88 protein-coding genes are annotated in these 97,264 nt (G+C 73.4%); 59 read left to right on the top strand and 29 right to left on the bottom strand.

What is annotated here, in order from left to right; genetic code table 11:
- Positions 1–80: 80 nt before the first annotated feature.
- Positions 81–950, bottom strand: coding sequence for an OmpA family protein (locus tag ACFV9Q_RS11310; RefSeq protein ID WP_377234497.1), 870 nt, complete (start codon positions 948–950; stop codon positions 81–83).
- The gene (locus tag ACFV9Q_RS11305) at positions 947–2,770 is read right to left on the bottom strand and encodes a helix-hairpin-helix domain-containing protein (RefSeq protein ID WP_377234496.1); all 1,824 of its coding nucleotides are present in this window, start codon (positions 2,768–2,770) and stop codon (positions 947–949) included. The genes ACFV9Q_RS11310 and ACFV9Q_RS11305 overlap by 4 nt, the downstream gene beginning before the upstream one ends.
- A 246-nt stretch (positions 2,771–3,016) precedes the next feature.
- Between ACFV9Q_RS11305 and ACFV9Q_RS11300 the strand changes: the two genes are divergently transcribed.
- On the top strand, positions 3,017–3,367 hold the full coding sequence (locus ACFV9Q_RS11300; protein WP_285108565.1) for a histidine triad nucleotide-binding protein: 351 nt from the start codon (positions 3,017–3,019) through the stop codon (positions 3,365–3,367).
- Here ACFV9Q_RS11300 and ACFV9Q_RS11295 read toward each other — a convergent pair whose 3' ends face one another.
- From ACFV9Q_RS11295 to ACFV9Q_RS11285, 3 genes are read right to left on the bottom strand one after another with little or no spacing between them, the layout of a single operon-like run.
- Complete coding sequence (locus ACFV9Q_RS11295) at positions 3,368–4,189, bottom strand: FAD:protein FMN transferase (protein ID WP_377234495.1); 822 nt, start codon at positions 4,187–4,189, stop codon at positions 3,368–3,370. It abuts the gene before it with no gap.
- Between the two features lie 13 nt (positions 4,190–4,202).
- Positions 4,203–4,670: an FMN-binding protein gene (locus ACFV9Q_RS11290; protein ID WP_377234494.1), complete on the bottom strand. Its 468-nt coding sequence runs from the start codon at positions 4,668–4,670 to the stop codon at positions 4,203–4,205.
- A gap of 32 nt (positions 4,671–4,702) precedes the next feature.
- A complete protein-coding gene (locus ACFV9Q_RS11285; RefSeq protein WP_377234493.1) occupies positions 4,703–6,133 on the bottom strand; it encodes a ferric reductase-like transmembrane domain-containing protein in 1,431 nt (476 codons plus the stop codon).
- A 134-nt stretch (positions 6,134–6,267) separates the two neighbouring features.
- Between ACFV9Q_RS11285 and ACFV9Q_RS11280 the strand changes: the two genes are divergently transcribed.
- The 9 genes from ACFV9Q_RS11280 (at position 6,268) to ACFV9Q_RS11240 (ending at position 15,786) form a co-directional block, all read left to right on the top strand.
- Positions 6,268–6,948, top strand: a complete 681-nt coding sequence (locus ACFV9Q_RS11280; RefSeq protein ID WP_377234492.1) for a response regulator transcription factor — start codon at positions 6,268–6,270, stop codon at positions 6,946–6,948.
- A complete protein-coding gene (locus ACFV9Q_RS11275) occupies positions 6,945–7,916 on the top strand; it encodes a sensor histidine kinase (protein ID WP_377234491.1) in 972 nt (323 codons plus the stop codon). The genes ACFV9Q_RS11280 and ACFV9Q_RS11275 overlap by 4 nt, the downstream gene beginning before the upstream one ends.
- 154 nt (positions 7,917–8,070) lie before the next feature.
- Positions 8,071–9,123 carry a PhoH family protein gene (locus ACFV9Q_RS11270; protein WP_377234490.1) on the top strand — a complete coding sequence of 351 codons (1,053 nt, stop codon included), beginning with the start codon at positions 8,071–8,073 and terminating at the stop codon, positions 9,121–9,123.
- On the top strand, positions 9,120–9,572 hold the full coding sequence (ybeY, locus tag ACFV9Q_RS11265; protein ID WP_285108568.1) for an rRNA maturation RNase YbeY: 453 nt from the start codon (positions 9,120–9,122) through the stop codon (positions 9,570–9,572). The genes ACFV9Q_RS11270 and ybeY overlap by 4 nt, the downstream gene beginning before the upstream one ends.
- Before the next feature lie 5 nt (positions 9,573–9,577).
- Positions 9,578–10,960, top strand: a complete 1,383-nt coding sequence (locus ACFV9Q_RS11260) for a hemolysin family protein (protein ID WP_377230550.1) — start codon at positions 9,578–9,580, stop codon at positions 10,958–10,960.
- Entirely contained in the window at positions 10,957–11,925 is a 969-nt protein-coding gene (gene era / locus ACFV9Q_RS11255) for a GTPase Era (protein ID WP_377230549.1), read from the top strand. Before ACFV9Q_RS11260 ends, era begins: the two co-directional genes overlap by 4 nt.
- Positions 11,926–12,116: 191 nt before the next feature.
- Positions 12,117–13,394 (top strand): cytochrome P450, encoded by a 1,278-nt coding sequence (locus tag ACFV9Q_RS11250; RefSeq protein ID WP_377234489.1) that lies wholly within the window; start codon positions 12,117–12,119, stop codon positions 13,392–13,394.
- A gap of 107 nt (positions 13,395–13,501) precedes the next feature.
- A complete protein-coding gene (locus tag ACFV9Q_RS11245) occupies positions 13,502–15,028 on the top strand; it encodes a class I adenylate-forming enzyme family protein (protein ID WP_377234488.1) in 1,527 nt (508 codons plus the stop codon).
- Positions 15,025–15,786, top strand: a complete 762-nt coding sequence (locus ACFV9Q_RS11240) for a crotonase/enoyl-CoA hydratase family protein (RefSeq protein WP_377234487.1) — start codon at positions 15,025–15,027, stop codon at positions 15,784–15,786. The genes ACFV9Q_RS11245 and ACFV9Q_RS11240 overlap by 4 nt, the downstream gene beginning before the upstream one ends.
- Positions 15,787–16,090: 304 nt before the next feature.
- Here the strand turns inward: ACFV9Q_RS11240 and ACFV9Q_RS11235 are convergent, their stop codons facing one another.
- Positions 16,091–17,314, bottom strand: a complete 1,224-nt coding sequence (locus ACFV9Q_RS11235) for an FAD-dependent oxidoreductase (RefSeq protein WP_377234486.1) — start codon at positions 17,312–17,314, stop codon at positions 16,091–16,093.
- Between the two features lie 85 nt (positions 17,315–17,399).
- Between ACFV9Q_RS11235 and ACFV9Q_RS11230 the strand changes: the two genes are divergently transcribed.
- Positions 17,400–18,005 (top strand): PadR family transcriptional regulator, encoded by a 606-nt coding sequence (locus ACFV9Q_RS11230; RefSeq protein WP_377234485.1) that lies wholly within the window; start codon positions 17,400–17,402, stop codon positions 18,003–18,005.
- 77 nt (positions 18,006–18,082) lie between these two features.
- Positions 18,083–19,735 (top strand): alpha/beta hydrolase family protein, encoded by a 1,653-nt coding sequence (locus ACFV9Q_RS11225; RefSeq protein ID WP_377234484.1) that lies wholly within the window; start codon positions 18,083–18,085, stop codon positions 19,733–19,735.
- 71 nt (positions 19,736–19,806) lie between these two features.
- Here ACFV9Q_RS11225 and ACFV9Q_RS11220 read toward each other — a convergent pair whose 3' ends face one another.
- Positions 19,807–20,574, bottom strand: coding sequence for a 4'-phosphopantetheinyl transferase family protein (locus tag ACFV9Q_RS11220; protein ID WP_377234483.1), 768 nt, complete (start codon positions 20,572–20,574; stop codon positions 19,807–19,809).
- A gap of 220 nt (positions 20,575–20,794) precedes the next feature.
- Here ACFV9Q_RS11220 and ACFV9Q_RS11215 point away from each other — a divergent pair, with 220 nt between their 5' ends.
- Both ACFV9Q_RS11215 and leuA read left to right on the top strand, forming a co-directional pair.
- Entirely contained in the window at positions 20,795–22,951 is a 2,157-nt protein-coding gene (locus tag ACFV9Q_RS11215) for a hypothetical protein (RefSeq protein WP_377234482.1), read from the top strand.
- A 255-nt stretch (positions 22,952–23,206) separates the two neighbouring features.
- Entirely contained in the window at positions 23,207–25,036 is a 1,830-nt protein-coding gene (gene leuA / locus ACFV9Q_RS11210) for a 2-isopropylmalate synthase (RefSeq protein ID WP_377234481.1), read from the top strand.
- A 79-nt stretch (positions 25,037–25,115) separates the two neighbouring features.
- Here the strand turns inward: leuA and ACFV9Q_RS11205 are convergent, their stop codons facing one another.
- Entirely contained in the window at positions 25,116–26,876 is a 1,761-nt protein-coding gene (locus ACFV9Q_RS11205) for a protein kinase (RefSeq protein WP_377234480.1), read from the bottom strand.
- A gap of 79 nt (positions 26,877–26,955) precedes the next feature.
- Here ACFV9Q_RS11205 and ACFV9Q_RS11200 point away from each other — a divergent pair, with 79 nt between their 5' ends.
- Both ACFV9Q_RS11200 and ACFV9Q_RS11195 read left to right on the top strand, forming a co-directional pair.
- Complete coding sequence (locus tag ACFV9Q_RS11200; protein WP_377234479.1) at positions 26,956–27,864, top strand: hypothetical protein; 909 nt, start codon at positions 26,956–26,958, stop codon at positions 27,862–27,864.
- 143 nt (positions 27,865–28,007) lie between these two features.
- On the top strand, positions 28,008–28,796 hold the full coding sequence (locus ACFV9Q_RS11195) for a DUF3626 domain-containing protein (RefSeq protein WP_377234478.1): 789 nt from the start codon (positions 28,008–28,010) through the stop codon (positions 28,794–28,796).
- On the opposite strand, the gene ACFV9Q_RS11190 is transcribed toward ACFV9Q_RS11195, so the two are convergent.
- Both ACFV9Q_RS11190 and ACFV9Q_RS11185 read right to left on the bottom strand, forming a co-directional pair.
- Complete coding sequence (locus ACFV9Q_RS11190; protein ID WP_377234477.1) at positions 28,750–29,427, bottom strand: GNAT family N-acetyltransferase; 678 nt, start codon at positions 29,425–29,427, stop codon at positions 28,750–28,752. The genes ACFV9Q_RS11195 and ACFV9Q_RS11190 overlap by 47 nt on opposite strands.
- Positions 29,424–30,419, bottom strand: coding sequence for a DMT family transporter (locus ACFV9Q_RS11185; protein WP_377234476.1), 996 nt, complete (start codon positions 30,417–30,419; stop codon positions 29,424–29,426). The genes ACFV9Q_RS11190 and ACFV9Q_RS11185 overlap by 4 nt, the downstream gene beginning before the upstream one ends.
- A 68-nt stretch (positions 30,420–30,487) precedes the next feature.
- Here ACFV9Q_RS11185 and ACFV9Q_RS11180 point away from each other — a divergent pair, with 68 nt between their 5' ends.
- Positions 30,488–31,060: a TetR/AcrR family transcriptional regulator gene (locus tag ACFV9Q_RS11180; protein WP_377234475.1), complete on the top strand. Its 573-nt coding sequence runs from the start codon at positions 30,488–30,490 to the stop codon at positions 31,058–31,060.
- A gap of 83 nt (positions 31,061–31,143) precedes the next feature.
- Positions 31,144–32,292, top strand: coding sequence for an acetamidase/formamidase family protein (locus ACFV9Q_RS11175; RefSeq protein WP_377234474.1), 1,149 nt, complete (start codon positions 31,144–31,146; stop codon positions 32,290–32,292).
- A gap of 133 nt (positions 32,293–32,425) precedes the next feature.
- Here the strand turns inward: ACFV9Q_RS11175 and ACFV9Q_RS11170 are convergent, their stop codons facing one another.
- Positions 32,426–33,292, bottom strand: coding sequence for a GNAT family N-acetyltransferase (locus ACFV9Q_RS11170; RefSeq protein WP_377234473.1), 867 nt, complete (start codon positions 33,290–33,292; stop codon positions 32,426–32,428).
- Positions 33,293–33,542: 250 nt separating this feature from the next.
- Here ACFV9Q_RS11170 and ACFV9Q_RS11165 point away from each other — a divergent pair, with 250 nt between their 5' ends.
- The 3 genes from ACFV9Q_RS11165 to ACFV9Q_RS11155 all read left to right on the top strand — a co-directional run bounded on the left by ACFV9Q_RS11165 (position 33,543) and on the right by ACFV9Q_RS11155 (position 35,755).
- Positions 33,543–35,138 (top strand): peptidase inhibitor family I36 protein, encoded by a 1,596-nt coding sequence (locus ACFV9Q_RS11165; RefSeq protein ID WP_377234472.1) that lies wholly within the window; start codon positions 33,543–33,545, stop codon positions 35,136–35,138.
- A 191-nt stretch (positions 35,139–35,329) separates the two neighbouring features.
- Positions 35,330–35,464: a hypothetical protein gene (locus ACFV9Q_RS11160; RefSeq protein WP_377234471.1), complete on the top strand. Its 135-nt coding sequence runs from the start codon at positions 35,330–35,332 to the stop codon at positions 35,462–35,464.
- A gap of 6 nt (positions 35,465–35,470) precedes the next feature.
- The gene (locus ACFV9Q_RS11155; RefSeq protein WP_377234470.1) at positions 35,471–35,755 is read left to right on the top strand and encodes a hypothetical protein; all 285 of its coding nucleotides are present in this window, start codon (positions 35,471–35,473) and stop codon (positions 35,753–35,755) included.
- Here the strand turns inward: ACFV9Q_RS11155 and ACFV9Q_RS11150 are convergent.
- Entirely contained in the window at positions 35,748–36,740 is a 993-nt protein-coding gene (locus tag ACFV9Q_RS11150; RefSeq protein ID WP_377234469.1) for a LuxR C-terminal-related transcriptional regulator, read from the bottom strand. The two genes, ACFV9Q_RS11155 and ACFV9Q_RS11150, sit on opposite strands and share 8 nt — an antisense overlap.
- A gap of 309 nt (positions 36,741–37,049) precedes the next feature.
- On the opposite strand from ACFV9Q_RS11150, the gene ACFV9Q_RS11145 reads away from it, so the two are divergent.
- The 10 genes from ACFV9Q_RS11145 to ACFV9Q_RS11100 all read left to right on the top strand — a co-directional run bounded on the left by ACFV9Q_RS11145 (position 37,050) and on the right by ACFV9Q_RS11100 (position 48,689).
- On the top strand, positions 37,050–38,192 hold the full coding sequence (locus ACFV9Q_RS11145) for an amidase family protein (protein ID WP_377234468.1): 1,143 nt from the start codon (positions 37,050–37,052) through the stop codon (positions 38,190–38,192).
- Positions 38,193–38,362: 170 nt separating this feature from the next.
- Positions 38,363–38,905 (top strand): 2-oxo-4-hydroxy-4-carboxy-5-ureidoimidazoline decarboxylase, encoded by a 543-nt coding sequence (gene uraD, locus ACFV9Q_RS11140; protein ID WP_377234467.1) that lies wholly within the window; start codon positions 38,363–38,365, stop codon positions 38,903–38,905.
- Entirely contained in the window at positions 38,902–39,195 is a 294-nt protein-coding gene (locus ACFV9Q_RS11135; protein ID WP_377234466.1) for a hydroxyisourate hydrolase, read from the top strand. The genes uraD and ACFV9Q_RS11135 overlap by 4 nt, the downstream gene beginning before the upstream one ends.
- Entirely contained in the window at positions 39,196–40,137 is a 942-nt protein-coding gene (pucL, locus tag ACFV9Q_RS11130) for a factor-independent urate hydroxylase (protein WP_377234465.1), read from the top strand.
- The gene (allB, locus tag ACFV9Q_RS11125; RefSeq protein WP_377234464.1) at positions 40,134–41,549 is read left to right on the top strand and encodes an allantoinase AllB; all 1,416 of its coding nucleotides are present in this window, start codon (positions 40,134–40,136) and stop codon (positions 41,547–41,549) included. The genes pucL and allB overlap by 4 nt, the downstream gene beginning before the upstream one ends.
- Positions 41,546–42,859, top strand: a complete 1,314-nt coding sequence (locus ACFV9Q_RS11120) for a pyridoxal-phosphate-dependent aminotransferase family protein (RefSeq protein ID WP_377234463.1) — start codon at positions 41,546–41,548, stop codon at positions 42,857–42,859. Before allB ends, ACFV9Q_RS11120 begins: the two co-directional genes overlap by 4 nt.
- A complete protein-coding gene (locus tag ACFV9Q_RS11115; protein ID WP_377234462.1) occupies positions 42,856–44,115 on the top strand; it encodes an allantoate amidohydrolase in 1,260 nt (419 codons plus the stop codon). Before ACFV9Q_RS11120 ends, ACFV9Q_RS11115 begins: the two co-directional genes overlap by 4 nt.
- Entirely contained in the window at positions 44,112–44,948 is an 837-nt protein-coding gene (locus ACFV9Q_RS11110) for a MurR/RpiR family transcriptional regulator (protein WP_377234461.1), read from the top strand. Before ACFV9Q_RS11115 ends, ACFV9Q_RS11110 begins: the two co-directional genes overlap by 4 nt.
- A complete protein-coding gene (locus ACFV9Q_RS11105; protein ID WP_377234460.1) occupies positions 44,929–45,852 on the top strand; it encodes an FAD binding domain-containing protein in 924 nt (307 codons plus the stop codon). Before ACFV9Q_RS11110 ends, ACFV9Q_RS11105 begins: the two co-directional genes overlap by 20 nt.
- Entirely contained in the window at positions 45,849–48,689 is a 2,841-nt protein-coding gene (locus ACFV9Q_RS11100; protein ID WP_377234459.1) for a molybdopterin-dependent oxidoreductase, read from the top strand. Before ACFV9Q_RS11105 ends, ACFV9Q_RS11100 begins: the two co-directional genes overlap by 4 nt.
- Here the strand turns inward: ACFV9Q_RS11100 and ACFV9Q_RS11095 are convergent.
- Positions 48,652–49,731, bottom strand: a complete 1,080-nt coding sequence (locus tag ACFV9Q_RS11095) for a DUF2332 domain-containing protein (RefSeq protein ID WP_377234458.1) — start codon at positions 49,729–49,731, stop codon at positions 48,652–48,654. The genes ACFV9Q_RS11100 and ACFV9Q_RS11095 overlap by 38 nt on opposite strands.
- A gap of 192 nt (positions 49,732–49,923) precedes the next feature.
- On the opposite strand from ACFV9Q_RS11095, the gene ACFV9Q_RS11090 reads away from it, so the two are divergent.
- From ACFV9Q_RS11090 to ACFV9Q_RS11055, 8 genes are all read left to right on the top strand, one after another.
- A complete protein-coding gene (locus tag ACFV9Q_RS11090; protein ID WP_377234457.1) occupies positions 49,924–50,442 on the top strand; it encodes a nucleoside deaminase in 519 nt (172 codons plus the stop codon).
- 147 nt (positions 50,443–50,589) lie between these two features.
- Positions 50,590–51,636 (top strand): ABC transporter substrate-binding protein, encoded by a 1,047-nt coding sequence (locus tag ACFV9Q_RS11085; protein WP_377234456.1) that lies wholly within the window; start codon positions 50,590–50,592, stop codon positions 51,634–51,636.
- Positions 51,637–51,638: 2 nt separating this feature from the next.
- On the top strand, positions 51,639–52,469 hold the full coding sequence (locus tag ACFV9Q_RS11080) for an ABC transporter ATP-binding protein (protein ID WP_377234455.1): 831 nt from the start codon (positions 51,639–51,641) through the stop codon (positions 52,467–52,469).
- Entirely contained in the window at positions 52,462–53,244 is a 783-nt protein-coding gene (locus ACFV9Q_RS11075; protein WP_377234454.1) for an ABC transporter permease, read from the top strand. Before ACFV9Q_RS11080 ends, ACFV9Q_RS11075 begins: the two co-directional genes overlap by 8 nt.
- Positions 53,241–54,062: an ABC transporter permease gene (locus ACFV9Q_RS11070; RefSeq protein ID WP_377234453.1), complete on the top strand. Its 822-nt coding sequence runs from the start codon at positions 53,241–53,243 to the stop codon at positions 54,060–54,062. Before ACFV9Q_RS11075 ends, ACFV9Q_RS11070 begins: the two co-directional genes overlap by 4 nt.
- Positions 54,063–54,065: 3 nt before the next feature.
- Complete coding sequence (locus ACFV9Q_RS11065; RefSeq protein WP_377234452.1) at positions 54,066–54,650, top strand: NTP transferase domain-containing protein; 585 nt, start codon at positions 54,066–54,068, stop codon at positions 54,648–54,650.
- A gap of 98 nt (positions 54,651–54,748) precedes the next feature.
- Positions 54,749–56,056 carry a cytochrome ubiquinol oxidase subunit I gene (locus ACFV9Q_RS11060; protein WP_377234451.1) on the top strand — a complete coding sequence of 436 codons (1,308 nt, stop codon included), beginning with the start codon at positions 54,749–54,751 and terminating at the stop codon, positions 56,054–56,056.
- Complete coding sequence (locus ACFV9Q_RS11055) at positions 56,053–56,808, top strand: cytochrome d ubiquinol oxidase subunit II (RefSeq protein WP_377234450.1); 756 nt, start codon at positions 56,053–56,055, stop codon at positions 56,806–56,808. The genes ACFV9Q_RS11060 and ACFV9Q_RS11055 overlap by 4 nt, the downstream gene beginning before the upstream one ends.
- A 5-nt stretch (positions 56,809–56,813) precedes the next feature.
- Here the strand turns inward: ACFV9Q_RS11055 and ACFV9Q_RS11050 are convergent, their stop codons facing one another.
- Entirely contained in the window at positions 56,814–58,280 is a 1,467-nt protein-coding gene (locus ACFV9Q_RS11050; RefSeq protein ID WP_377234449.1) for a multicopper oxidase family protein, read from the bottom strand.
- An 89-nt stretch (positions 58,281–58,369) separates the two neighbouring features.
- Here ACFV9Q_RS11050 and ACFV9Q_RS11045 point away from each other — a divergent pair, with 89 nt between their 5' ends.
- Genes ACFV9Q_RS11045 through ACFV9Q_RS11030 form a run of 4 tightly spaced genes read left to right on the top strand, consistent with a single transcriptional unit; the run spans position 58,370 to position 61,084 of the window.
- Positions 58,370–58,828, top strand: coding sequence for a MarR family winged helix-turn-helix transcriptional regulator (locus tag ACFV9Q_RS11045; protein WP_377234448.1), 459 nt, complete (start codon positions 58,370–58,372; stop codon positions 58,826–58,828).
- Between the two features lie 31 nt (positions 58,829–58,859).
- A complete protein-coding gene (locus tag ACFV9Q_RS11040; protein ID WP_377231573.1) occupies positions 58,860–59,489 on the top strand; it encodes a hypothetical protein in 630 nt (209 codons plus the stop codon).
- Positions 59,490–59,540: 51 nt separating this feature from the next.
- Positions 59,541–60,287 carry a DNA repair protein RecO gene (gene recO / locus ACFV9Q_RS11035; protein WP_377231572.1) on the top strand — a complete coding sequence of 249 codons (747 nt, stop codon included), beginning with the start codon at positions 59,541–59,543 and terminating at the stop codon, positions 60,285–60,287.
- Positions 60,287–61,084, top strand: coding sequence for an isoprenyl transferase (locus ACFV9Q_RS11030; RefSeq protein WP_377234447.1), 798 nt, complete (start codon positions 60,287–60,289; stop codon positions 61,082–61,084). Before recO ends, ACFV9Q_RS11030 begins: the two co-directional genes overlap by 1 nt.
- 76 nt (positions 61,085–61,160) lie before the next feature.
- Here ACFV9Q_RS11030 and ACFV9Q_RS11025 read toward each other — a convergent pair whose 3' ends face one another.
- The 5 genes from ACFV9Q_RS11025 to ACFV9Q_RS11005 form a co-directional block, all read right to left on the bottom strand.
- A complete protein-coding gene (locus ACFV9Q_RS11025) occupies positions 61,161–62,210 on the bottom strand; it encodes an iron-siderophore ABC transporter substrate-binding protein (RefSeq protein ID WP_377230733.1) in 1,050 nt (349 codons plus the stop codon).
- A gap of 156 nt (positions 62,211–62,366) precedes the next feature.
- The gene (locus tag ACFV9Q_RS11020) at positions 62,367–63,158 is read right to left on the bottom strand and encodes an ABC transporter ATP-binding protein (protein WP_377234446.1); all 792 of its coding nucleotides are present in this window, start codon (positions 63,156–63,158) and stop codon (positions 62,367–62,369) included.
- Positions 63,155–64,219: a FecCD family ABC transporter permease gene (locus tag ACFV9Q_RS11015; protein WP_377234445.1), complete on the bottom strand. Its 1,065-nt coding sequence runs from the start codon at positions 64,217–64,219 to the stop codon at positions 63,155–63,157. The genes ACFV9Q_RS11020 and ACFV9Q_RS11015 overlap by 4 nt, the downstream gene beginning before the upstream one ends.
- A complete protein-coding gene (locus ACFV9Q_RS11010) occupies positions 64,219–65,265 on the bottom strand; it encodes a FecCD family ABC transporter permease (protein ID WP_377234444.1) in 1,047 nt (348 codons plus the stop codon). Before ACFV9Q_RS11010 ends, ACFV9Q_RS11015 begins: the two co-directional genes overlap by 1 nt.
- Before the next feature lie 102 nt (positions 65,266–65,367).
- Positions 65,368–65,910, bottom strand: coding sequence for a hypothetical protein (locus tag ACFV9Q_RS11005; RefSeq protein WP_377230729.1), 543 nt, complete (start codon positions 65,908–65,910; stop codon positions 65,368–65,370).
- A gap of 328 nt (positions 65,911–66,238) precedes the next feature.
- Between ACFV9Q_RS11005 and ACFV9Q_RS11000 the strand changes: the two genes are divergently transcribed.
- Positions 66,239–66,961, top strand: a complete 723-nt coding sequence (locus ACFV9Q_RS11000) for a helix-turn-helix domain-containing protein (protein WP_377234443.1) — start codon at positions 66,239–66,241, stop codon at positions 66,959–66,961.
- A gap of 50 nt (positions 66,962–67,011) precedes the next feature.
- On the opposite strand, the gene ACFV9Q_RS10995 is transcribed toward ACFV9Q_RS11000, so the two are convergent.
- Entirely contained in the window at positions 67,012–68,418 is a 1,407-nt protein-coding gene (locus ACFV9Q_RS10995) for a glycine--tRNA ligase (RefSeq protein WP_377230727.1), read from the bottom strand.
- 146 nt (positions 68,419–68,564) lie between these two features.
- On the opposite strand from ACFV9Q_RS10995, the gene ACFV9Q_RS10990 reads away from it, so the two are divergent.
- From ACFV9Q_RS10990 to ACFV9Q_RS10960, 7 genes are all read left to right on the top strand, one after another.
- Positions 68,565–69,533: a metal ABC transporter substrate-binding protein gene (locus tag ACFV9Q_RS10990; RefSeq protein WP_377234442.1), complete on the top strand. Its 969-nt coding sequence runs from the start codon at positions 68,565–68,567 to the stop codon at positions 69,531–69,533.
- Complete coding sequence (locus ACFV9Q_RS10985) at positions 69,530–70,357, top strand: metal ABC transporter ATP-binding protein (RefSeq protein ID WP_377234441.1); 828 nt, start codon at positions 69,530–69,532, stop codon at positions 70,355–70,357. Before ACFV9Q_RS10990 ends, ACFV9Q_RS10985 begins: the two co-directional genes overlap by 4 nt.
- 2 nt (positions 70,358–70,359) lie before the next feature.
- Positions 70,360–71,289: a metal ABC transporter permease gene (locus tag ACFV9Q_RS10980; RefSeq protein ID WP_377230734.1), complete on the top strand. Its 930-nt coding sequence runs from the start codon at positions 70,360–70,362 to the stop codon at positions 71,287–71,289.
- Entirely contained in the window at positions 71,289–71,684 is a 396-nt protein-coding gene (locus ACFV9Q_RS10975) for a Fur family transcriptional regulator (protein ID WP_377230724.1), read from the top strand. The genes ACFV9Q_RS10980 and ACFV9Q_RS10975 overlap by 1 nt, the downstream gene beginning before the upstream one ends.
- Before the next feature lie 114 nt (positions 71,685–71,798).
- On the top strand, positions 71,799–73,007 hold the full coding sequence (locus tag ACFV9Q_RS10970) for an NAD(P)/FAD-dependent oxidoreductase (protein WP_377234440.1): 1,209 nt from the start codon (positions 71,799–71,801) through the stop codon (positions 73,005–73,007).
- Between the two features lie 16 nt (positions 73,008–73,023).
- Positions 73,024–74,433 (top strand): 2-oxoadipate dioxygenase/decarboxylase family protein, encoded by a 1,410-nt coding sequence (locus ACFV9Q_RS10965; protein WP_377234439.1) that lies wholly within the window; start codon positions 73,024–73,026, stop codon positions 74,431–74,433.
- Positions 74,430–75,983: an aldehyde dehydrogenase family protein gene (locus ACFV9Q_RS10960; RefSeq protein ID WP_377234438.1), complete on the top strand. Its 1,554-nt coding sequence runs from the start codon at positions 74,430–74,432 to the stop codon at positions 75,981–75,983. The genes ACFV9Q_RS10965 and ACFV9Q_RS10960 overlap by 4 nt, the downstream gene beginning before the upstream one ends.
- A gap of 89 nt (positions 75,984–76,072) precedes the next feature.
- Here the strand turns inward: ACFV9Q_RS10960 and ACFV9Q_RS10955 are convergent, their stop codons facing one another.
- The gene (locus ACFV9Q_RS10955) at positions 76,073–77,314 is read right to left on the bottom strand and encodes a helix-turn-helix domain-containing protein (RefSeq protein ID WP_377234437.1); all 1,242 of its coding nucleotides are present in this window, start codon (positions 77,312–77,314) and stop codon (positions 76,073–76,075) included.
- Between the two features lie 229 nt (positions 77,315–77,543).
- Between ACFV9Q_RS10955 and ACFV9Q_RS10950 the strand changes: the two genes are divergently transcribed.
- Positions 77,544–78,818 carry a hypothetical protein gene (locus tag ACFV9Q_RS10950; RefSeq protein ID WP_377234436.1) on the top strand — a complete coding sequence of 425 codons (1,275 nt, stop codon included), beginning with the start codon at positions 77,544–77,546 and terminating at the stop codon, positions 78,816–78,818.
- 11 nt (positions 78,819–78,829) lie between these two features.
- On the opposite strand, the gene ACFV9Q_RS10945 is transcribed toward ACFV9Q_RS10950, so the two are convergent.
- A complete protein-coding gene (locus ACFV9Q_RS10945; protein WP_377234435.1) occupies positions 78,830–80,641 on the bottom strand; it encodes a serine/threonine-protein kinase in 1,812 nt (603 codons plus the stop codon).
- A gap of 82 nt (positions 80,642–80,723) precedes the next feature.
- Positions 80,724–81,974, bottom strand: coding sequence for a tRNA dihydrouridine synthase DusB (dusB, locus tag ACFV9Q_RS10940; RefSeq protein ID WP_377234434.1), 1,251 nt, complete (start codon positions 81,972–81,974; stop codon positions 80,724–80,726).
- A 211-nt stretch (positions 81,975–82,185) separates the two neighbouring features.
- On the opposite strand from dusB, the gene ACFV9Q_RS10935 reads away from it, so the two are divergent.
- Both ACFV9Q_RS10935 and ACFV9Q_RS10930 read left to right on the top strand, forming a co-directional pair.
- Positions 82,186–83,628, top strand: a complete 1,443-nt coding sequence (locus tag ACFV9Q_RS10935) for a basic amino acid/polyamine antiporter (RefSeq protein ID WP_377234433.1) — start codon at positions 82,186–82,188, stop codon at positions 83,626–83,628.
- Between the two features lie 10 nt (positions 83,629–83,638).
- Positions 83,639–84,901, top strand: a complete 1,263-nt coding sequence (locus ACFV9Q_RS10930; protein WP_377234432.1) for an arginine deiminase — start codon at positions 83,639–83,641, stop codon at positions 84,899–84,901.
- 16 nt (positions 84,902–84,917) lie between these two features.
- On the opposite strand, the gene ACFV9Q_RS10925 is transcribed toward ACFV9Q_RS10930, so the two are convergent.
- Complete coding sequence (locus ACFV9Q_RS10925; RefSeq protein WP_377234431.1) at positions 84,918–86,690, bottom strand: glycoside hydrolase family 13 protein; 1,773 nt, start codon at positions 86,688–86,690, stop codon at positions 84,918–84,920.
- Positions 86,691–86,824: 134 nt separating this feature from the next.
- Positions 86,825–87,874 carry a LacI family DNA-binding transcriptional regulator gene (locus ACFV9Q_RS10920; RefSeq protein ID WP_377234430.1) on the bottom strand — a complete coding sequence of 350 codons (1,050 nt, stop codon included), beginning with the start codon at positions 87,872–87,874 and terminating at the stop codon, positions 86,825–86,827.
- 160 nt (positions 87,875–88,034) lie between these two features.
- Here ACFV9Q_RS10920 and ACFV9Q_RS10915 point away from each other — a divergent pair, with 160 nt between their 5' ends.
- The 3 genes from ACFV9Q_RS10915 to ACFV9Q_RS10905 are packed head-to-tail and all read left to right on the top strand — an operon-like array spanning position 88,035 to position 91,710.
- The gene (locus ACFV9Q_RS10915; RefSeq protein ID WP_377234429.1) at positions 88,035–89,258 is read left to right on the top strand and encodes an extracellular solute-binding protein; all 1,224 of its coding nucleotides are present in this window, start codon (positions 88,035–88,037) and stop codon (positions 89,256–89,258) included.
- Complete coding sequence (locus ACFV9Q_RS10910; RefSeq protein ID WP_377234428.1) at positions 89,258–90,826, top strand: ABC transporter permease subunit; 1,569 nt, start codon at positions 89,258–89,260, stop codon at positions 90,824–90,826. The genes ACFV9Q_RS10915 and ACFV9Q_RS10910 overlap by 1 nt, the downstream gene beginning before the upstream one ends.
- Positions 90,826–91,710, top strand: coding sequence for a sugar ABC transporter permease (locus ACFV9Q_RS10905; protein WP_377230361.1), 885 nt, complete (start codon positions 90,826–90,828; stop codon positions 91,708–91,710). Before ACFV9Q_RS10910 ends, ACFV9Q_RS10905 begins: the two co-directional genes overlap by 1 nt.
- An 88-nt stretch (positions 91,711–91,798) precedes the next feature.
- On the opposite strand, the gene ACFV9Q_RS10900 is transcribed toward ACFV9Q_RS10905, so the two are convergent.
- The 4 genes from ACFV9Q_RS10900 to ACFV9Q_RS10885 form a co-directional block, all read right to left on the bottom strand.
- Positions 91,799–92,056, bottom strand: a complete 258-nt coding sequence (locus ACFV9Q_RS10900) for a helix-turn-helix transcriptional regulator (RefSeq protein WP_377234427.1) — start codon at positions 92,054–92,056, stop codon at positions 91,799–91,801.
- A gap of 81 nt (positions 92,057–92,137) precedes the next feature.
- A complete protein-coding gene (locus tag ACFV9Q_RS10895) occupies positions 92,138–93,442 on the bottom strand; it encodes a deoxyguanosinetriphosphate triphosphohydrolase (RefSeq protein ID WP_377234522.1) in 1,305 nt (434 codons plus the stop codon).
- 108 nt (positions 93,443–93,550) lie between these two features.
- Positions 93,551–93,724: a DUF4236 domain-containing protein gene (locus tag ACFV9Q_RS10890; protein WP_357486753.1), complete on the bottom strand. Its 174-nt coding sequence runs from the start codon at positions 93,722–93,724 to the stop codon at positions 93,551–93,553.
- Between the two features lie 83 nt (positions 93,725–93,807).
- Entirely contained in the window at positions 93,808–94,260 is a 453-nt protein-coding gene (locus ACFV9Q_RS10885; RefSeq protein WP_377232328.1) for a VOC family protein, read from the bottom strand.
- A 43-nt stretch (positions 94,261–94,303) separates the two neighbouring features.
- On the opposite strand from ACFV9Q_RS10885, the gene ACFV9Q_RS10880 reads away from it, so the two are divergent.
- Together ACFV9Q_RS10880 and dnaG are read left to right on the top strand one after the other, a co-directional pair.
- The gene (locus ACFV9Q_RS10880) at positions 94,304–95,191 is read left to right on the top strand and encodes a helix-turn-helix domain-containing protein (RefSeq protein WP_377234426.1); all 888 of its coding nucleotides are present in this window, start codon (positions 94,304–94,306) and stop codon (positions 95,189–95,191) included.
- A 9-nt stretch (positions 95,192–95,200) separates the two neighbouring features.
- A complete protein-coding gene (gene dnaG, locus ACFV9Q_RS10875; protein WP_377234425.1) occupies positions 95,201–97,156 on the top strand; it encodes a DNA primase in 1,956 nt (651 codons plus the stop codon).
- Positions 97,157–97,264 lie beyond the last annotated feature (108 nt).

Raw genomic sequence — 97,264 nt, 5'->3', positions numbered from 1 at the left:
ACAAAACCTTTGGGGTCTTTGCGTTTTTCTTCTAGGAAGGCCGAGAAAAAAAAAACACCCAGCACTCAACGAAGGGGGGGTCAGTTCGTGATGTTGAACTCCACTCGGCGGTTCTTCTCCAGGTCTGCGAACGTGCGCGGGACGACCAGCGGGTCTGACTCGCCGAAGCCCTTCCACGTCAGCCGGTCGCGGTCCACGCCCTGCTCCACGAGCTCGTCGACCACGGCCTCCGCACGACGCTCGCTGAGCTTCTGGTTGTGCGCCTCGGTGCCCACCGAGTCGGTGTGCCCCTCGACGCGGACCTCGACCTCCGGGTGCTCCGCGAGCACCTCGGCCGCCTCCCGGACCACCTTGCGGCCGTCCTTGGTCAGCCGGGCGCTGTCCGTGACGAACGTGATGTTCGGGATCTCGACGAGGTCCTCCTGCGCCTTCTCCCGCTCCTCGCGGGTCGGCTCGCGCTTCGGCTCGTCCTGCTCCTCGGCGTCCTTCCCGGCGTCGTCCCCGGCCGTCCCGCTGTCCGACGGCGTCGTGGTCGGCTCGAGCGACGCCGTCGCCTCGGCCAACGCGTCCGTCGCGACGTCGGCCAGGTCGTCCGCCGCGTCGTCCTCGGCCGAGTCCTCGGCCGTGTCCTCGTCGGCGTCCGCAGCCCCGGCCTCGGCCGAGACCAGCCCGTCCGGGCCGTAGGCCGCGGCGGCCCGGACACCCTCGACCTCGCCGACGACGTCGGCTGCCGCCAGCGCCTCGGCGTCGGTCGGCGCGGTCACGTCGGCGTCGCGCCCCGCGAACACGACGTCCACCCCGCCGAGTCCCGCCGCGGAGAGGGCCCCCTGCGCGCTCTCCGTCAGCGTGGACTCGATGTGCTCGCGGAAGCCCGTGTTCTGGACACCCGACAGGGCCCCCATCCCGAGGACCACGATGATCACCGGGGGCAGGACGACCTTCAGGTTCATGCCTTCACCTCGGACTGCGTGGGCTCGGCGTCACCGTCGGGAGCCGCGGCGGCCTTGGCCTCGTCCTCGGCGATCGCCTCGGCCTTGGCCTCGGCGCCCTCGATCTCGTCGACGTCGGTGTAGTCGACGTCCTTCCGGAACTTCGCGTGCCGGTCCTGGCCGCCGATCAGGTAGTCCTGGTACTCCTGCAGGCCGTCCTCGTCGCCGTCGGCCAGGTACTGCGCCTGGTCGGCCCAGCTGCTGGCGGCCGGGGCGAACTTGATGCCGCCCGTGGCGAGCGCCGCGCGGAGCTCGTCCTCGGTCGCGCCCGCGATCTTCGCGTACGTCGCGTAGCCCGCGGCCTTGAGGGTGGCCTCGATCTTGGGTCCGATGCCCTCGATGCGCTGGAGGTCCTGGGGCTCGGGCTCCGGCTCGGGCTCGACGACGGCGGTCGGCTCGGGCTCCGGGGCCGTGGCGGCCTCCGCCTCGTCCTCGGCGATCGCCTCGGCCTTGGCCTCGGCGCCCTCGATCTCGTCGACGTCGGCGTAGTCGACGTTCTCGTTGAACTTCGCGCGCCGCTCCTGGCCGCCGATCAGGTAGTCCTGGTACTCGCGCAGGCCGTCCTCGTCGCCGTCCACCAGGTACTGCGCCTGGTCGGCCCAGCTCGTGGCGGCCGGGGCGAAGGTGATGCCGCTCGCGGTGAGCGCCGCGCGCAGCTCGTCCTCGCTCGCGCCCGCGACCTTGGCGTACGTGGTGTAGCCGGCGGCCCGCAGGGCGGTCTCGATCTTGGGCCCGATGCCCTCGATGCGCTGGAGATCCTGCGGCTCGGGCTCGGGCTCGGGCTCGGGCTCCGGCTCCGGCGTGGTCTCCGCCGTCGCGGCGGCGGCCTCGTCCGCAGCGAGGGCGGCGGCCTTGGCCTCGGCGCCCTCGACCTCGTCGACGTCCGTGTAGTCGACGTTCTCGTTGAACTTCGCGCGCCGCTCCTGGCCGCCCACGAGGTAGTCCTGGTACTCGTCCAGGCCGGAGGCGTCGTTGTCCACGAGGTACTGCGCCTGGTCGGCCCAGCTGCTGGCGGCCGGGGCGAACTTGATGCCCTGGCCGGCGACGGCCTGGCGCAGCTCGTCCTCGGTCGCTGCCGCGATCTTCGCGTACGTGGGGTAGCCGGCGGCCACCAGCGCGGCGGCGATCTTCGGCCCGATGCCCTCGATCCGCTGCAGGTCGTCCGGGGTCACGGCCTCGGGGGTCGCCTCGGCCTCGGTGTCGGCCTCGGTACCCGGCTCGGCCGGTGCGGCCGCTTTGGCGGCGGCGTCCGCCTCGGCCGCCGCGCGGGCCACGGCCTCGGCCTCGGCGACGACGTCGGACCCGGCGGCCTCGACGTCCTGCTCGGCCTCAGCAGGCTTGGCCTCGCCCTGCTCGTCGGTCGGCTCGTCGGCCCCGGCGTCGGCCCCGGCGGCGTCGGCCGCGCTGTCGGCGTCCGCACCCGCCTCCGCGGCCTCGTCGGCCACGGGCAGCACGGTGTCCGTGGCGGCGGTGGTCGCGGCGTCCTGCTCGGCGTCGCCGGCGGCGGTCCCGGCCGGGGCGGCACCGGCGAGCGCGGGGACCGTCTCGGCCTTCGTCGCGGCAGCCTGCGCGGTGGCCTCGCTCCCGGCGTCCGCACCCGACTCCGCGTCCGCACCCGACTCGGCGGCGGTCGACCGGGCGGCCGCCTCCGCCTTCTCGGCGGTGTGCTTGCCCTTGGCGCGGCGGCCCCAGACGAGCCAGCCGATCCAGATGCCGATCGCGAGGCCGATCAGGGCCGCGATGATGATGAATGCGAGCGATTGGGCGATGAACCAACCCACGCGAACCTCCAGGTGACTGCTGTGTGTGGTGTGAGGGGCGACCGACGGGACCCGCGAGGTTGGACGACACCAAAAACGGTGTCTCAGTACGCCAATCTCCATCGAACGCCGCAAACTCTCCCACATCACCTTCACCCAGGCATTTCGAACCATGTAACGGAATGGGAAATCCTGGTGAGCCCCCGGCCGGGGCGTCGCGGTCGCCTGCGGGCGCGGCGTGCGCACGACCGCCGGTAGCCTGCCGACATGACGAGTACCGACAGCCCGGACTGCCTCTTCTGCAAGATCGTCGCGGGGGACATCCCCGCGGACCTCGTCGATTCGTCGGACACCGCCATCGCCTTCCGGGACATCGCGCCCAAGGCGCCGGTCCACGTCCTCGTGGTCCCCCGGGAGCACTACCCGGACGTGCCCGCTTTCGCGGCGTCGGACCCCGAGGGCCTGGCGGGCGTGATCGCGCTGGCGGACGGCGTGGCGAGCGAGCTCGCCGACGGCCAGTACCGGCTGATCTTCAACACCGGGCCCAAGGCGGGCCAGACGGTCTTCCACGTGCACGCGCACCTGCTCGCCGGCGGCGAGCTGCCCGGCTTCGCCTGATCAGGCGGACCGCTCGACGACGGTCACCTCGGTGCCGCCGGTCCACCGCCTGATCCGGCCGTCGGGTGCGACGAGCAGCCCCTGCGCGGTGTGCGCGTCCGCCAGCCAGCCGAGGTCGTCGAAGCCGGCGACGACGGCGGTGGTCGCCCAGAGGTCCGCGTGCGACAGGCGGTCCGCCACGACGGTCGCGGAGCGCACGGTGGTCGCGGGCCGTCCCGTCGCGGGGTCGACGACGTGCAGGCCGCGCTCGGCGGTGCCGGAGGTGGCGACCGCCCCGTCGTCGACGACGATCGTGGCGAGCACGGCGGTGCGGTCCGCCGGGTCGGCGACCCCCACGCGCCAGCGCCAGTCCGCGGCCGGGTCGGTGTGCAGCTGCAGGTCGCCGCCGGCGTTGACGCCCACCGCCGCGACGTCGGGCTCGGCGAGCAGCGGCACCAGGTGCGCCGCGGTCGCCTGCTCCACCGCCCAGCCCTTGACCAGGCCGGTCGGGTCGAACCAGCCGCGCCACCACGCGGAGAACCGCCCGTGGGTCGCCACCTCGGCCGCGAGGGACTCGCGCAGCACCTCCCCGACCATCGCGTCGGCGTCCGCCAGGTCCAGCTCGCCCCGGGCGAGGCGCAGCACGTCGGAGTCCGCGCGGTAGGTCGAGAAGACCCGGTCGACCGCGCGCAGGTGCTTGAAGACCCGCCCGATCGCGGGGCGCACGACAGGGGCGGCACGGTCCGGGTCACGACCCCCGGGGCCGAGGACGACGTGCACGCTGATCGGCATGCCCATGATCTGTTCTACCTCGACCAGCCGGCGAGGGCCGTCGTGCCGCATGACCGCCGTCCCCTCAGCCCTGGGCCTGGTCGATAGCGCTCTGCAGCGAGCCGAGGTAGCCCGTGCTCGTGACGGTGGCCCCGGAGACCATGTCGATCTGCGCGCTCTGGGCGTCGAGCACCTCGCCGTCGAGCACCGGGATGGCGTAGCCGTTGATCTGCTCGTCCGTGCCGTTGCCGCTCGGCTGCTGGAGGGCCTGGGCGTCGGTGATCCGCCCGCCCGAGACGGTGATCTGCACCTGCACCGGGCCCCACCGCGTGGAGACGGTGCTGCCCTGATATGTGCCGTCCTGCAGCCCGGACGACGTCGCCGCCGTGCCGCCCCCGTCCCCGTCCCCGCCCCCGGACGGGGCCGGGGACGGGGCCGGGGACGTGACCGGCGCGGCCGTCGTCGGCAGCACCACCTGGGTGGAGGTGCGGTAGCCGAACAGCAGCACCAGGCAGGTGAGGGTGGCGAGCAGCGCGTAGACGATCCTGCTCATGGATGCTCCTCTCGTCGTCATCGTGATCGTCGTCAGACAGCGAACGCCTCGGAGTGGACGCGCGAGCGCGGCACCCCCAGCCGGTCGAGATCGGCGTGCACCGCGTCCATCCACGGCACGGGTCCGCACAGGTAGACGTCGTGCTCGGCCAGGTCCGGGGCCAGGTGCGCGATGAGCTGAGGCCCCTGCCACGCCTCGTACGCACCGGGCAGCCAGGGCGAGCTGACGTGCGTGCGGGGACCGTCGAGCGGCTGGTGCCGCACGCCGCGCTCCCGGACCAGCGCGGCGACGTCCCCGCTCAGCAGCGCGGCCTCGGGGGTGCTGTCGCGGGTCACCAGGGTCGCGTCACCCGGTGCGTACTGCTCCGCCTGGAGCAGGGCGACCAGGGGCGCGACGCCGGCGCCCGCCCCGAGCATCAGGAGCTTGGTGCCCTCCCGGTGGGCGCCGACGAGGTGGCCGTAGGGCCCCTCGACCAGGACCCTCGTGCCCGGGCGCAGCCGGGTCAGCCGGGCCGTGCCGTCACCCACGACGCGCGCCGTGATGCTCAGCCCGTCCGGCGCGGGGCGTGCCGACACGGAGAACGGGTGCCCCCGGGTCCAGCCCGGCCCGTCGAGGAAGCGCCAGACGAGGAACTGGCCGGCCCGGACGCCGAGCCGGTCCAGGCCGCGTCCGGTCATGCGGACCGTGACCCCGTCGCGCCCGTCGGGCACCACCTCGGCCACGCGCAGGTCGTGCCGCGCCGACCGCAGGAGGGGGACGGCGACCCGGTAGACCAGGGCGCAGCCGGCGGCGACCGCCCACAGCGTCCACCAGTACCAGGTGGCCGCCGGCGAGGCGAGGAAGTCGGCACCGGTCCACAGCTGGTGCGGCAGCGCCAGGCCCACCCCCAGGTAGGCGTACAGGTGCAGCAGGTGCCAGGACTCGTACCGCATCCGGCGCCGGGCGCGTCGGATCGACAGGCCCACCACGCCGACGAGGAGCGCGGTGCCCGCGGCGGCCAGCAGCATGCCCGGGTAGTCGCGGACCAGCAGCCAGAGCTGGGCGAGGACCCCGGAACCGGCCACGGCCGCGTAGCCGAGGGTGATGAGCACGATGTGGGCGAGGAACAGCCAGAACGACCAGAACCCGGTGCGGCGGTGGGCCTGGGTCAGCGCGTCGCGGCCGAACGCCCGCTCGAACAGCGGCACCCTGGCCATCAGGAGCACCTGGTAGAGCAGCAGGTTGGCCGACACCAGGCCGGTCAGCCGGCCGAGGGTCGTCACCAGCGGCCCGCCGCCCTGCCCGGCGGCCTGGACGCCCCCGCCGCTGACCCAGAGGGCCACGACGAACAGGCTGGTCAGCCAGAGCGCGGCGATCCCCGCCGCCCGCCAGGCCTGCAGGCGCCGCAGCCCGTCCCGCCCCGCCGGGGGGCGCGGGGCGACGGCTGGTGCCGGTGTCGATGTACCGCGTAGCAGGGTGCCCATGGCACCAGCGTCCGACCCGGGTTCTAAGACTGGACTCAGAATGGGCGCGGCCGCGGTTTCTCGGCGAATTCTTGGAGAGTCGGCGGAAGGATGGGGTCCAGCACCGGCACCCGAACGCCCAGGAGGTGGGGAGCATGGAGGACCGGACCGCCGCGCGGCGTCCTGCGCTCCTGGTCGTGGAGGACGACCAGGACATCGCGGCCATGCTGGCCGAGGTCCTGTCGGAGGAGTACCGGGTCGACCGTGCCGCAGACGCGGAACGAGGGCTCGACCTGTGCCTCCACCGGCACTACGACGTGCTGGTCGTCGACCGGCGGCTGCCGGGCATGGACGGCGTGGCGCTGGTAGCGGCGGTGCGGCGGGCGCACCTCAACACTCCTGTGCTCATGCTGACCGCGCTCGGCACGGTGGACGACAAGGTGTCGGGCCTGGACGGCGGGGCCAACGACTATCTGGTCAAGCCGTTCGAGTTCGACGAGCTCCTGGCGCGCCTGCGGGCGCTCCGGCGGGGGTTCGCCACGGCGGGATCACGGCGCTACCTCGGGGACTGGACGTACACGCCGGACAACCGGACCGTCTACTCGCCCACCGGCGCGCGGATCCAGCTCACGGTCACCGAGAACGCGCTGCTGGACCTGCTCAGCTCGAGCCCGGACCACGTGTTCTCGCGCGACGAGATCCTGCACACCGTGTTCAGCGACGAGGACTCGCCGGGGAGCGTCGACACCTACGTGCACTACCTCCGGAGGAAGACGAGCCGGCAGATGGTCGAGACGGTCCGCTCCCGCGGCTACCGGGTCGGTGACCTGCCATGACCCTGGCCGCCGACCGGTCCCGCGTGCGTCGCGCGGCGCTCTCGATCGGGCTCTACGTCGGCATCGCGTCCGCCGTGCTGACCGTCGTCGGGGTGGCCGTCCTGATCACGACCGTCTCGCTGCGGGCGCGCCAGGAGAGCGTCGAGCACCGGCTGGGGCCGCCGCACGGGGCGGAGGTCGCGTGGGTGGTGGAGCGCGACGAGGTGATCGGCCTGGTCGCGCTGCTCGGCGCCGTCGGGATCGTGCTCCTCGGCGTCGTGGCGTGGCTCGCCGCCCACCGGGCCGTCGCACCGCTCGCCGAGGCGCTGCGCCTGCAGCGGAACTTCGTCGCGGACGCCAGCCACGAGCTGCGCACGCCCCTGACCGTGCTCACCAGCCGGCTCCAGGTGCTGGAGCGCCGGCTGGACCGGGGGGAGCCCGTCGAGGAGGTGGTGGGCAGGCTCCGGGCGGACGTCGCGTCGATGGCCGACGTGATCGACGACCTGCTGCTGGGCGCCGAGGCGGCCGAGGCGCCGGACGGCGCGGCGACGCCGCTGGCCGACGCCGTCCGTGCCGCCGTCTCCTCCCTGGAGGTCCTGGCGCAGCAGACGGGGGTGCGGGTCGAGACCCGGGTCGAGGCGCAGCCGCTCGTCGCCGTCCCACGCGTGGCCGTGACGCGGTGCGTCGTGGCGCTCGTGGACAACGCCCTGCAGCACTCCCCGGCCGGCGGCGTCGTCGAGGTGGACGTCGGCGTCGCCGGCCGCACGGCGACCCTCCGGGTCCGGGACACGGGCCCGGGTATCCAGGGCATCAGCCCGGACCGGGTCTTCGAGCGGTTCGCCCACACCGAGGGCGACCGCGAGCGGCGGAGCTTCGGGCTCGGCCTGGCGCTCGTGCGCGACATCGCGCGCCGCCACCACGGCGACGTGACCGTCGAGTCGACGTCGCCCGAGGGAACGACGATGCTCCTGCGTCTTCCCCGGCTCTGAGCGCGCACCGGCGGCGACCCGGCCGGGCCCCGACCGAACTTCGCCTCGACCCGGTCCGGGAAAGACCGTGGCGTGACCCTGACGGGTCGATAGGATGAGCAGTGTCGTCATCCCTACCGCGTGAAGGAGCGGATCGGTCCCGCGGGACCGGCTCATGACAACTACGCCCAGCACACAGTCCCAGACCCGGATCGAGCACAAGATCGTCGTCCCGGCCCACATCCCGACGGTCGCGCTCCTCGGGAGCCGGGACTCGGTGCTGCGGGCCGTCGAGGAGGGCTTCCCCGGCGTCGACGTCCACGCCCGTGGCAACGAGATCGCAGTGAACGGACCGGCGGGCGACGTGGCCCTGGTCACCCAGCTGCTCGACGAGCTGATCGAGGTCGTCGAGGCGGGCACGCAGCTCACCCCCGAGGTCGTCAAGCGTTCGGTGGCGATGCTGAGCGACGCGTCGGCGTCGCGCCCCGCCGAGGTGCTCACGTTCAACATCCTGTCCAACCGGGGCCGCACCATCCGGCCCAAGACGGTGGGGCAGAAGGCGTACGTGGACGCCATCGACACCAACACCATCACCTTCGGCATCGGCCCGGCCGGTACCGGCAAGACCTACCTCGCCATGGCCAAGGCCGTCCAGGCGCTGCAGGCCAAGCAGGTCAACCGGATCATCCTCACGCGCCCCGCCGTCGAGGCCGGGGAGCGTCTCGGGTTCCTGCCCGGCACGTTGTCCGAGAAGATCGACCCGTACCTGCGCCCGCTGTACGACGCGCTGCACGACATGGTCGACCCCGAGCAGGTGCCCAAGCTCATCGAGGCGGGCACCATCGAGGTGGCGCCGCTGGCCTACATGCGCGGCCGCTCGCTCAACGACTCGTTCATCGTGCTCGACGAGGCGCAGAACACCTCGACCGAGCAGATGAAGATGTTCCTGACCCGCCTGGGCTTCGGCTCCAAGATGGTGATCACCGGCGACGCCACGCAGGTCGACCTGCCGGGCGGCACCACCTCCGGGCTCCGCGTCGTGGAGGACATCCTGCTGGGCGTCGACGACGTCGAGTTCTGCCGCCTGACGTCGTCCGACGTCGTGCGGCACCGCCTGGTCAGCGACATCATCGACGCGTACGCGCGGTGGGACGTGGTCACGGACGACCGCCGTCCGGGCCGCCAGCCGCAGGACCACCGACCGGGGAGCAAGAGGCAGCGCAGGTGAGCATCGAGGTCAACAACGAGTCGGGGTTCGAGGTCGACGAGGCGGAGTTCGCCGCGCTCGGCCGCTTCGTCCTCGACGCCATGCGGGTACACCCCCAGTCGGAGCTGTCGATCATCTTCGTCGACACCACCGTCATGTCCGACCTGCACGTGCAGTGGATGGACGAGCCCGGCCCCACGGACGTGCTCTCCTTCCCGATGGACGAGCTGCGCCCCGGGCGCGACGGCGACATCACCCCGGCCGGCACGCTCGGCGACATCGTGCTGTGCCCGGAGGTCGCGGTCACCCAGGCCAAGGCCGCCGGCCACTCCACGACCGAGGAGCTGCTGCTCCTGACGACGCACGGGATCCTGCACCTGCTGGGCTACGACCACGCGGAGCCGGAGGAGGAGAAGGAGATGTTCGGCCTGCAGCGCAAGCTTCTCCTGACCTTCCTCGCGACCCGGTGACCGGCGTGATCGTCCTGCTCCTGACCCTTGTCATGCTGGTCGGCCTCTCGCTGGCGGGCATGCTCTCCGCCGGCGAGGCCGCGCTCCTGCGCGTCACCCGCGCGTCCCTCACCGAGGCGCTCGCGGAGGCCGAGCTGGGGCAGTCGCCCGACCCGCTGCGCGCCGAGCGGATCCGGCGGGCCCAGGCGCTCGTCGTGGACCCGCCGGCGACGGTCGCCTCGTTCGCGCTCGTACGGGTCATGTCCGAGGTGGTCGCCATCGCGGCCGGGACGCTGCTGGTGCAGCAGGCGATCCCGGGCGAGGGCGTGCCCAACGAGCTGCCGGTCATGCTCATCGCGCTCGTGGTGGGTGTGGTGGTCGGCGTCATCTTCGTGCGGGTCTCGCCGCGCGCGCTCGGCTTCCGCCGGCCCGCCGCGGTGCTGCTCGCGCTGGTGGGCCCCCTGACCGGCGTCTCGCGCGCGGTCGCATGGCTGACCCGCATCTCGGTGCCGCACGTCGACCCGTCGCCGCCCACCGAGGCGGAGCTGCGCGACATCGCGGACCGGGTGGGGGAGTCCAGCGCGTTCGAGGAGTCCGACCGGGAGCTGCTCCGTTCCGTGATCGAGCTGGGCGGCACCATCACGCGCGAGGTCATGGTGCCCCGCACCGACATGGTGACCGTCACGGCCGACACCTCGCTCGACAAGGTGCTGCGGCTGTTCCTGCGGTCCGGCTTCTCGCGCGTGCCCGTCGTCGGCGAGTCGGTGGACGACGTCGTCGGCGTCGCCTACCTGAAGGACGTCGTCGCCGCGGTGCACTGGCCCGTGGGCGACGGCGGCGCCGCGCCCGAGCCGTCCCGCCGTCCGGCCGCCGACGTCGCGCGCGACGCCGTCTTCGTACCCGAGTCCAAGCCGATCGACGACCTGCTGCGCGAGATGCAGGCCTCGGCCAGCCACATGGCGCTGGTGGTCGACGAGTACGGTGGCGTCGCGGGCCTGGTGACCATCGAGGACCTCCTGGAGGAGGTCGTCGGCGAGCTCACCGACGAGCACGACACGGTGCCCGTCCAGGAGGTCGAGGACCTGGGCGGCGGCGTGCTGCGCGTGCCCGCCCGGCTCCCGGTGGACGAGCTCGGCGACCTGTTCGACCTGCGTCTGGACGACGACGACGTGGACACCGCCGGCGGGCTGCTCGCCAAGGCCCTGGGCAAGGTGCCGCTCGCCGGCGCCTCCGTCGAGGTCGGCGGCGTGCACCTGGAGGCGGAGCGCGTCGAGGGCCGCCGCAAGCAGATCTCGACGATCCTCGTGCACCGCACGGAACCGGTGGGCGAGCCGGACGACAGCAACGGTGGTCTCGACCAGCACGACCACCGTGATCAGAAGCGTGACCAGAAGGAAGTGACCTCTTGAGCGAGCAGCCCGCAGGGCAACAGACCGTCGCACACCGGAGCGGGTTCGCCTGCCTGGTGGGGCGCCCCAACGCCGGCAAGTCGACCCTGACGAACGCGCTGGTGGGGCAGAAGGTCGCGATCATGTCGGCGCGGCCGCAGACCACCCGGCACACGATCCGCGGGATCGTGCACCGCCCGCACGCCCAGCTCGTGCTGGTGGACACCCCCGGCCTGCACCGGCCCCGCACCCTGCTGGGGGAGCGGCTCAACGACCTGGTCCGCGACACGCTGTCCGAGGTGGACGTCATCGCGTTCTGCCTGCCCGCGGACCAGAAGGTGGGTCCGGGCGACCGCTACATCGCGGCGCAGCTCGCCGAGCTGATGACGGGCCGCCGGGCCGTGCCCGTCGTCGCCGTCGTGACCAAGGCCGACCTGGTGCCGCGCGCCGACCTGATGGAGCACCTCATCGCCGTCGACCAGCTCGCGCGGTCCGTGGACCGCGAGTGGGCCGACATCGTGCCCGTCTCCGCCAAGGACGGCTACCAGGTGGAGGAGCTCGAGGCGGTCCTCGTCTCCCACCTGCCCGAGGGCCCCGAGCTGTACCCGGACGGCGAGCTGACCGACGAGCCCGAGGCCGTCATGGTGGCCGAGCTGGTGCGGGAGGCCGCCCTGGAGGGTGTGCGCGACGAGCTGCCGCACTCCCTCGCGGTGGTCGTCGAGGAGATCGTCGAGCGCGAGGGCTCGGGCGACCCGGCCAAGGGCCGCCCGCCGCTCCTGGACGTGCGCGTCAACCTGTTCGTGGAGCGCGACTCGCAGAAGGCGATCATCATCGGGCGCGGCGGGTCCCGGCTGCGGTCGGTGGGCACCGAGGCCCGGCAGGGCATCGAGAAGCTGCTGGGCCAGCGCGTGTACCTGGACCTGCACGTCAAGGTCGCCAAGGACTGGCAGCGCGACCCGAAGCAGCTGCGCCGGCTGGGCTTCTGACGCCGTCGGCTGCCGCCGCCGCGGCGGGCCACGCTTGAAATAAGTAGAAATAAGAAACTCTAAGAAAGGCCTCGGCCGGCGGCGCCGAGGAGCACGGTGCTGCCTACGGGCGGGGGCCCGACGAGCTCTGACCGGTACCAATATCGCAGCCAGGATTACGGGCAATACGGACACTGTGCTGTGATTGCGGGATGGAGAGAGTGGTCGCTCGAACGCCCCCCGTCGAGCTCACGAGCCTGACCGGGCTCACCCCCCTGTCGGCAACCACCGGGGGCGCGGACTCGCAGGAGATCTACGACGTTCTGCGCGCCAGATGGGGTGTGGTGGCCCCCGTGGACATGGAGCCGGGCGTGCCGGCGTGGCTGGTGATGGGGCACGCGGAGATCTGCGAGATCGCCCGGAACGAGTCGGCGTTCTCCCGGGACCCGCGCAACTGGCGCTGGCACTACGACGGGCTGCTGTCGGAGCGCTCGGCGCTGCTCGGCATCTCGCCCCGGGAGCCGCGCAACTCCTCGTACCACCACGACGGCGAGCTGCGCCGCCGCCTGCGCCAGCCCCTGGACGACGGGCTGGAGGCGCTGCCGGAGAAGCTGGTGGTGGCGCAGGTCGAGGAGGTCAGCATGCGGCTGGTCGAGGAGCTCGGCACCAGCGGCGAGGCCGACCTGGTCCAGGACTGGGCCAAGAAGGTCGGCTTCCTCGCGGTGACGGCGCTGTTCGGCTTCGACCACGACACGGCGAACCAGATGATGGTCGACTCGGCGCACATCATGGACCACACGGGGGAGGCGGCACAGGCGCGCGACCGCATGGGCCGCAACCTCATGGCGCACGTCCAGGACCGGAAGGCGACGGCGGGGTCGGACCTGACGTCGTCGTTCGTGCGGCACCCCAGCTTCCAGAACGACCGCGAGATCGCGGACTCGATGTCGGTGCCGCTCATCGCGGCCAGCGAGTTCCTCACGGCGTGGATCGCGCTCACCCTGCGGCTGCTGCTCACGGACCAGCGGTTCGCGGCGCGCTGGACCGGCGGCCGGATCGCCCTGGACGACGCGCTCGACGAGGTGCTCTGGCGCGAGGCGCCCGCCGCGAACCCGCCGCTGCCCCGGTACTCGATGGGCGACCTGGAGCTCGACGGCAAGCTGATCCGCAAGGGCGACGCCCTGATCATGGCCGTGGCCGCCGCCAACCAGGACCCGCTGGTGCACACCGGCAACATGTGGGACGAGGTGGGCAACCGGGCGCACCTGGCCTGGGGCGTGGGGCCGCACCGGTGCCCGGCGTCGCGGCAGGCGCGGATCATCGCGCGCGTCGCGATCAACCGGCTGCTCACCGAGCTCGACCTGGAGCTCGCGGTCGAGGACCACGACCTCGCCTGGGTCCCGTCGCCCTGGGTGCGGCACCCGCAGGCGCTGCCCGTCCGGTACGAGCGGGCGCGGTCGTCGGGCACCGAGATCTACGTGGTGCGCTGAGGGTGGCGCCCGCGGTGTGACGTAGTCGACGCGCCCTTCCGCGCCGCGCAGACCCGGTAGTACGGTCACGAAACGTACTTACCGGACATCTGTCGTGGAGGAAGAGCATGCTCACCGTTGACCTGGTCCGCCGCGGCGCCGCCCGGTTCGGGCCCCGCACCGCCGTCCGCTTCGGTGCCGAGTCGCTGACGTATGCGCAGGTGGACGCCGCGGCGAACGCCATGGCGCGGGTGCTGCACGCCCACGGCGCCGAGCCGGGCGCGCGCGTGGCGCTGCTGATGGGCAACGGGTTGTGGTCCATCGCCATGGACTTCGCCTGCCTCAAGGCGGGGGTCACGCGGGTGCCGCTCAACGCGCGGCTGTCCGCCACGGAGCAGGGCCGCATGCTCCAGGAGACGGAGGTGCGCCTCCTGGTGCACGACGCCGCCCTGGCCGAGCGGGCGGGCGAGCTCGCCGAGGCGCACGGCCTGACGACGCTGGGCCTCGGCGCGGCCGGCGCCGTCGGCGGACCGGACCTGCTCACGGCGATGCAGGACGTCTCCACCGCCGACCCGAACCTGCCCGCGCACCCGCGGGACCCGATCCTGCTGCTGTACACGTCGGGCACCACGGGCACGCTCAAGGCGGTCGAGCACACCCAGGCCAGCTACGCCGCGATCGTCACGAACATCCTGACCAACCTGGTCAGCCCCGCGCGCGACTCGGTGATGCTGCACGCGGCCAGCCTGATCCACGCCAGCGGCACGTTCGTGCTGCCGTACTGGCTGCGCGGCGGGGAGTCCGTGGTGCTGTCCGGCTTCGAGCCCCAGGGCTACGTCGACGCGATCGCCCGGTACCGCGCCACCGAGATCAACCTGGTGCCCACGATGATCGGGATGCTGCTCTCGTCCGGGGTCGCCCAGCAGGCGGACGTGTCCTCCCTGCGCACCGCCATCTACGGCGCCAGCCCCATGCCGCGGCCCGTGATCGAGCAGGCCATGGACGTGTGGGGCCCCCGGTTCGCGCAGTACTACGGCCAGACCGAGGCGCCGCTGTGCCTCACGGTGCTCGACGCCGCCGACCACGTCGACCCGTCCCTGCTGGGCTCCTGCGGCCAGCCCGCGCTCGACGCCCAGATCCTCGTCACCGACGACGCCGGCACCCCCGTCGCGCCCGGCGAGATCGGCGAGATCCGGGTGCGCGCGCCGTTCACCATGGCCGGCTACCACGCCGCCCCCGAGCTGAACGCCGAGATGTTCGCCGGCGACGGCTGGCTGCGCACCCGCGACATGGCCCGCGTGGACGAGCGCGGCTACCTCTACCTCGTGGACCGCCGCAGCGACATGATCATCACCGGCGGCTACAACGTCTACCCGCGCGAGGTCGAGGACGTGCTGCTCGCCCAGCCGTCGGTGGCCCAGGCCGTCGTCGTCGGCGCCCCCGACGACACCTGGGTCGAGGCCGTCACCGCGTTCGTCGTGCCCGCGCCGGGCGCCGCCGTCGACGAGGCCGCGCTCCAGGCCGCCGTCCGCGACAAGCTCGCCGGCTACAAGGTGCCCAAGTCCGTGCGCGCGGTCGACTCGGTGCCGCTGTCGCCCGTCGGCAAGGTGCTGCGCCGCGCGCTGCGCGAACCCCTGTGGGAGGGCAGCCGATGAGCGTCCTGGTCACCCGCGAGGGCAGCGTCACCCTGATCGGCATCGACCGCCCCGAGCGACGCAACGCCGTCGACGGCCCCACGGCTGCGGCGCTCGCCGCCGCGTTCCGGGCCTTCGACGCCGACGACGCCGCGACCGCCGCCGTGCTGTACGGCACGGGCGGCACGTTCTGCTCCGGTGCCGACCTCAAGGCGCTCGGCACCCAGGACGGCAACCGCGCCGCGCCCGACGGCGACGGGCCCATGGGCCCCACCCGGCTGCGGCTGAGCAAGCCCGTCATCGCTGCCGTGTCCGGCCACGCCGTCGCGGGCGGGCTGGAGCTGGCGGCGTGGGCCGACCTGCGCGTCGCCGACGAGACCGCGGTCTTCGGCGTCTACTGCCGCCGCTGGGGCGTCCCGCTGATCGACGGCGGCACCGTTCGGCTGCCCCGGCTGATCGGGCAGTCGCACGCGATGGACATGATCCTCACCGGCCGGTCCGTCGAGGCCGACGAGGCGCTGCGCATCGGCCTGGCCAACCGGGTGGTGCCGGCGGGGCAGGCGGTGTCGGCGGCCGTGGGGCTGGCGGCGTCGCTCGCGGCGTTCCCGCAGGTCTGCCTCCGCGAGGACCGCGCGTCGGTGCTGGACCAGTGGGGCCTGGGCGAGCCGGAGGCGCTGGCCCAGGAGTGGGCGCACGGCGAACGCTCCCTGTCGGCGGACGCCTACGCGGGCGCGGCCGACTTCGCCGCGGGCGCCGGCCGCCACGGCACCCCGGCCTGACGCGCGGGCCCGGCCGACTTCGCCGCGGGCGCCGGCCGCCACGGCACCCCGGCCTGACGCGCGGGCCAGGCTGACAGTGGCCGGCCCGTGGCCGGCCCGTGGCCGCCAGCAGCCGGGCGGCCGCCGCCAGCGGTCGCGTCGCCCGTGGCCGGGCCGCGGCCGCCCTGCTTCGGCGGGTTCTCTTTGAGGCCCTGGTTTCTCCTCTTTCAGGCGGCTGAAAGAGGAGAAAACAGGGCCTCAAAGGTGATCGGGCGGACGCCGTGGATGGGCGACTCGGGCGGACGCCGGGGGTCGGGTGACGGGGTCACGCCGGGAGGCGGTCGACCGGGGCGTCCCAGTCGATGCGGTAGTCCGTGACCCAGTCGTTCGTGGTGCGGGCCGCGGCGCGGCTCACCAGCGGCAGGATCACGCGGTCGCGCAGCACCCGGGTCAGCGGGTTGGGGATCTTCTGGTTCGAGGTGCGCTTCGCCTGGGCGATCAGCCGCTCGACCCGCGTCCGGCGCGCCGCCTCGAAGGCCGCGAACGCCGAGGCCGGGTCGCGGTGGTCGCGCAGGAACCGGGCGAGCAGCACGCCGTCCTCGATCGCGAGCGAGGCGCCCTGCCCGGAGGTCGGCGAGATGCCGTGCGCCGCGTCGCCCACGAGCCCGATCGGCCCGCGGTGCCAGACGGGCACGCTCGGCAGGTCGAGCGTGTTCCACGGCGCGATGATCTCCGGCGTGGCGGCGAGGATCCGCAGCGCGGGTCCGGCGTCGTCGGCGAAGAGGCGCACCAGCTCCGCGCGCCACCGGTCGGGGGTCCAGGCGGCGAGCTCGGCATCGGTCGCCGCGCGGGCGCGCGGCACGTTCGCGAACCACCAGACGTCGCCCGGGCCGCGGTTCACGTAGGCGAAGAAGGCTCGTCGGCCGAAGATCATGGTGAACACGCCCACGGGGCCGTCCACCGAGACGCCCGAGGCGTAGCCGCCCGTGTTGAGCAGCCCGGTGTAGCGGGGCGGCGGGCAGGCCGGGTCGAGGATCGCCCGGGTGCGCGAGTGCAGGCCGTCGGCCCCGATCAGCAGGTCGCCCTCGACGGTGGTGCCGTCGGCGAAGGAGGCGACGACGCCGCCCGCGCCCGCCGCCGCGGCGTCGGCGCCCCCGACCGTCGCGGCGTCGACGAGCCGCCTGCCGTAGTGGATCGGGATGCCCCGGCGCACGGCCTCGTCGCGCAGCCGGACGTAGAGGTCGGACCGCCGGACGGTCTGGCTGACCGTGCCCGCGTCGCCGTCCCGGCCCATCCCGAGGTGGGCCAGGAGCCGCCCGTTCGACCCGCGCAGCTCCAGCGCGGGCGTGTCGAAACCACCGAGGTCACGGTGGTCGATGTCGAGCACCCGCAGGGCGGCCAGCCCGTTGGGTGCCAGGGTGAGGTAGGCGCCGACGCCGTCCGCGGTGCGGCCGTAGGCCTCGTGGATCTCGGCGTCGACGCCCGCCTTCTGCAGGGCCATGGCGGTCACGGGTCCGGTGATGCCCGCTCCGATGATGATCGCTCTCATGCACTCACCATAAAATGGCTAACCATAAGATGGCAAGGTGTCTCGTCGACAAGCAGCCGCCACCCCGCCGCCTAGGCTGGGCGCCGTGACCCAGGACTCCCGGCCGCGCTCCCCGCTCGCCATGGTGCTGCTCGCGCTGCTCGCCGAGGAGCCGATGCACGCCTACCGCATGCAGCGGCTGATCAAGACGCGGCGCAAGGACGACGTCGTCAACGTGGCCCGCAGCAACAGCGTCTACCAGTCGATCGAGCGCCTGCTGCGCGACGGCCTCATCGAGGTGCACGAGAAGCTCGCGGCCGACGCCGGCCCGGCCCGGATCGTCTACGCCCTGACGCCCGACGGCTCCGCGGCCCTGCGCCGCTGGATGGACGCGGCGCTCGCGACGCCCGCGCGCGAGTTCCCCGAGTTCCGGGCGGTGCTGGCCGTGGTGGCCATCACCGGGCCGGACCTGGTCCGGGACCGGCTCGCGGAGCGCGTCACGGCGCTGGAGGCCGCACTGGCCGCGGCCGAGCGCGAGGCCGCCGACGCGCAGGAGTGGGGCCTGCCCCGCGTGCTCCTGCTGGAGCACGAGCACCTCCTGGTCACCACGCGCGCGGAGCTGGACTGGGTGCGCGGCGTGGTCGCCGACCTGCGGTCGGGGGAGCTGACGTGGGACACGCAGGAGATGCTGGACTCGCGCCCGCCGGTGTGAGGTCGCGTCCGGGTGATCAGCCTGCTCGGGGCGCGTTCCGGATCGAGGGAACGGGGCGCCGGGCGTAGCATCCGAAGGTGTTCTTTCGGACCGTCGCCACCTCCGCCGCGATCCTGGTCGCGCTGGCCGTCACGGGCGCCGTCGCGGGCCCCGCCTGGGAGCCGGAACCGGTGACCGAGCACCTGCACATGGCCACCTCCTCGACGGCGATCGGGGGTGCCGACCCCGAAGCCGGGGAACCCGGTGACTTCGAGGTCCACGAGACCGCGGTGACCATCCCGCTGGCCGACGGCCGGGAGGTGGGCGGGCTGCTGCGCGAGCCGGTGGAGACGGGCGACCCCGATGCCGGCACTGCCGGCGAGGACGCCGGCCGTCCCGGGATCGTGTTCGTGCACGGCGCGGGCACCGGCAAGGCCACCGACGCGTTCACGCTGGCCGCGACCGCGCTCGCGAGCGCGGGGATCACCACGCTGGTGCCGGACAAGCGGCTCGACAACTACTCGACCCGGCACCGCGACTACGAGCAGATGGCGCGCGACTACTCCTGGTCGGTGCGGTTCCTGCGGGAGGTCCCGGGCGTGGACCCGGACGACGTGGGCCTGTACGCCGAGTCGGAGGGCGCGTGGGTGTCGCCGGTGATGATGGTGGACGACCCGCGGCTCGCGTTCCAGGTCCTGGTCTCGGCGCCCGTGGTGCCGCCGCGGCAGCAGGCCGCCTACGCCGTCGACAACTACCTGCGCAACACCGACGTGCCCGGCGGGGTGTTCCGGGCGATCCCGCGTGCGGTGGGCATGAAGGTGCCGGGCGGCGGGTTCGAGTACGCCGACTTCGACGTCCGCCCCTGGCTCCGGGAGCAGGAGGACCCGATCCTCGCGGTCTTCGGCACCAACGACGCCTCGATGCCGCTGGAGCAGGGCACGCGCGAGCTCCTGGCCCACGCCGACGACGTGACGGTGCGGTTCTACGAGCGCGCCAACCACGGCATCAACGTGGAGACGCCCGGCGGGCTGGTGCTGCACCCCGACTTCGCGCGCGACGTCGCCGACTGGGTGCTGGGGCTGCCGGCCACGGCGTCCGCCCCGCCGCAGGTCGCCGGGGCGCAGCCCGAGCAGCTCTACCTCGCGAACCCGGTGCCGCAGCCGCACTGGTACGGCGACGGCGACTGGCTGGTCGGGGTGGTCGTCACCGCCGGCGGGCTGCTGGTCGTGGGCCCGCTGCTGCTGGGCGGCGTGGCCGTCGCGGGCGGTGTGGCCCGACGGCGGTCCGGCCGCCCGGGTGTCCGTCTCGCCCGGGGGCTGCGCGCACCCCTGACCGGGCTGGGTGTCGGGTCGGTCGCGACGATGCTCGGCCTGGCCGCCTACCTCGGGGCGGTCGCGCGGCTGGCCCTGGACTACGAGAAGAACGCCCTGGTGGTGCAGGGCGGCTGGATCGCGGTGCGGCTGCTGGGTCTCGTCGCCGTCGTCGCCGCCGCGCTGCTGCTGAACCGGGTGCGCGACCTGAGGTTGTCGGTGGCCGACCGGGGTCCGGCGGACGCCGGCCGCGCCGACCCGGTGCCGCCGGACGCCGACCGCGCCGTCCCGGGCCCCGCGGACGCCGTCCGGCCGGAGCCGCACCGTCCCCACCGCGCCGCCGTCGCCGTGGTCTCCACGGGCTTCTGGGCCACGGTGCTGGGCGCGACGGCGCTGCTGGTCACCCTCGCCTACTGGGGTGCGTACCAGCTGGGAATCTGACTTCGGTTCAACAGGCCGGAAACGACCGCACCGGCTCTGCTCGTGGTCGCCGAACGCCTGGTGAACCGGCGTCAGCAGCCGACCTGGACCGCCGCTCCCGCCAGCCGGCGGGCCGGGGCGGCGTCGGGGATCTCGTCCGGGAGCCGCAGGTGCCGCACCTGGTCCACGTGGGTGGTCGTCGCCAGCGCCGCGCTGTACCCAGCCGGTGCGGGCACGTGCGTCAGGTACGGCCGGGGGTGGGGGAGCCGGACCGACGGGTCGGCCGTGACCAGGCTCGGGCGGGGCCCGGTCACGTCGAGGTCCCGCAGGGGGATCGCCAGGCCGTGCCCCGTGAGCTTCGTCGTCGCCTCCTTGCGCGTCCACGACGCGAGCAGCGCGTCCGCGCGGTCGCGGGCCGGGAGACGGCGCCAGGCGTGGTGCTCGGCGCGCGAGAGCGCGGCCGCCGCGAGGTCGTCCAGGTCCCGGTCCGCGGGCCGGGCGTCGAGGTTCGCGCCCACCCGGCCGTCGCCGACCACGGCGACCAGCACCCAGGCGCGCGTGTGCGACACCGAGTAGTCGAGCGCCGCGCCCGCGACGTGCGGCCGGCCGTGCTGCGGGTCGCCGCACCGGTCGCACCCGCGCTCCACCACGACCTCCTCCGGGGCGACGCCGAGATACCGGGACAGGATGAGCCGCTGCGCCGCGCGGGACGTCAGGTGGACGTCGCCGGCCAGTGCGTCCAGACCCACGAGCTGCTCCCGATCCGGTACGGTCAGCAGGCGCGTCCAGGCTTCGCGGCGTCGGACCGGAACGAGCCAGACCTCGCAGGTGCGGGGTGCCGGTGCGGCTGCTGGGTCCATGCGTTCTCCTGTGACCTCGGTGTGCTGCCGGCTGTCGCCGACGGCGGATGTCGCACGCACACCAGATGTGATGGACGTGCGCAGAAATACAGGTGTGACCGGACTCGCCGTGCCACGGCCTGACAGAGCCGGTACCCAACGGGTAGAAACGTGGTGGGCCCCAGCGCCGCCAGCCACACTTCCCCAGTCTCGACCAGCGGCGTTATCGAGGAGTGAACGGATGATGGACCAGCACGCTTCGGAGCGTGACGAGAGAACTTCGGCAGCCGGTGCGGACGACGCCAACGGCGCGCCGACGGAGAGCCTCGGCCACGAGCACGTCGCCACGCTCGCCCCGGAGACCGGGCCCGGCACCGCCGCCGAGGACTCCGGCGAGGTCCGGCCGTTCGCGAACATCGCGGCCGCCGACTACGTGCGGGACGCCATCGCCGCGCTCGCCCTGCTCGTGTCGCTCGCCCTCCCGTGGAACCTCGCCGACCGCTCGGCGGACCGGGTCGAGGTCGTGCTGGCGGTCGCGCTGTCGCTCGCCTCGCTGACCCTGCCCTACCTCGCGCGCTTCGGCGTGCTGCCCGTCACGTGGACCGTGCACTCGACGCGCCGCGCCCGCCTGATCGCCGGGCTCCCGCTCGCTGTGATCGGCCTGGTCCACCTCGTGCTCGACCTGCGCGGCGGCGCGGGCGTCGGCACCGGCCTGGGCCTCGCGCTCGCCGGCGCGGCACTCGCCGCGACCCCGCGCGACAGCGAGCTCGGGCCCGTCGACCAGGACGGCGCCGTGGTGCGCGCCTGGCGCTTCGGCCTCGCCGGCGTGGGGGCGCTCATCGCCCTGGGCGCCGTCATCTCCACGCTGCTCGCCGAGTTCGCCGACGGCGCGACCCTGGGCGACCGGCTCCTGGCGCCCGTGTGGCTCGCGCTCTCGCTCGGCCTGGTATGGCTGCTGGTGGGCGGCACCGTGCGGCACGACCGGCCGTCCCGGCTGGTGCTCGTCGCCGTCGGCATCGTGCTCGCGCTCCTGTTCGTCTTCACGTCCGGCGGCGGGCTGACCGGCATGGAGTCCATGCAGCCCGGCGTCACCGACCCGAGCAGGTTCGGCCTGGTGCTGCTCCCGCTCGCCGCCGCGCTGGCGGGCTCGCCCGCCGTGCGCCGCGACCCCGCGGCGGCCGACGCAGAGGAGAGCACCGAGCACGCCGCCGGCGTCTGGGTGCGGGTGGCGATCCGCGCGTTCGACGTCATCGTCCTGCTCGCCGTGTGCAGCGCGCTGGCCGCGCTCGTGCAGCTCATCGACCCCGGCTTCATCGGGTCCGGCGCCGGCGTCACGCTGGTGCTGCGCCTCGTGCTCGGCGTCGTCGTGGCCGGCATCGCCTGGTTCGCGCGCCGTTCCCTCAAGCGCGACCCCAACACGGGCCACGTGCCCGCCGTCGGCGCCGCGTGCGTCGCGGGCGTGCTGGGCCTCGTCGTCGTCATCGCGACGTCGGGCGCGAGCCTGGGCGTGAACCTCGGCGACCTGCTCATGGCGCTCGCCCTGCCCATCGTCGCGGCGAGCGCGCTGATGGTGCCCAAGGCGGTGCGCGAGCACTTCCAGACCGCCGGCATCGGCGGCGAGGCCGACGTCGACCGCAGCCAGGCCTACGTGTGGGCCCCGGCGCGCCCCAAGGGCGACAAGGCCCCGCCGGTCACCCTGCCGGAGGAGCCCGTGCGCAGCGCGCCGGAGCTCCGGCGTCCCGCCGAGCCGCGCCGGGTCACCTCCACTGGTGCCGTGCGGACCGTCGCGGGTGCCAGCGCCGCGCAGCGCGGCGTGGCCCCCGTGCAGGCGTCGCAGCCCGCGCAGCCGGTCTCGGGCGAGGTCTCGCTCGGCTCGATGCGCACGGTCGAGGACCTGCCGGCGGCGGCCGCGCCGGTCGACGCGACCGCGACGATGCCCCCGGTCCGCTCGGGCGCGACGCCGGTGGCCGCGCAGCCGGCGTCGGACACCCAGCGGACGGCGCACCCCACCGCGCACCCGACCGCGCGCATCCGGCCCGTCGGGAACGGCCAGCAGGCCGCCGCGGAGGGCTCGACCGGGCCCGACGAGGGCCAGGAGCACCCGACACGCCGGGTCGTGACCGGGCAGGGCACGCAGAGTGCGCAGGGCGCCGCGGCGTCGGACTACGGCTCAGAGTCGGGCCACACCGCGGTGCTGCCGCCCGTCGGCGGCCGGTGGACCCCCACCGTCGCGCTCGACCCGGCCACGCCGCTCGCGGACCTGGCGAAGATCGTCCAGGAGGCCCCGCACCTGCGCCCGCAGGTCGCGGCGAACCCGTCGACGTACCCGGCACTGCTGGACTGGCTGGGCGCCCTGGGCGACCCCCAGGTCGACGCGGCCCTCCGCAGCCGCCGCTGACCCCCGACATGTGAGACGTACAGGTCACTCCGGTGACCTGTACGTCTGACATGTGTGCGCTGGGCGTCGCTCCTGCACGTGGGGTCAGGTCCGGATCGTGGGCGTGACTGGCGCCCGCGGTCCGGACGAGGGGTACAGTGACGGCGTGCGCCTGACGGTGATCCTTCTCCTTCGCTGCCGCGACGAGGCCTAGACAGGCCGGTCCCTCGTCGCGGAGGCTTGGTGTGCCGGCCAACCTCACCGAGCGAAGGACACATGATGGAGAACAGCATCACCGCCACCACCCCCGGCGGAGTTCACGAGACGACCGTGCACGGCGCAGCAGGCGGGATCATCGAGGACAACCCGCAGCAGACGTCGGGCATGCCAACGCAGAAGTACCGGCCCTTCCACGAGCAGATCAGCCTCGAGCTGCCTGACCGCACCTGGCCGGGCAAGCGCATCGAGAAGGCCCCGCGCTGGTGCGCGGTGGACCTGCGGGACGGCAACCAGGCCCTGATCGAGCCGATGGACGTGGAGCGCAAGCTGCGCATGTTCGAGCTGCTGGTCCAGATGGGCTACAAGGAGATCGAGGTCGGTTTCCCGTCGGCGAGCCAGACCGACTACGACTTCGTCCGCAAGCTGATCGACGAGAACCGGATCCCCGACGACGTGGTGATCCAGGTGCTGACCCAGGCCCGGGCCCACCTCATCGAGCGCACCTACGAGTCGATCACGGGCGCCAAGCAGGCGATCGTGCACCTGTACAACTCGACGTCCGTGCTGCAGCGGGAGGTCGTGTTCCGCTCCGACCAGGACGGCATCGTGGACATCGCGCTCGACGGCGCGAAGCTGTGCCGCAAGCTGGAGGAGACGGTCCCCGGCACGCGGATCTACTACGAGTACTCCCCGGAGTCGTACACCGGCACGGAGCTGGAGTTCGCGGTCCGCATCTGCAACGAGGTCATCGAGGTCTTCGAGCCGACGCCGGAGCGCAAGGTCATCATCAACCTGCCCGCGACCGTCGAGATGGCCACGCCCAACGTGTACGCGGACTCCATCGAGTGGATGAGCCGGCACCTCGCCCACCGCGAGAACGTCATCCTGTCGCTGCACCCGCACAACGACCGCGGCACGGCCGTCGCGGCCGCCGAGCTGGGCTACCTGGCCGGTGCCGACCGCATCGAGGGCTGTCTGTTCGGCAACGGCGAGCGCACGGGCAACGTCGACCTGGTGACCCTGGGCATGAACCTGTTCTCGCAGGGGATCGACCCGCAGATCGACTTCAGCGACATCGACGGCATCCGCCGCACGGTCGAGCACTGCAACCAGATGCCGGTGCACGAGCGGCACCCCTACGTGGGCGACCTGGTGTTCACGGCGTTCTCGGGCTCGCACCAGGACGCCATCAAGAAGGGCTTCGAGCACATGGCCGGGCGGGCCGAGGCTGCCGGTGTGGGCGTCGACGACCTGGACTGGGGCGTGCCGTACCTGCCGATCGACCCGCGCGACGTCGGGCGGTCGTACGAGGCCGTGATCCGCGTGAACTCGCAGTCGGGCAAGGGCGGTGTGTCCTACCTGCTCAAGAGCGAGCACAACCTGGACCTGCCGCGCCGGCTGCAGATCGAGTTCTCGCACGCCGTGCAGAAGGTGACCGACGAGCAGGGCACCGAGGTGACCGGCGCGGACATCTGGCGCATCTTTACCGACGAGTACCTGCCCGTCGAGGAGAACGCATCGTCCGGCCTGGAGCACTGGGGCCGGCTCACGCTGCGCGGCACCCGCGCCGTCTCGGCCGAGGGCGCGCAGGACACGCTCGAGGTGGACGTGACCGACCGCGGCAAGGAGCTGACCCTGACCGGCACGGGCAACGGCCCGATCGACGCGTTCGTGAACGCGATCGCGCAGGTGGGCGTGGACGTACGGGTGCTCGACTACACCGAGCACGCCCTGTCCGAGGGCGGCGACGCGAGCGCTGCGGCGTACGTCGAGTGCGCGGTGGGCGACGACGTCCTGTGGGGCGTCGGTATCGACCCGTCGATCACGCTGTCGTCCCTGAAGGCGATCGTCTCGGCCGTCAACCGCGCGGAGCGCGCGGCGTCCTGACCTACCCACCCACCCCGTCGTTGAGTGCTGGGTGTTTGCGGGTTTTCCGGCCGGAAACCCGCAGATACCCAGCACTCAACTAGTTCGGGGGTTGGTCGAGGCGGCGGAACGTTGCCTCGAAGCCGTTCGTCCATTGGGTGTGGGTCGTCTTGTCGCAGGTGTACTCCAGCGGTTGGGACAGGCCCTCGGGCTCGTAGCTGTCGCCGTTGTCGCCGAGCTTCCGTGTGACCTCGGTGTCGCCGAAGTCGACCGTCTCGAAGGTGAGCGTGCCGCCCTTCGTCGAGACCGTGTACGTGGCCGTGCCGCTCCAGGTCTCGACGTACTCCCCGGCGGGCAGGTCGGCGCGGAGCGGCTCCGCGTCGTCGAACTCCACGACCTGGGTCCCGTCGGGGCGGAACTCCACCACCCGCCCGGTCCAGCCCGTGGTCGGGTACGTCTCACCCTGGGCCGAGATCTCCGTCGCCAGGTCCGTCTGCTCCCAGCGCCCCACGAGGCACTCGTCGATGACCGACGGCGGCGCGGTGGAGGCCGAGGCGGACGGCTCACCGGAGGCCGGGGCCGGGTCCGAGGTCTGTCCGGACGGCGCCGCCGACGGCGTTCCCGTCGTGCCGGCCTCCGCCTCCCCGGACCGCAGGCCGAGCACGGCCGCCGTCGTGCCGCCCCCGACGATCACCACGACGGCCGCCGCGACGATCCAGGTGATCGGCCGGGTCAGCAGGCCGCGGCGGGGCGCCTGGGGCTCGGGTTCCGCCCCGGACGCCGGCCCGGGTGCAGGTTCGGACGCCGGCTGGGACGCCGGGCCGGACGCCGGTTCCGACGCCGCGGCAGCCAGCGCGGCCGACGCCGGGCCGTCCGCCCGCACGACCGTCCCGTCGTCGCGCAGCGCGGTCGCGTCGTCGTCCTCCGTGCCGGCGGCCGTGCCGGCGCCCGCCCCGGCCGTACCGGTGCCCGCCCCGGCCGGGAGGATCTTCGCGGCGCCCGTCCGCCCGTCCGCGGGCACGTCGTCGAGGAAGTCGAGCACCTCCGGCAACCCGGGCCGGGCCTCGGGGTCCTTGGCCAGGCACGCCTGGACGAGCGGGAGCAGCCACTCCGGGCACCCGCTCAGGTCCGGTTCCTCGTGGACCACGCGGTAGTAGACGACGGTGGTGTCGCCCTCACCGAAGGCGCGCTGCCCGGTCGCGGCGTAGAGCGCGACGGCGCCCAGGGCCCAGACGTCGGCGGCGGGTGTCGCGAGGCTGCCGCGCACCTGCTCGGGCGCCATGAAGGCGGGCGTGCCGACCTTGAGGCCGGTGCGGGTCAGCGACGTCGAGTCGGACCCCTGGGCGATGCCGAAGTCGATGACGTACGGGCCGTCCTGGGCGAGCAGGATGTTGGACGGCTTGAGGTCGCGGTGCACGATGCCGACCTGGTGCACCGACCGCAGCGCCTCGGCCACGCCGGCCAGCATGCGGCGCACGTCGGGCTCGGGCAGGGGACCCTGGGTGCGGACGACGGCGGAGAGCGCGGGGCCGGCCACGTACTCGACCGCCAGCCACGGCTGGTCGCCGTCCGGGTCGGCGTCGATCAGGGTGGCCAGGAACCGGCCGCGCACCTTCATCGCGGCCGCCGCCTCCCGCCGGAACCGCGTGCGGAACTCTGGGTCCTGGACGTGTTCCCGCAGGATCGCCTTGAGGGCGAGCTTGCGGCCGGTGCGGGTCTCCGCGAGATAGACAGCCCCCATGCCGCCGGCTCCGATGCGGCCGAGAAGCTGGTATCCGCCCAGCTCCTGCGGGTCGCCGGGCTCGAGCGGGTGGATCTGCGGGGCTTCCCCTGAGCCTGGCGCGATCATGGTGCGAAACATACCGGATATCCTTGAATTCACCCGATATTTCGGTCATGGTGACTCGCGTTCCCACAACTTCAGATGCAGGGGGAGAACCATGAAGCGAAAGCTGGTGAGCCGCGCGCTGCCGTCCGTGCTCGTCGCGGGTGGTCTGCTGGTAACGGGCGCCGTCTCCGCGACCGCGGCCGACGGGACGACGTCGAGCGTCGAGCAGCAGTCCGCGGGCCTGGGTGACCTGCTGTCGGGCACCGTCGACGCCGTGGTCGGCAAGGGCGGCGCGGTCGACAGCACGCTGACCCAGGTGACGGACACGGTCGAGCAGGTGACGAAGAAGGACGGCGCGGTCGACGACACCGTCAAGGGCGTCACCGGCGCCGTCGACGCGGTGGCCGGCAAGGACGGCGCCGTCGACGACGTGGTGAAGGGCGTGACCAGCGGCGGGACCGAGAAGCCCGCGGCAGGCAGCGGCCCGGTCGAGGACGTCGTGCGCGGCGTGTCCGGCGCGGTGACGTCGGTGGCCGGCGAGGAGGGCGCCGTCGACGACGTCCTCGGCGCGGACAAGCCCCGGCGCGGCGTGCTGGACGACCTGCCCGCCGAGATCATCGGCGACGTCGGCTCCGTGGGCGAGAACCTCGGCCGCGGCGACGTGCCCGGCACGATCGGCGCGGTCACGGGCGAGGACGGCGTCGTGGACGACCTCCTGGAGAGCCCGGAGCGCGGCGGCCCGGGCGGGGGCGACCCCGGCGACGGGGGCGACGGCGACGGCGGCGGCTCGGGCGGCGGGTCCGACGACGGCGGCACGATCCCGGTGTCGAACACGCCCGGGCTCGGCACCGGAGTCGACATCGGCCTGCCGATCCAGGCGATCGGCGAGGCCCAGGCTCCCGGCGCCCTCGCGCAGACCGGCGTACAGGTCGCCGGCGTGGCCGCCGTCGCGCTCGGCCTCACGGCCGCGGGCGCCGCGCTGGTCCGCGCCCGACGCCGGATGCTGGACACGCAGGACTGACGCCCTGACCCGGCGCCGGCCCTGCTCCGGCCCGGCCGGCGCTCGACGTCGGCAGTCTGCATCGAGGTCGGCACAGGCCTGTGCCGACCTCGATGCCAACTGCCGATCTCACGCCTACCAGTGATGCCAGGTAGCCTCCCGGCATGAACTGGCTGGTCACGATCAACTTCCACCCCGACCGGCTCGTCGCCGACGGCAGCGAGACGCTGATCGAGCGCCTCGCCCACGACCGCGTGTGGCGCTCCCAGTTCGAGACGGGCACCAGCAACGGCGGCCTGACCGCGCACCAGGGCGGCGACCGGTGGCGCTGGGAGCAGCGCATGTTCGACGGCCGGTACGACGACGCCGCACCCCACCTGCGGCCGCGCTACGGCGCGCTGAACCACCGCCGCCGCGAAGCGGGCGCCGCCGTCCGCTTCGGCTCCGCCCACCTGCGCCTGCGCCCGCACGTGCTGGAGCGCACCACGTTCTGCTACCCGGACTCCTTCCTGGAGCCGGAGCACTTCGCCGCCGTCGACCCGGCGCCGCTGGTCGCGCTGGCGGACGCCGACACCACGGCCGGCGTCCACGACCTCCTGGACGACTACGTCGAGGCCCAGGTGCACGGCGTCGTCTCACTGCCGGACGACGTCGAGGCGCTGGTGCTGGACCCCTGCTACCGCGGCACGGCCGAGGCGGGGGCTGCCGAGGGGCTCGGCGTCGCCGTCGAGTGGCACCACGGGTTCTCGCTGCACGTGGACGAGGTGGCCGCGCGCCCGGAGTTCCGGGGACCGGAGATCGTGGACGTCGCGCGCGCCGTCGCAGTCGGGCACACCAGGGACGGCCGGCTGGACGCCCGGGCGATCGGCGCGGCCGTGCGGGCGGGTGAGCAGCACCCGCAGGACCTCAAGAAGGTGTGGCACCACGTGGCGCGCTGGGGGCATGCGTGGTGACCTGCGCCGAAGCCGGCCGGCGCAGGTTCCACAGGGGCGGCGACCCCGGGTACAGCTCGGCGAAGGTCCGCGTGACCTCGAAGCCGTACCGCCGGTAGAACTCGACGTTCTGCGTGGTGCTGGTCTGCAGCGAGACCGGCTGGCCCGCGGCGTCGGCCTGGGCGAGGCCGTCGCGCAGGAGCGCGCTGCCGACGCCGGTGCCCTGCCGCTCCGGGAGCACCACGAGCGTGCCCAGGAACCAGCCCGGTTCGTTCGGGTACGACTGGGCGAGCGTGGCGTACAGGGCGGAGAGCCGGGGCCAGTCGGCGCCCGCGCGGCGGACCAGCGACCGCGTGGCGCGGGTCAGCCGGGGGTCGACGCGCTGGGTGGGGGAGAACGGGTCGTAGGGGTCCTCCGTGCCGGCGGTGGTCCAGGTGGCCAGGCCGATGATCCGGCCGTCGTCCAGCGCGACCCGGGCGGCCTGCGGCGGACGCAGGATGCGCAGTCCCGCCCGGAGCATGATCAGGTGCGGCAGGCGACGCCGTCCGGCGTCCGGCACGGTGTGCGTCCACAGCGGGTCGTCGGCGAACGCGTCCGCCGCGACCTCGGCGGCCTCCCTGCTCTGCCGCGGCCGGAAGTCGGTGATCCTCACGGCCCGGAGCGTACCGACGCCACGGGCGCTCCAGGCCGGGTTTCATCCGCGGCCCGTCGGGTGGGTCGGGTCAGGAGCACCCCCGCCAGGCTGACCACGAACCCCGCCACGGTGAGCAGCGGCAGGTCCTGGCCGAACATGGCCCAGGCCCACGCGGCGGAGACCGCCGGGGTGAGGTAGAGCCAGGTGCTCACCGCCACCGGCCCGCGCGTGCGCTGCACGTACAGGTACATGCCGTAGCCGCCGAGGAACGCCAGCCCGACGAGCCAGGCGATCGCCAGCCAGAAGGTCGGGTCGCTGGGCGGCGCGGCCTGGCCGTTCGCGAGGGCGAGCACGGCGAAGATCCCGAGCGCGACGACGCCCTGCACGGCCAGCGAGTCCAGCACGTCGTGCTCGCCCGGCTCGTCGGGCGCCGGCCACAGGTCGCCCAGCACCGTGGCGGCCGAGAGCGACAGCATGCCGAGCACGGCCCAGAGTGCGCCCGCGGCTCCGTTCCCCGCGGCGACGTCCGGCCCGACGGCGAGGGCGACCCCCGCGAACCCGACGGCCATGCCGACGGCCTGGCGCCGTCCGCCGCTGCTCGTGGACTCGCGCCCGCCGCCGCGCCCGCCTCCGGCCCCGGTCCCGCGCCCCCGCCCGAACCCGGACATGACGACGGCGACCAGGGCCGGCTGCAGCGAGGCGAGCAGGGCAGCGGTCCCGGCCGGCAGGCCCTCCTCGACCGCGCGGAACACGCCGTAGAGGTAGCCGGCCTGGCCGAGGGCGCCCAGCACCGCCTCGCGCCGCAGGTAGCGCGCGCCGTACCGGCGGCCCAGTGCCAGCACCACCACGACCATCAGGGTCCCGGCGACGACGTACCGCCACAGGAGCGTGGTCGCGGCGGGCGCGACCGGCGCCGCGAAGGTCGCGCCCACGAAGCCGGAGCTCCACATCACCACGAGCAGGGCGGGGGCGAGGTGCCCCAGGAGGCTTCTTCTCGTCCGATCAGTCATGCCAACCAGGTAACCATACAGGTCGGTATACTCGCAGTGGACCTGCACCCAGAACCCATGGAGGCACCGTGCCCCGCCGCACCCCCAACCCCGACACCCCCGCCGGCGAGCGGATCCTCGTCGCGGCCAGCGCCCTGTTCTACGAGCGCGGCATCCGCGGCGTCGGCGTCGACCTGATCGCCGACCAGGCCGGGGTCACCAAGAAGACGCTCTACGACCGGTTCGGGTCCAAGGACGCCCTGGTGGCCGCCTACCTGACCCGCCGGCACGAGCGGTGGGCCACGTGGTTCGGGCGGCGGCTCGCGGAGCGCGGGGCGACGGGCCTCGAACAGGTCCTGGTCGCGCTTGAGGTCGCCGAGGAGTGGGCCGACGACAACGTGCGCGGGTGCGCGTTCGTCAACGCCCACGGCGAGATCGGTGCCACCGAGCACCCGGGCAACGCCGTGATCCTGGCCGACAAGCAGTACATGCTCGCCGAGTTCCAGCGCCTGCTGCGCGACGCCGGCCACCCGGAAGCGGAGCGCCTCGGCGAGCAGGTCCACCTGCTCTACGAGGGCGCGATGGTGGCGCACACGACGCGCGCTCAGCCGGACGCGTTCGGCGCCGCGCGTGCCGCGGCGCGGGCGCTGCTCCAGGTCTGACGGCGCCCGGGCGCGCCGCCGACGGCGTCCGGCCGCAACGCCGGCGCCGCGGGCCCGCAACACCCGCTGTGTACTCTCGGCCCGTGCACCAGCAGACGATTCTCCAGCCCGGCACGGGGACGAGCGCCGGCGCCGGCACCGCCGTCGTCGACGGGGCCGCGTACCTGCCCACCTCGACCGAGACCGCCTACTGGGGCCGGCTGCCCTGCGCGGCGGACCGCGCGGTGCTGGCCGTGGACCCGGGCGACGAGGTCGTCGTCGACACCCTGTCCCACGAGGGCATCCTGGAGGACCAGGGCGGCGACCCGCTCGCCTGGTTCGCGGAGCGCGGCGTCGCCGAGGACGCCGTCCTGGCCGACGCCGTCGAGCTCGCCGCCGCCCGCACGTCCCGCCTGGGCGCCCGCACGCCCGGCCTGCCCGACGTGCCGGGAGCGCACGGCGGCCACGTCGTCACCGGGCCTGTCGAGGTGCGCGGCGCGCGGCCGGGCGACCTCCTCGCGATCCGCGTGCTGTCCACCGACCCCCGGGTGCCGTACGGCGTGATCTCCAACCGGCACGGCCGCGGCTCCCTGCCCGGCGAGTACCCGGCCGGCGGGGCGGACATCGTGAGCGTCTTCGCCCAGGTGGACTCCTGGGCCGACGGCGCGGGGCGCGGCTCGATCCCGCTCGCCGAGGGCGCCGAGCGCCGCGTGGGCTTCGATCTGCACCCGTTCCTCGGCATCATGGGCGTCGCCACCGCCGGGGACGAGCGGCCGCACTCGGTGCCGCCGGGGCCGTTCGGCGGCAACATCGACATCAACCTGCTGGGCGCAGGCTCCACCCTGTACCTGCCGGTGCAGGTGGCCGGCGCGCTCGCGTACGTGGGCGACCCGCACTTCGCGCAGGGCGACGGCGAGGTGGCGCTCACCGCGTTCGAGGCCTCGCTCCGGGTGCGGCTCGGCTTCGACCTCGTCCCGGCCGCCGACGCCGTCGCCGCCTTCGGCGAGCTGGCCGGCCCGCTCGCCGAGACCACGGAGTTCCTGGTGCCGACCGGGCTGGACCGTGACCTCGACGTGGCCGTGCAGAACTGCGTGCGCGCGGCGATCGCGCTGCTGGAGGTGCGGTACGGGATGTCGCCCGCGCACGCCTACGCGTACCTGTCGGCCGCCACGGACTTCGACATCTCGCAGGTGGTCGACGTGGTCAAGGGCGTGCACGCACGGATCCGCAAGGCGGACTTCCAGCCACGCTAGGGCGCGCTGCGGCCCGCCGGCGGCGAGCCGTGCGGCGCGCCCCAACGAGTCGAACGTAGGGACGGTCGGCGCTTGAGCGTTCATGCGCCGACAGGCCCTACGTTCGGCCACTCCTACGGACGCGCCCGCGACCCTACGCGGCTCGCTGGCGGTCGTGGCGGTCGGGGAGCCGCTCGAAGCCTGCCGACACGTACGTGGCGACCGCGCCGACGAGCGCGGCCTCCGTGATGACGACGGCGCTGGACGACCCGAGCTCGCGCAGCGCGGCCGCACCGGCCACGGTGATCGCCCGGCCGTAGCCGCGACCGCGGTGGTCCGGGTGCACGCCCAGGGGCTCGACGAGGCCGGGCCTGCCGGGGCCGGCCGACCAGACGGTCGTCGCGCCGACGGGCACTCCCGCGTCGTCGTAGGCGAGCAGGCAACGCGCGTCGGCGTACAGCGGGCCGGCCGCCATGTCGTGCCAGCGCTCGTCCGTGAACGTCGGGCCGCCGAACGCCTCCCGGTGCACGCGGGTCCGGTCGCTCACGCGGTCCGGGCCGACCACCTCGACCCGCACGCCCGGGTCCTCGACGGGGTCGGTGAGGTCGCGCTGCAGCGGCGTGAACGGCTCCTCGGTGCGCCAGCCCTCGGCCGCGAGCAGGTCGCTCACCAGGGCGCCCGGCGGCGCCTCGACGCTGACCTCCCCGTCCGGGAGCACCCCGCGCTCCGGCGCCGTCACGTCGGCGACCAGCCGCCGCGCCAGCTCCTCGTCGCGGTGGGCGTCGGGCGCCGTCGTCATGCGCAGCACCCGTGCCCCGTCGAGGAGGCCGACGGCGAGCACCCGGCCGTCCCGGCTCCAGGTCCGGACGGCCGCCGCGGCGGTCCCGGCGCCGAACCGCTGGTACCAGCCCACGTCCCCGGGGTGCAGCTGCACGGGCCGGGCATCGTCCTGCCACGCGCGCAGCGCGTCGGTCGCGACGGCCAGGTCGCCCGTGCCGGGCGTGCTCATGATGACGGTCATACGGCGATCCAACCCCGCGGCCCACCGGCTCGCGATCTTTTTTCTGGCCCACGTGTGCCATGCCCGCGGCGTGCATCTTGGTGCCAGGAGCGCGGTAGTTGTCCCGAGCAGTCATTCACGGTTCGTGGCACCGTCATCCCACTTCCCGGCATTGTCCGTGAATTGCAAACATTTTCCTATCCGGTCCGGCATCCCGAATCGGCAGAGAAAGCACCGGGCCGGAGAACGGCCCGCTGAAGGGAGAATGTTGATGAGAAGAGCACCTGCGCTTCTCGCGATGATCGCGTTGCTGGCCACCTTCCTGGGGGCCTTCGTGAGCGTGGCGGGACCTGCGTCCGCCGCGGCACGTGACGGGGTCTGCGACAGCGGCGAGTTCTGTTACTACTACAACAGCGACAACGCGGGGTCCGTCTCGGACTTCACGGGCTCGGTGAGCGACTACGGCACCGCGCAGCCGTCCTGCTACGACTTCAAGGGGTCGGGCAACGGCCAGGGCGAGTGCATCAAGAACAACGCGGCCTCGGTGTGGAACCGGACCGGCGAGAACGTCCGTGTCTACTACAACACCGGCTACGGCGGCGAGTACCAGAACATCGGCTCGGGCTACAAGGGCCAGCTCAGCGCGGAGCTGTACAACAACAACGCCTCGCACCAGCTCGTCGGCAGCACCGGCAACGACACCGGGGCACGCAGCGGCACCTGCGAGGACGGCGAGTTCTGCTACTACTACAACAGCGGCAACGCGGGGTCGATCTCCGACTTCACCGAGTCCGCCGGCAGCTACGGCGACTCGCAGCCCACGTGCTACGACTTCAAGGGTGCCGGCGCCGGCCAGGGCGAGTGCATCAAGAACAACGCCGCGTCGGTGTGGAACCGGTCGACCAAGACCGTCCGGGTCTACTACAACAGCAACTACGCGGGCACCTACCAGGACGTCGCCCCGGGGTTCAAGGGCGCGCTCAACAGCACGCTCTACAACAACAACGCCTCGCACCAGTTCGTCGGGGCGACCGCCCCCGGTGGCGGCTCGCGCAGCGGCACCTGCGAGAGCGGCGAGATCTGCTACTACTACAACAGCGGCAACGCGGGGTCCATCTCGGACTTCTCCGACTCGGTCGGTGACTACGGCACCTCGCAGCCGTCGTGCTACGACTTCAAGGGTGCGGGCGCCGGCCAGGGCGAGTGCATCAAGAACAACGCCGCGTCGGTGTGGAACCGGTCCAGCAAGACCGTCTGCGTCTACTACAACAGCTACTACGGCGGTTCCTCGCAGGCCGTGGCGGCGGGCTTCAAGGGCGCGCTGAACGGCACGCTCTACAACAACAACGCCTCCCACAAGTTCATCACGGGCACCACGTGCCCGGTCTCCGAGGGTCCGGTCGACCCGGGCAGCCCCGGTGGCGACACCAGCGGCGACTACGCGCAGAAGGTCGAGCGGGTCATCCAGGCCGCGCTGGCCCAGACCGGCCAGGGCTACACCTACTCCTGGGGCGGCGGCAACAAGTACGGCCCGACCTACGGCATCTGCTGCAGCCCGGGCGGCTACGACGACCGGAGCCGGTTCGGCTTCGACTGCTCCGGCCTGACGCAGTACGCGTTCTGGCAGGGTGCGGGCGTCGACATCGGCACCTACACCGGCGCCCACCTCAGCAAGGGCACCAAGGTCTCCATGAGCAACCTGCAGCGCGGTGACCTGATCATGTGGGGTGGCTGGTCGAGCACCTATCACGTGGCGATATACCTAGGAAACGGCCAGATGGTCGAGGCGGCGCCACCGCGCAACTCGACCAGCGTGCACGTGACGAACGTCTACGGGGGTGACTTCGGTATCCGGGTGAACATGTGATCCGGTCACCCGGCTGACAATGGCACGGTCCTGCCACCGAATGCGGTGGCAGGACCGTGCCATTTGCTGTCCGCGCGGCAGGAATTGTCGTGGCACGGTCAGGTCAGTGCCATTGTCTTGTTACCCGGCCGACGGCGGGAAAGAATGAAAGACAGAAAGCAAGAATCCCGCGTCGAAACGGAGAATTCATCGTGCGTATCAACAACGTGCAGCGCGTCGCCGTCGTCGTCCTCACCGCCCTCCTGCTCACCGGTACCGGCCAGGTCGCCGCCAGTGCCTCCGACCCCCAGTGGGAGACGGCCCCGCCGACCCCCGCCCAGCCCTGACGATCGATGCGGGTCGTCAGCATCCATGTCGAGGCGCCCACCACGGCCTGGACCACGTCGGCGGAGCTCGTCGAGGCGGTCCAGGCCGTCGCCGTACCGCAGGATCAGCTGATGCACGTCTACGCCGGCACGCTGCCCACGGGGTTCGGCGTGGTGATCTTCCTGCTGGTCCCGCTGGAGCAGGCGGCGGCGACAGGGTGCCGCCTGCTGCTCGCCGCGGCGGACTCCCTCGAGCTGCGCGAATGGTCGCTGGGCGCGGTCCGGGTCTGGAGCCCGGCGGAGCTCAGCTGAGGTCGGCCGGGTCCAGCCAGCCCCGGTCCAGCGCCCGCGCGCCGGCCTGGAAGCGGCTGCCGGCGTCCAGCTGCTCCATGAGGGCGCTGCTGAGGCGGCGCACCGTCCGCAGGGACACGCCCAGCCGGCGGCCGGCGGTCTCGTCGGTGGCGCCCTTGGCCCACAGCCGGAGCAGCTCGTGCTCCTGGACCGACAGGCCGTCGTCGTCGCGCCGCCGGTCCGCGCCGAGCGGGGTGGCCGAGCGCCAGGTCTGCGTGAACAGCGCCATGAGGGCGGCCACGACGCCGGGGGAGGTCATCACCACCGCGCCGGAGCCCGCCTCGGTGTTGGCCAGCGGGACCATCGCGTAGCCCTGGTCGATGATCTGCAGCCGGACGGGGACCGTCGCGGCGAGCCGCACCTCGGCCCCGTTGTTGCGCAGCCAGGTCGCGTGGTCCCAGGTGGCCTGGTCGTTGCGGATGCTCTCCAGGTACACGGTCCGCATGCGCACGCCCCGGTCCAGCAGGCGCTGGCTCAGCGCCCGGCTCGACTCCAGCGCGCGCGACGACGTGGCCCGGGTGGGCACGAACGTGCAGAGCTGCTGCGTGCACCGTTCGGTGAGCGTCGCGAGGCGGTCGCGCGCCTCCTCCGCGGTCTCCAGCACTTCGACGTCGGGCCCCTTGCGCACGTTCTGCAGCTCGGAGACGAGGCGCGCCAGGGCGACGCGGCCCTCCTCGATCTCCTGGTTGCGCTGCGCGACCTGCGCCTGCTCCCGGGCGAGGAGGGCGGCGAGCCCGATCTCCGGGCTGACAGGGCGGAACCCGTCGTCGCCCGCCCACGACGCCTCGACGAGCATCAGGCGGGAGAGCTCGTCCAGTGCGTCGCGGACCTGCCGCTCGTCGATCCCGAGGGCCTCGGCGATCTGGTCGGGTCCCGCATCGCGGTCGCGCAGCATCTGCAGGTAGACGGACTCGGCCGTTCCGGACAGCCCCAGGCCTTGCAGCATCTTCGACTCCCCGATCGGACAGACCAAAGGGGCGCCCGGTGGCAGTCCCGGTCTCGGAGGATCGCACAGGGCCGACGGGCGCGACCAGAGGTTTGCGCGGACTTCACCCGCTGCCCGTTGTGGGCCGCTGACCTGCGAACTCTCCCTCCTACCGGGGTCTGCCCGTCGCTCGTCGCCCGGTCCGCTCCCGGAGGTGCGCTTCTACCCCGTCATTGCGCCCGGAACTCGCTGCATTCCGGGCCCAATGACGGGGTAGAAGCGCACCTCCGGCCAGCCCGGGCCCGCACGTGGGCCTGGCAGCATGTGCGCATGGCTTCTGATCTCAGCGTGTGGCGGGTCCGGCCCGAGCCCGGTCCGCTGGTCGCCCCCACCGGTTCCGGCGTGCTCGACGGCGAGACCGTCGCGGTCAAGGACCTGTTCGCCGTGGCCCGCGAGCGCGTCGGTGCGGGCAACCCGGCCTGGCTCGCGGCTGCGCCCGTCGAGGAGGAGCACGCCGACGCCGTCGCGCGGCTGCTCGACGCCGGTGCCGCCGTGGCGGGCATCGCGCAGACCGAGGAGTTCGCCTACTCGCTGACCGGGGCGAACGCGCACCACGGCACCCCGCCCAACCCGCGCGCGCCGGGGCGGATCAGCGGCGGCTCGACGTCGGGCCCGGCCACGGCGGTCGCCGCCGGCCAGGCGAGTATCGCCCTGGGCACCGACACCGGCGGGTCGGTTCGGGTGCCCGCCGCCTACCAGGGGCTGTGGGGCATCCGGCCGACGCACGGCGCGGTGTCGTCCGGGGGCCTGCTGCCCCTGGCCCCGTCGTTCGACACCGTGGGCTGGCTCGCCCGCGACGCCGGCACGCTGGCCCGGGTGGGCGAGGTGCTGCTCCCGGCCGATCCGGCCCCGCTCCCGGAGGGTGCGCCGCTCGTGGTGAGCGACGCCCTGCTGGACCTGGCCGCGCCCGAGGTGCGCGACGCCGTCGGGCAGCTCGCGCGGGCCGCCGGTGCGCAGCCGGTCGACTGGGCGCCCGAGCCGGCCTGGCTCGCCGCGTTCCAGACGCTCCAGGCGGCCGAGGCGTGGGCCGTGCACGGCGCGTGGCTGGCCGACCGGATGGACACCCTCGGCCCCGCGGTGCGCGGGCGGTTCGAGCGGGCGCGGTCGATCGGCGCGGCCGACGCCGAGGCGGCGCGGGCCGACGTCGCGCGGGCGCGGGCACAGATCCGGGACCGGCTGGGGGAGCGGGTGCTCGTGCTGCCGTCCACGGCGACCGTCGCGCCGCGGCCCGAGGACGCCGAGGCCGCCCGCGAGGCGACGATGCTGCTGACCTGCGTCGCGGGCCTCGGCGGCCTGCCGGCGGTGTCGGTGCCGGTGACGACGTCGGGCGGGCTCCCGGCGGGCGCCTGCCTGGTCGGCCCGGCAGGCTCGGACCGCGCGCTGCTCGCGCTGGCGTCCCGTCTCGCGCTGTAGCGGGCGGAGCGTCGGCTGCCGAACGTAGGGTTGATCGGCGCATCAGGCCTCATGCGCCGATCAACCCTACGTTCGGCGTGACCCTGCGTGAGCGGCGGCGTCGGCGAAGATTTACGGGCCTGAAACTCGTGTGCCACTCGCAAATCGCGTTGAAACCGTAGATTTGTCTCATGGACCTCGCGACGTTCAACGCCCTGTCCCCGTCCGACGCCGCGGCGGCGGTCCGCCCGTGCGCCGACGTCGACTCCTGGGTCGACGAGGTGGTGGCCGGCCGCCCCTACCTGCGCCGGGACCAGCTGCTGGTGCACGCCATGCGGTCGGCCGCGGACTGGGGGGCCGCCGAAGTCGACGCGGCCCTGGCGCACCACCCGCGGATCGGCGAGCGTGCCACGGGGGACAGCGCCGAGGCGCGGCTGTCCCGCACCGAGCAGCCCACCGCGGCCGAGGCGACGGCCGCCCGGATCGCCGAGGGCAACGTCGCCTACGAGGCGCGGTTCGGCCGCATCTTCCTGGTCCGGGCGGCGGGCCGCACCGCGGAGCAGATCCTCGAGAACCTCACCGAGCGGCTGGCCAACGACCCCGCCGCCGAGGCGCTGGTCACGGCGGAACAGCTGCGCCAGATCGCCCTGCTGCGGCTGGAGGCCCTCGTCGACGAGACCACCGAGGCGCCCGCCGAGGCGCCGGCCACCCCGGACCCGGCGGTGGCGCCATGAGCACCGCCTCCACCCACGTGCTGGACGCCGCCCGCGGCCTCCCGGCCGCCGGGCTCGCGGTCACCCTGGGCATCCGGCAGGCCGTGACCGACGACGACGGCCGTATCGCCTGGGGCGAGGTCACGCCCGGCCGGCACGTCCTGACGTTCGCCGCCGGCGACTGGTTCGCGGCGCAGGGCCGCGACACGTTCTTCGGGCAGGTGCTGCTCGACGTGGTGCTCGGACCCGAGCACACGCACGTCGCGCTGCTGCTGAGCCCGTTCGCCTACACCACCTACCGGGGGAGCTGAATGTCGATAGTCCTGGGGCCCAACCAGTACGGGAAGGCCGAGGTGCGGCTGGTGCGCGTCGACCGTGACACCGCACGGCACCGCATCACCGACCTGAACATCACCTCGCAGCTCCGCGGCGACTTCCGGGCCACCCACGAGACCGGGGACAACACGGGCGTCATCGCCACCGACACGCAGAAGAACACCGTGCAGGCGTTCGCGCGGGACGGCGTCGGCTCGCCGGAGACGTTCCTGCTACGCCTCGCCCGGCACTTCCTCGCCGAGCCCCAGGTCACGGGCGGGCGCTGGCGTGCGGAGCAGTACGGCTGGGAGCGCATCGCGACGGGCGCGCCCGTGACGGGCACACCAGGGGCCGACGGCGGGACGGGCCACGACCACGCGTTCGTCCGCGGCGCCGCCGAGCGCCGCACGGCCCTCGTGCACGCCGACGACGACGGTCTGGCCGTGCTCGCTGGCCTGAGCGACGTCACCGTGCTGAAGTCCACCGGGTCGGAGTTCTCCGGGTTCCCCCGCGACCGGTACACGACGCTCCCCGAGACCGACGACCGCATCCTCGCGACCGACGTCACCGCCTGGTGGCGGTACGACGCGTCGTTCGCCGAGGCCGCCGGCCCGGCGGACTACGACGAGCGGTTCACCGCCGTGCGCGGGCTGCTGCTGAGCACGTTCGCCGAGCTGCACTCCCTGGCCCTGCAGCAGTCCGTCTACGCGATGGGCAGCGCCGTGCTGGAGGCGTTCGACGACGTCGCCGAGATCCGCCTGTCGTGCCCCAACAACCACCACTTCCTGGTGGACCTGGAGCCGTTCGGCCTGGACAACCCCGGCGAGGTGTTCTTCGCCGCCGACCGGCCGTACGGCCTGATCGAGGCGGCCGTGCAGCGGTCGGAGAACGCAGGGCCGGAGCACCCCGTGTGGTCGACGATCGGAGGGTTCGTATGAGCATCGTCCTCGCGTCCGAGCGGGTGCTGGTCGAGGGCGAGCTGCGCCCCGCCGTCCTGCGCCTCGACGGCGACCGCATCGACCAGGTGTGGTGGGGCACGAGCGACCCCGACGCCGTGCTGAAGCCCGCCGACGACCTGTTCGGCGAGGTGCTCGGCGCGACCCCGGAGCCCCCGCCCGAGGTGGTGCGCCTGGGCGAGAAGGTGGTGCTGCCTGGCGTCGTCGACACGCACGTGCACGTCAACGAGCCCGGCCGCACCGCGTGGGAGGGCTTCGCGTCCGCGACCCGCGCCGCCGCGCTCGGCGGCGTCACCACGATCGTGGACATGCCGCTCAACTCGCTGCCGCCCACCACGAGCGTCGCCGCGCTGGAGACCAAGCGTGCCGCGGCCGAGGCCGTCCGCGACCGCGGCGAGCTGTTCTGCGACGTCGGCTTCTGGGGCGGCGCGGTGCCCGGCAACGTCGAGGACCTGGAGCCCCTCTGGGACGCCGGCGTCTTCGGGTTCAAGTGCTTCCTCGCCGACTCGGGCGTGCCCGAGTTCCCGCCGCTCGGCCCGGACGAGCTGCTGAAGGCCATGGACCGGATCGCCCGGTTCGGCGGGCTGCTCATCGTCCACGCCGAGGACCCGGCGGCGCTCGCGGCGGCGCCGCACCGGCCCGGCCGCGCCTACGCGGACTTCCTGGCCTCCCGCCCCCACGACGCGGAGACGACGGCGATCGCCGGGCTGCTCGACGCCGTCCGCGAGACGGGCACACCCACCCACGTGCTGCACCTGTCGTCCGCGCGGGCGCTGGACCTGCTGCAGGAGGCGAAGGACGAGGGGCTGCCCGTCACCGTCGAGACCTGCCACCACTACCTGGTGCTGGACGCCGAGCACGTGCCCGACGGCGACGCCGCGTTCAAGTGCTGCCCGCCCATCCGCGACCGCGGCAACCAGGACGCCCTCTGGGACGGGCTGCGCGCGGGGATCATCGACTCCGTGGTCAGCGACCACTCGCCGGCCACCGCCGAGGAGAAGTCCGGCGGCAGCCGGCCCGGCGAGACGGACCTCCAGGCCGCCTGGGGCGGCATCTCCGGCCTCCAGGCGGGCTTCCTCGCCCTGGCCGACGCCGCCCGACGGCGCGGCGTGCCCCTGTCCGAGGTGTCCCGCTGGACCTCGGCGAACACCGCCGCGCTCGTCGGCCTGGACCGCGGCAAGCGTCCGCGCGGCGTCATCGCCGAGGGCGCCGCGGCCGACCTGCTGGTCTACGACCCCGACGCGTCCACCACCTTCCGCGCCGCCGAGATGGCACACAAGAACAAGATCAGCGCGTACGACGGCCTGACGGTCCAGGGCGCCGTGGTGCCCGTGCCGGACGGCCGCGCGGCCGCCGGCGTGAGCCGGGGGACGCTGCTCAGGAGGCCCGCATGACCCAGATCCACCCGCCCGCGCGTCTCCTGATGGGCCCCGGGCCCGTCGACGCCGACCCGCGCGTCCTGCGCGCCATGGCCGCGCCGCTCGTGGGCCAGTTCGACCCGTTCATGACCGACACGATGACCGAGGCCATGCTCCTGTGGCGCACCGTCTGGGACACCGCCAACGAGCAGACGCTGCTCGTGGACGGCACGTCCCGCGCGGGCATCGAGGCGGCGCTCGTGTCCCTGCTGGAGCCGGGCGACCGGGTGCTCGTGCCGGTCTTCGGGCGGTTCGGGCACCTGCTCGCCGAGATCGGCGCCCGCGCCGGGGCCGAGGTGCACACGATCGAGGCCGAGTGGGGCACGGTCTTCACGCCGGACCAGATCGAGGACGCCGTCCGCCGCGTGCGGCCGCGCCTGCTCGCCGTCGTGCACGGGGACACCTCCACGACCATGGCGCAGCCGCTCGCCGACCTCGGCCGCATCGCGCACGAGCACGACGCGCTGCTGTACGTCGACGCCACGGCCACGCTCGGCGGCAACCCGTTCCACACCGACGAGTGGGGCATCGACGCCGCGACCGCCGGGCTGCAGAAGTGCCTGGGCGGCCCGTCGGGCAGCGCGCCGGTGACGCTCTCGCCCGCCGCCGTGGCCGCGATCGACCGGCGCCGGCACGTCGAGGCCGGGATCCGGACCGCGGACGACGTCGCGCCGCACGGGGTGCCCATCCAGTCCAACTACCTCGACCTCGCGCAGATCATGGAGTACTGGGGCCCGCGCCGCCTCAACCACCACACCGAGGCCACGTCCATGCTCTACGCCGCGCGCGAGTGCGCCCGGCTCCTGGTCGCCGAGGGCATGGCCACGGCCGTGGACCGGCACGCGCAGCACGGCGCCGCGATGCTGGCCGGCGTGCTCGGGCTGGGCCTGGAGGTGTTCGGCGACGTCGCGCACAAGATGCACAACGTGGTCGCCGTGCGCATCCCCGACGGCGTGGACGGCGACGCCGTGCGCGGCGGCCTCCTGGACGACTTCGGCATCGAGATCGGCACCTCCTTCGGCCCCCTGCACGGCGTGGTGTGGCGCATCGGCACCATGGGCTTCAACGCCCGCCGCGACGCCGTCCTGACCACGCTCGCGGCCCTGGAGCACGAGCTGCGCCGGGCCGGGTTCCACGCCCCCGCGGGCGGCGGCGTCACGGCGGCGCTCGCGGCGTACGACGGCGCGGGCCACGGCGGCTTTCCCGACACGGTTCCCAGCACCGGCACCGGCACCGGCACCGGCACCGGCACGGACGCCGTCGTCGCGAAGGAGGCACGCCTGTGACCGAGATCGGCACCACCGAGTGGGTCATGGCCCGGTGCGACGACCTGACGCGGCACTCCGCGCGGCCGGACGCCCTGGAGCGCGTGTACCTCTCGCCCGAGCACTCCGCCGCCAACACCGCGGTGCGGGCCTGGATGCTGGACGCCGGCCTGGACACCGAGATCGACGCCGCCGGGAACATCTGGGGACGGCGCGCCGCCGACGGCACGCCCCAGCGTCCCGCCACCCCGGGCGAGCCCGCGCTCGTGCTCGGCTCCCACCTCGACACCGTGCCCGACGCCGGGCGCTACGACGGGATGCTCGGCGTGGTGCTCGCGATCGCCGTCGCGCACCGGCTGCGCGACACGGTCCTGCCGTTCGCACTGGAGGTCGTGGGGTTCTCCGACGAGGAGGGCACCCGGTTCGGCAAGGCGCTGCTCGGGAGCTGCGCGGCGTCGGGCCAGTGGGACCCGGCCTGGTGGGACCAGGCGGACGCCGACGGCGTGACCCTGCGCGAGGCGTTCCTGCGGTTCGGCCTGGCCCCGGACCGCGTGGGCGACGCCGCCCGCAACCCTGCTGACCTGGTCGGATACCTGGAGGCGCACATCGAGCAGGGGCCCGTGCTGGAGGCCGAGGGCCTGCCGCTCGGGTACGTCACGACCATCGCCGGGGCGCGGCGGTTCGTGCTGACCGTCACCGGCGAGGCCCGGCACGCGGGCGGCACGCCGTTCGCCCGACGCCGGGACGCGCTGGTCGCCGCCGCGCACCTCGTCACGCGGATCGAGCAGCTGGCCCGGGCGACCGACTGCCTCGCCACCGTGGGCGACCTGCGCGTCGAGCCCGGCGCCGTCAACGTGATCCCCGGCCGGGCCGAGCTGACCCTCGACCTGCGCGGGCGCACCGACGCCGGCCGCGACGCGCTGTGGGACCAGATCGCCGCGGCCGGGCGGGAGATCGCCGCCGCGCGGGGCGTCACGTTCGAGCACGCCGAGACCCACCGGGCGCCGTCCACCACGTGCGCCCCGCGGCTGATCGACGCCGTCGCGTCGGGTATCGCGGAGGCGACCGCGACGTCGTCGGAGCCGCTGGGGCTGTGGAGCCCCGCCGGCCACGACGGCATGGCGATGGACGCCGTGACCGACGTGGGCATGCTGTTCCTGCGCTGTCGCGACGGGATCAGCCACCACCCGGACGAGCACGTGGACGCCGCGGACGTGGGCGTGGCCCTGGAGGCCTACACGGCCGCGGTGCTGGCCCTGGCGAAGGAGATCGGATGACATCGCTCGCGGACCGCCCGCTCGAGGACCGGATCGCTGCCGGCTACCGGGAGCTGTCCCCGCAGGAGCGCCGTGCCGCGGACGCCCTGCTCGACCACCTCGGCGACCTCGGGACCTACCGCGCCACGGAGCTCGCCGCCCTGGCGGGGGTGTCCAAGGCGACGATGAGCCGGCTGTTCCGCAAGCTCGGCTACGAGGACTTCGAGGGGCTGCGCGAGGACCTGCGCACGCAGCGCGGGCGCGGCCTGCCCATCGCCGTCGACCCGTCGCCCGGCCTGCGCGAGCGGCTGGAGCAGGAGGTCAAGAACCTGGAGAAGGTCTACGCGGCGCTCGACGACGGCCTGCTCGACCAGATCGCGGACGCGCTCGCGACCGCGCGCGACGTGGTGGTCGTCGGCCGCCGCGGGTCGCTCGGCCCCGCGACCCAGCTCCGCCGCAACCTGATCCAGGTGCGCGGGCGCGTGCACCTGGCACCCGGCCCCGGCCAGTCGCTGGCCGACGACCTCGTGGGGCTCGGCCCCGACGACGTCGTCGTGGTGGTCTCGATCCGCCGGCACGCGTTCCGGGTGGGGGAGATGGTCGAGTCGCTGCTGGCCGACGGCGTTCGCGTGCTGCTGCTCGCCGACACCAGCCTGCGGCACCTCGCCGGCAGCGTGACCTGGTGGATCGAGTGCCCCATCGCGACCGAGGGCGCGTTCGACTCGCTGGTCGCGCCGGTCAGCGTCGTGGCGATGCTGTCCGACCGGGTGCACGAGGTGCTCGACGGTGCGGGCGCGCGCGTCGAGGCGATCGACGCCCGGTACGAGCTGCTGCGTGAGATCGACGAGAGGTGACCTGCGCTCCATGGATCTCGACATCGACACCGTGCGGGTGGCGCGGAGCCGCGCCGACTGCGCGCTGCTGCCCGGCGAGGCGTTCCTCGGCGGGGGCACGTTCCTGTACTCGGAGCCGGTGCGCCCCGGGGTGACCGGCCTCGTGGACCTCATGGGGCTCGGCTGGGAGCCGTGGTCCGTGGACGGGTCCGGGCTGCGGGTGGCCGGCACGTGCACCCTGGCGGAGCTGGTGGCCGGGCCGGGTTCGCTCGGCGCTCCGGCGGGCGACCGGTCCGGTGCGCCGGGGCCGTACCGGGCGCTCGGGATCGTGGGGGAGTGCGTCTCGGCGCTGTCGCTGTCGGCGAAGGTGGCCCGGACCGCGACCGTCGGCGGCAACCTGGCGCTCGGCCTGCCTGCCGGGTCGATGGTCGGGCTGTTCGTGGCGCTCGACGCCCGGGCGGTCGTCTGGACGCCGGACGGCGGCTCCCGGGAGCTGCCGGTCGCCGACCTGGTCACGGGCGCGGGCCGGGTCGACCTGGCCCCGGGCGAGCTGCTCCGCGAGGTGCGGGTGCCGGGTCTCGCGCTCGGGGCGCGGACGGCGTTCCGGCGGGCCTCGCTCACCCCGACCGGTCGGACGGCGGCCATGGTGACGGGGCGGGCGCTGCCGGGCGGTGCGGGGTCGGACGCAGCCGGGCCGGACGGTGCCGGGCCGGGCCGGGTGCTGCTCGTCGTGTCGGCGTCGACGCCGGTGCCGCACGCGCAGCTCGTGCGGGCGGGCGACCACGGCGCGCTGGACCACTGGATCGACTCGGTCGACGTCGCGGCCGGCTGGTACGAGGACACCCACGGCACCGCCGACTGGCGTGCCGCGATGACCCGGCGCCTGGCGCACGAGGCGCTCGACGAGCTGGGCGGCGGAGCATGAGGGTCGACGGCGCCGACGTCACGGCCGAGCCCCGGCCGGGCCAGTGCCTGCGCACCTACCTGCGCGAGCAGGGCACGACGTCCGTGAAGAAGGGCTGCGACGCGGGCGACTGCGGCGCGTGCACGGTGCTGCTCGACGGCGCCCCGGTGCAGTCGTGCCTGGTCCCCGCGCACCGAGCCGTCGACGCCGAGGTGGTCACCGCGAACGGGCTCGGCCGCTTCGGGCCGGGTGGCGACCCGGACGCCGACGCCGAGGAGCTGCACCCGGTGCAGCGCGCCTTCGTCCAGGCGGCCGGGTTCCAGTGCGGGTTCTGCACGGCCGGCATGGTGTGCACGGTCGCGGGCACGCCGGGTCTCGCCGCACCGGAACCGACCGACGCCGACGCCGGCCCGGCCGCCGACTCCCTGGACGAGGCGCTCAAGGGCAACCTCTGCCGCTGCACCGGGTACCGGTCGATCCGCGACGCCATCGCCGGGCACGTGAACACCGAGGTGGCGGAGCCGGGTCAGGCGTTCGGCCGCGCCGTCGTCGCGCCGGCCGCCGCCCGCGTGGTGCGCGGCCGCGAGCCCTACACCCTGGACGAGCCCGAGCCGCCCGGCCTGCTGCACGTCGCCGTGCTCGGCAGCCCGCACCCGCACGCCCGGATCACGCGCATCGACGCCACCACGGCGCGGGACGCGCCCGGCGTGCACCTCGTGCTCACGCACGAGGACGTGCCCGGCACGCTCTACTCGACCGGCCGGCACCAGAACCGGCTCGACGACCCCGACGACACGCGCATCCTCGACCCCGTGCTGCGGTTCGTGGGCCAGCGCGTCGCCGTCGCCGTCGCCGAGACGCCCCGGCAGGCGCGCGCCGCGCTCGGCCTGGTGGAGGTCGAGTACGAGGTGCTGCCCGCCGTCTTCGAGCCCGAGGCTGCCCGGAGCCCGGGCGCGCCCCTGCTGCACCCGGACAAGACGCCCGCCGAGCACCGCGTCGCGGAGGCGGGCCGCAACGTCGTCGTCCAGATCCACGAGGAGCACGCCGAACCGGGGCAGCCCGGCGTCGAGGCGGCGCTCGCGGCGTCGGCGGCGACCGTGACGGGCACCTGGACCACGGGGCGCGTCAACCACGTCGCCCTGGAGACCCACGGCGCGCGGGCCTGGCTGGAGCCGGGACCTGACGCGGACCGCACCGGAACGGAGGGCGACGTGCTGCACGTGCGCACCTCCACGCAGGTGCCGTTCCTCGTGCGCGACGAGCTCGCGCGGCTCCTGGACCTGCCGCAGGACCGCGTCCGCGTGGTCGCGGGACGCGTGGGCGGCGGGTTCGGGGGCAAGCAGGAGCTGCTCGTCGAGGACGTCGTGGCGCTCGCGACCCTGCGCACCCGGCGGCCCGTGCAGTGGGAGCTCACGCGCGAGCAGCAGTTCACGACCGTGCCGTGCCGGCACCCGTTCCGCGTCACGGTGCGCGCCGGGGCGTCCGCGACCGGCGAGCTGACGGCGCTCGCGATCGACGTCCTGGCCGACACCGGCGCCTACGGCAACCACGCGCCCGGCGTGCTGTTCCACGGCGTGCACGAGTCCATGGCCGTGTACCGCGCGCCGAACAAGCGCGTCGACGCCGAGTCGGTCTACACGAACAACGTGCCGTCCGGGGCGTTCCGCGGGTACGGGCTGGGGCAGGTGCAGTTCGCGATCGAGGGCGCGCTCGACGAGCTCGCCGCACGGCTGGACATCGACCCGGTCGAGCTGCGCCGCCGCAACGTCATCCGCCCCGGCGACCCGTTCGTCGTCGGGCAACCGGTGGACGGCGACCTGGAGTACGGGTCCTACGGGCTGGACCAGTGCCTCGACCTCGTCGAGGACGCGCTGGCCTCGGGCCGGGGCGAGGCGGTCCCGGAGGGCTGGGTCGAGGGGCGCGGGGTGGCGCTCGCGATGATCGCGACCATCCCGCCGCGCGGGCACTACACGCACGCGCGGGTCACGGTCGCGGAGGACGGCGACTTCGTGGTCGACGTCGGCACCGCCGAGTTCGGCAACGGCACCACGACGGTCCACGCGCAGCTCGCCGCGACGGAGCTCGGCGTGCCGGTCGACCGGGTGCGCGTGCGCCCGTCGGACACGGCGACGTCCGGCTACGACACGGGCGCCTTCGGCTCGGCGGGCTCGGTCGTAGCGGGCCTGGCGGTAGCCCGCGCGGCCGCCACGCTCCGCACCAAGCTGTTGAGTGCTGGCTATCTGCGCCCTGAAAACGATTCGAATGCGCAAATAGCCAGCACTCAGCGGGTGGGGGTTGGGTTGGTTGGCGAGGCTACGCATGACGGTTCGCCTCGGTCTGTCGCGTTCAACGTGCACGGGTTCCGGGTGGGCGTGCAGCGGGAGACCGGCCGGGTTCGGATCCTGCAGTCGGTGCAGGCGGCCGACGCCGGCGTCGTGATCAACCCCGAGCAGCTCCGTGGGCAGATCGAGGGCGGCGTGGCCCAGGCCATCGGCACGGCGATGACGGAGCGCATGGTGGTGCGCGACGGCGTGGTGGTCACCGACCGGCTGCGCCACTACCGGGTGCCGCAGGTCGCGGACGTGCCGCCCACCGAGGTGCTGTTCGCCGACACGGTGGACCGCCTCGGGCCCCGGGGCGCCAAGTCGATGAGCGAGGCGCCCTACAACCCCGTCGCCCCCGCGCTGGCGAACGCGATCGCCGACGCGACCGGCGTCCGCCCCCGCGACCTGCCGATGCAGCCCGACCGGCTGTGGCGCCTGCTCGGCCCAGCCGGAGCGGCGGGGTCGGCCGGCTCGGCAGGGCTGGCCGGGTCGGCCGCTACAGCAGCCGCACCGACCGGCCGTGCGGGTCGGTGAGCGCTACCGGCCGGCCGTCCCGGGCCAAGATGAACTGGGGCGAGAGGCCCGCGGGGAGCCGGGCCGCGACGTCGGGCAGCACGGTCCAGCCCTCGTTGCTCAGCCAGACGACGCCGCGCGTGCGCCGCAGGCGCTCCATCGTGCCGGTGAACTCCGCCAGCTCGGCGGCCGTCAGGTAGTAGAGCACCGCCGAGTTCTGCACCACCACGGTGGCCTCGGCGGGCGCGGCGGCGACCAGGTCTTCGACGCCGCTCAGCAGGTCGCCTCGCACCAGGTGCGGCGGGTCGGCAGCGACGACCCGGGCGGCCGCGCGCAGTGTCTCGACGCGGTCGGCGTGCTCGGGCCAGACGAGCGCCTCCAGCCAGGCCAGGTCGTCCGGGTCGCGCACGTCCAGCGGGTTGAGGTCGAGGCCGGCGCGCCACACGACGTCGGGCAGCCGGGCGGGGACCGGCCCCGCGTCGGCACCGGGCAGCCGGGCGGGGACCGGCCCCGCGACAGCGCCGGGCAGCCGGGCGGGGACCGGCCCCGCGACAGCACTGGGCACCCCGGCGGCGGCCGGCCCCTCGATGTCGCACGGGAGCAGCACCTCGCTCGGGCCGTCGGCCGGGTCGAGCCGGGTGCGGACGCCGTCGGGCGTCGTGTACAGGTAGGAGTACCGGTCGGGGTAGAGGCACAGCCCGGCGGACGCGCCCACCTCGACGAGTGCGACCGGCCCGTCGATCGCCGCCAGCGTGGGCACGAGCGTCGCGCAGCGCCGGGGCTCGTTGGTCTGCGTGGCCCGGGTCCGCATCTCGTGCTCGACGTCGGGCCAGGCGGCCGCAAGCCAGGACCGCACCCCGGCCCAGCCGCCCGTCGGCGCGCCGACCAGCCGCGCGGCCGCGAACAGCAGGTTGGGCTGCCGCTTGGGTTCCGGCAGGGTGTCGAGCAGCGCGCACACCTCCGGGTCGCCGGCGACGCCGAGCGCCCAGTCCTCGTAGGTGGGGGAGCCGCCGTTGCGGGCCTGGCTCCCGGCGAAATGCCGGTAGACGGCGGCGGTGTCCATGCGGCACACGCTAGCGGGGCCCCGCTGCGAGATCGGTCCCTTGCGTCGAGATCGGTCCATCGACCGACCGATCTCGATGCGACCGACCGATCTCGACGGAACGCCGACGCACCCCAAGCGGGCGAAACAGACGTTTCGATCAGGTGACCTCCTCGGAACGCCAGTGAAACGCAGCGGTGCGAGCATCGAAGGGTGACCAGCCCTCACCAGTCCTCCGACACCACGTCCCGGACAGCCGTCAGCCCCGAGGACGCCGCGTGGCTCGCCCGCGCCGTCGAGGTCGCGTCCCGGAACGTGGCCGACGGCGGTGGCCCCTTCGGGGCCGTCGTCGTGCGCGACGGCGTCGAGGTCGCGGCCGCCGGCAACCGCGTGACCCGGGACCTCGACCCCACGGCACACGCCGAGGTGGTGGCGATCCGGGCGGCCTGCCAGGAGCTCGGCACGTTCTCGCTCGCCGGGACCACGCTGTACGCCTCGTGCGAGCCGTGCCCGCTGTGTCTCTCCGCGGCGCTCTGGGCCCGGGTGGACCGCGTGGTGTTCGCCGCGGACCGGCACGACGCCGAGCGGGCGGGCTTCGACGACCGCGAGTTCTACGAGCTGCTCGACCGTGACCGGGCGACGTGGCCCAACCCCGTCGTCGAGCACCGGATCGAGCGGGCCGGGGAGCCCTTCGAGGCCTGGCGCGTGCACACCACGCGCGTCCCGTACTGACGCGCGCGCAACGGTTCACCCGGTGCGGCGGCACGTTTAACGGCCGTGTAACCGGCCGACGTGAGGCGTGAAACCGCAGGTCCCTAGCGTCCTGGGCAACGAGACGCGGGTTTCGTCCGCGCACCCAGCACACCAGGAGAACCACTCATGATGCTTTCCCGTCCTGGGCGCGCGCTGCGCCTGACGGCCGTCGCGGCCGCCGCCTCGCTCGCTCTCGCGGCCTGCGGTTCCGGCGACGACGCCCCCGCCGAGGGGGAGGGCCTGGGCGACCTCACGGTCCAGCTCTCGTGGATCAAGAACGCCGAGTTCGCCGGAGAGTTCATGGCGGACAGCAAGGGCTACTACGCGGACGCCGGCTTCGGCGACGTCACGTTCAACGCGGGCCCCGGCGCGACGGAGAACCTGGTTGCCTCCGGCAAGGCCGACTTCGGCCTGACCAACGCCGTCACCGTGGGCCAGGTCGTGGCGAACGAGGACGCGCCCATCAAGATCGTCGGCACCACGTTCCAGAAGAACCCGTTCACGATCCTGTCCCTCAAGGACGGCGCGGACATCGAGACGGTCGAGGACCTCAAGGGCAAGAAGATCGGCGTGCAGGACGGCGGCAACGGCCTGCTGTTCGCCGCGCTCCTGGCGGCCAACGGCCTCACCGAGGACGACGTCGAGATCGTGCCCGTGCAGTACGACCCGCAGCCCCTGGTCAACGGCGAGGTCGACGGGTTCCTCGCATACGTGACCAACGAGTCGATCATCGTCTCGTCGCAGGGCGAGGAGGTCACCAACCTGCTGTTCGCGGACAACGGCCTGCCGTTCGTCGCCGAGTCGGTCATCGCCACCGACGAGACCATCGCCGAGCGTCCCGAGGTGGTCAAGGCGTTCCTGGAGGCCGAGATCAAGGGCTGGACCGACGCCTGCGCCGACCTGGAGGAGGGCGCGCGGCTGGCCGTCGAGGAGTACGGCGCGGACCAGGACCTCGACCTGGCCAAGGAGGTCGAGCAGAACACGATCCAGTGCGAGGAGCTGATCAACACCGACGAGACGGCCGCCAACGGCATCTTCACGATCAGCGACGAGCTCCTGGCGCAGAACATGGCCACGTTCGAGGCGGCCGGGATCGACGCCGCCCAGGAGGACGTGTTCGACCTGTCGCTCCTGGCCGAGCTGCTGGACGAGCAGCCCGAGCTCAAGGGCTGAGCGTGACCGACCAGTCCGTCACGGAGGTCCCGACCGGTGCCGGTCCCGCCCCGGAGGGCGGGGCCGGCACCGGCCTGCACATCGAGCACCTGTCCAAGTCGTTCGGCTCCGGCCGCCGCACGGTGACCGCGCTCGACGACGTCACGCTGCACACCGACCAGGGCAGCTTCCTGTCGCTCCTGGGCCCGAGCGGCTGCGGCAAGTCCACGATCCTGCGCATCCTCGCGGGGCTGGAGGCGCCGACGTCGGGCACCGCGAAGGTGGACGGCAAGGACCCGGCGCGCCTGCGTGCCGGGCACGAGCTCGGCATCGCGTTCCAGGACGCGGCGCTGCTGCCGTGGCGGTCGGTCGAGTCCAACCTGCGCCTCCCGTTCCAGGTCTCGGGGCAGCCCGTGGACCACGAGCTGGTGGCCGAGCTCATCCGGCTGGTCGGCCTGAGCGGCTTCGAGAAGGCGCGGCCCGCGCAGCTCTCGGGCGGCATGCGCCAGCGCGTGTCGATCGCCCGCGCCCTGGTGGTCAAGCCCTCCGTGCTGCTGCTCGACGAGCCGTTCGGGGCGCTCGACGACATGACCCGCCAGCGCCTGAACCTGGAGCTGCTGCGGATCTGGACCGAGAAGCCGGCCACCACCCTCATGGTCACGCACGGCATCTCGGAGGCGATCTTCCTGTCCGACCAGGTGGCGGTCATGAGCCCGCGGCCCGGCCGGATCAAGGAGGTCATCGAGGTGGACCTGCCGCGCCCGCGCCTGCCGGAGATGATGCGCACCCCCGAGTTCCACGCGCTGCACGACCGGGCCTCGGAGCTCCTGTTCACGGCCGACGACGATGCCTGACCGCGCCCGCACCTGGCTCGGCGGAGCGGTGGGCCTGGCCGGCCTGGTGGCGCTGTGGTGGCTGCTCGCGGTCACCGTATTCGACGGCTCGTCCATGCCGACGCCGCCCGGCGTGCTGCGCCAGTACGCCGCCGACGGCTGGGCGTTCTACGCGAACAACTTCGGCGGCACCGTGGTCGAGGCGCTGATCGGGTTCGCGTGGGGCAACGGCCTGGCGCTCGTGCTCGCGGCCCTCGTGCTGCTCACACCGCGGCTGGAGCCCGTGATCTCGCAGGTCGCGGTGATCAGCTACTGCGTGCCGACCATCGCGATCCTGCCGATCCTCTACATCGTGCTCGGCCCGCCGGACCCGGGCGACCCGTCGCCCACGGCGGTCGTCCTGGCGGCCCTGTCGGTGTTCTTCACGACCGTCGTCGGGGCCGTGCTCGGCTTCCGGTCCGCCGACCGCGCCGCGCTCGACGTGGTGCGCGTCTACGGCGGCGGCCGCTGGCGCCAGCTCGTCACGGTCCAGCTCGTGTCCGCGCTGCCGGAGATCGTCAGCGCCCTCAAGATCGCCGCCCCGGCCGCGTTCCTCGGGGCGATCCTGGGCGAGTACATCGGCGGCGTGGACCGCGGCGTCGGGCCTGCACTCATCGCCGCCGGCCAGGGCCTCATGGTGGAGCGCGCCTGGGGCATCATGTTCGCCTGCGCCCTGGTGGCAGGTATCGGGTACGCCGCGTTCGGCCTGCTGGGCCGGGTCGCGGTGCCGTGGTCGACCGGAGGGGGACGACGATGAGCGAGGTCACGACGGGTCCGGCCCGCGGGGGCGCCGGACGGGCCCTCGCCGCCGGCCTCGGCCGGGCGGTGGCCACGGCGCTGCTCATGGCGGCAGTCCTCACGGTCGTGTGGGTCGTCTCCGTGGCGCTGGTCGACAACACGTTCGTCGCCAAGGGACCCGCCGAGGTCTACGAGTTCCTATTCACGGCCGACGACGCCGCGGCCACCCGCGCGCAGATCCTCGCCGGCCTCGGGGTCACGCTCGCCGACGCCGCCCTCGGCTTCGTCGCCGGCATGCTCGCCGCGACGCTCGCGGCGGCCCTCATCGTGCTGTCCCGGCCCGTGGAGACCGCCGTCATGCCGGTCGCCCTGATCCTGCGCGCCGTGCCGCTCATCGCGCTCACCCCGATCATCCGCCTGCTGTTCACCGACGAGGTGGTGCGAGTGGCGGTGGTCTCCGGCATCGTGGTGCTGTTCCCCGCGCTCGTGAACATCGTGCAGGGGCTGCGCTCCGTGTCCGCGCAGCTGACCGACGTCGTGCACGTGTACGGTGGCGGGCCGGTGGCCCTGCTGTTCCGGGTCGCCTTTCCCTCGGCGCTGCCCGCGCTGTTCGCCTCGGTCCGGATCTCCGTGCCCGGCGCCATCACGGGCGCGCTGCTGGCGGAGTGGCTGATCACCGGCGAGGGAATCGGCAGCATGGTGGTCAACGCGGTAGGACGGTCCGAGAACAACCTCGTGTGGGCGTGCGTCCTGGTGGTCACGCTCGCGTCGCTCGTGCTCTACCTGGCGGCGCAGATCATCGAGTCGTTCGTCCTCGCCCGATACGGACGGAGCTGATCCATGGACGGCAGGTACGGCACCACGGCGGTCGGCATCGTGCTCGCGGCCGGCGCCGGCACCCGGTTCGGCATGCCCAAGGCGCTCGCCCGGTCCGACGGCGGCACGCCCTGGCTCGAGCTCGCCTGCCAGGCCCTGGTCGACGGCGGGTGCGCCGACGTCGTCGTGGTGCTCGGCGCGCGGGCCGACGAGGCGGAGCGGCTGGCGCTCGCCGACGCGCGGCCCGTCGTCGCCGATGAGTGGGAGAGCGGGCTGGCGGCCTCGCTGCGCACCGGCCTCGCCTCCGCCCAGGACACGGGGGCCGACGTCGCCGTCGTCTCCCTCGTGGACCTGCCCGGCCTCCGCGCCGACTCCGTGCGCCGCGTGCTGAAGCCGTTCGACGAGCCCGACGCCGCCCGCCACGCCCTCGCGCGGGCCACCTACGACGGCCGCCCCGGGCACCCCGTGCTGCTGGGCCGCGAGCACTGGGCGGCGCTCGCGGGCTCCGTGCGTGGGGACAGCGGCGCCGGGCAGTACCTGCTGGCGCACGGCGCCGTCGGCATCGACTGCACCGACCTGGGCGGCGGCGACGACGTCGACCGGAGGTAGGGCCAGCCCCACCTCGGGCTAGGGGTCATCCCTGACCTTTCCCCGGTCCTGCCCGAATCCTGTCGCCGCGACCGGTTCGGCTACGTAGTCTCGGGAACGTGGAGGCCACGGAACTCGCCCGCCTGCAGTTCGCACTGCTCGCCGCAGTGCATTTCCTCTTCGTGCTGCTCACGCTCGGGCTCGGTCCCGTCGTGGCGATCTTCAACACGCGCTGGGCCCGCGCCTCGGGCGACCGCGCCGTCGTCTTCGAGAACGCCACCCGGTTCTGGGGGCAGATCTACCTCGTCAACTACGCGCTCGGCATCGCCGCCGGGATCGTGCTGGAGCTCCAGTTCGGCCTGCACTTCCCCGGCCTGCTCGACGTCGCCGGCGAGGTCTTCGGCGCGCCGCTGGCCGTGGAGACCCTCGCCGCGTTCTTCCTGGAGTCCACCCTGCTCGGCCTGTGGGTGTTCGGCTGGCACCTGATCCCGCGGGCGCTGCACGCCGCGATCTTCTGGGCCGTGGTGCTCACCGGGTACGCCTCGGCGTTCGCCGTGATGGTGGCCAACGGGTTCCTGCGCAACCCCCTCGGGTACGCGCTGGAGGGCCCGCCCGGCGAGCAGGTCGCCCGCATCACGGACGTCGGCGCCCTGGTCACCAACCCCGCGGCGCTCCTGTCCGGCCTGCACGTGGTGGGCGCCTGCCTCATGGCCGGCGGGTTCGTGCTCGTCGGCGTCTCGGCGTGGCACCTGCGGCGCACGGGCGGCGGCCTGCGCCTGCCGGCCGGCCCCGACGAGGACCTGTGGCGGCGCTCGATGCGGGCCGGCATCTGGACCGGCGTCGTCGGCGTGCTGTTCGCCCAGGGTTTCGGCTACGCGCAGTTCGGCTACATCGAGGGCGGCTTCGACCAGAGCCCCGCCGTGGGCGTGCTCCTCGAGGTCATGATGCGCAGCGCCGACCTCGTCTTCCTCGGCGCCCTCGTGCTCCCCCTGCTGCTCATCGCGGGCGCCCTCTTCCGCATGCGGGGCCGCCGCGCCCTGTACGTGCTGCTCACGGCCCTGCTGCCCCTGCCGTTCCTCGTGGGGCTCGCGGGCTGGCTCGTGCGCGAGCTGGGGCGGCAGCCCTGGGTCGTCCAGGGGGTGCTGCGGGTCGACGAGGTGACCTCCGACCAGTCCACGCGCGCCGTCCTGGCCTCGCTCGTGCTGCTCGTCGGGCTCATGGTCACGCTCGCGGTGCTCGACTGGTGGGTGCTGAGCCGGCTGGCCCGCGCGGGGACCGACCGGCTCGTCCTGGGCGCCGCCCCGGGCGACGTCCTGCGGGACGACGGCGCGGACGACGAGGTGCTGCTCCGGTTCGGCGCGCCCGACGACGGGGTGCGCGACGACGGGACGCACTCCGGCGGGCCCGAGCCCGAGGGCGCCCGATGAACGCGGCGGCGTGGGGCGTGCTCCTGACCGTCCTGCTGGTCGGCTGGGTGGTGCTCGACGGCGCCGTCCAGGGCGCGGGCGCCACCCTGCTCCAGGAGCGCGGCCCCGACGGGAAGGAACGGCGCCGGGACCCCGCGCAGCGCCGGGTCGTGCTCGGGGCCGTGGGGCCCGTCCTGCTGCCGGGCGAGGTGTGGCTCGTGGCGGCGCTCGGGGTGCTGATCGGGGTCTTCCCGCACGCAGAGGCCCAGCTGCTCGGTGCCGGGTACCCCGTGGCGCTCGTGCTCGTCGGGTCCTGGGCGCTGCGGGACGCGGCGATCTGGCTGCGCAGCCGGCGCCCGGGCAACGTGTGGCGGGACGTGTGGGACGTGGTGCTCGTGGTCGCCAGCATCGCGCTGGCCGGGAGCTGGGGCGCGCTGCTCGGCGTGGCCTGGGGGAGCGGCCTGGCCGCGCTCGCCCTCGGCATCGCCGCCGTCGTCGTCACGCGCCTGCACGGGGACGCCCTGGTCGCGTGGCGGCTGCGCCGCACCGGTCCGCTGCCGGTGGCCGTCACGTCGGTGATGATCGCCGCCCCGGTCGTCGGCACGGCGATCGCGGCCTGGCCGCGGCTCGTCGGCGGCGCGGTCTCCGAGGAGACGATGGCGGCGCTCGGCATCGTCGCGCTGGTGGTGCTCCCGCTGGTCCTCGTGCTCCAGGTGGCCGCCTGGTGGCTCGTGTCCCGGCCGCTGGACCGCCGGGACACGCTCTTCTTCTGACGGCGTCAGTGGCTCATGTGGCCCATGGCCTCCAGCACCCGCGGCGTCGAGTCCTCCGTGCCCGGCTCTACGACGACGAACTGGCCCATCATCCCGTCGTCCTCGTGGCGCAGGATGTGGCAGTGGTACATGTACGGGCTCGTCGGGTCCGTCTCGGGGCCGAACTGCACGGCCAGCCGCACCGTCGACTTCTCGGGCAGGTGGACCGTGTCCTTCTGGCCGGTCTCCCACGCCTCGCCCGGGGCGCCGTTCCGGTCCAGCAGCGTGAACGCGCAGCCGTGGACATGGAAGTTGTGGGCGTAGACGGTGTTCGTGACCTCCCACACCTCCCGCGCGCCCGCCGGCACCACCTCGTCGACCCGGGTCATGTCCGCGCCGCGCCCGTTGATCTCGTCGTGGCCCTGCAGCTTGAAGGTGCGGACCGTGGCGTCCGCGGGGGCGTCCAGCGGGGCGGCCCCCGGCAGCTCGGCCGGCACCGCCGCGCCCCGCGCGGCGTCGTCGGCCACCCTGAGCTCCAGCACCGGGAAGGTGCCCTGGTCCACCCGGCCCTCCCCGGCCGTCGTCGTCAGCCGGACCCGCTCGCCCGGCTCGAGCTCCGCGACGACCTCGGCCCGCTCGCCCGGACCGAGCGCGAACCGCTTCAGCCGCACCGGCTCGGGCACTAGCCCCTGGTCGGTCGCGACCAGGGTGAGCTCACGGTCGTCGGCGAAGCCCAGGTGGTAGACGCGGGCGTTCGACCCGTTCAGGAAACGGAACCGGACCGTGGTCCGCGCGACCTCCAGGTACGCGCCCATCGTGCCGTTGACGAGGATCTCCGTGCCCATCTGGCCGAAGTTCGGCTCGGTGTCGAAGGGCATCTCGCCGTCGTCCTCGACGGTGCGGTCCTGCAGGATGCAGGGGATGTCGTCCACGCCGTACTCGTGGGGCAGCCCGACGGCGTCCGCGGCGTCGTCGTCGACGATGATCATCCCCGCGACGCCCTTGAACACCTGCTGCGCCGTGGCCCCGTGCGCGTGCGGGTGGTACCAGAGCGTCGCGGCCGTGTTCCGGACCGTCCAGGACGGCTCCCAGGTGGTGCCGGGCTCGATCGGCTGGTGCGGGCCGCCGTCCATCTTCGCGGGCAGGTGCATGCCGTGCCAGTGCATGGTCGTGACCTCGGGGAGGTCGTTGGTCACCGCCATCCGCACCGCGTCGCCCGTGCGCATGCGCAGCGTGGGACCGAGGAACGGGCCGTTGACGCCCCAGGTCGGCGTCCGCGTGCCCGGCAGGATCTCGCTGGTGCCCTGCTGGACCGTGAGCCGGAAGACGCCGCCGTCCGCGCGCAGCTCGTCCGGGATCCGGAGCGGGCCGAGCGGCTGCCACGGGCGGTCGGGTTCCGTCGCCGTCCCGCCCGACGCGCACGAGGTCAGCACGAGGGACGCCGCTCCCACGGCGGCCAGCCCCAGGAACTCCCGGCGACCTATCTTCAGCATCCCTGCTCCGTCCGCTCGGCACGATTGCCAGGGCCCCTCCGGGGGTCCATAGTAATTCCGAAATGGAACTATCCGGGGGTGTGGGAACCATGTCAACGAAAGAGCGCATCGAGCACGGCATCCGCGCCCTCATCACGGGCGGCGTGCTGCGCAACCACGAGGTGGCGCCCCGCCTCGGCCTGCATGTGATCGACCTCCAGGCGCTCAGCCTCGTCGCGATGGCCGGCGGGCGGATGACGCCGTCGGCGCTCGCGGACGCGATGCGCCTGCCCCGGTCGTCGGTCACGCGTCTGGTCGGCCGGCTGGAGAGCGCCGGGTACGTGCGCCGTCGCAGGTCGGACGTCGACCGGCGCAGCCTGGGGGTCGAGGTCGACCAGGAGCGGCTCGCCGCGGTCACCGACCAGTACCGGCAGCAGTCCGAACGGGTGGACCGGGCGCTGTCGGGGTGCACGCCGGACGAGGTCGAGACGATCGCCCGGTTCCTCGACCGGCTGACGTCCCGCGGACCCGATTCCGATGCTCACCAAGGGGACATTTCGCCACGTTGAGCGCTCGGATGCCGGTAAAGTCCTACCTACCATGACCATGAAGAACCGCATCGTCTGCGCGCTGCTCGGCGCCCTGGCGTTCGCCACCGCGACCCTGCTCCTGCCGTGGCTCCCGGACGCGCTCGTGGGCCTGCTCGGGACCGGCGGCGTGCTGCTGTTCCTGGCCGCCCTGGTGCTGCCGACCAACACCCGCCAGCCGCCCGTGCACAGTCTCGCGATCCTCGACAAGGGGTACCTGACGCCCGCCGAGATCCACCAGATCCTCGGGATCTGGCTGCCGACGGGCAGCGCCGCCCTGGAGGCGCGGGACGCGCAGTGGACGGTCGCCCGGCACGTCGCCAAGTGGCGCGCCGACCACGTGGTCAACGTGATGGACTACCACGGCGTGGTCGCCGAGCGCCGGGTCGACATGCTCTCGGTGGTGCAGTGGGTCGGCATCCAGCTCCTGCCCGCGTTCCTCGGCCTGATCTTCCTGATCCCCACGCTGGCGCTGACCGGCTTCGACAAGATCAGCATCAACTTCCTCCAGACGCTCCTGCTCTTCGTGATCTGGGGCGGCGTCGCGCTGCTGGCGCGCTGGATCCTGGAGAAGCACGTGATCCACCGGTTCGTGTGGGAGCCGGAGCTGACGCCGGACGGGACGCGTTTCGTCGAGCGCTGAGCTCGGCGCCGGCTGTCCCGGAGTGTCGGTGACTGGGGGCAGAATGGCTTCGTGCCCCTGTACCGAGACGACGCGATCGTGCTGCGCACCCAGAAGCTGGGCGAGGCGGACCGCATCGTCACGTTCCTGACGCGCGAGCACGGCAAGGTGCGCGGGGTGGGCAAGGGCGTGCGGCGCACGTCGTCCAAGTTCGGGGCGCGCCTGGAGCCGTTCATGGCGGTCGACGTGCAGCTCCACACGGGCCGCAGCCCGCGGCCGGGCATGGGGCTCGACACGGTCACGCAGGTCGAGACCATCGGCGCGTACGCCCGGTCCATCAGCGAGGACTACGGCCTGTACACGTCCGGCACGGTGATGTTGGAGGCCGCCGACCGGCTGGTCGCGGCGGAGCACGAGCCCGCGGTGCAGCAGTACTGGCTGCTGGCCGGGGGCCTGCGAGCGCTGTCCGAGCGGCACCACGACGCCGGCCTGGTCCTCGACTCGTACCTGCTGCGCGCCCTCGCGGTGGCCGGCTGGGCGCCGTCGTTCGAGGACTGCGCGCGCTGCGGCGAACCCGGGCCGCACCACTCGTTCAACGTGGCGCAGGGCGGCGCCGTCTGCCCGCGCTGCCGGCCGCCGGGTTCCACGGCGCCGGCGCCTGAGACCTTCGCCCTGCTGTCCTCGCTGCTCGCGGGCGACTGGGCGACCGCCGACGCGTCCGACGCGCGGCACCGCAAGGAGGCGAGCGGCATCGTCGCCGCCTACGGCCAGTACTACCTGGAGAGAACGTTGCGATCGTTGAAGATGGTGGAGCGCTGATGGCCCGGAACACCCGCCGGGACCTGGTCAAGCCGTTCCCGCACCCGTCCGGCGAGCAGGCTCCGCGCATCCCCAAGGAGTTCCTGCCGCGCCACGTCGCCGTCGTCATGGACGGCAACGGGCGCTGGGCCAACGCGCGCGGCCTGCCGCGCATCGAGGGGCACCGGGCGGGCGAGAACTCCCTGCTCGACGTCGTGGCGGGGGCTGTCGACGTGGGCGTGGAGTACGTCTCGGCGTACGCGTTCAGCACGGAGAACTGGAAGCGCTCGCCCGAGGAGGTGCGCTTCCTGATGAACTTCACGCACGAGGTCATGAAGCGCCAGTGCGACGTCATGGCGTCGTGGGGCGTGCGGATCCGGTGGGCCGGACGCCGTCCGAAGCTGTGGAAGTCCGTGATCGACGTGCTCCAGGAGGCCGAGGAGCGCACCAAGGACAACGACCTCTGCACGCTGACGATGTGCGTCAACTACGGCAGCCGGGCCGAGCTGGCCGACGCGGCCGCGGCCATGGCGCGGGACGCCGCCGCGGGCAGGCTGGACCCGAAGCGCATCACCGAGAAGACCGTGCAGAAGTACCTGTACCTGCCCGACGTGCCCGACGTGGACCTGTTCCTGCGCTCGTCCGGTGAGCAGCGCACGTCGAACTTCATGCTGTGGCAGGCGGCGTACGCCGAGATGGTGTTCCTCGACGAGCCCTGGCCCGACGTCGACCGCCGGCACCTCTGGCACGCCGTCGAGGAGTACGCGAAGCGCGACCGCCGCTACGGCGGCGCCCTGGACGCCCCCAAGCCCCGATAGACGTTGAGTGCGGGGTATCTGCGGTCCCGACGCCTGTTGGGCCGCAGATACCCCGCACTCAGCGGGTCGGGGAGGGTCAGCCGAGAGTTTCGGCCAGCGCGTCGATCAGGAGGGGCATGCCCTCGGGGTACTCGACCGACAGGGCCGTGGGCGGCGAGACGGCCGAGACCGCGACGGTGCCGACCTGCTGCGCGACCTTGCCGTCCTTGACGGCGGGCAGGGCCTGCAGCTCCTTCTTGTCGGGGAGCGCCGCGGCCTCCTCCTCGGTGTAGGTGTAGGCCACGACGACGTCGGAGTCGAGCTTGTCGAGCTCCTCGTAGGAGAGCGTGTAGAAGAACTGGCCGTCGTCCGGCGCGAGCTCCTCGACGGCCGGGGCGGTCTCGAAGCCGAGGCCCTCCAGGAATCCGGCGCGCGGGTCGCCGGCCCGGTAGACGTAGATCTCGCCCTTGTCGGGCGAGTCGACGATCGCGGCGACCGTCTTGCCCGCGAACTCCGGGTGGGCCTCGGCCTGCTCGGCCAGGTAGTCGTTGATCTCCTGGACCTTGGCCTCGCCGGCGGCGCTGCGGCCGAGGGCGGCGTCCGTGGCGGTGATGATCTCGTCCCACGGGGTCTGCCAGGCCGTCTCCGGGTAGGCGACGGTCGGGGCGATCTCGCTGAGCAGGTCGTACTGCTCCTGCGTGAGGCCCGAGTAGGTGGCGATGATGACGTCGGGCTCGGCGGCCGCGAACTCCTCGTAGGGCACGGTCGCGCCGCCCTCGGCGTCGGTGAGCACGGTGGGGTGCTCCACGCCCGCCTCGTCGTAGGCCTCCTCGACCCACGGCAGGAGGTTGCCCTCGCCGACCGTCCAGGTCTGCTCGGCGACGGCGACCGGGAAGACGCCCGCCGCGATCGCGGCCTCGGTCGAGCCCCAGCCCCAGGTGGCGACGCGCTCGGGCGCCGCCTCGATGGTGGTCTCGCCGAGCGCGTGCTCGATGGTCAGGGGGAACTCGTCCGTCGCGCCGGAGGCACTGGCGGACGGCGTGGCGGCGTCGCTGCCGGCCGGCTCTTCGGACGCGCAGCCGGCGAGGGCGAGGGCGGACGCGGCGACGAGGCCGACGGCCGCTGCGAGGGATCGGCGAGGTCGCACGGTTTCTCCCGGGATGGTCAGTCGAACGACCGGCGGGTGCCGGCCGAGATGAGGTAACCCTAACCACAATAGATCACGGGGATGTTGCGAAATTGAGGGAGGTCTGCGTGAGGTAAACCACGCCCCCGTCGGGCGGGACCGCTCCGACGGGCGGGACTACTTCGAGTGGTAGCGCCCGACCGGCACCACGAGCGGCGAGCCTGCCACGGGGTCGAGCACGACCTGAGCACGCAGCCCGAACGCCTTGTCGACCACCTCGCGGGTCAGCACGTCCGACGGCAGCCCCTCGGCGACGATCCGGCCGGCCGACATCACGACCAGGTGGTCGGCGTACCGGGCCGCGAGGTTGAGCTCGTGCAGCACCATCGCGACCGTGGTCCCCTGGTTCCGGTTCAGCTCCGTGAGCAGGTCCAGCAGGTCGAGCTGGTGGCGGACGTCGAGGAACGTGGTCGGCTCGTCGAGCAGCACGATGTCGGTCTGCTGCGCCAGCACCATCGCGATCCACACGCGCTGCCGCTGCCCGCCCGAGAGCTCGGCGACGGGCCGGTCCGCCAGCTCCGCGACGCCGGTGGACTCCAGCGCGGTGGTGACCACGGCGTCGTCGTCGGAGGAGTGGCGGCCGAACCAGCCCTGGTGCGGGTACCGGCCGCGGCTGACGAGCTCGGCGACCCGCACGCCGTCCGGTGCGATGGACGACTGCGGCAGCATGCCGACCTTGCGGGCCAGCTCCTTGCGCGGCATCTGCGTGATGTCGGCGCCGTCCAGCGTGATGCGTCCGCCGTCGAGCGGGTGCAGGCGGGCCAGCCCGCGCAGCAGCGTGGACTTGCCGCAGGCGTTGGGCCCGACGACGGCGGTGATCTTGCCGTCGGGCAGCGTCAGGTCGAGGTTCTCGATGACCTTCAGGCCGTCGTAGCCCAGGCTGACGCCTTCGGCGCGCAGGTTGGTCATCGGCTCCTCTTCTCGGTCGTGGCGAGCAGCCACAGCAGGTAGGGGGCGCCCACGAGCCCCGTGACGATCCCGACGGGGGCGGCGACGCCGAGCAGCCCGTGCTGGGCGATCACGTCCGCGACCAGGGTCAGGGCGGCGCCGGTCGTGGCCGACGCGACGAGGGCCGCGCCGCCGTCGTTCACCAGGCGGCGCGCGATGGCGGGCGCGACCAGGGCGACGAACGCGATGGGGCCGGCGGCGCTGGTAGCGAGCGCGACGAGCGTGACGGCCAGCAGCAGGGTGCCGACGCGCGCGGCGTCCACGTGCACGCCCAGGGCGCGCGCGTTGTCGTCGCCGAGGGCGAGCGGCCCCTGCGTCCGCGAGACGACGACGGCCGCGGCGCACAGCACGAGCGTCCCGACGGCGACGAGCGTGAGCTGTTCGCCGCGGACGTCGGACACCGAGCCGACGGTCCAGATCAGGACGGCCGCCGCCTCGTTCTCCTCCGACCGGGCCATGGCCCAGGCGATCAGCGAGGAGCCCAGGTACGCGAACCCGACGCCGACCAGCACGAACCGGATCGAGTGCAGGCCCTTGCGCCACGCCAGCAGCCAGATCGCGAGCGCGACGGTGGCCGCGCCGGCGAACGCCAGGCCGGACAACGCCATGCCGCTCAGCCCCAGGACGAGCACACCGATCACGGCCCCGAGGCTCGCACCGGTGGAGATGCCGAGGATGTCGGGGGAGGCGAGGGGGTTGCGCAGCGTCGACTGGAAGAGGGCGCCGGCCAGGCCGAACGCGACGCCGACCACGACGGCCGCCTCGATGCGGGGCAGGCGGAGCTTCTGGACGACGAAGACGTCGCCCTTGTCGCCGAGGCCGAGCACGCCGGCGATCGCCTGGCCCGGCGTGAGGCCGGCCGCGCCCATCAGGAGCGCCGCCGTCCCGGCGACGAGCACCACGAGCACCATCCCGGAGACGACGAGCGCCTGCCTGCGGCGGCGGAGGGTGCGCAGGCCGGCGACGGTGGTGACCGTGGTGTCGGTGACCCGGGCGGGGGTGGCCGGGGCGGGCGTGGACATCAGGCCCCCACCACGTTCCGGCTGCGGGCCACGGCGACGAGCACAGGCGCGCCGAGGAGCGCGGCGACCACGCCGGCCTCCAGCTCGGAGCGGGGCAGGAGGATCCGGCCGAGGACGTCGGCGGTCAGCAGCATCACCGGGCCCAGGAGGGCGCCGATCGCCATGACCCAGCGGTAGTCCGTGCCGACGAGGCGCCGGGCCGCGTGCGGCACCACGAGCCCGACGAGCGCGATGGGCCCGGCGAGCGAGGTCGCGGTGCCCGCGAGCAGCACGATCGCGACGGCCGCGAGCGCGCGCGTGGTGCCGACCCGCTGGCCGAGCGCCGTGGCGACGTCGTCCCCGAGGGCGAGCATGTTGAGCCGGTGCGCGAGCACCGCCGCGAGCACGAGGCCGACCACGATGAACGGCCACAGCGCCGTGACGGTGTCCAGGCCCCGGCCGGTCAGGGAGCCGACGGACCAGAACCGGTACAGGTTGAACGCCTGCTGGTCGCGCAGCAGCACCAGGGTGATCAGGGGTGTGATCAGCGCGGTGACCGCGGCCCCGACCAGCGCGAGCCGCACCGGCTGGCCGCGCCCCACCGAGAACACGATCGCGGCAGCGACGGCGGCCCCCAGGAACGCGAACCAGACGTAGCCCAGCGGCGAGGTGATGCCCAGCAGCCAGACCGCGCACACGACCGCCAGCGACGCACCCGAGTTCAGGCCCAGCAGGCCGGGGTCGGCGATCGGGTTGCGGGTGACGCCCTGGATCAGCGTGCCCGCCGTGCCGAGCGCGACACCCGCCGCCAGGCCCACGACGGTGCGGGGCAGACGCTGCTCCAGCACCACGTCGTGGTCCATGAACCCGGCGACGGGTGCCGTCAGCGCTCGCCAGACCTCGGCCGGGTTGATGTCCCGGACGCCGAGCGCGAGGCTCGCCAGGACGACGAGCAGCAGCGCGGCGAGCGCCGTGAGCAACGCGAACGTCCGACGCCGGGCACGCTGGGCTACGGCTTCCGCACCCTCACGGCGTCCCGCGGGCGCTGCCGGAGGTGAGGTAAGCATTGCCTAAGCATTCCACACGGTCCGGCATGGTCGGTACGTGCGCCCGGTCACCCGCCTTCGGGCGACCGGGCGGACCCGCCGTGAGGGTCCGGGGCGAGCCGGTCAGGAGTAGGAGTCGCAGCCCCAGCCGTCGTTGTCGGCGTCGAGCGCGTGGTAGTCCTTGGTGCCGACCCAGACCGTCTTGCCGATGTCCGCGCAGTCGAGGTCGGGGTTGGTCGGCGAGACGGGGCACTGCCACCGCCCGGCCGAGTACACGCAGACGGCGTCGGCGCCGGAGTCGGCCCGGAAGGTGCCGGCCTTGCCCGCGTACCGCACCGTCCACTTGCCCGAGCGGGACGCCGTGGCCTTGTACGTGTACGCGCCGGTGCGCGTGGTCCGGACCAGGCCGATCTTGCGGGGCTTGTCCGGGCCCGCCGGGTCGAAGACCACGGTCAGGACCTTGGTCGTGGGCAGGGCGCGCCACTGACCGTCCTTCTTGTACTTGAGCGTCCCCTTGAGGGTGACCGTCTTGTTCTTCGCGACCGGCTCGGGCTTCGCGTCGAGCGTCACGTTCGTGGTGTAGACGGTCGCGGCCTGCGCGGGGGCCGACGCCGTGAGAGCGAGCGCGAGCACGCTCACCAGGGCGACGATGGTGCGGCGGATCATGGGGCCAACCTTCTCGGTGACTCGGGGCGCCCCTGGACGGAGCGCGCTACGAGTTCTCAGAGCCCGCTCACCGCGCGATATGACCCGATTCGGGCCGACCTCACCCGGGTGAACCCGCGCAGTGGCCGGACGGAAGGCCGTCCGGGGGCCGACGGGCGCGCGGGGGGACCTCCGGGGAAGTGGTTCGTCAGCCAGGTACGTAACGCAGAGCGAGCACTGCTACGTCTCCGTTACGCACCCGGCTGGCGAACCACTTCCCCGGAGAGGTTGTCCACAGGCGCGTCGACTCCGCCCGGCCCGCGGGCCCGATCGCTGACACGATCGGGCGATGGATCTCGCCGCACTGATCAAGGAGGCCCGCCAGGAGGCCCGGCTCACGCAGGAGGAGCTCGGGCGTCGGCTCGGCCGGTCCCGGGCGTCGATCTCCCAGCTCGAGGCGGGCGTGCGGACGCCCAGCTTCGGGTCGCTGCGGGAGATCCTCGCCGTACTGGGCAAGCAGATCCGGATGGAGCTGGAGCCGCTCGACGAGGACATTCGTCGCCAGATCGTCGAGCACAAGCACGATCCGGATCTGGCCGGCCGGGTCTACTTCTCCGTCGAGCAGATCGAGGACCTGGTGGGCCTCGACCTCCGGATCGAGGGGCTCGCGGCGGCGGCGCTGCTCGGCGCGCCCGTCGATGCCGGCGACCCGCAGGTCGCCGTCGCGAACACGGAACGTACGGCTGACTGGCTCGCCGGCAAGCTGCGACACCGCCGGATTCGCCTGCGGCCCGCGAGCTGGGTGGGGGCCGCGTGGCCCCGCACACCGCAGGAGGTGCACGACCTGATCGAGGCGGAGTGTCCCGGCGGCTGGATCATGGTGCGCGGCTTCTTCCACGAGATACCGCTCCGGTTCGCGCCGGCCGAGGAGGTCGCGCGGCACGTGCTGGTCGACAACGGCGAGCAGGGCCCGTTGCGGGTGCAGCCGCTGCACGAGATCGACACCACGGACCGCAACGCGGCGCGCGTCCTGCGCCTGCTGCGGGAGCAGGCACAGGACGCGCGTGGTTAGCCGGGATCGGGCCCAGGGCGTCAGGCCCCGTGGTGTCGGGTCCCGAGGGGTCAGGCCCCGACGAGGTGGCCCGCCAGGTAGCCGACGACCTTGTCCAGGGCGACGCGCTCCTGCTGCATGGTGTCGCGGTGCCGGATGGTGACGGCCTGGTCGTCCAGGGTCTCGAAGTCGACCGTGATGCAGAACGGCGTGCCGATCTCGTCCTGCCGGCGGTAGCGCTTGCCGATGGCCTGCGTCACGTCGTAGTCGATGTTCCAGTACTTGCGCAGCTCGGCGGACAGCTTCTCCGACGTCGGCAGCAGGTCCGCCGTCTTGGACAGCGGCAGCACCGCGGCCTTGACGGGGGCCAGGCGCGGGTCCAGGCGCAGGACCGTGCGCTTGTCGACGCCGCCCTTGGTGTTCGGCGCCTCGTCCTCGGCGTACGCCTCGACGAGGAAGGCCATGAGCGACCGGGTCAGGCCGGCGGCGGGCTCGATGACGTACGGGAAGTACTTCTCGTTGGTCACCGGGTCGCGGTACGCCAGGTCCTTGCCCGAGCTCTCCGTGTGGGTCTTCAGGTCGAAGTCCGTGCGGTTGGCGATGCCCTCGAGCTCACCCCACTCGCTGCCCTGGAAGCCGAAGCGGTACTCGATGTCCACGGTGCGGGTCGAGTAGTGCGACAGCTTGTCCTTCGGGTGCTCGTAGTGGCGCAGGTTGTCGGCCGAGATGCCGAGGTCCGTGTACCAGTTGGTCCGGTAGTCGATCCAGTACTGGTGCCACTCCTCGTCCTCGCCCGGCTTGACGAAGAACTCCATCTCCATCTGCTCGAACTCGCGCGTGCGGAAGATGAAGTTGCCCGGCGTGATCTCGTTGCGGAACGACTTGCCGATCTGGCCGATGCCGAACGGCGGCTTCTTGCGGGCCGCGGCGGCGACGTTCGCGAAGTTCACGAAGATGCCCTGCGCGGTCTCGGGGCGCAGGTAGTGCAGGCCGGACTCGTCCTCGACCGGGCCGAGGTACGTCTTCAGCATCATGTTGAAGTCGCGGGGCTCGGTCCACTGGCCGCGGGTGCCGCAGTTGGAGCACACGATCTCGGCGAGGCCGCCCTCGGGGGCGCGGCCCTTCTTCTCCTCGAACTCCTCGATCATCTGGTCCTCGCGGAACCGCTTGTGACACGAGAGGCACTCGGTGAGCGGGTCGGTGAACACCCCGACGTGGCCGGAGGCCACCCACACCTGGCGCGGCAGGATGACCGACGAGTCGAGGCCGACGATGTCGTCCCGGCTCGTGACCATCGCACGCCACCACTGCTTCTTGATGTTCTCCTTGAGCTCCACGCCGAGGGGTCCGTAGTCCCACGCAGAGCGCGTACCGCCGTAGATCTCGCCCGACGGGAAGACGAAACCTCGTCGCTTCGCGAGCGAGACGACGGCGTCGAGCTTGGCGGTCTGCGCAGAGCGCACTGACTTGTCGGACACGAGGGTTCTCTCCAGGGGAACAGGGGGAAGTTACGTCCGCCCAGCGTACCGTCCGGGCCGGTCGGGGCCCGCGCGAAATAGCGCGTGACCGACCTCTCGGTACCGATCTTTGACAATCGTTCTCAACAAGCGTGAGAATCGTTCTCATGACCTCGACCCGCGCCACCGGCGCCGCCCTGACCAGCCTCGTCCTCGCCGGTGCGGCGACCCTCGCGGGTTGCTCCGCCCAGGGGGCCGGCGGCGCGGGCGGGGAGTCCGACGGCGTCGTCGTGCTCGCGTCGTTCTACCCGCTCCAGTACGTGGCGCAGCAGATCGGCGGCGAACTGGTCACCGTCGACAACCTCACGCCGCCGGCCGCCGAGCCGCACGACCTGGAGCTGTCCCCGGCGCAGGTCCGTGAGATCGGCACCGCCGACCTGGTGGTCTACCTCTCCGGCTTCCAGGCTGCCGTCGACGAGGGCGTCGAGTCCCGCGCGCCCGAGCACGTGGTCGACGCCGCGGACTCCGCCGGGCTCGTCGAGCACGCGGAGGAGACCGAGGAGGAGCACGCCGAGCACGCGGAGGAGGGCGACGGGCACGACCACGGCTCGACCGACCCGCACTTCTGGCTGGACCCGAGCCGGCTGGCCGCCGTCGGGCAGGCCGTCGCCGACGAGCTGGCCGCCGTCGACCCGGAGCACGCCGACGAGTACGCCGCCGGCGCCCTGCGGCTCGGCGAGCAGCTCGACGGGCTGGACCAGGAGATGGCCGACGGCCTCGCCGCCTGTCAGGGCGCGACCCTCGTGACGAGCCACGCGGCGTTCGGCTACCTCGCCGACCGGTACGCGCTGGAGCAGGTGGGCATCTCGGAGCTCGACCCGGAGGCGGAGCCGTCCCCGGCGCGCCTGCGCGAGATCGGCGCCGTGGTCAAGGAGAACGGCGTCCGGACGCTGTACTCGGAGACGCTGGTGAGCCCCAAGGTCACCGAGACGCTGGCCTCCGACCTGGGCGTCGACACCGCCGTGCTGGACCCGCTGGAGGGTCTGTCGGAGGAGGCCTCTGCCGCGGGCGACGACTACGTCTCCGTGATGCGGGCCAACCTCGCCGCGCTCGAGGAGGGACTGGTCTGCGCATGACGGAGGAGACTATGCAGGTGACCGAGACCAGCGAACCCGTCATCGAGGCGCGCGGCCTGCACTTCCGTGCGGGCGCGAGCCACATCCTGCGCGGCATCGACCTCACGGTCGAGGCCGGCGAGGTGGTCGCGCTGCTCGGCGCGAACGGCTCCGGCAAGTCAACCCTGGTGAAGTCGCTGGTGGGCATCAACGTGCCGTCCGCCGGCACGGTTCGGCTGCTCGGCGAGCTTCTCGGCCCGGGTCGGCGCGCCGGGACGGTCGACTGGGCCCGCATCGGCTACGTGCCGCAGCGCGCCGGGGCGGGCGGCGGCATCCCGTCGACCGCCCAGGAGGTCGTCGCCTCGGGCCTGCTGCACGGGCGCCGGCTGCGGCTGCCGCGCGGCTGGCGCGACCGCGTCGCGGTCGCCCTCGAACAGGTGGGCCTCGCCGACCGCGTGCAGGACCCGGTGCACCTCCTGTCGGGCGGGCAGCAGCAGCGCATCCTCATCGCGCGCGCCCTGGTCCGCGAGCCGGACCTGCTCGTGCTGGACGAGCCCGTCGCGGGCGTGGACGTCGCCAGCCAGGAGGCGTTCGCCACCACGATGCGGCGGCTGGTCGACGGCGGCCTCACGGTGCTCGTGGTGCTGCACGAGCTCGGCGAGCTCGAACCGCTCGTCACGCGCGCCGTCGTGCTCAAGCACGGCAAGGTCGTGCACGACGGCGCCCCGCCGCAGGCCCGGCACGACCACGACCGCGCGGGGCACCGCCACCAGCACCCGCACGCCGACGCCAACTCCCTCGACCCCGCCGAGTCCAGGGCCTTCGACCTGGAGGTGCGCCCGTGATCATGCTCATGCTGACCGACCCGTTCATGCAGCGGGCCCTCATCGCCGCGCTCCTGGTCGGCGTCACGGCGCCCGTCGTGGGCACCTACCTGGTGCAGCGCAAGCTCTCCCTGCTCGGCGACGGCATCGGGCACGTCGCCCTGACGGGTGTCGCGCTGGGCTGGCTCGTCGGCGCGGGCATGGGCCTGACGCCGAACGACGCCCTCGCGATCCCCGGCGCCGTGGTCGCCGCGGTGGTGGGCTCCGTGCTCATCGAGGTGGTCCGGCGCCGCGGACGCACGTCCGGCGACCTCGCGCTCGCCATCATGTTCTACGGCGGCATCGCGGGCGGCGTGCTGCTCATCGGCATCGCCGGCGGCTCCTCCGGGAACCTCATGCAGTACCTGTTCGGCTCGATCTCCACGGTGTCCGACGCCGACCTCTGGCTCACCGTCGTGCTCTCGGCCGTGGTCCTCGCCGTCGGCGTGGGCCTGCGGCACGCGCTCTTCTCCGTGAGCCACGACGAGGAGTTCTCGATCGCCTCCGGCCTACCGGTCTGGGCGCTGAACATCGTGGTGGCCGTCGTGTCGGCCCTCACCGTGACGGTCGCGATGCGCGTCGTCGGCCTGCTGCTGGTCAGCGCGCTGATGATCGTGCCCGTCGCCATCGCGCAGCAGGTCACGCATGCCTTCGGCCGCACCATGCTCACCGCGTGCGTGGTCGGCGTGGTCGTCTGCGTGACCGGCCTGAGCATCACCTACTGGTACAACGTCTCGCCCGGCGCCACTATCGTGGTGCTGGCCATCGGGGTGTACGCGGTGGTCTCCCTGCTGGCGCCGCTCCTGGGCCGACGGCGCCCCGCGCACGACCCGCACCCCGACCTGCCCGACGACGTCGACCTGCCCGCGGCCGCCACCGAACGTGCGGCCGCCGCCGCGAAGGAGTGCCGCTGATGACCGCACGCATGACCCGGCAGCGCACCGCTGTCGTCGAGGCGCTGGACGAGCTCGCCGACTTCCGCTCGGCCCAGCAGCTCCACGAGGCCCTGCGGGCCCGCGGCGAGTCCGTGGGGCTCGCGACCGTGTACCGGGCGCTCCAGGCGCTCGCCGAGGCGAGCGAGGTGGACGTGCTGCGCGCGGAGGACGGCGAGAGCCTGTACCGCCGGTGCGCCCGCCGCGAGCACCACCACCACCTCGTGTGCCGCATGTGCGGCCGCACCGTCGAGATCGACGGCCCGACCGTCGAGGCCTGGGCGTCGAAGGTCGCCTCCTCCCAGGGTTTCGACGACATCGAGCACACGATCGAGCTGTGGGGCACCTGCGCGGACTGCCGCGCCGCGGCGCACTGATCTGACGACGGCGAGGGCCGGTATCGGCACCTGATTCCCCCGAGTCCGACCAGTCTTGCAAGAACAATTCCGGTGTCGGCCATATCCGGCCGGAGCCCGTGGCAGGATGCGTGCATGACCTCAGCACGGCGCCCCGCGGACCGTCGGGGACGGCTGCCCGCGCGCGCCGACGTCGTCGTGGTCGGCGGCGGCGCGCTCGGCGCGTCGGTGGCGTTCCACCTGGCCGAGGACGGCGTCGACGTGCTCCTCCTGGAGGCCGACGAGCTCGCCTCGGGCAGCTCGGGCAAGCCCATCGGGGGAGTGCGCGCCCAGTTCTCCGACCCCGCCAACGTCGACCTCGGCGACCGCAGCCTCGACCTGTACGAGGACTTCGCGAACCGCCCCGGCGCGGACATCGGGCTGCAGCAGCCGGGCTACCTGTTCCTCCTGCCGGACGCCGCCGACGTCGCGCTGTTCGAGGAGTCCGTGGCCATGCAGAACGAGCGCGGCGTCGCCAGCCGCATGCTCGGCCACGACGAGGTGCGCCGGCTCAACCCCTACGTCGACGCCGACCGCTACGCCGGGGCCGCCTACGCCGCGCGCGACGGGTTCGCCTACCCGAAGGCCGTCGTGGAGGGCTACGCGGCGGGTGCCGAGCGGCACGGCGCCACGGTCCGCACCCACGTGACCGTGCAAGGCGTCGAGACGCGGGGCGACGCCGTCGTCGCCGTCTGGACCAGCCAGGGGCGGGTGCGCACCGGCGCCGTCGTGCTGTGCACCGGGGCCTGGACCCGGGACCTGGCCACGAAGGCGGGCCTCGACCTGCCGGTCGACCCCTACCGGCGGCAGATCGGGTTCACGCCGCGGCTGGACCCGGCGCCGCCGCGCATCCCGTTCACGATCGACTACGGCACCACGTTCTACTTCCACAACGCCGAGCCCGGCGGCCTACTGCTCGGCATCGCGGACCCCGAGACCCCGATCGCGTTCGAGCGCACCTACGACCCGGGCTGGCTGCCGCTGCTGCGCGGCGCGATCGGCGCGTGCGCCCCCGGGCTGGACGACGTCCCCGTCGCGCGCGGCTGGGCCGGGCTCTACGAGATGACGCCCGACCACAACGCCCTGATCGGAGAGGCGACCGGCGTGCCCGGCCGCGTGCTGTACGCCACCGGCTTCTCGGGCCACGGGTTCCTCCAGGCCCCCGCCGTCGGCGAGGTGGTGCGCGACCTGTACGCCGGCCGCACGCCGCGGATCGACGTGTCCGGGTTCGACGCGGACCGGTTCGCCACGACCACCCGTACCACGCACCCGGGGCGACGAGGCCCCGAGGCGAACATCATCTGAAGGCAAGGAGAGATCGATGTCGGCACCGACGTTCCTCGAGCCCTGGCAGCTGAGGGCCGCGTTCGCGCGCAGCCTCTCGGACATGTACGGCAAGGAGGTTCCCGCCTACACCACGCTGCTCGACGTGTCGCACGAGGTCAACGCCGACTTCGTGGCGCAGCACGGGGCGGACGCCGAACGGCTCGGCTCCATCGCGCGTGTCACGGCGGAGCGGCACGGCGCGATCCGGGTGGGCACCCCCACCGAGATGGCGCAGGTCGCCCGGGTCTTCGGCGCGATGGGCATGCACCCGGTCGGGTTCTACGACCTGCGGGACGCCTCGTCCAGCTCCGTGCCCGTCATCTCGACGGCGTTCCGCCCGGTCGACCGGGCCGAGCTGGCCCGCAACCCCTTCCGGGTCTTCACCTCCATGCTGGTTACCGCCGACCGCCGCTTCTTCACCGCGGACCTGGAGCAGCGCCTGGAGAACTTCCTCGGTGCCCGCACCCTGTTCGGCCCGGAGCTGCTCGCCCTCGCCGACCGCGCGGAGGCCGAGGGCGGCCTCCCCGAGGACCAGGCCGCGGAGTTCCTGCGGCTGGCCACCGAGGCGTTCGAGCTGTCCCGTGAGCCCGTGGACCAGGCCTGGTACCGCGAGCTGGAGGCGGTCAGCGCGGTAGCCGCCGACATCGGCGGCATCGCCTCCACGCACATCAACCACCTCACGCCCCGCGTGCTGGACATCGACGACCTCTACGCGCGCATGGAGGCCGGCGGCATCACGATGATCGACGCGATCCAGGGCCCGCCGCGCTGGGAGGGGCCGGACGTGCTGCTGCGGCAGACGTCGTTCCGCGCGCTCGCCGAGCCCCGCACCTTCCGCACCGCCGACGGCGAGATCATCAGCGACTCCCTGCGCGTGCGGTTCGGCGAGGTCGAGGCCCGCGGCATCGCGCTGACCCGCGCGGGGCGCGCCGCGTACGACGCCGCGGTGGTCGAGATCGACGAGGCCGCCGCCGCGGCCCGCGCCGGGGACCCCGGCTTCACGGAGGCGCAGCGCCAGCAGCTCGCCCGCGCCGTCTGGCAGAAGACCTTCCCCACCACGGAGGCCGCGCTCGCGGACCTGGAGCTCGGCTGGTTCACCTACGAGGTGGACCCGGCCGGCACCGGGGTCGTCCGCGAGCCGATCGTCTACGAGGACTTCCTGCCGCGCTCGGCGGCCGGGATCTTCCAGTCCAACCTCACGTCCGACGGCGCCAAGGACGCCAGCCAGGAGGGCACCGACCGGGATGCCGACTGGATGGCGGGCGCGCTCGGCCGCGACCTGAACGACCCCTTCGACCTGTACGCCGACCAGGTGGCCAGGTCGCTCGCCGCCGCCGCCGAGACCCTCGGCGTCGACCCGGCCACCCTCACCACCACCCACCGCACAACGGGAGCACCGCGATGACCAGCACCACCACCCACAGCCCGCTGACGACCGAGCTGCACGACGCCGCCCTCGCCGCGCTGGAGCGGCTGGGCGCCACACCCCCGGTGGGCGAGGCCGCCGGGGCGGGTTCTGTCTTGCCCGTCGTGTCGCCGCTGTCCGGGCAGCCGCTGCTGGAGCTGCACCGCGCCGGTGCCGCCGAGGCCGCCACCGCCGTCGGCGAGGCCGCCGAGGCCTTCACCACGTGGCGCTCCGTGCCGGCCCCGGTGCGCGGGCAGGTCGTCAAGCGCCTCGGCGAGCTGCTCACCGAGCACAAGGCCGACCTCGCGGAGCTCGTCACCATCGAGGCGGGCAAGATCACGAGCGAGGCCCTGGGCGAGGTCCAGGAGATGATCGACATCTGCGACTTCGCCGTCGGGCTGTCGCGCCAGGTGGGCGGCCGCACCATGCCGTCCGAGCGCCCCGGCCACCGCCTCATGGAGACGTGGCACCCGATGGGCGTGGTCGGCGTGATCAGCGCCTTCAACTTCCCGGTCGCGGTGTGGTCCTGGAACACGGCCGTCGCGCTGGTCTGCGGCGACACCGTGGTGTGGAAGCCGAGCGAGAAGACCCTCCTGTCCGCCGTCGGCGCCGCCGCGCTGCTCGACAGGGCGCTGGCCGAGGCAGGCTTCCCGGCCGGCGTCTCGCAGCTCCTGCTGGGCGACCGCGAGGCCGGCGAGGCGCTCGTGGCCGACCCGCGCGTCGCGCTCGTCTCCGCGACCGGCTCGGAGCGCATGGGCCAGCAGGTCGCGCCCGTCGTCGCGGCCCGCGGCGGCCGGTACCTGCTGGAGCTGGGCGGCAACAACGGCGCGATCGTCGCGCCGTCGGCCGACCTCGACCTCGCCGTGCGCGGCGCCGTGTTCTCCGCGGCCGGCACGGCCGGGCAGCGCTGCACCTCGCTGCGCCGCCTGATCGTGCACGAGTCCATCGTGGACGACGTCGTGGCGCGGCTCGCCAAGGTCTACGCCGGCCTGCCCGTGGGCGACCCGCGCACCGACGGCACGCTGGTGGGGCCCCTGGTCGACGCCGCCGCGCGCGAGCGCATGCTGGCCGCGATCGACGAGGCCGTGACGGCGGGCGGCGAGCTCGTCGTGGGCGGCACGGTCGTGGACGTGCCCGGCGCGGAGGACGCGGCGTACGTGCACCCGGCGATCGTGCGCATGCCGGAGCAGGCCGACGTCGTCAGGCGTGAGACGTTCGCCCCGATCCTGTACGTGCTGACCTACTCGGAGCTGTCCGAGGCGATCGCCGTGCACAACGACGTGCCGCAGGGCCTGTCGTCGTCGATCTTCACGCTGGACGTGCGCGAGGCCGAGACCTTCCTCTCCGAGGTGGGCTCGGACTGCGGCATCGTGAACGTCAACATCGGCACCTCGGGCGCGGAGATCGGCGGCGCGTTCGGCGGCGAGAAGTCGACGGGCGGCGGCCGTGAGTCCGGCTCCGACGCCTGGAAGCAGTACATGCGCCGCGCCACCAACACGGTGAACTACTCCACGGAGCTGCCGCTGGCGCAGGGCGTCAACTTCGGCTGACCTGCGGGCGCACGAGAACGGCCCGGCTGCACCCGTCAAGACGGGTGCGGCCGGGCCGTGTCGTCAGCGGACGGCGTCCGGCGCTCCGGTCAGGAGACGGCCGAGATGGCCATGAGGGAGCCGGTCTCGGTCGTCGGGTCGGTGCTCGGGGCGTACCGGTTCACCGAGGCGATGGGGACGCCGAGGCGTGCCGCGACCTCCTCGATGCTGAGGTTCTGCGCCCAGCGGAGCACGCGGATCTCGCTGATCTGAGCCGTGGTGAGCGCCGGCGCCGGCTCCGCGGGCGCCGCGACCAGGGCGGGCGCGGCGACGGGCGCCGGTGCCGGGGTCGGCGCGACCTCTGTGGAGAGGTCCTCCCACTCGGCGGCGGGCGCCTCGGCGGGCGGGCTCACCGGCAGGGCGGTCCGCTCCGGCTTCACGGGCGCGTACTTGTCCTCCAGGTGCAGCCGCTCGGCGCTGATCGTCTCGGCGTCGGCCGGCGTGGTGTCGGCGGCGATGTCCGCGGTGCTGTCGGCCTCGACCGGGTCGACCAGGGACCCGTCCTCCGGGTTGATGGGCAGCGCGAGCTTCGGCAGCACCATCTCGGTCAGGGCGGCGGCGCTCGCGGCCGCCTCCTCCGGGGTCCGGCGGGGGGCGTTCGGCTCCGGCATCCACTCGCCGGCCAGCGTCGCGGCCTCCTGGACGACGTCGCGGATCGTGCGCTCCGACTCCAGGTGCGGGCGCGTGACCTCCGCGGTCACGGCCGCGGGCACGTGCCGGTGGACCCGGCCCACCGCGGCGTTCACGTCGGCGATCCGGGCCGCCCGCTCCGCGTCGGGGGCGATCTGCGCCAGCCGCACCGCGTCGAGCATGTCCAGCACGGCCGTCTGCCGGTCGTTGTGGATCTCCGCCGCCCGGTCGAGGGCGCGCGAGCTGGAGGCCGACTGGAAGAAGAGGTGGACCGCGACGGCGGCCAGGACGGGCGCGACGGCGCGGGAGATGGCGAAGATGCCCTCCCCGAGCAGCCAGCCGTGCCACGCGGCGAGCGCGCCGGAAAGGATGCCGACGACGATCGCGCCGCCGAGCCAGCGGGCGTGCCCGGACACCGGGCGGCCGGTCTCGAGCGCGCGGTCTGCCCGGCGGCGCCCCTCCCAGGCGAGGCCGATCACCAGTGCCTCGTAGGCGACGCCGAGGGCGTAGCCGAGCCGGGGGCCCTCATAGGCGGCGATCGTGTGCGACATGCCGATGTAGGCCCAGGCCGAGAGCCCGAAGGCACCCAGGGCGAAGCCCGGGTTCCTCCGCGTGTCGGCGATGACCGCCGGAACGCGTCGGGGACGTTTCTCCGATGCCATGTTGGGTAAGTCCCTTTCGGTCAGAACAGGTGAGGACGGTAGCGATGGTGCAAGGCTGATCTTCGTCTACTTTGCGTCCTATGCGCTCTTCACGCCGAAGATCGACCTCAATCTTTTATCGAACGACCCGTTCGCGGGCCGGGCAAGCCGGTCGATCAGGGGCGAAAAGTTATCCACAATGACGCCTCATGGCCCAGCGCGATAGATGTTCGTGCCGAATGATATCCCTATGAGTTCACCACTTCGGTCCACGCCGACCACCTCCGCCGTCGGCCCCCTCGACGGGCTGAGCCTGCGCGACCGGCTCGACCTCGCGGCCCGGCTGGCGGGCCGCCTGGTCGCGCACGTGCTGCGGCCCGCCAACGCCGCGGCCGTCGAGCGCCTCGTCGGGTACGTCCGGTCCGAGTCGGTAGTGCCCGCGGGCGAGGTCGACCCCGAGCGGTACGCCGCCGTCACCCGGGACTGCGCGACGGACCTGCTGGTGCACGCCGGGCCCCGGGATGAGCGCGGGTCCCTGGTCCGCCGCCTCCTCGCCGAGGGGTCGTGGGGCGCGGTCCACGGCCCCGGCGGCGAGGGCGAGGACGACGGCACCGACCCCGCCGGCCTCGTCCTCGACGCGGCCGAGCGTGCGCTCCTGGAGCAGTGGCGCGACGGCGGGGTGCTCGGCCACTTCATCGTGACCGACCTGGTGGACGAGCACGCGGTGCTGCACAACCTGGAGGACGACCTGGACTACCGGGTGTTCACGGGCCACTCCGAGATCCGCGCGGTCGCCCTCGCACCCGGTCTGCCGCTGTCCGGGCGGGTGCTGCCGGTCGGCGCGGTCTGGGTCTTCGCGAGCACCCCGGCGGTCTTCCTGCCTGACGCCATCGAGGGTGTCGTGCACGGCGTCGTGGCGCTGCTGACGTCCTCGCCGTCCCCGGCCTTCCGCAACCCGCGCACGCTGGCCCGCGCCCGCGAGCTCGTCGCCGACCACCACCGGGCCTTCCTCGACCTCTTCGGGGACGTCGTGGTCGAGGGCACCGCGTCGCACGTCGTGGACTGCTGCCTGCGGTTCAAGGACCGGGTCGGGGCGCCGGCCGAGGAGTTCGCGCTGCTCGGCGCGCTCCGCGACGAGCGCTGGCTGCCCGACGACGCCGCCGACCCCGACGACGCGACGTTCGCCCTGGTCCACCACCCCGTCAAGGGGCTGCGGCTGCTCGACTGGTACGCGCAGCTCCGCGAGGTGCACACGGCGCCGCTCCTGCCGTGGAAGCCGCGGCGGCTCGCACAGGTGCTGGCCGACCCGGACGCGCCGTCGTGGGTGCTCGCCCTGCTCGCCGAGCGCCACCCGGACCACCTGGACGTGCTGTACCGGACGGCGTCCGGCCGCCCCGGCCTCACCTGGGCGCGGGACGGCGCGGCGCTGCTGCGGGACCGCGAGCCGGCGCCCGGCCGGGACGAGCCGGGGATCGTCATGGCGGCGTCGGTCATGTGCCGGGTCCCGCCGCCGGGCTGGTCGTGAGACCAGCCCGGTCACTCGGGCGGGGTCCAGTCGGCCGGCATGGTGAACGTGGTGCGGAACTCGTCCGACCGGTAGCCCGACCGCTCCGCCTTGACCGTCACGGTGATGCGGTTCCCCTTGTGGCTGCCGCGGATCCACGTGCGCGGACCGGCCGGCTCCGCCTCCGACCCGATGGCGACGCCGCCGTCGATGTCGACGTAGGTCCACGTATAGGTGACGTTCGGGTCCTGGTTGACCTCGCAGTGGGCGAACCAGCCGGCGTGCAGCGTGCCCGTGGTGAGGTAGACCCCGCAGCTCGGCTTCGGCACGGTGGGCTGGGGCACCGTGCCGGTGGAGTTGGAGAGCACCGCGGTCTCGGCGTACCCCGACCGGCCGCCGGTCAGCCGGACCTGGACGGGCTTGCCCACGTCGGCGAGCGCGACGGTGTAGCTGCACGACCCGAGGTTGTCCCGCTCCTCGCCGCCGACGCTCCACACGCACGTTCGGTCGGCCGGCTGCGGCGTCCAGCCCTTCGGCCACGCGGTGATCTTCTGGCCCACCTCGACCTGCGCCGGGATCGACACGGTTCCGGGCCGGAACTCGGTGAGGACGGCGTCCTGCTCCTCGGCCGTCTCGTCGTCCGGCTCGTCGACGGGCTCGTCGACAGGGGTGGTCGGCGCGCTGGGCGACGCGGACGGCTTCTTCGACGGTTCCTTCGCGCTCGGGCTGGGGCTGGGCGTGCCGGAGGCCCTCGCGGACTCCGTCCCCTCGGCCTGGGGTGTGCTGGGCGTGTCGTCGGGGCCCAGGAAGTGCACCAGGGCCGCGGCGCCGCCGCCGCTGGCCAGCACCAGCCCGAGCGCGACCAGGCCGGTCACGACCCGGCGCCGCACCCGGCTCGGCGCGGGCGCCTCCGGGGCGGCGTCCGGCGTCTGCTCCGCGCCCAGCACGGTGTCCGCTCCGGCCACGCCGGCGCCGGTCAGGCCGGTGACCTCGGGCTCGACCAGCGGCAGGGGGGCGAGGGCGGCGAGGACCGCCGCCGTCGTCGGGCGCGCGGCCGGGTCCTTGGCCAGGCACGCGGTCACCAGACCCCGCAGACCGGCCGGCACGTCCTCCAGGGCGGGCGGCTCGTGCACGATCCGGTAGGTGACCGTCGCCAGGCTGCCCGTCCCGAACGGCGGGGTCCCGGCCGCCGCGAGGTGCGCGACCGCGCCGAGCGACCAGACATCGGTCGCGGCGGTCACGGCCTCGCCACGGGCCTGCTCGGGCGACATGAACTGGGGCGTGCCGGGCTGGACGCCGGTGGTGGTCAGCGAGGTCGCGTCGGAGTCGGCGACGACGCCCAGGTCGATCAGGACCGGCCCGTCGGGGCCGAGGAGCACGTTGGTGGGCTTGACGTCGCGGTGGACGAGTCCTTGGCGGTGGATCGCGTCCAGGGCCTCGGCGAGGCCGGTGACGAGCTCGCGCACGGCGTCCTCGGGCAGGGTTCCCAGCTCGGTGATGGCCTGCGCGAGGGTGGGTCCGGGCACGTGCTCGGTGGCCAGCCAGGGTGTGGGCGCGTCGACGTCGAAGTCGACGACGGCGGCCGTGCGGTGGCTGCGCAGCCGGGTCGCGGCCGATACCTCGCGGCGGAACCGGGTGCGGAACTCGCTCTCGCCCGTGCGCTCCGGGTGGATCACCTTGATCGCGAGCAGGCGGCCGCTGCGGGTCGCGCCGAGGTAGACCACGCCCATACCGCCCTGGCCGAGCCGGCCGCGGATCTCGTAACCGCCGATCTCGGGCGGGTCATCGGCCGTGGGGGGCTTGACCTCGGGCACTGGGACACGTCGGACCACGGCGGACAGCACGGAAGGAGCGTAACGGACGTGCTCGGCTTCACCCGCCGCCCGGGGAGTTCTACCCGCCGGGTCGGCCGCCGTCAGGCCGCTCTCAGCCGCCGCTGACGCTCAGCTCCGCCTCGCGCAGCTTCGCCTCGAACTCCTCGGACAGCTCCCGCGAGTCGAGCCAGCCGTACGGCAGGTGCGGGGTCTTGGGGGAGCCGGCACGGCCGCGCGGACCCTCGGCGTCGTCCCCGGGGTAGGGAGCGTCCAGGTCGAGGGCGTCGAGCCGCTCGCGGAGCTCGGCCAGGGTGTCGATCAGCGCGAGGGAGTGCCGTTTCTCGCCGCCCACGGCGTAGCCCTTGAGATACCACGCCATGTGCTTGCGCAGGTCGCGCATGGCCTTGCCCTCGTCGCCGTCGAAGTACTCGACCATGAGCAGGCCGTGCCGGTAGATCGTGTCGGTGACCTCGCGCAGGCCGGGCCGGATCCGCAGGTCCGAGCCGTTGAACGCGGCGGCGAGGTCGGCGAACAGCCAGGGGCGGCCCTGGCAGCCCCGGCCCACGACGACGCCGTCGGCGCCGGTCTCCTCGACCATCCGCAGCGCGTCCTCGGCGGACCAGATGTCGCCGTTGCCGAGCACCGGCACCGTCCGCACGGCCTCCTTGAGACGCGCGATGGCCTCCCACTCGGCCTGGCCGGAGTAGTGCTGGGCGGCGGTGCGGGCGTGCAGCGCGACGGCGGCGGCGCCGAGCGACTCGGCGATCCGGCCCGCCTCCAGGTACGTCAGGTGGTCGTCGTCGATGCCCTTGCGCATCTTGACCGTCACGGGCACGCCGTGCGGCTCGGCGGCCTCGACCGCGGCCTTGACGATGTCCGTGAAGAGCTGCCGCTTCCACGGCAGGGCGGCCCCGCCGCCCTTGCGCGTCACCTTGGGCACCGGGCAGCCGAAGTTGAGGTCGACGTGGTCGGCGCGGTCCTCGCCCGCGATGATCTTCACGGCGGCGCCCACGGTGGCGGGGTCCACGCCGTACACCTGCGCGGAGCGCGGGGTCTCGTCCGCACCGAACGTGACGATCCGCAGGGCCTCGACGTTGCGCTCCACGAGCGCGCGGCTGGTGACCATCTCCGCGACGTACAGGCCCGGGTCGAACCCGGCCGACCGCCCGGCCTCGCGGCACAGGGTGCGGAAGGCGCGGTTGGTCACGCCGGCCATCGGGGCCAGCACCACCGGCGTGCCCACGGTGATGGGCCCGATCTGGAGGGGTGCGAGCACGGGCGAGCCCGGGCGCGCCGCGGCACCCGGACGGGTGGCGGCGTCGGGCAGCGGGGCGGAGCCGAGCAGGGAGGTCACGGGGTCCATTCTGACGCACGCCCGCCGGGAGCCGCTGCGACGCGGGCCACACCGGGGCGGTGCGCGCCGCGGGGTGCGCGAAGGAGGCCGGGTCTGACATCTTTTGCCGACTAGTTACCCCCATGTATGTAATTGCTCTGCCGGAGCATCGAGGGGGCGCGAGGCGACGGAGACGTAAACCGGGCGACCGGACCGTGCTCGACCGCTCGGGGGTCTCGTGATGGCGCAGCAGTCGGAGAGCAGCACGCAGGGCCGCACGGCGAAGATCAGCGTGGCCACGCTCACCGCCATGGTGGTGGGCTCCATGGTCGGCGCGGGGGTCTTCTCGCTGCCCAGCCGGTTCGCCGGCGAGACCGGGGTGCTCGGGGCGCTGATCTCCTGGACCGTGGCCGGCACCGGGATGCTCATGCTCGCCTTCGTCTTCCAGCGCCTGGCGATCCGCAAGCCAGACCTCGACTCCGGGGTCTACGCCTACGCGAAGGCCGGGTTCGGCGAGTACCTCGGCTTCTTCTCGGCGTTCGGGTACTGGGCGAGTGCCTGCGTCGGCAACGTCACCTACTGGATCCTCATCATGTCCACGCTGGGCGCGCTGCTGCCCGTGCTCGGGGAGGGTGACACCGTCGTCGCGTTCGTCGCCTCGTCGGCCTGCGTGTGGCTGTTCTACCTGCTCGTGCGCCGCGGCGTGAAGGAGGCGACGGCGATCAACCGCATCGTCACCGTCGCCAAGCTGGTGCCCATCATCGTGTTCGTGCTCATCTGCGTGTTCCTGCTGGACCCGCAGGTGCTCGCGGAGAACTTCCGGGGCTACGGCATCACCGGCCCGCTGTTCGAGCAGGTCCGCGGCACCATGCTGGCCACGGTGTTCGTCTTCCTCGGCGTCGAGGGTGCGAGCGTCTACTCGCGGCACGCGCGCCGCCGGGAGGACGTCGGCCGGGCGACCGTCCTGGGCTTCCTCATGGTGCTCGCGATCTTCGCCTCCGTGACGATCGTGTCGTACGGGATCCTGCCGATGGAGGAGCTCGCCGACCTGCGCCAGCCGTCGATGGCGGGCGTGCTCGAGGCGGCCGTCGGCGGCTGGGGCGCCGTGTTCGTGAGCGTCGGCCTCATCGTGTCGGTGCTCGGCGCCTATCTCGCCTGGACGCTCATGGCGTCCGAGGTGCTGTACGTCGCGGCCAAGGACCGGGACATGCCACGGTTCCTCGCGGTGCAGGACGCGAACGACGTGCCCCGCGCCGCCCTCCTTCTGACGACCGCCCTGATCCAGGTGGTCCTCTTCGTCACGCTGCTCTCCGACGACGCGTTCACCTTCGCGCTCGACCTGACCAGCGCACTGTCCCTCATCCCGTTCCTGCTGGCCGCGGGCTACGCCCTCAAGCTGGCGCTGGGCCGCGGCGGCCCGGCGGAGGGCAGCCGCACCACCGGCGACCTCGTCATCGCGACCCTGGCCGTGCTGTACACGGCGTTCCTGCTGTTCGCGGCGGGGCTGACGTTCGTGCTGCTGTCGTTCGTGATCTACGCCCCGGCGACCATCCTGTTCGCGATGACCCGGCGCGAGCAGGGCCGGCGCGTGTTCAGCCGGGGCGAGCTGGTGATCTTCGTCGTGTCGGTCATCGGCGCGGTGATCGGCGTCGTCGCGCTCGCCACGGGCGCGATCTCCATCTGAAAGGGGCACCATGACGATCCAGAGCGGCGGAACGACCCGGCCTTCGGCGGCCTACGGCGTGCACTCGGAGGTCGGGCGCCTGCGCAAGGTGCTGGTCTGCCGGCCGGGGCTCGCGCACCGGCGCCTGACGCCCACCAACTCCGACGACCTGCTGTTCGACGACGTGCTGTGGGTGGACCGGGCGATCGAGCACCACGCCGCGTTCGTCGCGGACCTGCGGGCGCGCGACGTCGACGTGGTCGAGCTGCACGACGTCCTCGCCGCCACCCTGCGGGTGCCCGGCGCCCGCGACTGGCTGCTGGACCGCAAGATCGTCCCCGGCATCGTCGGGCCGGGCCTGATCGACGCGACCCGCGGGTTCCTCGAGGGGCTCGCCCCCGAGCAGCTCGCCGAGTACCTCATCGGCGGCCTGGCCACCCACGACGTGCCCGACCTCCCGGCCGCCTACCGGTCGCTCGCCGAGTACACGCAGGACGCCCGGGAGTACCTCATGGCCCCGGTCCCCAACACGCTGTTCACGCGCGACACGACCTGCTGGCTCTACGGCGGCGTGACGCTCAACCCGCTGTACTGGCAGGCCCGGCACGACGAGACGCTGCTGATGAAGGCCGTCTACGAGTTCCACCCCGACTTCGTGGGGTCCACCGTCTGGTGGGGCGACCCGGAGGCCGATCACCAGCGGGCGACGCTGGAGGGCGGCGACGTCATGCCGGTGGGCAACGGCACCGTGCTGGTGGGCATGAGCGAGCGGACGTCGCGGCAGGCGATCACGCAGGTCGCCGCGGCCCTGTTCGAGGGCGGCGCGGCGCAGCAGGTGGTCGTCGCGGGCATGCCCAAGCTGCGCTCGGCGATGCACCTGGACACCGTCATGACGTTCGCCGACGTCGACACCGTGACCGTCTACCCGCGCATCGTCGAGGCGATCCACGCGTTCGTCCTGCGGCCCGGTGACGGCGGGGAGGTGGCCGTCACGGACGAGGGCAGCACGCCGTTCCTGGACGTCGTCGCCCGCGAGACGGGGCTCGGCGAGCTGCGCGTCATCGAGACCGGCGGCGACGTCTACGAGTCCGAGCGGCAGCAGTGGGACAGCGGTAACAACGCCGTCGCCGTGGAGCCCGGCGTCGTGTTCACCTACGACCGGAACACCACCACGAACGACCTGCTGCGCAAGGCCGGCATCGAGGTCATCGAGATCGCGGGCGCCGAGCTGGGGCGGGGCCGCGGAGGCGGGCACTGCATGACGTGCCCGATCATCCGCGACCCCGCCTTCTGAGCCGGGACCGGAGGGGTCAGGCGCGCAGCCAGACCGTGGTGTCCGACGGCAGCTCGCCCGAGTCCTCGTCGAGCTCGCCCGAGGCCACCAGCACCTGCGCCCCGGCGGGCAGCGCGAACGACGACAAACCGAGGTTGGCGACCACGACGACGTCCGCCACCCGCAGGGCGACGACGTCCGGGTGGTCGGCGAGGGAGTCGACCCACGCGAGCGTGCCCGCGCCGAGGTTCTCGGCCCGGCGCAGGCCGAGCGCGGCCCGGTACATCTCGTACGTGGAGCCCTTGACGCCGTACTGCTGGTCGGCGGCGAGCTCGGCGTAGACATCGGGCTGCGGCAGCCAGGTCTTGCCCGTGGGGCCGAACCCGTTGCCCGGCGCGCCGCCGACCCACGGCAGCGGCACGCGGCAGCCGTCGCGGCCGGGCTCGGCGCCGTTCGTGCGGAAGAACGACGGGTCCTGGCGGACGTCGTCGGGCAGGGCGGTGTGGTCGGGCAGACCGAGCTCCTCGCCCTGGTACATGTACGCCGAGCCGGGCAGGCCGAGCATGAGCAGGGTCGCCGCGCGGGCGCGGCGCAGGCCGAGCGCGGCGTCGGGCTGCGGGTCGGTCGCGCCGATGCCGTTGAGCTGGCGCCCGCCGATCTCCTCCAGGCCGAAGCGCGAGGCGTGCCGCACCACGTCGTGGTTGGACAGCACCCAGGTGGTGGGGGCGCCGACCGCCTCCATGGTGCTCAGCGAGGCGTTGACGACGGTGCGCACCGTCGCCGCGTCCCACGGCGCCGTGAGGAACGAGAAGTTGAAGGCCTGGTGCATCTCGTCGGGGCGCACGTACCGGGCCAGGCGGCTCAGGGGCTCGACCCAGGCCTCGGCCACCAGGCAGCGGTCGCCGTCGTACTCGGCGAGCACCTTGTGCCAGGCGCGGTAGATGTCGTGCACGCCGTCCTGGTCGAACATCGGGCCGCGGTTGCCCGCGCCCGTGGAACCGTCCTCGGGCGCGGCCGGGTCGGCCTCCGTGGCCTCCTCGACGGTGCCCTCGACCATGGCGACCTGGCCGTCCCAGTCGGGCAGGCCGGCGGCCTTGATCATGCCGTGCGCGACGTCGACGCGGAACCCGTCCACGCCCCGGTCGAGCCAGAACCGCAGCACGTCCTCGAACTCGAAGCGAACCTCGGGGTTGTCCCAGTTGAGGTCGGGCTGCGTGGAGTCGAAGAGGTGCAGGTACCACTGCGGGCCCAGCGGGCCGTCGTCCTCGCGCGGGGCGAGGCGCGTCCAGGCCGGGCCGCCGAAGATGGACTGCCAGTTGTTCGGTGCCTCGTCGCCGGCCGGGCCGCGGCCGTCGCGGAACATGTACCGCTCGTGCTCGGCCGAGCCGGGGGCGGCGGCCAGCGCCTCCTGGAACCAGACGTGCTGGTCGGAGGAGTGGTTGGGCACGAGGTCGACGATGACCTTCAGGCCGCGCTCGTGGGCGCCGGCGAGCATCTCGTCGAAGTCGGCGAGCGTGCCGAACAGCGGGTCGATGTCGCGGTAGTCGGCCACGTCGTAGCCGGCGTCCTTCTGGGGCGAGCGGTAGAACGGGCTCAGCCACACGGCGTCGACGCCGAGCTGGGCCAGGTGGTCGAGCTTGGCCGTGACGCCCGGCAGGTCGCCGGTGCCGTCGCCGTTCCCGTCCGCGAACGAGCGCGGGTAGACCTGGTAGATCACCGCGTCGCGCCACCACTCGCCGTTGCCGGCGGGGGTGTGGACGGGGGCTCCGGCGGTGAGGTCGGAGGTGGTGATCGGGGCAGTGCTTGTCACGTGTCGCGTCCTCAGGGGTCGGGAAAAAGGGCTGTAACGCTTGCTGCAAGCGTACGGGAGGAATCGCGCCCGATCGGACAGTGTGCTGCGTCAGACAGCCGTCGCCCCGCTGTCGGACGGCGGCTGGTGGACCGTCAGACGGCGGCGTGCGGCGCCGCGCCGGTGGAGCCGCGCACGACCAGCTCGGGGGTGAACAGCAGCTCCGAGCGGGGCGCGCGCTCGCCGTGGATCTCGGTGAGCAGGGCGCTCACGGCCGCGTGCGCCATGTCGGCCACGGGCTGCCGCACCGTCGTCAGCGGCGGGTCGGTGAACGCCACCAGGGGCGAGTCGTCGTAGCCGACCACGCTCACGTCGTCGGGCACGGACAGGCCGCGGGCGTGCGCGGCGCGCACGGCGCCGAGCGCCATCAGGTCGGACCCGCAGACCACGGCGGTGTGCCCGGAGTCGAACAGCTCGCCGGCCGCGGCCTGGCCGCCCTCCAGCGTGTAGAGCGTGAGGCTGACGTGCTTGCGCGCCTCCTCCTCGGTGGCTACGAGGCCGTGCCGCAGGAGCTGGGCCACGAACGCCTCGATCTTGCGCTTGGCGGGCACGAACCGGTCCGGCCCGATGGCCATGCCGATGCTGCGGTGGCCCAGTGCCACCAGGTGCCGCACCGACAGCTCGATGCTCGCGCTGTCATCCGGCGAGACGAACGGGGCGTCGATGCCCTCGGCGTAGCCGTTGATGAGCACGATCGGCAGGCCGCGCCCGCGCAGGCGCTGGTAGCGCTCGGTCGAGGCCCGGGTGTCGGCGTGCTTCCCGGAGACGAAGACGATGCCGTCCACGGCGTGGTCGATCAGCGTCTCGACGTACTCGTCCTCGGTGGTGCCGCCCGGCGACTGGGTGCACAGCAGCGGCGTGTAGCCGCGCGACGCGAGCTGCGACTCGATGGCCTGCGCGAACGCGGGGAACACCGGGTTGGACAGCTCGGGGACCACCAGGCCGATGAGGCCGGCGGGGCGGGCGCGCAGCGCGGACGGCCGCTCGTAGCCGAGCACGTCCAGGGCGGCGAGCACCGCCTGGCGGGTCTCGCCCGCCACGCCGGGCTTGCCGTTGAGCACGCGCGACACGGTCGCGGTGGAGACCCCCGCCTGTTCGGCGAGGTCGGTCAGTCGGGTGCGCACGCCAGGCAGCCTAGGCGACATGCGGTTCCTTCGTCCTGGGTGTTTACCGGGTGTCGGATGCCGGGTTGCAAGCGATGCTGAAACTTTATCGCAACTTCTTGCACAATCGGACGATGTGCCCGTACGGTTCGGGCATCGAAACCCAGGCCCGACGTCGGGCCGCGAACCATCGGGAGTGACGATGCGACGGAGCATCCTGACCGCCGCTGTCCTGACCACGACGCTGGCGCTGGCCGCCTGCTCGGGCGGCGCAGAGGATCAAGCAGGGGGCGAGGAGTCGACCCCGCCCAACGGGGAGGGCAGCACCCTGACCGTGTGGGTCGACGAGACCCGCCAGGCCGCTGTCGAGGACGCGGCCACCGGCTTCGAGGAGGCCACGGGCGCGCAGGTGGACGTGGTCCTGAAGAACTTCGAGGACATCCGTCCCGACTTCCTGGCCCAGGTGCCCACGGGCAAGGGCCCGGACATCACCGTCGGCGCCCACGACTGGCTGGGTGAGCTCACGACCAACGGTGTCGTGGCCCCGATCGAGCTCGGCGACACGGCCGACGCCTTCGAGCCGGTCTCCGTCTCGGCCTTCACGCAGGACGGCCAGGTCTACGGCCTGCCCTACGCCGTGGAGAACATCGCGCTGATCCGCAACACGGAGCTCGCGTCCGAGGCGCCTGCCACCTGGGACGACGCGATCGCCGCCGGCAAGGACGCCGGCACCAAGTACCCGCTGCTGATCCAGACCTCGACCGAGGGCGACCCCTACACGTTCTACCCGCTGCAGACGTCGTTCGGCGCCCCCGTGTTCGAGCAGAACGAGGACGGCTCGTACAAGCCGGAGCTCGCGCTCGGCGGCGAGGGCGGCACCGCGTTCGCGGAGTGGCTCGCGGAGCAGGGCGACGTCGGCAACCTGAGCACCGACGTCACCTACGACATCGCGCTGGCGGCCTTCGCCAAGGGCGAGTCGCCGTTCATCGTGGGCGGTCCCTGGATGCTGGAGTCGTTCGGCGACCTCGACCTGGCGATCGACCCGCTCCCGAGCGCCGGCGGCGAGCCCGCCCAGCCGTTCGTGGGCGTGGCCGGCTTCTACGTGAGCGCGCAGAGCGAGAACGCGCTGCTCGCCAACGACTTCCTGGTCAACTACATGGCCACCCCCGAGGCGCAGCTCGCGCTCTACGAGGCGGGCGACCGTCCGCCGGCCCTCATCGAGGCCGCCGACACCGCGTCCGAGGACCCGATCACCGCGGGCTTCCGCGCCGTCGGCGCCGACGCCGTCCCGATGCCGTCGCTGCCCGAGATGGGTGCCGTCTGGGCGTACTGGGGCGTGACCGAGGCCGCGATCATCTCCGGCAAGTCCGACCCGGCCAAGGCCTGGGACAAGATGGTCACCGACATCCAGGGCGAGATCGGTTGATGTACTCACCCGTGACCCGGGGCTCCGGCCGGACCGGCTGGAGCCCCGGGTTTCTCGTCAAGCTCGTCCTGATCGCCCTGGTGGACGCCCTGGGCGTCTACGCCGTGCTGGCAGCGTGGGGCGCCGAGTCCTGGGGCGTCCTCGCCGCGATGGTGGCGCTGCTGCTCGTGGCCAACTGGGCCTACTTCTCCAAGCGCGCGCTGCCCCTGAAGTACATCCTGCCGGGCCTGGCCTTCCTGCTCGTCTACCAGGTGTACGTGGTGGCCTACACGGGCTATGTCGCGTTCACCAACTACGGCGACGGGCACAACAGCACCAAGGAGCAGGCCATCGAGGCCCTCCTGGTGCAGAACGAGCGGCGGGTCGAGGGCTCGCCCTCCTCGCCGCTGACGGTCGTGGCCGACGGCGACACGCTCGGCTTCGCGATCGTCTCGCCCGACGGCGAGGTGGAGGCCGGCACGGCCGACCAGCCCCTGGAGCTGGTGGACGGCGCGACCGTCGACGCAGGCCGGGTCACCGCGCTGCCCGGCTACGACGTGCTGGAGTACGCCGCCGTCCTGGAGCGGCAGCAGGAGGTCACGAAGCTGCGCGTCCCCGTCTCGGACGACCCGAACGAGGGCTCGGTCCGCACGCAGGACGCGCGCACCGGCTACGTGTTCACGTCCACGCTGGAGTACGACGCGGCGTCGGACACCATGACCGACACGACCACCGGGGTGACGTACACGCCCAACGACGACGGCCAGTTCGAGGCCGCCGACGGCACGACCCTGCCCGTGGGCTGGCGCGTGCTGGTCGGGTTCGACAACTTCGTCACCGCGTTCGGCGACGACCGGTACGCCGGGCCGTTCGGCAAGATCCTGGTGTGGACGTTCGCGTTCGCCGTGCTCTCGGTGGCCTCGACGTTCCTGCTCGGCCTGTTCCTGGCGATCGCGTTCAACGACGCGCGCCTGCGCGGCCGCCGCATCTACCGGACGCTCGTGATCCTGCCGTACGCGATCCCGGGGTTCCTCGCGGCCCTGCTGTGGTCGGGCATGCTCAACCGCTCCTACGGGTTCGTCAACGAGGTGCTGCTGGGCGGGGCGTCGATCCCGTGGCTCACCGACCCGGTGCTCGCCAAGCTGGCGGTGCTGGGCGTGAACCTGTGGCTCGGCTTCCCGTACATGTTCCTGATCTGCACGGGCGCGCTGCAGTCGCTGCCGACCGACGTGCTGGAGGCCGCGAAGATCGACGGCGCCGGCCGCTGGCGCACGTGGCGCTCCATCACGCTGCCGCTGCTCCTGGTCGCGACGGCGCCGCTGCTCATCTCGTCGTTCGCGTTCAACTTCAACAACTTCACGCTGATCTACATGCTCACGGGCGGCGGCCCGCGGTTCGACGACGCCTCGGTGCCGCTCGGGCACACCGACATCCTCATCTCGATGGTCTACTCGGTCTCCGGCCTGGACGGGACGGCGGCCAAGGACTATGGCCTGGCCAGCGCCCTGTCGATCGTGATCTTCGTGGTGGTCGCGACCATCTCCGCCCTCGCGTTCCGGCGCACCCGATCGCTCGAGGAGATCGCCTGATGAGCCCGCGCACCGCACACGTTCCCCGCCGCCCCGGGCAGCGCGCCCGCTGGTTCTCCGAGATCGGCTGGCGGCACCTGGTCGGCATCCTCGCCGTGGTCTACGCGGGGTTCCCGCTCGTCTACGTCGTCTCCGCCTCCCTGGCCGACGGCGGCACCCTGACCGGCTCGAACGACCTGTTCGCGTCGGTCTCGGGCGCCAACTACGCGGCCCTGGCCGGCACGCGGTTCTGGACCTGGATGGCCAACACCCTCGTGGTGGCGGTCGCGACGGGCGCCGGGACGGTGCTCATGGGCGCCGCGGCCGCGTACGCCTTCTCGCGGTTCCGGTTCAGCGGACGCCGGGTGGGGCTCACGGCCCTGCTGATCATCCAGATGTTCCCGCAGATGCTCGCCTTCGTGGCGATCTTCCTGCTGCTCATCTCGCTCGGGAACGTGGTGCCGGGCCTCGGCCTGGACTCCAAGCTGTCGCTGATCTGCGTGTACCTGGGCGGCGCGCTCGGCGTGAACACGTTCCTCATGTACGGGTTCTTCAACACCGTGCCGCGCGAGATCGACGAGGCCGCGAAGATCGACGGCGCCTCGCACGCCCAGATCTACTGGACCATCGTGCTGCGCCTCACCGCGCCGATCCTCGCCGTGGTGGGGCTGCTCAGCTTCATCAGCACGTTCGGCGAGTTCATCATCGCGCGCGTGCTGCTCCAGTCGGAGGACAACTGGACGCTCGCCGTGGGGCTCTACGGCTGGGTGTCGTCGCTGCAGGACGCCAACTGGGGCCTGTTCACGGCGGGGGCCGTGGTCTCGGCCCTGCCGGTGCTGGCGCTCTTCCTGTTCCTGCAGAAGTACATCGTGGGCGGCCTGACGGCGGGCTCCGTCAAGGGCTGACCAGCCCATTCCCTTTGAGGCCTAAGTTTCTTCGCTTTCCCGTTCTGGAAAGCGAAGAAACTTAGGCCTCAATGGGCAGTGAGTGCTGTCAGCCGGCATCGTCGAACTCCACCCTGACGTGCGCGCTGCGGGGAACGACGTAGATCTCGTAGCCGGCGCTGGTCAGTGCCTTCGTCAGCGCGTCCGTCGTCACGGGAACCCCGCGCTCCAGCCGGGAGAGCGTCGGTCGCGAGGATCCGATGAGCTCGGCGAGCGAGGATTGGCTCAGACCGGCCGATTCCCGGGCGCCCTTGACGGCTGTCCCGAGCGCGGCGAGGCCGCGGGCGCGGAACCATCTCTGAATCATAAGTGATTCAATTCCTCCGGGTGGCGCGATGAATCAGATATGAGCAGCTTCTGCGCTCGGTACTCGTGCGTCAAATCTGATTCACGCCGCGGAGCGGTCGACCAACCGGCGGTGCAGCGCGATCGCGGACAGGTCCGTCAGGGACGCGACCTGGTCCACCACCACGCGCAGGCGTGCGGCGTCGTCGGACGCCGCGCGCCAGTCAGCGGCGAGCGGCGGCTCCAGCTCGTCCGGGCCGCGGTCGGCCAGCACGCGCACCAGGTCGGTCAGGATCTCCCGCTCCCGCAGGTAGCGGGGCTCCTGGCCGCGGGGCGCCATCACATAGGCCACCGCGATGCCCTTGAGCGCGAGGATCTCGTGCTCGGTCTCGTCGGGCACCACGAGCCGCGCGGCGTAGCGCGTCAGCGCCCCGTCGCCGTACTCGGCGCGGGTCGCGTCGATCGCCGCGCCGATGAACCGGCCGATGAGCTGGCTCGTCATGTCCTTGAGCGAGGCCAGCGAGCCGCGCGAGCCGTCGAAGGCCCGCACCAGGTGGCCCTCGCCGCGCAGGTACTCCTGCAGCCGCCCGATCGCGGCGTCGACGGCGTCGGCCCGGTACCACTCGCCGTACCAGGACCGCACGAACTCGGCGACGCGCGCCCGCTCGTCGGCGTCGGCCATGAGGTCCAGGTCGATGCGGCCGGCCACCACGCCGTCCTCGACGTCGTGCACGGAGTAGCTGATGTCGTCGGCGAGGTCCATGACCTGCGCCTCCAGGCACTTCACGCCGTCCGGCGCGTCCTTGCGCAGCCACGTGAACACGGGCAGGTCGTCGGGGTAGACGCCGAACTTGCGGCTGGCCGTGCCGTCGGGCCGGGCGGGGCCGGCGCCGTACGCCCACGGGTACTTGACGCTCGCGTCGAGGCTGGCCCGGGTCAGGTTGAGACCCGCGGGGACGCCGTCGAACCCGATCACCTTGGGCTCCAGCCGCGTGAGCAGGCGCAGGGTCTGGGCGTTGCCCTCGAAGCCGCCGATCGGCTCGGCGATCTCGGCCAGCGCCGTCTCGCCGTTGTGCCCGAAGGGCGGGTGCCCCAGGTCGTGGGTGAGGCAGGCGGTGTCGACGACGTCGGGGTCGCAGCCGAGCGAACGGCCCATGCCGCGGCCCACCTGGGCCACCTCGAGGGAGTGCGTCAGGCGGGTGCGCACGAAGTCGTCGTGCCCGGCGCCGAGCACCTGGGTCTTGGCGCCGAGGCGGCGCAGCGCGGAGGAGTGCACCACGCGCCCGCGGTCGCGCTCGAACGGGGTCCGGGCCTGCGACTTGGGCGGTTCGTTCACCCAGCGCTCGACGTCCTGCGCGCTGTACGACGGCGGGATGCTCTTCCCGAGGGCTTGCTCCACGCCCGCCACTCTAGCCACGCGCTCCGACATCCCGGAATCACGCGGTCCGCGGAGGCTCCGGGGGTGCGGCCGGTGCCGTCGCCGGCGGAGGCAGGTCCCTGCCTCCGCCGCGCAGCGCTACTTGTTGTTGCTGTACCAGCTCAGGCCGCCGGGGAGGTTGATGGAGTGCTTCTTGGTCTTGGAGTTCCAGGTCCAGGGACCCACCTTGAAGCTCATCGACGACAGGCCCCGCTGCGTGATGTTGAACTTGAGCGGACCGAGCGACAGCCGCTTGCGATACCTGATTCCCATGGTGCCTTTGTTCCTCCCTGAGTCGGGCAAAGCGTACCGAACCGCGCTAGTCCGGCAAACCAAACTCGCCCGCCCGGGAGGGGTCAGTCGCGGGCCGACATCCAGGCGTCGCTCGCGCGCTGGACGTCGTCCGGCGTGACCGACTCCGCGACCGTCACGAAGTACCAGCGGTGGCCGAACGGGCAGCGCACCGCGGCCTGCCGGAAGCCCTCGAACCAGTCGGCGGGCTCGGCCAGGCTGCTCGCCCCGGCCTCGATCGCGCGGGCGTACGCCGCGTCGGTGTCCTCGACCGGGATCGTGAAGCTCGCGTGCGTCGGGCCGCCCGGCTCGGGCGCCGCCGAGTCGGGCGGGAACGCGCCCGCGACGGTGAAGGTCGACTCGCCCGCGGCGGACCGCAGGACCAGGTCGGAGTGGATCACGGCGTCGCCCGCGGTGATCACGTCGAGCGTCTCGGCCCCCAGCGCGGCCTCGTAGAAGGCGATGGCGGCGCGGGCGTCGGACACGGCGATGTTGGGGTGCAGGGCTGAGTTCCTCATGTCGTCGATGCTGCCCGAGCGGGGATGTGCCAGTCTTGGAAGAATGCGACAGGTGTTCGACGGCGAGGCTCCCGCGGCCCGGAACCTCGTGAACAGCGCGCTCGACTCCGGGCCCACCCTCGGCATCGTCGACCCCGTGCGGGCGCGCGACGCGTTCGCCCTGGCCCGCGTGGAGCCGGTGCCCGACCTCGCCGACCTCGTGGACTGGCACTGGGTGATCAGCTGGGACCTGCCGCCCGGGGTCGCGTTCACCCAGACCGTCATGCCGCACCCCGTCGGGCACGTCGTCGCGGAGCAGGAGGGCCTGCTCGCCTACGCGATGCCCGCCGGCCTCTTCGTGCGCACACTGACCGGCTCCGGCGCCGTGGTCGGCACCAAGCTGCGCCCCGGCGGCTACCGCGCCCTGCTCGGCCGCGCCGACCCGGGGGAGCGCGGCGCCGTCGAGCCCTTCCTCGGCCCGACGGCGGCGCGCGCCAACGACGAGGCCGTCGCCCAGGCGGCGGCCGGGCAGCCCGAAGCCGCCGTCCGCACCCTCACCCCGCTGCTCCAGGAAGCGGCCGAGCGCTCCCGGACGGCCCGCTCCGCCGCGGCCCTCACCGCGCTCAGGGAGGCGTTCGCGGTGATCGCCGACGCTGTACCGGGCACGTCCGTCGCGGCGCTCGCGGACACGCTCGGCACCACGCCGCGCTCGCTGCAGCGGCTGTTCGCCGACTGGGTGGGCGTGAGCCCCAAGTGGGTGCTGCAGCGGCACCGCGTGCACCTCGCCGCCGAGCTGCTGGGCCGCGACCCGGAGCTGGACCTGGCCGGGCTCGCCGCCGCCGTCGGCTACTACGACCAGGCGCACTTCACGGGAGACTTCGTCCGCGCCGTCGGCGTGCCGCCGGGGGAGTACGCCCGGACGTGCGGCCGGGGTGTCGGACAGCGGGCATAGAATCCGACCGTGGCCGGGCTGATCAGACGCGAGGATGTGGACCAGGTCCGCGAGCGCGCGCGGATCGACGAGATCGTCTCGGCGCACGTGACCCTCAAGCCCGCCGGGGTGGGCGCGCTGGTGGGGCTGTGCCCCTTCCACGACGAGCGCAGCCCGAGCTTCAACGTGCGGCCCAGTGTGGGCCGGTACCACTGCTTCGGGTGCGGCGAGGGCGGCGACGTCATCGAGTTCGTCATGAAGATGGACGGGCTCGGCTTCACCGAGGCCATCGAGTACCTCGCGGGCAAGACCGGTGTGCAGCTGCGGTACGAGGAGGGCGGCACCGCCCGTCCGCGTGAGGAGCCGGGCCGGCGTCAGCGGCTGCTGGACGCGCACAGTGTGGCCGCGGAGTTCTACGCGGAGCAGCTCATGGGGCCGGACGCGTCGGCGGCGCGCACGTTCCTCGCGGAGCGCAGCTTCGACCGGTCGGACGCCGAGCTGTTCGGCGTCGGCTTCGCGCCCAAGGGCTGGGATGCGCTGCAGCGGCACCTCCAGGGCCGGGGCTTCACGCAGGCCGAGCTGGTCGCGAGCGGGCTGATGTCGCAGGGGCAGCGCGGGATCTACGACCGGTTCCGCGGGCGGGTCATGTGGCCCATCCGCGACGTGACGGGGGCCGTGATCGGGTTCGGCGCGCGGCGCCTGTTCGAGGACGACCAGGGACCCAAGTACCTGAACACCCCCGAGACCAGCCTCTACAAGAAGTCGCACGTGCTGTACGGGATCGACCTCGCCAAGCGGGAGATCGCCAAGGGCAAGCGCGTGGTGGTGGTCGAGGGGTACACGGACGTCATGGCGGCGCACCTGTCGGGTGTGACGACGGCGGTCGCCACGTGCGGCACGGCCTTCGGCGCCGACCACGCCAAGGTGGTGCGGCGCCTGCTCGGCGACACGACGGCGGGCGGTGGCATGCAGCTCGCCTCCGGCGGCACCGTGGGCGGCGAGATCATCTTCACGTTCGACGGCGACGCGGCGGGCCAGAAGGCCGCCGAGCGCGCCTACGGCGAGGACCAGCGGTTCTTCGCGCAGACGTACGTGGCAGTGGCCGACGACGGCATGGACCCGTGCGACCTGCGCATGGCCCGGGGCCCGGAGGCGGTGCGGGCGCTGGTCGACGGCCGCAAGCCGCTGTTCGCCTTCGTGATCCAGGCCAAGATCAAGCAGTTCGACCTGAACACGGTGGAGGGCCGCGTGTCCGCCGTGCGGGCGGCGGCACCCGAGATCGTGGGCATCCGCGACCGCAGCCAGCGCGACGGGTACATGCGCCAGGTCGCGGGCTGGATCGGCACGGAGATCGACGAGGTGCGCCGCGAGGTGGCCCGCGCGGCGTCCACGCCGTCGCAGCGTCGTCCGGCCGACGGCGCGCGGCCCGCGTCCGGTGCGACGCCGGTCGCCGGCGGCGCGCAGGGCGGCGGCCGTCCGGCGTCGGGCGCGGTGCAGCTCCCGGCCCCCGACCCGCGCGACCCCGTGGCGCGCGACGAGCGCCTTGCGCTCGTCGCGGTGCTGCAGTACCCGCAGCACGTGCCGGCGTCGTTCGACGAGCTCGGCGAGGACGCGTTCGCCGTGCCGGCCTGGCGTGCGGTGCACGGCGCGATCCGGGCGGCCGGGGGAGCGGCCGGCGGGCGCGAGCTGTCCGCCGCGCAGTGGGTGGCCGCGGTGCTGGAGCAGTCATCCGAGTCGGTGGCGATCGTGGTCACGCAGCTCTCGGTGGCGTCGCTCCCGGAGGACCGGGAGGCCGCCGTCGCGGCGTTCGTCGAGGGCGTCGTGCGCCGGGGGGTTGGGCCGGGGCTCCAACCCCAGGGCGAAAACGCAAGCAACCACCCCCAACCGGCCTCCCCCCCCCCCCCCCCGAAACCCCCACCCCCCCCCCCCCAACCCCCCACCATACGCAAACCTTTAAGGAGACGACGACCACCGGGATCGACGTGAGCATAGTCGTCGGCACGCAGGATCGTGAAAAAATGCTCGGTTACATTGAGCAGTACAGGGAAGAGCGCCAGCCGATCAACGGCGTCGGCAATATTATGAAAGCACGCG

Origin of the sequence: Promicromonospora sp. NPDC059942, assembly GCF_042731755.1 — a bacterium.
Taxonomy (GTDB): domain Bacteria; phylum Actinomycetota; class Actinomycetes; order Actinomycetales; family Cellulomonadaceae; genus Promicromonospora.
This window is presented reverse-complemented; position numbering and strand designations above follow the sequence as displayed.

What these genes read in the sequence shown, in the direction of transcription:
- ACFV9Q_RS11310 (WP_377234497.1), bottom strand. Translation starts at nt 950, where the DNA reads ATGAACCTGAAGGTCGTCCTGCCCCCGGTGATCATCGTGGTCCTCGGG.
- ACFV9Q_RS11300 (WP_285108565.1), top strand. Translation starts at nt 3,017, where the DNA reads ATGACGAGTACCGACAGCCCGGACTGCCTCTTCTGCAAGATCGTCGCG.
- ACFV9Q_RS11295 (WP_377234495.1), bottom strand. Translation starts at nt 4,189, where the DNA reads ATGCGGCACGACGGCCCTCGCCGGCTGGTCGAGGTAGAACAGATCATG.
- ACFV9Q_RS11290 (WP_377234494.1), bottom strand. Translation starts at nt 4,670, where the DNA reads ATGAGCAGGATCGTCTACGCGCTGCTCGCCACCCTCACCTGCCTGGTG.
- ACFV9Q_RS11285 (WP_377234493.1), bottom strand. Translation starts at nt 6,133, where the DNA reads ATGGGCACCCTGCTACGCGGTACATCGACACCGGCACCAGCCGTCGCC.
- ACFV9Q_RS11280 (WP_377234492.1), top strand. Translation starts at nt 6,268, where the DNA reads ATGGAGGACCGGACCGCCGCGCGGCGTCCTGCGCTCCTGGTCGTGGAG.
- ACFV9Q_RS11275 (WP_377234491.1), top strand. Translation starts at nt 6,945, where the DNA reads ATGACCCTGGCCGCCGACCGGTCCCGCGTGCGTCGCGCGGCGCTCTCG.
- ACFV9Q_RS11270 (WP_377234490.1), top strand. Translation starts at nt 8,071, where the DNA reads ATGACAACTACGCCCAGCACACAGTCCCAGACCCGGATCGAGCACAAG.
- ACFV9Q_RS11250 (WP_377234489.1), top strand. Translation starts at nt 12,117, where the DNA reads ATGGAGAGAGTGGTCGCTCGAACGCCCCCCGTCGAGCTCACGAGCCTG.
- ACFV9Q_RS11245 (WP_377234488.1), top strand. Translation starts at nt 13,502, where the DNA reads ATGCTCACCGTTGACCTGGTCCGCCGCGGCGCCGCCCGGTTCGGGCCC.
- ACFV9Q_RS11240 (WP_377234487.1), top strand. Translation starts at nt 15,025, where the DNA reads ATGAGCGTCCTGGTCACCCGCGAGGGCAGCGTCACCCTGATCGGCATC.
- ACFV9Q_RS11235 (WP_377234486.1), bottom strand. Translation starts at nt 17,314, where the DNA reads ATGAGAGCGATCATCATCGGAGCGGGCATCACCGGACCCGTGACCGCC.
- ACFV9Q_RS11220 (WP_377234483.1), bottom strand. Translation starts at nt 20,574, where the DNA reads ATGGACCCAGCAGCCGCACCGGCACCCCGCACCTGCGAGGTCTGGCTC.
- ACFV9Q_RS11215 (WP_377234482.1), top strand. Translation starts at nt 20,795, where the DNA reads ATGATGGACCAGCACGCTTCGGAGCGTGACGAGAGAACTTCGGCAGCC.
- leuA (WP_377234481.1), top strand. Translation starts at nt 23,207, where the DNA reads ATGATGGAGAACAGCATCACCGCCACCACCCCCGGCGGAGTTCACGAG.
- ACFV9Q_RS11205 (WP_377234480.1), bottom strand. Translation starts at nt 26,876, where the DNA reads ATGTTTCGCACCATGATCGCGCCAGGCTCAGGGGAAGCCCCGCAGATC.
- ACFV9Q_RS11200 (WP_377234479.1), top strand. Translation starts at nt 26,956, where the DNA reads ATGAAGCGAAAGCTGGTGAGCCGCGCGCTGCCGTCCGTGCTCGTCGCG.
- ACFV9Q_RS11195 (WP_377234478.1), top strand. Translation starts at nt 28,008, where the DNA reads ATGAACTGGCTGGTCACGATCAACTTCCACCCCGACCGGCTCGTCGCC.
- ACFV9Q_RS11185 (WP_377234476.1), bottom strand. Translation starts at nt 30,419, where the DNA reads ATGACTGATCGGACGAGAAGAAGCCTCCTGGGGCACCTCGCCCCCGCC.
- ACFV9Q_RS11170 (WP_377234473.1), bottom strand. Translation starts at nt 33,292, where the DNA reads ATGACCGTCATCATGAGCACGCCCGGCACGGGCGACCTGGCCGTCGCG.
- ACFV9Q_RS11165 (WP_377234472.1), top strand. Translation starts at nt 33,543, where the DNA reads ATGAGAAGAGCACCTGCGCTTCTCGCGATGATCGCGTTGCTGGCCACC.
- ACFV9Q_RS11155 (WP_377234470.1), top strand. Translation starts at nt 35,471, where the DNA reads ATGCGGGTCGTCAGCATCCATGTCGAGGCGCCCACCACGGCCTGGACC.
- ACFV9Q_RS11150 (WP_377234469.1), bottom strand. Translation starts at nt 36,740, where the DNA reads ATGCTGCAAGGCCTGGGGCTGTCCGGAACGGCCGAGTCCGTCTACCTG.
- ACFV9Q_RS11145 (WP_377234468.1), top strand. Translation starts at nt 37,050, where the DNA reads ATGGCTTCTGATCTCAGCGTGTGGCGGGTCCGGCCCGAGCCCGGTCCG.
- uraD (WP_377234467.1), top strand. Translation starts at nt 38,363, where the DNA reads ATGGACCTCGCGACGTTCAACGCCCTGTCCCCGTCCGACGCCGCGGCG.
- ACFV9Q_RS11135 (WP_377234466.1), top strand. Translation starts at nt 38,902, where the DNA reads ATGAGCACCGCCTCCACCCACGTGCTGGACGCCGCCCGCGGCCTCCCG.
- pucL (WP_377234465.1), top strand. Translation starts at nt 39,196, where the DNA reads ATGTCGATAGTCCTGGGGCCCAACCAGTACGGGAAGGCCGAGGTGCGG.
- allB (WP_377234464.1), top strand. Translation starts at nt 40,134, where the DNA reads ATGAGCATCGTCCTCGCGTCCGAGCGGGTGCTGGTCGAGGGCGAGCTG.
- ACFV9Q_RS11120 (WP_377234463.1), top strand. Translation starts at nt 41,546, where the DNA reads ATGACCCAGATCCACCCGCCCGCGCGTCTCCTGATGGGCCCCGGGCCC.
- ACFV9Q_RS11110 (WP_377234461.1), top strand. Translation starts at nt 44,112, where the DNA reads ATGACATCGCTCGCGGACCGCCCGCTCGAGGACCGGATCGCTGCCGGC.
- ACFV9Q_RS11100 (WP_377234459.1), top strand. Translation starts at nt 45,849, where the DNA reads ATGAGGGTCGACGGCGCCGACGTCACGGCCGAGCCCCGGCCGGGCCAG.
- ACFV9Q_RS11095 (WP_377234458.1), bottom strand. Translation starts at nt 49,731, where the DNA reads ATGGACACCGCCGCCGTCTACCGGCATTTCGCCGGGAGCCAGGCCCGC.
- ACFV9Q_RS11085 (WP_377234456.1), top strand. Translation starts at nt 50,590, where the DNA reads ATGATGCTTTCCCGTCCTGGGCGCGCGCTGCGCCTGACGGCCGTCGCG.
- ACFV9Q_RS11075 (WP_377234454.1), top strand. Translation starts at nt 52,462, where the DNA reads ATGCCTGACCGCGCCCGCACCTGGCTCGGCGGAGCGGTGGGCCTGGCC.
- ACFV9Q_RS11070 (WP_377234453.1), top strand. Translation starts at nt 53,241, where the DNA reads ATGAGCGAGGTCACGACGGGTCCGGCCCGCGGGGGCGCCGGACGGGCC.
- ACFV9Q_RS11065 (WP_377234452.1), top strand. Translation starts at nt 54,066, where the DNA reads ATGGACGGCAGGTACGGCACCACGGCGGTCGGCATCGTGCTCGCGGCC.
- ACFV9Q_RS11055 (WP_377234450.1), top strand. Translation starts at nt 56,053, where the DNA reads ATGAACGCGGCGGCGTGGGGCGTGCTCCTGACCGTCCTGCTGGTCGGC.
- ACFV9Q_RS11050 (WP_377234449.1), bottom strand. Translation starts at nt 58,280, where the DNA reads ATGCTGAAGATAGGTCGCCGGGAGTTCCTGGGGCTGGCCGCCGTGGGA.
- ACFV9Q_RS11045 (WP_377234448.1), top strand. Translation starts at nt 58,370, where the DNA reads ATGTCAACGAAAGAGCGCATCGAGCACGGCATCCGCGCCCTCATCACG.
- ACFV9Q_RS11040 (WP_377231573.1), top strand. Translation starts at nt 58,860, where the DNA reads ATGACCATGAAGAACCGCATCGTCTGCGCGCTGCTCGGCGCCCTGGCG.
- ACFV9Q_RS11030 (WP_377234447.1), top strand. Translation starts at nt 60,287, where the DNA reads ATGGCCCGGAACACCCGCCGGGACCTGGTCAAGCCGTTCCCGCACCCG.
- ACFV9Q_RS11020 (WP_377234446.1), bottom strand. Translation starts at nt 63,158, where the DNA reads ATGACCAACCTGCGCGCCGAAGGCGTCAGCCTGGGCTACGACGGCCTG.
- ACFV9Q_RS11015 (WP_377234445.1), bottom strand. Translation starts at nt 64,219, where the DNA reads ATGTCCACGCCCGCCCCGGCCACCCCCGCCCGGGTCACCGACACCACG.
- ACFV9Q_RS11010 (WP_377234444.1), bottom strand. Translation starts at nt 65,265, where the DNA reads ATGCTTACCTCACCTCCGGCAGCGCCCGCGGGACGCCGTGAGGGTGCG.
- ACFV9Q_RS11005 (WP_377230729.1), bottom strand. Translation starts at nt 65,910, where the DNA reads ATGATCCGCCGCACCATCGTCGCCCTGGTGAGCGTGCTCGCGCTCGCT.
- ACFV9Q_RS11000 (WP_377234443.1), top strand. Translation starts at nt 66,239, where the DNA reads ATGGATCTCGCCGCACTGATCAAGGAGGCCCGCCAGGAGGCCCGGCTC.
- ACFV9Q_RS10990 (WP_377234442.1), top strand. Translation starts at nt 68,565, where the DNA reads ATGACCTCGACCCGCGCCACCGGCGCCGCCCTGACCAGCCTCGTCCTC.
- ACFV9Q_RS10985 (WP_377234441.1), top strand. Translation starts at nt 69,530, where the DNA reads ATGACGGAGGAGACTATGCAGGTGACCGAGACCAGCGAACCCGTCATC.
- ACFV9Q_RS10980 (WP_377230734.1), top strand. Translation starts at nt 70,360, where the DNA reads ATGCTCATGCTGACCGACCCGTTCATGCAGCGGGCCCTCATCGCCGCG.
- ACFV9Q_RS10975 (WP_377230724.1), top strand. Translation starts at nt 71,289, where the DNA reads ATGACCGCACGCATGACCCGGCAGCGCACCGCTGTCGTCGAGGCGCTG.
- ACFV9Q_RS10970 (WP_377234440.1), top strand. Translation starts at nt 71,799, where the DNA reads ATGACCTCAGCACGGCGCCCCGCGGACCGTCGGGGACGGCTGCCCGCG.
- ACFV9Q_RS10965 (WP_377234439.1), top strand. Translation starts at nt 73,024, where the DNA reads ATGTCGGCACCGACGTTCCTCGAGCCCTGGCAGCTGAGGGCCGCGTTC.
- ACFV9Q_RS10960 (WP_377234438.1), top strand. Translation starts at nt 74,430, where the DNA reads ATGACCAGCACCACCACCCACAGCCCGCTGACGACCGAGCTGCACGAC.
- ACFV9Q_RS10955 (WP_377234437.1), bottom strand. Translation starts at nt 77,314, where the DNA reads ATGGCATCGGAGAAACGTCCCCGACGCGTTCCGGCGGTCATCGCCGAC.
- ACFV9Q_RS10950 (WP_377234436.1), top strand. Translation starts at nt 77,544, where the DNA reads ATGAGTTCACCACTTCGGTCCACGCCGACCACCTCCGCCGTCGGCCCC.
- dusB (WP_377234434.1), bottom strand. Translation starts at nt 81,974, where the DNA reads ATGGACCCCGTGACCTCCCTGCTCGGCTCCGCCCCGCTGCCCGACGCC.
- ACFV9Q_RS10935 (WP_377234433.1), top strand. Translation starts at nt 82,186, where the DNA reads ATGGCGCAGCAGTCGGAGAGCAGCACGCAGGGCCGCACGGCGAAGATC.
- ACFV9Q_RS10930 (WP_377234432.1), top strand. Translation starts at nt 83,639, where the DNA reads ATGACGATCCAGAGCGGCGGAACGACCCGGCCTTCGGCGGCCTACGGC.
- ACFV9Q_RS10920 (WP_377234430.1), bottom strand. Translation starts at nt 87,874, where the DNA reads ATGTCGCCTAGGCTGCCTGGCGTGCGCACCCGACTGACCGACCTCGCC.
- ACFV9Q_RS10915 (WP_377234429.1), top strand. Translation starts at nt 88,035, where the DNA reads ATGCGACGGAGCATCCTGACCGCCGCTGTCCTGACCACGACGCTGGCG.
- ACFV9Q_RS10910 (WP_377234428.1), top strand. Translation starts at nt 89,258, where the DNA reads ATGTACTCACCCGTGACCCGGGGCTCCGGCCGGACCGGCTGGAGCCCC.
- ACFV9Q_RS10905 (WP_377230361.1), top strand. Translation starts at nt 90,826, where the DNA reads ATGAGCCCGCGCACCGCACACGTTCCCCGCCGCCCCGGGCAGCGCGCC.
- ACFV9Q_RS10900 (WP_377234427.1), bottom strand. Translation starts at nt 92,056, where the DNA reads ATGATTCAGAGATGGTTCCGCGCCCGCGGCCTCGCCGCGCTCGGGACA.
- ACFV9Q_RS10890 (WP_357486753.1), bottom strand. Translation starts at nt 93,724, where the DNA reads ATGGGAATCAGGTATCGCAAGCGGCTGTCGCTCGGTCCGCTCAAGTTC.
- ACFV9Q_RS10885 (WP_377232328.1), bottom strand. Translation starts at nt 94,260, where the DNA reads ATGAGGAACTCAGCCCTGCACCCCAACATCGCCGTGTCCGACGCCCGC.
- ACFV9Q_RS10880 (WP_377234426.1), top strand. Translation starts at nt 94,304, where the DNA reads ATGCGACAGGTGTTCGACGGCGAGGCTCCCGCGGCCCGGAACCTCGTG.